Raw genomic sequence first — 111,001 nt, 5'->3', positions numbered from 1 at the left:
GCTTGTATTCGTAGCTTAGCCGGTCCGTTTGCGCCTTGCAAATCGGCCTCCAAGGAGGTGACTCGCTGGGCTTCGTCCCGATTGCCAGGCTCGTCCTCACCGTCCCTGCCGGGGGAGTCCCTGGCGGTCCGGGGCGAGTCCGTGTTGCGCTGACAGAGAGAAAGTTACGCGGTGGGGAACGAGAAGTCAAATCGCGCCCGCAACCGCATCGGCAGAGCGGAAGTCCCAGCTCAGCGGCCTTCCGCCCGGCCGACGTCCACGCTAGTCGAGGACCTCGACACCAGCAGTGTGGCGCTTGCCACGCCGCAGCACAAGCCACCGCCCGTGCAGCAGGTCCTCGCGTCCCGGCTTCCACTCCTCATCGGCCACCTTCGTGTTGTTCACGTAGGCGCCGCCCTCCTTCACCGTCCGCCGCGCCGCCCCCCGGCTGTCCGCCAGACCGGCGGAAACCAGCAGGTCGACGATGGTGGGACCATCGTTGAGGCGCACCTCGCCGGTCGGCACCTCGGCCATCGCCCCGGTCAGCGTGGACAGCTCCAGCTCCCGCAGCTCCCCCCGCCCGAACAGGGCCTGGCTGGCCACGGTGACCTGCTGGGTCTCCTTCTCCCCGTGCACCAGCGTGGTCAGCGACTCGGCCAGCCGGCGCTGCGCGGCGCGCAGGTGCGGCTTCTCGGCCGTCTCCCGCTCGATGCCGGCCAGCTCCTCCTGGTCGAGGAAGGTGAAGATGCGCAGGTAGTTCAGCGCGGTCTCGTCACTGACGTTGAGGAAGTACTGGAACCACGAGTACGGCGAGGTCATGGTCGGGTCCAGCCACACCCGGCCGCCGCCGGTGGACTTGCCGAACTTGCGGCCCTCGGCGTCGGTGACCAGCGGCGTGGTCAGCGCGTGGGCGGTCTGCCGTTCCATCTTCCGGATCAGGTCCACGCCGCCGAGGATGTTGCTCCACTGGTCGGAGCCACCGATCTGGAGCTTGCAGTCGTACCGGCGGAACAGCTCCAGGTAGTCGTTGGACTGCAGCAGCAGGTAGCTGAACTCGGTGAACGAGATGCCGTCGGACTCGAGCCGCTTCTTGACCGTCTCCCGGGCCAGCATGGAGTTGATCGAGAAGTGCTTGCCGATGTCGCGCAGGAACTCCAGCACCTTGGCCGGACCGGTCCAGTCCATGTTGTTCACCACGACCGCACCGCTCGGCGAGTCGTCGAAGTCGACGAAGCGCTCCAGCTGGTTGCGGATGCGCGTCCCCCACTCAGCGACCTGGTCCAGCGAGTTCATCACGCGTTCGCCCTGGTCACGGGGGTCGCCGATCATGCCGGTGGCGACACCGGCCAACACGATCGGGCGATGCCCGGCGCGCTGGAACCGGTGCAGTCCCAGCAGCGGGACCAGGTTGCCGGCGTGCAGGCTGGGGGCGGTCGCGTCGAAGCCGCAGTACAGGGTGAGCGGGCCGGCCGCCAGGTCTCGGCGCAGCGCGTCGAGGTCGGTGGACTGCGCGGTCAGGCCGCGCCAGGACAGCTCGTCGAGGATGTGCTCACTCACGGACACATCATCCCGTACCAGGGCAAAGGGGTTGTCAGCGCCTCTTGGCGCGGCGGTACGTGCTGACCGCGGGCGAGTCGATCCAGAACCGCCACGGCCGGTCCATCGCGGTGGCCACGCCGACGCGCGGGCCGGCGTTGATGCTCTCGACCGGCACCGGGTCGGCGGCCAGCAGCCGCACCGGCGAGTCGGGGTCGAGCAGGTAGGCGCCGTTGTCGTCGCGGGTGAGCGACAGGGTGCTGGTCAACCGGGCCGGGCCCTTGGCCAGTTCGGCGTCGCTGCGGGCGCTGGGCCGCAGCTTGCGGGCGATGTCCAGGCCGGTGACGACCTCGCCGGCCCGCATCAGCACCGCTCCCGGCACCCCGTCGGTCAGGCACACGATGTTGGCGCAGTAGTGCATGCCGTAGACGAAGTAGACGTAGAGGAAACCGGGCGGGCCGAACATGACGTCGTTGCGGGCCGTTCGGCCGCGATAGCAGTGCGACGCCGGGTCGTCCCCGCCGCGGTAGGCCTCCACCTCGACCAGCCGCACCCCCACCGAACCATCCGGGGTGTCGGCCTCCAGCACGCTGCCGAGCAGGAGCTTCGCGGCGTCAACAGGGTCGACGGCGAGCTCCTGCGGCGTGAAAAGGCGGCGTGTGGCGGTCACAAGGTCACAACCCTAAGGGCGCGGCGGTGTCTCGGACCAGCCACGGGCAGCAGTCACCCGTTCACCCACTCGGCCCAATTGCTCGGCCACGCGGCCGGGCGCGGTGCCGCCGCGGCCGTCCCGCGAGGCGATCGAGCCCTCGACCGTAAGGACCGCTCGCACCTGTGGGGTGAGGTGCTCGGAGACCTTGGCGAACTCGGCGTCGGTCAGCTCGTCGAGGCCGACGCCGCGGGCCTCGGCCAGCCGCACGCACTCGCCGGCGGCCTCGTGCGCCACGCGGAACGGAACGCCCTGCTTGACCAGCCATTCGGCGATGTCGGTGGCCAGGGTGAAGCCGGCCGGGGCCAGGGCGGCCATCCGCGCGGTGTCGAACGTGAGGGTTGCGAGCATGCCGGCGATGGCCGGCAGCAGCAGCTCCAGCTGCGCCACCGAGTCGAACACCGGCTCCTTGTCCTCCTGGAGGTCCCGGTTGTAGGCCAGCGGCTGCGCCTTGAGAGTGGCCAGCAGGCCGGTCAGGTTGCCGATGAGCCGGCCGGACTTGCCGCGGGTCAGCTCGGCGACGTCCGGGTTCTTCTTCTGCGGCATGATCGAGCTGCCGGTGGCCCACGCGTCGTCGAGCACGGCGTAGCCGAACTCGGCGGTGGTCCAGATGATCACCTCTTCGGCGATCCGGGACAGGTTCACGCCCAGCATGGCCAGGCAGAACGCGGCCTCGGCGGCGAAGTCGCGGGAGGCGGTGCCGTCGATGGAGTTCTCCACCGACGCCGGGAAGCCCAGCTCGGTGGCCACGGCCACGGGGTCCAGGCCCAGCGAGGAGCCGGCCAGCGCGCCCGAGCCGTACGGGGAGACGGCGGTGCGGGCGTCCCAGTCCCGCAAGCGGTCGATGTCCCGCAGCAGGGACTGCACATGGGCCAGCAGGTGGTGGGCCAGCAGCACCGGCTGCGCGTGCTGGAGGTGGGTGCGGCCGGGCATGACCGCGCCGGGGTGGCGCTCGGCCTGGCTCACGAGAGCGTCGACGACGTCCAGCGTGCCGGCGGCGATCCGGCGGGCGGCGTCGCGCAGCCACATCCGGAACAGGGTGGCGATCTGGTCGTTGCGGGAGCGGCCGGCGCGCAGCTTGCCGCCCAGCTCGGCGCCGGCGCGGTCCATCAGGCCGCGCTCCAGGGCCGTGTGCACGTCCTCGTCGGCGACGACCGGCGTGAACGCGCCGGAGACGACGTCGGCCTCCAGCACGTCGAGCGCCGCGATCATGCGGGTCAGCTCGTCCTCGGTGAGCAGTCCGGCGCGGTGCAGGGCGCGGGCGTGGGCCCGCGAGCCGGCGATGTCGTACGTGGCGAGCTGCCAGTCGAAGTGCGTCGACAGGCTCAGCGCCGCCATCGCGTCGGCCGGACCGCTGGCGAACCGGCCGCCCCAGAGCTTGCTCACTGCCTCTCCTCGAATCTGTCGTGTCGTCAGGCGGCCGGGGTCAACCGGTCGCGGAGTTCCAGCCGCACCTCACCGCTGACGTGCTCCTGCGACGTCGCGATGAAGGCGTCGAGCGCGGTGCGCAGCGACGAGGACCAGCCGCCGTTGCCGACGAGCTTCGCCCAGCGGCGCTCCACCCGCCGCTTGAAGCGGAGCAGGTCGGGCTCGACCGTGCGGTCCTCCAGCTGGCGGTGCGCGGTGATCAGGGTGCTGGCCCCGGGCTGGGCGCTGCCGCCGACGCGCCAGTTCAGCTCCTGCACGGCCTGCAGCATCGTCACGGTCTCGCCGTCGACGGCCACCGGCACGCCCCGGTCGAACGTGATCACTACCTGGTCGGCGTCGGAGCCGACGAACGCCGTCGTCGGGCACCAGATCCGCACCGGCGCCGGGACCAAAGCGTTGGCCTGCACCGCCCGCCGGCAGAAGTCGGCGTCATTCATGGCCCGCCGCCAGGCCGGTGAAGCGCTCGGCCAGCTGCGTGCCGGTCAGCGGCTCGCGGGCCACCACGAAGATCGTGTCGTCGCCGGCGATCGTGCCGACCACGTCGTGCAGCGCGGCCCGGTCCAGGGCGCTGGCCAGGAAGTGCGCCGCCCCGGGCGGGGTGCGCAGGACCGCCAGGTTGCCGGAGGAGTCCGCGGACACCAGCAGCTCCCCCAGCAGGCGGGTCAGGCGGGACAGGCCGCCCTCGACGCCGCGGACCGGGCTACCGTCCTCGGGGATGACGTACACCGGCGCCCCGCCGTCCGCGCCGCGCAGCTTCACCGCGCCCAGCTCGTCCAGGTCCCGGGACAACGTCGCCTGCGTGGTCTCGATGCCCTCCGAGGCCAGCAGCTTGGCCAGCTCGGACTGGCTGCGCACGGCCCGCTGCGACACCAGCTCGACGATCCGGCCTTGGCGGGCGGCGCGGGTGGTCGGCGAAGTCATGCGCATGAGTATGCACGATTGTGGGTAATTACTCAAGCAAGCGTCGGGGTCGATCGCGCGCCCAGCCGGAGCCCGGCCCGGTGGGCCGCGCGCAGCCGGGCCTGATCCATGAGCGCTCCGCCGTTGTCGCTGACGGCGAGGAATTCCCGATCAGGTTCGATCACCTCGACATGCACCCCGGCGGCCCGCAGATCGATGAGCGAACGCTCGACCGCTCGCTGTTGCGCCCGCATGGCGGGGGGCGCGGCGGTGACCGGGAAGCATGAAACGGCGACGACGTGATCATGGCCGGTGGCGAGGCCCGCGTTCAGCGGGTCCCGCATGCCGCCGTCCATGCACCGCCGCCCACCGACCGTGACCACCGGCAGCATGAGCGGGACGGCGCAGCTCGCGGCCACCGCCGAGGCCACCGGAACGCCCGAATCACGTTGCCAGACCAGCAGTTCACCGGTGACGACGTCGATTCCGGCGCAGCGGAACCGGTCCGGCCACTGGGCCCCGACGAGGTCGGCGACCAGCGCCACATACGCGTCCTCGGGCATGGTCGCCGCGTCGATCGCCAGCCGACCGATGTCGCCGCCCGCCGCCATGGCGTCGAGCAGCGCCGTCACGTCGCCGCCACCGAGCACCGCGGTCGCCGATTCCAGCCGGTCGAGGATCTCCGTCCGGCCGAGGAGAAGCAGCGCGCCCGCCATCGACCCGGCGGACGTGCCGAGAACGAGGTCGGCCCGGCCCGGGTCGACCCCGTGCGTTCGGAGGCCGTCGAACAGTCCCAGCTGCCAGGCCACGCCCACGATGCCGCCGCCACCGAGCACCAGTGCCGTGGTCATCGGGCGCTGGCCGGGTTGGCGGTCATCGCGCCCATCATCATGACCGAGCGCCGGCGGCTTGCCAGTCTGCTCAGGGCCAGCACCAGCCGATTCATCCGGCCGACGGCGACGCTGGGCGGCGGGTCGCGGCGGTCCAGGGTGCGCAGCGCGGTTTCGACGACCAGCTCCGGGGTGTGCAGCCGCGCGCGACCGGCGGCGTCCGGCCCGGTGACGTCGAAGAACTCGGTCTGGGTGGCGCTCGGCGACAGGGCGAGCACCCGCAGGCCGGTGCCGCGGTGCTCCTGCCACAGGGCCTCGGTGAAGCTGAGCACGAACGCCTTCGCGGCGCCGTAGACGGCCATCCGCGGCACCGGGGTGTAGGCGGCCATGCTCGCGACGTTGATCAGGACACCGCGGCCGGACGCCAGCAGGTCGTCGAGGAAGATCCGGCTCAGCTCGACGACCGCCTGCACGTCGACGGCGATCTCGGCGCGCAGGCGCGCGGCGTCCTCGTCGGCGAACGGGCCGTACGTGCCGAATCCGGCGTTGTTCACCAGCCCCGTCAGCCGCAGGCCGCGATCACGGAGCGCGGCGGCGAGGTCCCCGGCGGCACCGGGTTGGGCGAGATCGCAGGCCAGCACGGTGACCGCCACCCCGTGCGCGGCCTCGATCTCGACCGCGAGCGAGGCGAGGCGGTCCTCCCGCCGGGCGACGAGGACGAGGTCAGAGCCCCGCCGGGCGAGCTGGCGGGCGAACTCCGCGCCGATCCCGGCGCTGGCACCGGTGACGAGCGTCAGCCCGCCCCGAAGGTCGAGTGTCATGCAATCCTCCTCTGTGGCATCAAGTGCCAGGTTAGCATCGAATGCCAGCGAGGCACCATGAGATACGGTGATCGGCGTGAGCACGCGTCAGGAGCAGTCGCGCCTGTGGGATCGCACCCGCCGCCGCGTCCAGGAAGAGGTGGTGGACGCCGCGCTGGCGTTGTTCCTGAGCCAGGGTTTCGAGGAGACGACGGTCGACCAGGTGGTGGCCGCGGCCGGGATCTCCCGGCGGTCGTTCTTCCGCTACTTCGGCACGAAGGAGGACATCGTCTTCGGCGACCTCGCCGAGCAGGGCCCGGTGATCCTCGACGCGCTGCGGGCCCGCTCGGACGACGAGCCGGTCTGGGACGCGCTGCGGCACGCCTTCACAGTGCTGAGCGCCTCGACGGCGCCGGAGCGGGGGCTGGCGATCGGACGGCTGGTCGCCGCCAGCCCCGCACTGCGGGCCGCGCATCTGGAGAAGCACCTGCGGTGGCAGGACCAACTCGCGCCCGAGGTCGAACGCCGGCTCGGGTCCGGCGACGATCCCCCCGGCCTACGGGGCCAGGCGATCGTGGCCACGGCGCTGGCCTGCCTCGACGCGGCCACGGCCGTCTGGGTCGACCGCGGCGGCGAGGGCGGAACCGCCGAGCTGGAACGGCTCTGCGACCGGGCGCTCGCCGCCGTCCGGGACAGCTGACACGACAAAGGGGCCCTTCGCAGTGAAGGGCCCCTCGGAAACGAACCGTCAGCGCATCAGCCAGGCCAGCAGGGCCTTCTGGGCGTGGAGGCGGTTCTCGGCCTCGTCCCAGACGGCGCTGGCCGGGCCGTCGAGGACCTCGTCGGTGATCTCCCAGCCGCGGTGGGCGGGCAGGCAGTGCAGGACGATGGCGCCGTCGGCGGCGCGGCCCAGCAGCTCGGGATTGACCTGCAGGGAGCGGAACGGGCCGACGCGGTCCAGGCCGTCGTTCTCCTGGCCCATGGAGGTCCAGGTGTCGGTGACGAGCACGTCGGAGCCGTCGACGCCCTGGTGGGCGTCGGACGTGATCGAGACGGTGCCGCCGGTCTCGGCGGCCAGGGCCAGGGCGTCGCGGACGACGAAGGCCGCGGGCTGGAAGCCCTCGGGGGACGCGATCCGGACGTGCATGCCGGCGGTGACGCCACCCAGCAGCAGCGAGTGGGCCATGTTGTTGGCGCCGTCGCCCAGGTAGGTCAGGGTCAGGCCGGCGAGCCTGCCGTGGCGTTCCCGGATGGTCTGCAGGTCGGCCAGCACCTGGCAGGGGTGGAACTCGTCGGTGAGGGCGTTGATCACCGGGATCCGCGACACCGAGGCCATGGCGTCGATGCGCTTCTGGGCGAAGGTCCGCCACACCACGGCGTCGACGTAGCGGGACAGCACCCGGGAGGTGTCCTCGATGGTCTCCTCGCGGCCCAGCTGCATGGAGCGGCCGTCGATCATGACCGAGTGCCCGCCGAGCTGGGCGATGCCGACGTCGAAGGACAGCCGGGTGCGGGTGGAGTTCTTCTCGAAGATGGCGGCCACGGACTTGCCGGCCAGGGGCTTGTGCGCGAGGGGCTCGGCCTTGAGCTTGTCGGCCAGGTCGAGCACCTCGAGCTGCTCGGCCGGGCTGAGGTCGTCGTCGCGGAGGAAGTGCCGGGGCATGGTTCAGGACTCCGAGCTGTCGAGGAAAGCGGGCAGTGCGGCGACAAAGTCGTGGGCGTCGGCCTCGGACAGCACCAGCGGCGGGGCCAGCCGGATGGAGTCCTGCTGCACGTTGTTGACGAGGTAGCCGTTGGCCTGGGCGGCCTTGGCGACGCCAGCGGAGACGGGCTTGGTCAGCCCGACGGCCAGCAGCAGCCCGGCGCCGCGAACGCCGGAGACCAGCGGGTGGTGCAACTGCTCGACGCGGGCGGCGATGTCCTTGCCGAGCGCGGCGGCGTGCTCGCACAGGCCGTCGGCGGCGATGGTGCGGACCACGGCGAGGCCGGCGGCGCAGGAGATGGGGTTGCCGCCGAAGGTGGTGCCGTGGTGGCCGGGCTTGAACAGCTCGGCGGCCGCCCCGACGCCGATGCACGCGCCCAGCGGCAGACCGCCGCCGAGGCCCTTGGCCAGGGTGATCACGTCGGGCACGATGCCGCTCTGCTGGTACAGGAACCAGCTGCCGCAGCGGCCCATGCCGGTCTGCACCTCGTCCAGCACGAGCAGGGCCCCGGCCCGCGCGGTGATCTCCCGGGCGGCCTGCAGGAAGCCGTCGGGCGCGGGAATCACGCCGCCCTCCCCCAGGATCGGCTCGATGAACACGGCCGCCGTCTCACTGTCCACAACGGACTCCAGCGCGGCCACGTCGCCGAACGGGAGGTGCACGACGTCGGGCGTCATCGGCTCGAACGGGATCCGCTTGGCCGGCTGCCCGGTCAGCGACAGCGCGCCCATGGTGCGACCGTGGAACGCGCCCTCGAAGGCGACGATCCTGGTCCGGCCGGTGAGCCGGGTCAGCTTGAAGGCGGCCTCGTTGGCCTCGGCCCCGGAGTTGGTGAACACCACCTTGGCCGGCTGCCCGACCAGGTTCACCAGTTCCTCGGCCAGCTCCAGCGAGGGCTGGTTGACGAACATGTTGGACGTGTGGCCCAGCTTGCCGACCTGCTCGGTGACCGCCTGCACCACGGCCGGGTGGGCGTGGCCGAGGGCGTTCACCGCGATGCCGGTGTACAGGTCGAGGTAGCGGTTGCCGTCGGCGTCCCACACGTGGGCGCCCTCACCTCGGACCAGGGCCAGCTGGGGGGTGCCGTAGTTGTCCATCAACGCCGACTGCCAGCGGCTCCGGCTGTCCTCATTGGACTTGATGGTCACAGTTCCTCCTCCTCGTCTGGCAACACCATGGTTCCGACACCCTTGCTGGTGAACACTTCCAGCAGCACCGAATGCGCAAGCCTGCCGTCGATCACGTGCGCGGCGGGCACTCCGCCGCGCACCGCTCGAAGGCACGCCTCCATCTTCGGCACCATGCCGCTGGTGAGGCCGGGCAGCAGCTTCTCCAGCGCGTCCGCGCCGATCTGGTCGACTAAGGAGGAGCGGTCCGGCCAGTCGGTGTAGAGGCCTTCCACGTCGGTCAGCACGACCAGCTTCTCCGCCTCCAGCGCGACGGCTAAAGCGGAGGCGGCGGTGTCGGCGTTGACGTTGTGCACCACGCCGTCCGCGTCGGGGGCGACCGTGGACACGACCGGGATCCGGCCGGCGCGGATCAGGTCCAGCACCGAGGCCGGGTCGACGGTGACGACGTCGCCGACCAGGCCGATGTCCACCGGCTCGCCGTCGACGATGGCGGCCCGCCGCTCGGCGGTGAACAGCTGCGCGTCCTCGCCGGAGATGCCGACGGCGTACGGGCCGTGCGCGTTGATCAGGCCGACGAGCTCCCGCCCGACCTGGCCGACCAGCACCATCCGCACCACGTCCATGGTCTCGGGCGAGGTCACGCGCAGGCCGCCGACGAACTCGCCCTCGATGCCCAGCCGGGTGAGCATGGCGCTGATCTGCGGCCCGCCGCCGTGCACCACCACCGGGTGGATGCCGGCCAGCCGCAGGAACACCATGTCCTGGGCGAAGGCCCGCTTGAGGTCCTCGTCGATCATGGCGTTGCCGCCGTACTTCACCACGACGACCTTGCCGTGGAAGCGCTGCAGCCAGGGCAGCGCCTCGATCAGCACCTCGGCCTTGCCGGCCGCTTCCGCCTTGCTGACATCGGTCATGACGAGTACGCGCTGTTCTCTTCGACGTAGCCGTGGGACAGGTCCGTGGTGAGCACCGTCGCGGCGGCGTCGCCGACGTGCAAGTCGATCAGCACCTCGATGTCGCGGCCGGACAGGTCGGCGCCCTCGCGGTCGGCGGCGCGGGTGCCGCCCTGGCAGACCAGCACGCCGTTCAGGGTCACGTCGATCTTGTCGGCCTCGACGTGTGCGGGGGCGTTGCCCAGCGCCATCAGGATCCGGCCCCAGTTCGGGTCGGAGCCGAAGAAGGCGGTCTTGACCAGGCTGTCCCGGGCGATCGCGCGGGCCACGGTGACGGCGTCCTGCTCGGTGGCCGCGCCCCGCACGGTGACGGCGACCTCCTTGGTCACACCTTCGGCGTCGCCCTGGAGCTGCCGCACCAGGTCGTGGCAGACGGCCCTCAGCGCCTCGGCGAAGTCCTCTTCGGACGGCGCCACGCCGGAGGCGCCGGAGGCCAGCACCAGCACGGTGTCGTTGGTGGAGGTGCCGCCGTCCACGTCGAGACGGTCGTAGGTGACCTTGGTGGTGGCCTTGAGGATCGCGTCCAGCCGGGCCGGCTCGACCACGGCGTCGGTGGTGATCACCGACAGCATGGTGGCCATGTTGGGCGCGAGCATGCCGGCGCCCTTGACGAAGCCGCCGATGGAGAAACCGGCCGGGTGGGTCAGGGCCGACTGCTTGGGGTGGGTGTCGGTGGTCATCACGGCGGTCGCCGCGTCCAGGCCGGCCGTTTCCGTGGCGGCAAGCGCTTGCGCGGCTCTGTCCACTCCGGACAGCACGGCGTCCATCGGCAGCCGTTCGCCGATCAGGCCGGTCGAGCAGACGGCGACGTCCACCGCGCTGATCTTGAGCACTTCGGCCACGTGCTCGGCGGTCCTGTGCGTGTCCTGGAAGCCTTCCGGGCCGGTGCAAGCGTTTGCGCCACCCGAGTTGAGGACCACGGCGCGCAGCCGGTTGTCGCTGACCGCCTGCTGCGACCACAGCACCGGCGCGGCCTTGACCTTGTTGGTGGTGAACACCGCGGCCGCCGCGTCGGACGGGCCCTCGTTGACCACCAGCGTGAGGTCCGGTGCGCCGGAGACCTTGATGCCCGCAGCCACGCCCGCTGCGCGGAACCCGGCCGGCGTGGTGACGCCAGCAGTGCGGGTCACGGCGAGTTCGGTCGCGGCGAGTTCTGGGGTGGTCACGGGGCTACTCCCACAGTGGAAAGGCCGGTGGTCTCGGGCAGTCCGAGAGCCAGGTTCATGGACTGCACGGCGGCGCCCGCCGTGCCCTTGGTCAGGTTGTCGACGGCCGCGACCACGACCAGCCGGTTGGTGTCCTCGTCGACGACCACCTGCACGTGCAGGGCGTTGGAGCCCAGGGTCGCGGCCGTGGTCGGCCACACGCCCTCGGGCAGCAGGTGCAGGAAGGGCTCGTCGGCGTAGGCCTTCTCGTACACCGCGCGCACGTCCACAGTGGACCTGAGCGGGGCGGTGCAGGTAGCCAGGATGCCGCGGGGCATCGGCACCAGGACCGGCGTGAAGGAGACGGCCACCTTCTGGCCGGCGATCTTGCCGAGGTTCTGGGCGATCTCCGGGGTGTGCCGGTGCTTGCCGCCGACGTTGTAGGCGCTGGCCGCACCCATCACCTCGGAGCCGAGCAGGTTGGGCTTGAGCGACTTGCCCGCGCCGGAGGTGCCGGTGGCCGCGACCACCACGACATCCGGCTCGACGATGTCGGCGGCGAAGGCCGGGGCCAGCGCGATTGAGGCGGCGGTCGGGAAGCAACCGGGGACCGCGACCCGCTTGGTGCCGCGCAGGTTCTCCCGCGCGCCGGGCAGCTCGGGCATGCCGTACGGCCAGGAGCCGGCGTGCGCGCTGCCGTACCAGCGCTCCCAGTCGGCCGCGGCGGTCAGCCGGTGGTCCGCGCCGCAGTCGATGACCAGCACGTCCTCGCCGAGTTGGGCTGCGAGCTCGGCCGACTTGCCGTGCGGCAGGGCCAGGAAGACCACGTCGTGGCCGGCCAGCTCGGCGGCGGTGGTGTCGGCGAGAACGCGGTCCGCGAGCGGCACCAGGTGCGGCTGGTGCTGGCTCAGCGGCGTGCCCGCGTTGCCGCCGGCGGTCAGCGCGCCGATCTCCACCTCGGGGTGGCCGAGGAGCAGCCGCAGCAGCTCACCACCCGCGTACCCGCTCGCACCCGCGACAGCGACCCGTACCGTCATGCGAATGAGTATGCATGACGGTGGGTATTTACTCAACAGTGTTGCCGGCGTCTCACCGGTGGGACTCGACGGCACCCGTCAGTTATCGCACGGCATCGGCACATCCATTCCGGTGAAGTAGTTGTCCCACTTGCTCGGTGTGATCAGCCCGGTGCGGGGCAGCTGGCACACGGCCTGCGCCGCCCGGCCGGCGTCAGTGGTCCAGACCGCGACCGACTCGTCGCCGATCATGACCAGCCGGCCGTCCGGCGTGAAGAAGACCGACCGCAGGTGCTGCTGCGTGGTGGCGTCCAACTCCAGCACCTCGGACGCGTTGTGGCTGGCCGGGTCCAGGTGCCAGACCACCACCATGCCGTCGGCGTTGACGCCGGCGGCCCGGCCGGTCGACGGGTCGAAGGCGATCGGGACCGGCAGCGGCGTGGTCGACACCATGTCGACCACGGCCACCTTGTCGGCCCGCACCGACCAGAACGTGGCCACCGGCTTGCGCAGGTCGCTGGTCACGGCGCCGACCAGCGAGCCGTCCGCGCTGATCGACTCGGCGACGAAGTCGCCGTCCTGGTCGGGGGTGGTGGTGGCGAGCGGGGTCCAGCGGCCGCTGGCCTGCCGCCACACCTGGGGCTGGCTGACGTCGCCGCGGCTGGACACGGTGGTGAGGGTCCGCCCGTCGGCCGAGAACTGCACCGGCCCCAGGGTCTGCGGCAAAGTGCCGACGGACCGCACCGCATACGGGTCGGTGACGTCCCACAGCGCGGTGTCGGAGGCGACCGGCGCGAGCCGGCGGTCCCCGTCGACCGGATGCCCACCGGCGGCCAGGGTCCGGCCGGTGCGGCTGAAGCTGACCAGGACCCGGTCCCCGTGCCGGGTCCACGCCTGAACCGGCCGGTACAGGTCGGACATGTCCCACACGACCAGGGTGCCGTCGACGTAGGCGGCGGCGATCAGCTTGCTGTCGGCGGACACCGCGAGCGAGTCCACCGCCACGCCGAAGCCGGGCGCGCTCGTGCCCGCTCCGTGTTTCAGGTCGGTGAGCGCGATGGTGCCGTCGGTCGTGCCGGCCGCGATCAGGTCCGCATTCGTGTCGACCGCGACGGCCCGGGTCGAGCTGGGCACGCCGTACTGCTGCACAGCGAACTGGAGCAGCCGCCCGGTGGCCTGCGGCGATTCGGGATCGAGGCGGTGGGCGGCCAGGGCCAGCAGCGCGGCGAGATACGGATTGGTGCGGGCCAGCGTCGGCATCTGGCCGACGACGTTCTGCACGGCCTGCTCCTGGAACTGCCGCCGGCTGCTGAGAAACGCCTCGACGCCGACGAAGGCCGTGACCATCAGCAGCACGACCAGCATCGCGACGAGCTGGCGCAGGCGGCGGGTGCGCTTGCGGTCGAAGCGCTCCCGGCTGTGCTCGGCGTACACGCTGGCGGTGAAGAACATGCGCTCCCGGGCCGACAGCACCGGCTTGGACCGGTTGACCCAGTCCTCGGCGATGAGCAGCCGCAGCCCCCGGTACAGCGCGCCGGAGTCGCGGTCGAGGGCGATCCACGCGGCGGCGGCCTCGGTGAGCTGGCGGTGCGTGCGCAGCCCGTCGCGGTCCTCGGACAGCCATTCCCGCAGCCGGGGCCAGGTGACCAGCAGGGCCTCGTGGGTGAGCTCCAGGTCGTGCCGGCCGACGACGACCAGCCGGGCCTGGACCAGCACGGCGAGCACGGCCGCGGTGTGCCGGTCGTTATCCAGCTCGCGGCGGCCGACCCGGCGCTTGGTGTCCTCGGCGCCGTCGCCGAAGGCGGTGAGCCGCAGGAAAATCTGCCGCGCGGTGTCCCGCTCGACCGGCTGGAGGCCCAGGTAGACGGACTCGGCGGTGCGGGCAATGGCGTGCCGGACGCCGCCGGCCTCGTCGTACGCGGCGAGGGTGAGGGTCATGCCCTGGCGGCGGTGCCAGGTCTCCTGCAACGCCTGCGAGACGAGCGGCAGCGTGCCGAAACCGGAGCTGGCGTCGGCGATCACCCGCGCCACGAGGGCGGTCTCCAGTGTCAGTCCCGCAGCCAAGGCGGGCCTGGTGGCAGCCTCGCGCAGCTCGTCGACGGTCATCGAACGCAGCGCGAACAGGTGGGCGTCCCGCAGCGCGGGCTCCTCGTGGCAGCGGTCGAGGAAGTCGGCCCGCACGCCGAGCACGACGCGGCAGCGGCTGGTGTCGGCCTTAGCGGCGTGCGTGAGGGCGGTGATGAAGGTGGCCCGCTCGGTCTCGTCGACGCAGGCGGTGAACACCTCCTCGAACTGGTCGACGACCAGCAGCAGCTCTTCGTCGGCGGCGGCCTGCCGGATCCGCAGGTGCAGGTTGCCCGGGTCGGCGGCCAGCTCGTCCCGCAGCCGCGGCGCGGACCAGCCGGCGACTACGGCCAGCCGGACCGCGCACTCCTCGATCGGGTGCGGCCCCGGCGTGAAGACCACGCCCCGGCGCCGGTCGCCGGCGGCCAAACCAGCCCGCAGCAGCGAGGACTTGCCGCTGCCGGACGAGCCGTGCACGCACACCAGCCGGTGCTCCCCCACCGCCGCCATCAGGTCCTCGACCAGGGTCTCGCGGCCGAAGAACCGGTCGGCGTCGCCGACGTCGAACGCGGCCGCGCCGAGGTACGGCGACCCGTCCGGCTGCGGTGTCTCAACCGGGGTCAGCTCGGCCGAGACTTCGCGCCACCGCTGCTCCCACAGCTCGGTGTCGCCGTCACACGCCGTGACATAAGCGAGGGTGACGGCCAGGCTGGGCAGCTTGCGGCCGCCGGCCGCCTCGGACAGCACCGCGGTCGAGTAGTGGGCCCGCCGGCTCAGCTCCCGATAGACGGGGCTACCGGCCTGCTCGCGGAGTTTGCGCAGGTCAGCGGCGAATCGCAGCAGCGGGCCGTCCCCGTCGTCGAGCGGTCTCTCACTCCGTGGCACGTTCCCCCACCCCCAGTGCGCGATTGTGGCACCGGGAATTCGCGCGATGGTGGCTTTCGAACCGTTTCGGTCAGCTGTGAAACATCTGGCGGGCCGCGCGTACCCCGCCGCCACCCAGTGCGACCATCAGCGCCACCCGGGCGTGACCGGCGGTCATGCCCGGGGCCAGGATCGCGCCGGCCTTCTCGGCCAGCTCCGCGCCGTAGGTGCCGCCGACGAGGACCGGCACCCGCGGCACCACGACCACGGGGATCTCCCAGTGGGTCAGCTCCATGATCGGGGCGAACAGCTCCACCGGGACGTTGCCGGCGCCCGAGCCCTCCAGCACGATGCCGCGGGCCCCGGCGTCGACCACCGCGTTCAGCACCGCGGCCGGCATGCCGGCGTACGCCCTGATCACGGCGACGTCGGTCTCCGGCTCGCCGTGCGGACGCGGGTGCAGCGGCGGCGGGGCCGCCACCAATACCGCCTTCGCCGCGCTGACCGCACCAAGTCGTGGATACGGCGCGGAGGTGAAAGCCGCCGGCCGGGTCGGATCGGCCAGCCGGGCCCAGCGGGCGGCGTGCAGCTCGTCGTCGAAGCAGACCAGCACACCGGCGCCCCGCACCGCCGGATCGGCCGCGACGGCCAGCGCAGAGGCCAGGTTGCGGGGACCGTCGCTGGACAGCTCGTCGAGGTGCCGGGTCGCCCCGGTGAAGACGATGCCGCCCAGGGCGGCGGCCGGCCCGACCAGCAGATCGGTCAGGAAGGCCGTCTCCTCCAGGTTGTCCACGCCGTGCGTGACGACCACGCCGTCGAAGCCGTCCTCGGTCAGGGCGGCGTGCGCGCGGCGGGCGATGGCCAGCATCGTCGACACCGTGGTGTCCCAGCTGGGCTCGGCCAGCAGGTCCTCGACCACCACCTCGGCCGCGACCGGCCCCAGGTGCGCCAGCAGGTCCTTGCCGCTGGCGACCTGGGAGACGCCGGGCTGGTGGGCGATCGTGTCGCCAGTGGCGATCAACAGCACCCGGTTGCTCACACGATCCCCCACACGATCAGCGCCCCGACCACCACACCAACCAGCATCCCACCAACGTTTGCGCGTCTCCAAGAGCCACAAACCCGTGCTGGCAGGGTCTTCAACCGCCCCGAACCACCGGCCCGTCTGGGGCGGTTGGCGACCCCGCGAACGGGGTTTGGGTGTCTTGGAGACCTACAAACGTTGGTCACTCCAGGCCCACGTGCCGTTCCAGGCGGTCGAGTCGGTCGAGGAGGGGCTTGAGCTGCTTGCCGACCAGCGCCGCGACGGCCGCCGCCGGGTCCCCGGCCGCCTTGCTGCTCTGTTCGCGCTGGTGCACGAACCCGGCCAGCGCCGCCGACACCGCGCCACGCAGCGACCGCAGCTCGGCACCGGCCGCGCGCAGCGCCTGGCCACCGGCCCCGTCCTGCTCCGCGACCAGGCCCAGCAGCAGGTGCTCGCAGCCGATGTAGTTGTGCCCCATGGTGATCGCCTCGGTGACGGCCAGCTCGAAGGCGTTGGCCAGCGGGCCGCTGAACTTGTCGGCCGGCTGCTCGCCCCCGGCCGGCGCCGGCAGTTCGGCCAGCAGCTTCTTGGGATCGACCTCGGTGGCTTCCAGCACCCGCAGCGCCATGTTCGAGCCCTCCCGCACGATGCCGTGCAGCAGGTGTTCGGTGCCCACCAGTGCCGAGCCGTCGGCCCGGGCCTGCTCGATCGCCAGCTTCACGGTGACCCGGGCCCGCTCGGTGAAGTGCGGCAGCTTGCCGGTCGGGTCGCCGTCCAGGTCGCCGATGGTGGCCTCGCGGATCGCCGTCACCCGCTTCACCGAGGTCTCCAGCGCCCGCTGGCAGATCGCCGAGACCGGCACCCCGGACTCCCGGACGGCGTCGGCCAGCTCGTCGGACAGATACACGTTGATCTTGGGCATCACGATGTCTCCCCTTCCCAGATCCTTCTGACCCCCCATTTGTACCCCGCTATGGGGTTATATGCAACACCCCTCATGGGGTTACTAGACACCCCAGGTACATCGCCAACCCCACCGCCGGGTCCTTCACCGGGCGGCCGACCAGGTCCGTGATCTTGTCCAGGCGGTAGACCAGGGTGTTGCGGTGCACGTGCAGGGCCTCGGCGGCGCGGACGAGGTTGAACCCGCTGGCGCCCCATGCGACGAGGGTGGACTTGAGTGCGGGCCAGTCGGGTTCGGCGGGCAGGGGGCCGAGGGTGACGGCGGCGAAGCGGTTGCGGGCGTGAGGGCCGGCGGAGGCGAGGAGTTGGGGCACCCGGAGCTCGGCGATGGGGTGCACGCAGCGGCCTGGCTGGGCGACGGTGAGGGCGTCGGCGGCGTCACGGCAGGCCTCGTGCAGGGCGGCAACGCCGACGGCGGGGTCGCTGAGTCCGATGTGGACATCCGGCGACAGCTCGGCCAGGCGGTGGGCCAGCGCAGCGGTGTCGCCGTGGTGCAGCACGACGAACCGGCCGGTGGCGATCTCGGTCGGCTCTGAGAAGACGGACCGCACGGCCCGGGCGTCGGCGCTGTCGATGACCACCGCGGTGCGCGGCCGGCCGAGATCGAGACCGAGGTCGGCGGCACGGCGTTCGACGGCTCGGGCGGAGACGACGTCGGGGTCGAAGGAGACGATGTCCCGCACCAGGTCGGACACCGCCCGGTCGCGCAGCAGGCGGGACCGCAGCAGGGTGGCCTCCCGTACCAGGATCTCGGTGTGCCGCTGCACGAGCAGCCCGAACCGGCGGACCTGGCGCGGCGAGCCGGTGATGCCGACGGTGCCGAGCGCCTCGCCCTCGACCACGATGGGCAGCGTCATGCCGGGCCTTACCCCGCGCAGCCGCCGGGCCTGCTCGGCGTCGTGCCAGGCGGGTTCCAACGTGCGCATCACCTCGACGGACGCCTCGTGCAGGCTGCCGACCCGGGCCGGGTCGCCGCTGCCGATCACAATGCCGTCGCGGTCGGTGACCAGCACGTTGAAGCCGACGATGCGGCTGGTCTCGGCGGCGATCTCCTGGGCCAGTTCGGCCGTCAACGGCCCATGCGAATCATCCAAAGCAAGCCCCCGAATCGGGTCGACTTTCGTACGGAGCATACGGTGACCAGCGAGTCCGATGTGTCTAGCGTCACAGCACCATGACGACCACACTCGAGCGGGCCAGACCGTCCCGCACCCACTGGCTCATCACGATGTACGCCGGCGGCGGCGAGTTCTGCGACGGCTACATCCTCAGCATCATCGGCGTCGCGCTGCCCCTGATCACCGGCGCGTTCCACCTGGACGCCGCCGGCGCCGGCCTGATCGGGTCGGCCTCGCTGATCGGCATGTTCTTCGGCGGCCTGGTCTTCGGCCGCGTGACCGACCGGGTCGGTCGGCAGAAGGTGTACCTGTTCGACATCGCCGCGTTCATCATCCTGTCGGTGCTCCAACTGTTCGCCGACGCGCCGTGGCAGCTGGTGGCGCTGCGGCTGCTGATGGGCGTGGCCATCGGCGCGGACTTCGCCATCGCCGGCACCATCGCCTCCGAGTTCGCGCCGCAGAAATCCCGCGGGCCGCTGCTGGTGGTGATGGTGACGATGTGGTCGGTCGGCGCGGCCGTGGCCTACGTCGCCGGCTGGGCGATGCTGTCGGCCGGGCCGGACGCGTGGCGGTGGATGCTGGCCAGCAGCGCCATTCCCGCCGCGCTGATCCTCTTCCTGCGGATGGGCACGCCGGAATCGCCGCGGTGGCTGCTGTCCAAGGGCCGCGTCGACGAGGCGCGGGCGGTCGTGGAGCAGATGCTCGGGCCGGGCGCGGACCTGTCCGACATCGAGGCCGACACCGGCGTCGCCGGGCGGTACCGCGACATGTTCCGCCAGCCGTACCTGCGGCGGACGATCTTCGTCTGCGTGTTCTGGGCCTGCCAGCTGCTGCCTATCTACGCCATCAGCACCTACGAGCCGACCATCCTGCACTCGTTCGGGCTGGCCACCGGCAACGCGGCGTACCTGGGCGCGGTCGTGATCCAGATCTTCTACGTGCTGGGCTCGCTGTCCGGGGCGCTGTTCGTCAACCGGGGCCGGCGCAAGCTGCTGCTGTGGAGCTCCGCCATCTCGGCGCTGCCGCTGCTCGGACTGGCGGCGCTGGACCGCCCGTCGGCGATCATCGTGGTGACCTTGTTCGTGGTGTTCGGGGTCGCGTCGTTCGCCAGCCAGTGCCTGCAGGCCATCTACCCCTCCGAGCTGTTCCCGACCGGGATCCGGGCCACCGCCAACGGTTTCGCCACCGGCATCAGCCGGATCGGGGCGGCGCTGGGCACCTTCGGCGCGCCGATCCTGCTCGGCTACAGCACCCGGCTGGCCATGCTGGTCGGCGCGGTGATCGCGGTGGTCGGCTGGCTGGTGTCGTACTGGCTCGCGCCGGAGACCAGCGGCAAGACGCTGAGCGAGTCGTCGCGGTGAGGGTCACGGTGGTCGGCGGCGGCGTGATCGGCCTGTGCTGCGCGTATTCGCTGGCCTCGAACGGCCATGAGGTCACGGTCGTGGAGCGGGACCGGCTCGGCAGCGGCGCCTCGCGGGGCAACGCCGGGGAGGTCTGCCCGGACCTGGTGGAACCACTGGCCGCGCCCGGCGTGATCCTCTCGGCGCTGCGCACCCTGCACCGGCCGGACGCGGCCCTGCACATCCATCCCGCACTCGACGCCGACCTGCTCCGGTTCCTGCTCGGCTTCGCCCGCAACGCGACCCGGCGCCGGTACCGCACCGGCGCCGCGGCGCTGGCCTCGTTGGCGCACAACACTTTCGACCTGTTCGAGGAGTTGGGCGTCGACGCCAACCGCAACGGATTCCTGTTCGCCTACGGCACTTCCTCATCGGCTGACCACGCCCGCCGTGGTTTTGCCGCCCTCGGGGCGCCGGTCGGCGAGCTGCTGTTCGATCTTCCGGACCGGGAGCCGTGCCTGGCCGCCGGGGCTCGGGCCGGGTTCGTGGTCGAGGACCAGTGGTCCCTCGATCCGAACGCCGTCGTCGACGCGCTGGCCGCTCGGCTGCGGACTCTTGGCGTCTCGGTGATCGAGGGCGCGCGGGTCACTCGGGTTGTGGAGGGCGCGCGGGTGCAGGTGCACACCTCGGCCGGCACCGTCGAGTCCGACGCCGCGGTGCTGGCCGCCGGGGTGTGGACCCGTGAACTCGGGCGGGCCGCCGGCGTGGACCTGAACCTGTTTCCGGGCAAGGGATACAGCTTCTCCGTGGCCGTCGACAAGATGCCGTCACGGCTCGTGCACCTCGGCGACGCCCATGTCGCCGTCACTCCGCTCGGCGATCGGCTGCGCATCGCCGGCACCATGGAGTTCGATCGGGACCACGATCGTTTCCACGCCCGCCGCATCGCCGCCATCGTCCGCGCCGCCGGCCCCTACCTGGCCGGCGTCGACTGGGCCGGCCGCCGGGACGAGTGGGTCGGACCTCGGCCGATGACGCCCGACGGCCTGCCCGCCATCGGCCGCCTTCCCCGGCACCGCAACGTTTTTGTCGCCGCCGGGCACAACATGCTGGGCCTGATGCTGGCCCCGTCGACCGGGAAGATGGTGGCGGGGCTGGTGGACGGGGAGAAGGCGCCGGCCGCCTTCGATCCGGGACGGCTGGCCCGGGCATGGTGACACGCCTAGCCGAGCCGGCGGCTGATGACCTCCACCTCGCCGGTCAGCACGACCATGGTGTGCGAGACGACAAAGCCGAGCGCGGTGTTGACCCGGATCATGTGCGCGTTCTCGGCCCCGGTCGACGTGGAGATCCAGGCGATCTCTGGGCGCTCGGACCGCAGCCGCTCGGCCATGCGCGCCTTGACGTGCCGGCCCAGACCGTGACCCCGGTGCGCCGGCAGCACGGCCGTGTCGAACTGGTGGGCAAGATCCTTGCTGGCCGCGTACAGCTCGATCTCGGTGAAGCCGACCACCGCCCCGGACTCCTCATGCACCGCGACCACGACGTGTTGCTCAACGCCCAGTTGAGCCTGTTCCGCCTCGATGCGGCGGATGCGTTCGACGGTCCAGTCCGGGGACTCGAAGGCCGCCGCACCGAGCGGGGCGTCCTCGATCGCCCGGCGCGCGGCGGCATACGACTCGACCAGTTCCTCCGGCGCGTGGTTCACCCACTCGACCGTCCGATAGCCGGCCGGCGTCTCGGCCGCCCAACCGGACACGTCCACGTCGGGCAGCGAGAGAACCTGGGCCACGGTCGCGTGGGTGCGGCGGAATCCCCGCTTCCGGGCCCACTGCTCGCCGACGCCGTCCGCCGCGATCCACCAGCCCTCGATGGCGGCGCAGCCGTGGTCTTGCAGGACGGACAACACGGTTCGCAGCAGCGCGGTGCCGACGCCATGACCGCGGCACTCGGGATGCACCGTGATCTCGACCGACCCCACACCGCCGTTCTCGGGAATGATGACCATCATGAAGCCGGCCATCCGGCCGTCGAGGTGAGCGGCCCAGCGCAGCCGCTCGCCCTCGCCCGGATCCGGGTCGCACATCCGCCTGATGATCATCTCTGCGGTGCGCCGCGGGCCACCGTCCGGCCAGTCGACGGCCCGGCTGGCCAACACCAGCGCGGCGTACTCGGCCAGCGACGCCCGACCGCCGATGTCCGGGTCGAACGGGCTTACGTGCGGCATCGTCGGCTTCCCTCCGGGTGTCAAGGCCGATCACGATGATGCCCGCCCACCCGCCCGGATGTTGTGGAAATCGGGTCGTGAGCGGCGGGGGCGGCGGCTAGGTTTCGTCCATGACGTCCCGTTTGCACAATGTCACCGTCGACTGCGCCGACCCGGTCGCGTTGGCCGCCTTCTGGGCCGCGGTCACCGGCTACGAGCAGGACATCGAGGACGACCTCGACCCCGTGGAGGACGCGCTGCTGGTGGCCCCCGGCGACGGTCCGGGCATCCTGTTCCAGCGGGTTCCGGAAGGAAAGGCGGCGAAGAACCGCCTGCACTTCGACCTGCAGCCGGACCGGCCGCGCGACGAGGAAGTGGAGCGCCTGCTGGCCCTCGGCGCGACCCTGGTGCTGGACATGCGCACCCCGGACGGCAAGGGCTGGGTGCAGCTGGCCGATCCCGAGGGCAACGAGTTCTGCGTGGAGCGCAGCGCGGCGGAGCGGGTCGCGACCGGCGGCTGATGAGGGTTGTCCCCCTGACCTTCCCGGGCTGCTTGTCGACCGCGGTGCGAGCACGGCACGGTGGACGGACCGGGACGACAACCAGAAGGGCTCTCGATGGGCGACGTGGCGGAACGGCTGGCGGAGATCGTCGGGGAGAAGAACTTCCTGTCCGGCGAGGACATCCCCGAGGACTACAGCCGTGACGAGGACCTGACCGGCGCACCGCAGGCCCCGGCGTACGTCGCGAAACCGGACAGCGCCAGGGAAGTGGCGGAACTGCTCAAGGCGGCGTCGGAACACGGCGTGCCGGTGACCGCGCGGGGATCGGGCACCGGGATCTCCGGCGCGGCCCGGCCGGTGGCCGGCGGGCTGGTGGTCTCGTTCGAGCGGATGAACGCCGTGCTGGAGATCGACGCCGGCAACCACGTCGCGGTCGTGCAGCCCGGGGTGACGCTGGCCGAGCTGGACGCCGCGGCCGCCGAGCAAGGGCTGACCTACCCGGTCCGGCCGGGCGAACTGAGCGGCAGCCTCGGCGGCAACGTCGCGACCAACGCCGGCGGCATGCGCGCGGTGAAGTACGGCGTGACCCGCGACAACGTGATCGGCCTCGAGGCCGTGCTGCCGACCGGCGAGATCATCCGCACCGGCGGCAAGATCGCCAAGTCGTCCAGCGGCTACGACCTCACGCAGCTGATCATCGGCTCCGAAGGCACCCTGGCCCTGGTCACCGAGGTCATCGTCAAGCTGCGCCCGCGGCTGCCGCACGGCGCCACCGTGCTCGCCCCGTTCGGCGACTTCGACCAGGTGATGGCCGCCGTCCCGAAGATCATCGCCAGCGGCGTCGGCCCGCACATCCTGGAGTACATCGACGCCAAGACCATGGCCGCGATCGTCGACCGGGAAGGGCTCGACCTCGGGGTGCCGGCCGAGATCCGCGACTCCTGCGACGCGTATCTGGTGGTGGCGCTGGAGAATCGCGGCCCGCAGCGGCTGGCCGAGGACGCCGAGGCCGCCGGCGAACTGCTCGCCGGGCTCGGGGCGACCGAGGTCTACTTCCTCGACGGCGGCGCCGCCCGCCGGCTGATCGAGGCCCGCGAGAAGGCGTACTGGGTGGTCAAGGCCGTCGGCGCCGACGACACCATCGACGCCGTCGTGCCCCGGACCACGATGCCGCGCTTCATCGCCGCTGCCCAGGAGCTGGCCCAGGCCGTCGGCGGCGACGCGCTGGGCTGCGGCCACGCCGGCGACGGCAACGTCCACCTGGCCATCCGCTGCCCCGACCCGGTGATCCGCAAGAAGCTGTTCACCGACATCCTCACGGTCGCCACCGAGCTCGGCGGCCAGATCTCCGGCGAACACGGCCTGGGCCGCGCCAAGATCGGCTACTTCCACGAACTGGTGGACCCGGCGAAGATCGAGCTGATGCGCCGCGTCAAACAGAGCTTCGACCCGGCCGGCATCCTGAACCCGGGAGTGTTGTTCGGCTGAGGCCCCCGAGTGTCATGAAGGGCCCCGTCCTGACGTTGAACGCCAGGACGGGGCCCTTCATGTACACAAACCGGGGTCAGGCGCGGAGGGATGCTCCGTGCTGTTCGCCGGCCGAAGCCACGGCGGCGTCGCGGGCGGCGGTGGCCTCCTCGACGGTGAGGGTCCGGTCAGGGGCGCGGAAGCGCAGGGCGTAGGCCAGGGAGCGCTTGCCCTCGCCGAGCTGCTCGCCGGTGTAGACGTCGAACAGCCGCAGGTCCTCCAGCAGGTCGCCGCCGCCGGAGCGGAGCGCGGAGGCGACGTCGGCGACGGGCACCTCGGCGTCCACGACCAGGGCCACGTCCAGCAGCACCGGCGGGTACGGCGAGATCACCGGCACCGGCCGGCGGTCGGCCAGCGGCAGCGCGTCGAGGTCGATCTCCATGGCGCAGGTCCGCTTGGGCAGCCCCAGCTTCTCCACTACCGCCGGGTGCAGCTCGCCGGCGTGGCCGACGGGCCAGCCGCCGACCCGCAGCTCGGCGCACCGGCCGGGGTGCCACGGCGCGAGGTCGGAGGCGACGACGGTGAGCTCGACGCCCCAGGCGTGCGCGACGGTCCGCGCGGCCTCCACGGCGTCGGCCCACGAGGCCTCACGACCCTTGCCCCACCAGCCGGCCTGCTCACGCTGACCGGCCAGGACAACGGCGGCGTGCAGCGGCTGGTTGGGCAGCGACGCCTCCAGCTTGCCCAGGTCCTCTTCGGACGGACGGCCGGCGACGCCGACCGACGGCACCTCGGCCTGCTGGGCCTTGGGCAGCACGACCTGTCCGATGTGGAACAGAGCCAGGTCCCGCTGACCACGGGAAACGTTGCGGCGCAACGTGTCCAGCATGTTGGGCAGCAGCGTGGTGGCCAGCTCGGGGTGGTCGGCCTCCAGTGGGTTGAGCACCTTGACCGTGGTGCGCCGCACGTCGTCGGCATCCAGGCCGAAGTCGTCCCAGATGGTCGAGGCGACGAACGGGAACGGCAGCACCTCGGCGTAGCCAGCCTCGGCCAGCGCGCGGGACGCGGCCCGGCGGCGGCGCTGTGACTCGGTCAGCCCCCGCTGCGGCGGCGCGGGCGGCAGCTCGGACGGGATGGTGTGGTAGCCCTCCAGCCGCAGCACCTCCTCCACCAGGTCGGCGGGCTGGGTGAGGTCGGGCCGCCACGGCGGCGGGGTGGCGATGACGAAGGTGCGGCCGTCGTCGCTGGTGGTGACCTCGACGCCGCAGCCGATCTGGCCGAGCCGCCGCGCGGTGACGCCGCGGGCGTAGCGCACGCCGGCCACCCGGTCGGGCAGGTCGATCGGCATGGACACCGGGGACGGCAGGATCGGGTTGCCGACGTCGGTGCGGCCGGGGCGGATGGTGCCCTCGCCGAACTCGTCGAGCAGCTTGGCCGCGCGGTCCAGGGCGGCCGCCGCGACCACCGGGTCGACGGCCCGCTCGAAGCGCCGGGACGCCTCGCTGGGCAGCTTGTGCCGGCGGGCGGTGCGGGCGATCGAGGCCGGCTCCCAGTTGGCCGCCTCCAGCAGGATGTCCGTGCTGGTGTCCCCGACCTCGGTGGACGCGCCGCCCATCACGCCGGCCAGCGAGACCGGGCCGCTGTCGTCGCAGATGACCAGGTCGTCGGTGGACAGGGTGCGCTCGACGTCGTCCAGCGTGCGCAGCTTCTCGCCCTCATTGGCCCGCCGCACGACCAACGTGCCCTTGAGCTTGCTGGCGTCGAAGGCGTGCAGCGGCTGGCCAGTCTCCAGCATCACGTAGTTGGTGACGTCGACCGGCAGCGAGATGGACCGGATGCCGGCCAGCATCAGCCGGCGGCGCATCCAGAACGGGGCCGGGGCGGCGGTGTCCACGCCGGTGACCCGACGCGCGACGAAGCGGCGGCAGCCCTCCTCGTCCCGCACGTCGACCGGCCACACCTCGTTGTCGGCGGCGCGCACGTCCGCGCCGGCCGGGTCGCCGAAGGGCAGGTCGAAGGCGCAGGCCAGGTCGCGGCCGAGGCCGCGGACCGACAGCGCGTAGCCGCGGTCGGGCGTGATCGCCAGCTCCAGCACGGCATCGTCGAGCTGGAGGATGTCCTTGGCGTCGTCACCGGGGCTGGCGGTGCCGGGCGGCAGCACCAGGATGCCGGTGTGGTCGTCGCCGAGACCCAGCTCCTTGACCGAGCAGATCATGCCCTCGGAGGTCTTGCCGTACGTCTTGCGGGCGCTGATCTCGAAGCCGCCGGGCAGCACCGCGCCGGGCAGGGCCACCACGACCAGGTCGCCCTCGACGAAGTTGCGGGCGCCGCAGACGATGCCCTGGATCTGGTCCTCGTCCACCTCGACCTGGCAGTACCGGATCGGCTTCTTGAACTCGGTGAGCTCCTCGATCTCCACCACCAGGCCGACCACCAGCGGGCCGTCGACGGGGGCGAGCCGCTCCACGGCCTCGACCTCGTGGCCGATCCGGATCAGCGCCTCGGCCACGTCCTCGGGCGTGGTCTCCTCGGGCAGCGGCAGGTGCTCGGCGAGCCAGCTGACAGGAATGCGCACGGGACTCAGAACTCCGTTCCGAAGGGCAAGGTGAAGCGGACATCGCCCTCGACCATGTCACGCATGTCGGGGATGCCGTTGCGGAACTGCAGCGTGCGCTCCAGGCCCATGCCGAACGCGAAGCCCGAGTACACCTCGGGGTCCACGCCGGTGGCGCGCAGCACGTTGGGGTTGACCATGCCGCAGCCGCCCCACTCCACCCAGCCGGCGCCGCCCTTCTTCTGCGGGAACCACACGTCCACCTCGGCCGAGGGCTCGGTGAACGGGAAGAAGGAGGGCCGCAGCCGGGTCTTGGAGTCGGCGCCGAACATGGCCCGGGCGAACGCGTCCAGCGTGCCCTTGAGGTGGGCCATGGTGATGCCCTTGTCCACGACCAGGCCCTCGACCTGGTGGAAGACCGGGGTGTGGGTGGCGTCCAGGGCGTCGGTGCGGTAGGTGCGGCCGGGGCAGACCACGTACACCGGCAGCTCGCGGTCCAGCAGCGAGCGGATCTGCACCGGGGAGGTGTGCGTGCGCAGCACCAGCCCGGAGTTCTCCGGCGCGATGTAGAAGGTGTCCTGCATGGTGCGGGCCGGGTGGTCCTTGCCGAAGTTCAACGCGTCGAAGTTGAACCACTCGGTCTCCAGCTCGGGACCCTCGGCGATCTCGTAGCCCATGCCCACGAACACGTCGCCGACGCGCTCGGACAGCGTGGTCAGCGGGTGCCGGGCGCCGCGGGCGACGCGGTCCCAGGGCAGCGACACGTCGACCTGCTCGGTGGCCAGCACCTGCTTGGCCCGCTCGGCCTCCAGCGCGGACTTGCGCGCGTCGAAGGCGGCCTTGATCTCACTCTGCGCCTCGTTCACCCGCTTGCCGGCCTCCGACCGGGCGGCCGGCGGCAGCGCGCCGATCTCCCGCCGAGCGGTCAGCAGCGGCGACCGGTCACCGAGGTGCGCGGGCCGCACGGCGGCCAGCTGGTCGAGGTCGGCGGCCTCGGCGAACGCCTCGTGCGCCTGCTCGACCGCGGCCTTCAGCGTCTCCGGCGCGAGTGCCGCGACCTGCTTGGGGTCGAAAGGATCGTTGACTCCGGACATGGTCGCCTGACAACTCCTGGGGCTTCATGCGGGTGGTGAACAGACCGATCCTAGAGGGTCGGACTGAAACGATTTCACGCGGAGCGCTGCACCCGGGCCGAGGTGTAGAGACAGACGGCCGCGGCGGTGGCGAGGTTAAGGCTTTCCGCCTGTCCGTGGATGGGCACCCGCAGCGCCGCGTCGGTGCGGTCGAGCAGGTCGGCCGGCAGGCCGTGGGCCTCGCTGCCGAACACCCATGCCGTCGGCCCGGCCAGCTCGCCGGCCCGTTCGGCCTGGTCCAGGTCCTGCTCCGCGTAGCCGTCGGCGGCGACGAGGCGCAGCCCCGCGTCGCGGCAGGCGGCCAGCACCGCTTCGGTGTCCCGCGAACGGGCGACCGGGAGGTGGAACAGGCTGCCGGTGGAGGCCCGCACGCACTTGCCGTTGTGCGGGTCGACGGTGGCCCCGGCCAGCAGCACGGCGTCCGCGCCGGCGGCGTCGGCCACCCGCAGCACCGTGCCGGCGTTGCCCGGATCGGCCACCCCTACCAGCACGGCCACCAGCATCGGGGCCCCGCGCAGGGCGTTCTCCAAGGGCTGGTCCACGAGGTCGCAGACGGCGACGATGCCCTGCGGCGAGACCGTCTCGGACAGTCCGTCGGCCGCCTTGTCGGTCACCTCGCTCACCGGCACGCGCTGCTCGTCGGCCCGGTCCAGCAGCTCGGCGTTGCGCTGCGCGGCGATCGCCGTGACGAACACCTCATGCACCCGACCGTGCCCGGCGTGGGACCAGGCCAGCGCCTCGCGCACGGCCTGCGCGCCCTCGGCCAGGAACCGACGGTCCTTGTCGCGACCGGCCCGTCGGGTCAGCTGTCGCGCCGCAGCGACCCGGGGTGTGCGCTCGGTGAACACCCCAGCCCCGGGTCGCGTCGAGAAGACCTTGCTCAGCCCTGGCTCACCGGGGTCTGGGCCGGCACGTTCTTGCGGGCCAGCTCGACCAGCGCGGCGAACGCGTCGGCGTCGTTGACCGCGAGCTCGGCCAGGATCTTGCGGTCCACCTCGACACCCGCGACCTTGAGGCCCTGGATGAAGCGGTTGTAGGTCATGCCGTTCTGGCGCGCGGCCGCGTTGATACGCGTGATCCACAGCTGCCGGAAGTCGCCCTTGCGGGCGCGACGGTCCCGGTAGGCGTAGTTGAGCGAGTGGAGCACCTGCTCCTTGGCCTTGCGGTACAGCCGGGAGCGCTGGCCGCGGTAGCCGCTGGCGAGCTCCAGGGTGGTGCGGCGCTTCTTCTGGGCGTTGACCGCCCGCTTGACGCGTGCCACTGGTTCATCCTGTCAATCTCAAGGGGGTGTTCGGGGCACCCCGGGGTCTTCGTGGGGACAGCAGCTCGCGTCAGATACCGAGCATCTTCTTCATGCGCGGGACGTCGCTCTTGGCGACCTCCTGGACGCCGGCGTAGCGGCGGGTCAGCGTGCTGGGCTTCTTCTCCAGGAGGTGGCGCTTGCCGGTCTTCTCCCGCATCAGCTTGCCCTTGCCGGTCACCTTCACACGCTTGGAGATGCCGCTGTGCGTCTTGTTCTTGGGCATTGTCGTCCTCGTTGTCGTACCGCCGCCCGGAGTGGGCGGCGGTGCGTCGTCGTACCTCGGGGGTTCCCGGGTATCACTCCTGCTCGGAGCCGGTCTCCGGGGCGGTGGCCTTGATCGGCCGGGTCTTGCTGCTCTTGTGCGGCGCCAACACCATGATCATGTTGCGGCCGTCCTGCTTGGCGCTGGACTCCACGAAGCCCAGCTCGTTCACGTCCTCGGCCAACCGCTGCAGCAGCCGGAAGCCGAGCTCCGGCCGGGACTGCTCACGGCCCCGGAACATGATGGTGACCTTGACCTTGTGCCCGTGCTCGAGGAAGCGAACCACGTGGTTCTTCTTCGTCTCGTAGTCGTGCGGGTCGATCTTCGGCCGGAGCTTCTGCTCCTTGATCACCGTGAGCTGTTGGTTGCGCCGCGACTCGCGGGCCTTCTGCGCGCTCTCGTACTTGTACTTGCCGTAGTCCATGAGCTTGCAGACCGGCGGGCGAGCCTGCGGGGCGACCTCGACGAGGTCCAGATCCGCTTCCACGGCGAGCCGGAGGGCGTCCTCGATGCGGACGATGCCCACCTGTTCACCATTGGGCCCGACGAGCCGGACCTCGGGCACCCGGATGCGGTCGTTGATACGGGCCTCGGGAGCGGAGGTGGGGCCACCACGGTCTCGACTAGAGGGAGCTGTCATGCACGTCCTTCAGTTGCCTTCGTACGCCAGAAACGACAATGGCCCCACATGTCCGTGACATGTGGGGCCCGCTTCCTTCCGATCGCCCGACGTGGTGTCGGGCAGCTCCTGGCGTACGTGACGCCGGGAGGACCGGACCCGGCTGCCTGCTGGCGGCTCGGGTGGGAGCGGGGCTCCACTTGCCGCCCCCGCACATACGGGGGCTGGTCGCACCTGTAAGAGTAGCAGACGTGACGGAACTGCCCGAAATCGACGGCCCCCAGCTGCGGGAGCTGGCCGCCGTGCCCAGCGTGGAGATCATCAGTCGGGCCGCGGTGATGCTGCTCTCGGCCGCCGCCGAGCGGCTCGGCCTGGCCGACACCGAGCCCGAGTCCAGCCCGCACCGGGACCTGGACGAGGCCCGCCGGCTGATCACCGCGCTGGCCGGCCTGATCACCGCGTCCGCCGAGTACCTCGGCCCGCACGCCGGCCCCCTGCGGGACGGATTGCAGGCCGTGCAGCGGGCCTTCCGCGAGGGCTCGGCCGTCCCCGACGAACCCGGCCACGGCCCCGGCGAGAAGTACACCGGCCCGGTGTACTGAGCCGTGCCGCACGTGCGGTGTTCCCGCCGCCCGGCGGGAACACCGCAAGCCGGCGCCTTTCCTGCACACCACGCCAAATCAGGCGTCATCGAAGCACGCCGCCACGCACGCGCGCCACAACAAGGCGGGCAAGAGCTGCGGTTATCGGGGAAACGACAGGAATTCGCGATTCACACCGCAACCGCCCCGACGGGCGACAGAACCGCGGAAAATCCGCAAATGACACCCGTTTACCGCGGCGAGCAATCAGGCCTGACCGAACTCGAAATATCAGGTTCCATCACGAACAGTGATCCGGCTGACGCCGGGCGCGACCGGAACCACCAGGATGACGTCACAAGCCCGGTCACCCTCCGCGCACGAACAGGAGTGACACCCATCTCCCTCTTTTGAGGTATAAGCGCCGTGCCCCATTCAGGGCATCGCACCACGATTGGATTCGACCAAACGGGTGGATATCCGTCTGATTGTTCCGTTCGGCGGCCGACATGGGGCCATACAGGGTAAACAAATGCTGGGCGGTACGGAACAGCATGGAAGGACCTCGACATGGCCCCAGCGGTATCCGACTCCCGCGACCACGTCCCCACCCGAATGTTGGCCCAGTTCACCGAGGCCTTGGCCCGCGCCGGATCCATCGCCCACCTCACCCGCCTGTTGACGGACATGTCCCGCACCTTGCTGGAAGTCCCGGCCGCCGGAGTCCTGCTGTACGACCGCGCCGGCAGGCCGGCCGTCGACGGATCACCCGAGGACAAGCGGTTCGCGCCGCTGTTCGCCCTGCAAGCCAAGTCCGGACCGACACTGGAGTGCTACCACGCCGGTCAGTCGGTGGTGCTCACCCGCGAGAGCGCGATCAAGGACGGCTGGCCCGACCTGGCGGCCGCGATGGGCAGTTGCGGCGTCAACGCCATCGAGGCCGTGCCGTTGCGCACCTACAACTCGGCCGCTCGCGGGGAGACCGTCGGTGCGTTGACGCTGTTCTGCGAGGCTCAGACCACAGTGGCGCGCCGCCGGCTCCAATACGTGGTGCAGGGCCTGGCCAACTTCGGCCTCACGGCCGTCACCTTGCGCCAGGACGCGAGCCTTTCGACGGAGTTGGCCGGGAAACTCCGAGACAGGGTGCGCCAGAACACGGCGATCGAGCAGGCCAAGGGGCTGCTCGCCGGACGGCTCCGCATCAACATCGCTCAGGCGACGGCGCTGCTGACGGCGGTCGCCCGGGATCAGGACCTGCCCCTGCATCAGGTCGCACACGACGTTCTGACCGGAAAGACCGACCTGTCCGACTGACCGGTCGGGCGTGGCGATGCCCGACCGGTGAGCGGCACCGGCGTTCAGAGTGACGGGCGGCGGAGGTGCCAGTCAGTGGCCTGCTGGTAGGCGTGGGCGACGCCGGCCAGGAGGGTCTCGCCGTGGGCGGGGCCGATGAGCTGGGCGCCGATGGGCATGCCGGTCTCGGTGGCGCCGGCCGGGAAGGCGATGGCGGGCAGGCCGGTGAGGCTGGCCGGGAACATGAACGCGGTCAGCAGCGCCAGCAGCGGCACGTCGTCGACGGACTGGGCGCCGTGTGGCAGGTCGGGGACCGGCGAGGTCGGCGTGAGCAGCACGTCGACGGTGTTGAGCAGACCCGTGAGCTGCTGGATCAGGCGGCGGCGGACCCGCTGGGCCAGCACGTAGTCCTCGGCCCGGGCGTCCTGGCCGGCCTCCAGGAAGGCCTGCACGTCGTGGCTGAACGGCTCGCCGGCCACATGCTCGCGGTAGATCTCGGCGGCCTCCCGGAAGACCATCACCGAGGACACGGCCCCGAACAGTTCAGGCCCGGGCAGGTTGACCGGCACGATGGTCGCGCCGAGGTCGGCCAGCACGTCGGCGACGCCGTCCATGGCCGCCAGCACGTCGGCCCGGGCCGGGCCGAGGAACGCGTCGGTGGGCACGCCGACCCTCAGGCCGGCCACCGACCACATCTTGCCGAGGGCGTGCAGCGGGTCACCGGTGCTCAGGCCGGTCAGCACCCGCAGCAGGAGCAGGGCGTCGCGGGCGTCCCGGGCCATCGGGCCGACGACGTCGTGCGACCAGGCCAGCGGCCGCACGCCGTCCATGGGCACCAGGCCGAAAGTGGGCTTGATGGCGGTGGTGCCACAGAACGCGGACGGCAGCCGCAGCGAGCCGCCGGTGTCAGTGCCCAGCGCCGCGGCGACGTTCCCGGCGGCCAACGCCGCAGCGGAGCCGCCCGAGGAGCCGGAGGTCATCTTGGTCGGGTCCCACGGATTGTGGGTCTGCGGCGTGGAGACGCCGTAGGCGATCTCGTGGGTGGTGGTCTTGCCGATCACGATGCCGCCGGCGTCGGTCACCCGCGTGACCACCGTGGCGTCGGCGGCGGCCGGCTCGGTGAAGACGGTGGTGCCGGCGGCGGTGACCGTGCCGGCGATGTCGATGAGGTCCTTCACCGCGACCGGCACACCGTGCAGCACCGCCGACGGCCGGCTGGTCAGGGCGGCGGCCCGTTCGCGGGCCTGGTCGGCGTCGACGGAGACGAAGGCGTGCACGGTGGGCTCGGTGGCCTCGATCCGGGCCAGGCAGGAGTCGACCAGCTCCAGCGGCGTCAGCGCACCGTCGTGGATGGCGCAGGCGGCGTCGACCAGCCCCAGCTGCCACGGCTCGACGGCATCCGTTGGCGTGTCGGCGGCCCGAAGATCAGCGGCACGGACGGCGTCAACCGCCGCGGTGACGAACGGCTGCGCCCACTCCCGGCGCGATTGGCTCATGGCAGTGATCAAACTGGGTGTCAGTCGATCCCGGCAAGCCCTTGTTCCGCCCGGATCCGGAAGCCGCCGGCCACCGCCTCGGCCAGGTACAGCGGCTGCCGCAGCCGGCCGCTGGAGGTCACGGTCACCTGGCCCCGCGGGCCGGTGAAGCTGACCCCGGGCAGGGCCCCGGCCAGCGAGGCCGGCTCGATGGTGCCGGCGATCTTGGCGCCGCGGGCGTACAGGTGGATGCCCTCGTACACGGACTCGGTGACGCTGGAGACCGGCGGCGCGGACGGTCCGTAAGCCTGCCGGTACCGGTCGAGGAAGGCCCGGTTCTCCGCGGTCGGCAGGTCCATGAAGTAGCCGAGCACCGACCACATGCCCGCGGCCGCCTCGTCGCCGATGCAGTCGCGGGTGGCCTCGTCCAGCAGTGCCCCGAAGCTGCGGACCCGCCGGCGCAGGCCGGCCGCGTGCAGCTGGCGCTCGAAGGCCGCGGCGTCCCCGCCGACCAGGCAGTTGACCACCAGCTCGGCCCCGGAGTCCTCGATCGACTCCAGCACCTCGTCGAAGTCCGTGGTGCTCAGCGGGACGTAGCGCTCGCCCAGCATCCGGCCCCGCTCGGCCTGGACGACCACGCGGGAGCAGGCGCCGACGGCTCGGGGCCAGACGTAGTCGTTGCCGATCACGTACCAGCCCTTGGCGCCATGCTCGCGCATCATCGTCGGCACGGCCCGGCGCAGCTGGTCGCCGGGAATCTCGCCCCAGCGGAACAGCCGACCAGCCGGCTTCCCGCCCTCGTTGACCGGTGTGTAGAAGTACGGCAGCCCGACGCGGCGGGCGTACGGGCGGACCGCGTCCAGGGTGGCCGAGGTGTGCACGGCGATCACCATGTCCACGTGGTGGCGCAGGTGCAGCCGCTTGAGCTCGCTCAGGCCGGTGGCCGGGCTGGTGGCGTCGTCGCCGACGACCAGCCGCAGCGGCAGGCCGAGCACGCCGCCGTCGGCGTTGATCTCGTCGATGGCCAGCCGGGCGCAGTTCTCCACCGCCGGCCCGAACACGCCGGCGCTGCCGTGGTAGCTGGTGAGCAGGCCGATCCGGACGACGTCCTCGTCGGGGTCGTCGGCCAGGTCGCCGCCGAGCAGCCGGGCCAGCGGCGCGATGCTGCCGTCCTCGACCGAGGTGACCAGGCGGACCCGGGTGCCGGTCCCGTCCGGCTCGAAGTCGATGATCACCCGGCCGCGCCACGGCGTCTCGTGCCGCAGCACGATGCGCTGGCCGGGCAGCACGCGGTGGACCCGGGCGATGCCGGCCAGCGGCACGCCGCCGACCGGGAAGGCGACCCGGACCGCGCGGCCCGGACGCAGGTCCTCGACTCTGGCCTCGAACGTCCAGTCGGCCCAGCGGCCGCCGCCGAACGAGGCGTAGGCCGCGTCGCGAGGCGCCGGCACCGTCACCTCGGCGGTGAACAGGACGTCGGCCATACACGCTCCCCAGGACCTTGGCCAGGTCGCGCGAGCGTACCGGTGTTGATCATCCGCCGGTCAGCCGGATCGGCTGCTCCACCCGATGGTGTGGCTGGTGACGATGGGTGGTCACCAAGCGTGAGAGCACCGTGACCGCCTCCTCGACCGGCCTGGTTCGCAGGGAGTACAGCCGGAACCGACCCTGCCGACGCTCCTGCACCAGGCCCGCCTCGCGCAGTATTCGGAGATGCGTGGAGACCGCCGTTCGGCCGATGTGGTGGAACCCCGCCGCGATCTGGGAGGCCGTCAGCTCCGGGTGTTCGGACAGCAGGCGCAGCACCGCCCGCCGACTCGGATCGGCGAGCGCCCCGAACGTGGCCGACTCCGTGTCCCTCGACTCGTGCACGCGCGCCCTCCCGTATCGTCCGGACCTAAGCCCTTACGGCTGCGCGGGGTGCACAGTTCATCGACAACGTTCTGGCCAAGGTTCACTCGAACGGGTTGCAGGAAAGCGCTTACCGCCTACAATCTAGACAGTAAGACCGCATTCCAGATCCGCCGCCAGGGGAGGAACGCGATGCCCGAGATCTTCATCGCTCGGCTGCGCCCGGAGTTCGCCCGGGGCGAGCGGGAACGCTGCTGCCACCTGTTTCCGGTGCCGCTGCCCGGCGCCGTGCCCAGGATGCTGCACGCCTACTGCGGCCAGCAGATCACGCCCGGCCAGGCCGAACTGCTCGACGGCCACCGCGGCATGCCCTGTGTGACCTGCATCAGTGTCGTTGCCGCGCGTTCCGCGCGGGGCGAGGCCGCTCGTGACCGGTGCCTTCCCTAGCCGGATTTAACCCGCCGCATCGGCTAGGTGGTGGGTCACGTCGGGTGGCGGCGGGTGAAATCCGGCGACGGTCCAGGCACCGGCGCGGCCTCGCGCATCCGGTGCTTGGACCGCAGATCACCTCACTCCACTACCGCGAGGGCGTCGATCTCCACCAGGAGGCCGGCCGGCAGGCCGACGTAGACGGTGGTGCGGGCCGGGAACGGCTCCTTCATGAACTCGCCGTAGGCCTCGTTCATCTCGCCGAAGTGCGCGGTGTCGGTGAGGTACACCCGCAGCATGATCACGTCGTCCATGCTCGCGCCGGCCGCGGCCAGCACGGCGTTGACGTTGCGCAGGGCCTGCCGGGTCTGCTCGGCGACGGTGTCGGCGACGATCTTGCCCTCGGCGTCGAAGGCGACCTGCCCGGCGACCTGAAGCAGGTTGCCCTTGCGGACCCCCTGGGAAAACGCGGCCACCGGGGTGGGCGCCTCGGACGTCCTGATCTCAACCTTGGCCACCGGCCATCCTTTCGTCTCCAGTCCAGCCGCACTCGGTCGAGGCGGCGGCCGCGGTCGCCAGCAACCGCGGCACGAGGGCGATGAGCCCGTCGTAGTCGAGGAAAACCTTCGGCACGGACAGCGACACCGCGGCGATCACCTGGCCGCGCTGCCCGCGGACGGGGGCGGCCACGCAGTGGATGAAGTCCTCGTGCTCGGAGTTGTCCACGGCGTATCCGCGCTGCCGCACCAGTTCCAGCTCGGCCAGGTAGTCGGCGGGGGTGGTGATGGTGTTGGCGGTCAGCCGCGGGTACTCCATGCGGGCGGCGATCTCCCGGGCCTCGGGGCGCTCGGCCAGCAGCACCTTGGCCACGGCGGTGCAGTGCAGCGGGGCCCGCCGCCCGATGCGGGAGTACATCCGCACCGGATGGGTGCTGTCGTACTTGTCGATGTAGACGACCTCGCCGTCCTCGTAGCTGGCGAGGTGCACGGTGTGGCCGGTCTCCAGATTGAGCTCCCGCAGCGCGGACTCGGCGGCCCGCCGCACGTCGAGATCGTCCAGGGCTCGGTTGGCCAGGTCGAACAGAGCGGTGCCCAGGCGGTAGTGCCGCACGCCCTCGCGCTGCACGAACCGGTGCTCCTCCAGAGTTCGCAGCAGCCGCAGCACGGTCGACTTGTGCACGTCGATCACAGCCGCGAGCTCGTCGAGGGTCTTGCGGCCGTCGGCCATGGCCCGCAGCAGGGTCAGCGCCCGGTCCAGGCTCTGACTCACAGACCCTCCTCGCTAGCGCTCGGAGCATCTGCGGTCAAAGACGCAGTGCTCAATGGCTCGCTCGCAAGCTCACTCACGCGACCCTCCTCGCTAGCGCTCGGAGCATCCGCGGTCAAAGACGCAGTGCTCAATGGCTCGCTCGCAAGCTCGCTCACGGCAGGATCACTCCCCCGGCTGTCACGTGCGCGCCAGACCAGGTGGCCTCGTCGGCGTCGAGCAGCTTGGCCACGATCGGCTCGGGCAGCGGCTCGCCCAGGTCCTCGGCGGTGAGCAGCACGCCGGCGGCGGTGAGGTGGCCGCGGCGCAGCCGTCGCCGCACGGACTCGCCGTTGAGGTCGGCGGCCAGGAAGCCGGCGGCGAAGGCGTCGCCGGCGCCGACCGGCTCGACGACGTCGACCTTCAGCGCGGCCTCGAAGACGGTCTCGGAGTCGGTGAGCAGGGTGGCCCCACGAGCCCCGTGCTTGACCACGATCTCGGCCGGATTCGGTAGCAGGGAACGGATTTCCTCGACCTCGCAGACGCCCCAGACCGCCTCGGCCTCGTCGTCGCCGACGAACACGATGTCGGCCCGGTCGGCCAGTTCACGCAGCACGCTCTTGTCCAGCTCGGTCCACAGCGCCGGCCGCCAGTTGACGTCGAACGACACCCGGATCGGCAGGGCTAACACGGCCCACAGCAGGTCGAGGCAGCTTGGCGAGAGGGCGGCGGTGATCCCGCTGATGTGCACCAGGGAGGTCTTGCCCGCGCCAACGGTGGCCAGCAGTTCGGGGCCCATACCGGAGGCCGCGGAGCCACGCCGGTAGTAGCGCACGGGGCTGCCGTCGGCGCTGGCTTCCTTGACGTAGAGACCGGTCGGCCGCACCGGGTCGGTCCGCACGTCGGTCACGTCGACGCCGACGGCGGCGATGCGGTCGCGCACCGCCCGGCCGAGGGAGTCGTTGCCCAGGGCGCTGACCCAGCGGGCGTGGAAGCCGGCCCGGGCGAGGTGACTGGCCACGTTGGACTCCGCGCCGCCGACGCTGAGCGTCCAGTCCCGGGCCTCGTGCACCGGCCCGGGTTGCGCCGGCACGAACAAGGCCATGGACTCACCGAGGCAGACAACCTCATGGCGCTCCATCGGCACCCCCTCCGAGGGTCGCAGGTTCGTTGACGGCGGCTGCTGGGAATGCTACACACCAACGAATCACATTGCGCAACTACCGTTGCATATTTTGCAACACGGGGAGCGGGGTGCAGCAGTGAGCTCGATCAACCGGGATGCGGTCGCCGCGTTGCGGGCCGAGACGATCGACTGGCGGTTCAAGGGCATGCCGTCCTGGGCCCACGGGTCGACCGTCGGCGACCTGACCGCGTCGGGGCTCGACCTGTTCGAGGGCGGCTTCGTCGGCCCGCTGGTGGTGCTGGACGAGCCGGCGCTGGAGCACAACATCCGGGTGATGGCGCAGTGGTGCGACTCGGTCGGGCTGGCGCTGGCGCCGCACGGCAAGACGACCATGGCCCCGCAGCTGTTCCAGCGCCAGTTCGACGCCGGCGCGTGGGGCCTGACCACGGCCAACATCAGCCAGCTGCGGGTGTACCGGGCGTTCGGCGTGTCCCGGATCCTGATGGCCAACGAGCTGGTGGACCCGTTCGCGCTGCGCTGGCTGTCCAACGAGCTCGGCACCGATCCCTCGTTCGAGTTCACCTGCTGGGTGGATTCCGTCGAGGGCGTGGCCCGGATGACCGAAGCGCTGACCCACCCGATCGATGTGATCCTGGAGCTGGGCGGGCCGTCCGGGCGGACCGGCGTTCGGTCGCTGGAGGACGCCGTCGAGATCGCCGAGGCGGTGCGCAAGAGCCCGGTGCTGCGGCTGGTCGGAGCCGGCGGCTACGAGGGCGCGCTGGCCCACGGCACCGAGGACGACGAGCTCGCCAAGATCGACACGTACATGTCCCGGCTGCGCGAGCTGATCACCCGGCTGGCCGCCGACGGCCACTTCGACGGCGTGGACCAGGTGATCGCCACCGCCGGCGGCAGCGCCTACTTCGACCAGGTGGCCGAGGGTCTGGCCACGCCGTGGCCGGACGGGCTGCCGGTGCTGGGCGTGCTGCGCAGCGGCTCGTACCTGATCCACGACGACGGCCTGTACCGGCGGATGTCCCCGTTCTCCCGGCGGCACCGGCTGCCCGGCGGCGAGCCGTTCCGGCCGGCCATGCACGCGTGGTCGCAGGTCACCTCGCACCCCGAGCCGGGGCTGGCGCTGCTCACCATGGGCCGACGCGACGTCTCGTACGACCAGGAACTGCCGGAGCCGCAACAGGTTCGCCACCTCGACGGGTCCACAGAGGACCTGCGCGGCGCGTCGGTCAGCGACCTCAACGACCAGCACGCCTACCTTCGGCTGGGTTCGCAGTCGGTCGAGGTCGGCGAGTGGGTCCGGTGCGGGCTTTCCCACCCGTGCACGGTGTTCGACAAGTGGCAGCTGCTGCCGCTGGTCGACGGCACGCGGGTCGTCGACCTGGTCAGGACGTTCTTCTGATGGACATCGTGTTCCGTGGGGCGACCGTCGTCGACGGGACCGGAGCCGCGGGTCGGGTCGCGGACGTCGGCGTCGCCCAGGGCCGGATCGCCGAGATCGGCCCGGGCATCACCGGCGGCCGCGTGATCGACGCCGGCGGTCTGGTGCTGTGCCCCGGGTTCATCGACATGCACTCGCACTCCGACCTCCAGGTCCTGGCCAATCCCGACCACCTGGCCAAGGTGTCGCAGGGCGTCACCTGCGAGGTGCTCGGCCAGGACGGGCTGTCCTACGCGCCGGTGGACGACGAGGTGCTGGCCACCCTGCGCAAGCAGCTGGCCGGCTGGAACGACGACCCGCCCGGGTTCGACTGGAACTGGCGCTCCGTCGGCGAGTACCTGGACCGGCTCGACGAGGGCATCGCCGTGAACGCGGCCTACCTGGTGCCGCAGGGCACCGTGCGAATGCTGCACGTGGGCTGGGACGACCGGCCGGCGACGGAGTCCGAGATGGACGCGATGAAGTCCACTGTGGACAAGTCGTTGACCGAGGGCGCGTTCGGGCTGTCCTCCGGACTGACGTACACGCCCGGGATGTACGCCGACACCGGGGAACTCGTGCAGCTGTGCCGGGTCGTCGGCGCCCGCGGCGGCTACTACAGCCCGCACCACCGCAGCTACGGGGCCGGCGCGCTGGAGGCGTACGCGGAGATGGTCGACGTGTCGCGGCGCTCCGGCTGCCCGCTGCACCTGGCCCACGCCACCATGAACTTCCCGGTCAACGAGGGCCGGGCCGGCGAGCTGCTGACCCTGCTGGACGAGGCCATCGAGGCCGGCGCCGACGTCACCCTGGACACCTATCCGTACCTGCCCGGCGCGACCTACCTGTCGGCGCTGCTGCCGAGCTGGGTGAGCGCGGGCGGTCCGGACGCCGCCGTGGCACGATTGTCCGATGTGGACACCCGGGAGCGGATCCGGGCCGAGATGGAGGAAGCCGGCTCGGACGGCAACCACGGCGTGCCGATCGACTGGCGGGCCATCGAGATCAACGGCGTGCGTCTCGAGTCCAACACCGGTCTCGTCGGCCGCTCGGTCGCCGAATCCGCTCTGGCTGCCGGCAAAGCGCCGGCCGAGCTGTACTTCGACGTGCTGGTCGACGAGCGGCTGGGCACCTCGTGCCTGATGCACGTCGGCCACGAGGACAACGTGCGCGCGATCATGCGACACCGCACGCACACCGGCGGCAGCGACGGCCTGCTGGTCGGCGACCGGCCGCACCCGAGGGCGTGGGGCACCTTCCCCCGCTACCTCGGCCGGTACGTGCGTGAGCTGGGGGTACTGGGGTTGGAGGAGTGCGTGGCGCACCTGACCGGACGTCCGGCGCGCCGCCTGGGATTGACCGACCGGGGCCTGGTCCGCGAGGGGTTCGCGGCCGACCTCGTGCTGTTCGATCCCGTGTCGATCGCCGACACGGCGACCTTCGACCAGCCGCGGCAGCGGGCCACCGGGCTGCCGTACGTGCTGGTCAACGGGGTGCCGGTGATCGACGACAACCGGCCCACCGGCGCCGTGCCCGGGGGCTCCCTGCGGAGAGGATCAAAGTGAACTGGCTGCAACATTCGACCGGCGGGCTGCTGCTGCTCGCCGCCGTCGGCATCGCCGTGCTGCTGTTGTTGATCATCCGGTTCAAGACCGAGCCGTTCATCGCGCTCACCGTCGCCGGCCTGCTGGTCGCCCTGGGGGCCGGGCTGCCGGTCTCCACCATCGTCGGCTCCGCCCAGTCCAGCTCCAAATCCCTGCTGGAGACCGGATTCGGCGGCATCCTCGGGCACATCTCGCTGATCATCGGCCTGGGCACGCTGCTCGGCTCCATCCTGGAGGCCTCCGGCGGCGCGCAGGTGCTGACCACCGGCCTGCTCAAGGCGTTCGGCGAGAAGCGGGCCCCGCTGGCCATGGGCCTGTCCGGCCTGATCTTCGGCATCCCGGTGTTCTTCGACATCGGCATCTTCGTGCTGGCGCCGCTGGTCTACGTGGCGGCCAAGCGCGGTGGCCGGTCCATCGTGCTGTACGCGCTGCCGCTGCTGGCCGGCCTGTCCATCACGCACGCGTTCCTGCCGCCGCACCCCGGCCCGGTGGCCATCGCCGGCCTGCTGCACATCGACCTGGGCTGGATGATCCTGATGGGCCTGGCCTGCGGCATCCCGGCCTGGTTCGTCGGCGGCATCCTGTACTCCACGTGGATCGGCAAGCGGATCAACCTGCCGGTGCCGGAGGAGATGCTGGCCGCCGCGCAGAAGGCCGCCGAGGACAGCGGTTCCAACGACCGCAAGCCGCCGTCGCTGGGCCTGGTCGGCACCATCATCGGCATCCCGCTGGTGCTGATCCTGTGCGGCACCTTCGGCAGCATCCTGCTGCCGAAGGACTCGCTGGCGCTGGACGTCTTCGCCTTCCTCGGCACGCCCGGCATCGCGCTGACCATCGCCGTGCTGCTGGCGTTCTGGCTGCTCGGCTACCGGCGCGGCATGACCAAGGCGCAGGCCGGCCAGCTCTCGGCCGCCTCGCTGCGGCCGGTGGCGATGATTCTGCTCGTGGTCGGGGCCGGCGGCTTCTTCGGCGCGGTGCTGGCGGCCACCGGCATCGGCACCGCCCTGTCCGGCTCGCTGCGGGCGGCCGGGCTGCCGGTGATCGTGCTGGTGTACGTGATCAGCTGCGGCCTGCGGCTGGCCCAGGGCTCGGCCACGGTGGCCATCGTGACCACCGGCGGCATCATCGCCCCGCTGCTGCCGGAACTGCACTACTCGCAGCCGCACACCGCCCTGATCGCCATGTCCATCGCCGCCGGCTCGATCATCGCCTCGCACGTCAACGACGGCGGGTTCTGGATCGTGTCCCGGTACTTCGGCATCCCGGTCAAGGAGACCCTGGCCAGCTGGACGGTGCTGGAGACGGTGCTGTCCCTGGTCGGCTTCGCCATGGCGGCGCTGCTGAGCGTGTTCGTCTAGGAGTTCGTAGCGGCTACCGACCACCCCGCCCGGGGGTTTGGGTGTCTTCAAGACCCACAAACCCCGGGCCGGGGGTCGCCGACCGCTACAAACCTTCGGCGTGGTCGTCCAGGAACCGCTCGACCCGGCGCCACGCGTCGGCGGACTCCTCCGCGAAGCCGTCGACGCTCGCGTCGAAGAAGCCGTGCGGCGCGCCGGGGTAGGTCACGATCTCGTGTGCCACCCCGGCCACCGTCAGGGCCTGGTCGAAGCCCGCCACCAACTCCGGCGGAATGCCCTCGTCGGCGCCACCGAAGATGCCGAGAATCGGCGCGGTGAAGGTGGGCGCCAGCTGCGTCGGCCCGGGGGCGTCCCGAATCGGTTGCACCGCCCCGTAGAAGCCGATCGCGCCGGAGAGGCCGAACCGGGCGGCGGCGGTCTGGAACGCGAATCGGCCGCCGAGGCAGAATCCCAGCGACACCACATTCCCGCCCAGCGCGGCGATCGCCGCGTCGAAATCGTCGAACAGCGTGTCCCTGCGCAGTTCGGCCAGCTTCCGCGTCAGCGGCGCGTCGGGGGCCGAGCGGGCGTAGTAGTCGATGGCGATCGCGGGATGTCCTCGCTGGGCCAGCCCGACGGCCAGTTGCTCGTAGAACTCACGCAGGCCGAGGTTGTCCGGCAAAAGGAGCACCGCCGACCCCTTGCGTTCGGCCGGATGGGCGCGGAAGGTGGGGACCGGCGTGCCGTCCGCGGAGCGCAGTGGCTCACGACTCGTGCGGACGGCGAATTCCGGGATATCGGGTACGGGCGGCACGGCATCGTTTTCGTAACACACGACGCGAAGGTTAGGACATGTTTGGTTCAGTATATCAGAATGGAATTCTTTTATCGACCGCCGTTCGGCTGAACCGTTCGGGCCGCCACTGCGTTAACTGCCCTATATGAGCGGGCTGCACGACGTCAGGGTGCTGGCCAGGGCCGGCATGATCACGCCGGCCCACGCGCTGCGCAGCCGGCGGGCGCTGGCCGACGTGCGGCACTGGGGCGCGGTGGTCGGGGCGGCCAAGCTGGCCGCGCGGCGGCGGCCGGACGCCACCGGCATCGTGGACGACCACGGCGAGCTGACCTTCGCCGAGCTCGACCAGCGCTCCACCGCGCTGGCGAAGTCGTTGCGGGCCAAGGAGATCGGACCGGACAGTGTGGTGGCCGTGCTGTGCCGGGACCATCGCGGCCCGATCGAGACCCTGCTGGCGTGCGGAAAACTGGGCGCCACCACCATCCTGCTCGGCACCGGCCTGGCCGCCCCGCAGCTGGCCGGGCTGATCCGCCGTGAACGCGTCGATGTCCTGGTGTACGACCAGGAGTTCACCGGCGTGCTGACCGAACTGGACCCGTCGGTGCGACGCTTCGTGGCCTGGCGGGACGAGCCCGGCGCGGGCGTGCCCACGCTCGACGAACTCGTCGCCGACGCCCCGAAGGCCCGGCTGCGGCGGCCGCCCGACGTGTCCAAAGTGGTCCTGCTGACCAGCGGCACCACCGGCACGCCCAAGGCGGCCCCGCGCAAGATCCGCTCCGGACTGGCCGCCGCTGACTTCCTGGACCGGATTCCCTTGCGCTCCGGGGAATCCACGTTCATCGCCGCGCCCATCTTCCACGGTATCGGCTTCCTGCACGTGGTGCTGGCGCTCGGGCTCGGCTCGACCATGGTGGTGCGGCGGCGGTTCGACGCCCGGCAGACCATGGCCGCCGTCGACCGCTACCGGTGCAGCACGCTCGTGGTGGTGCCGACCATGCTGCAGCGGATCATGGAGCTGGGCGAGCGCGAGCTGTCCGGCTACGACCTGACCCCGCTGCGGGTGCTGTTCTGCTCCGGCTCCGCGCTCGCGCCGGGGCTGGCCACGCTGGCCATGGACCGGCTCGGCGACGTGCTCTACAACTTCTACGGCACCACCGAGGTCGCCGTGGCCACCGTGGCCACGCCCGAGGACCTGCGGGCCGCCCCCGGCACCGTCGGGCACAGCCCGCACAACTGCACCGTGCGGCTCTACGACGTGGACAACAACGAGATCAGCGCCCCCGACCGGGTCGGCCGCGTCCTGGTCGGCAGCGGCCTGCGGGCCGGCGGGCGGTCCGTGCGCGACGAGGTCGACGGCCTCGTCGACACCGGCGACCTCGGCCACTTCGACGCCGACGGCCGGCTGTTCATCGACGGCCGCGAGGACGACATGATCATCTCCGGCGGCGAGAACGTGTTCCCGGGCGAGGTCGAGCACCTGCTCATGACCCACTACCAGGTCCGCGACGCCGCCGTCGTCGGCGTGCCCGACGACCAGTTCGGGCAGCGGCTGCGGGCCTACGTGGTCGCCCAGCCCGGGGCCAGCCTCAACCCGGCCGAGCTCCGCGAGTTCGTCCGGGTCAGCCTGGCCCGGCACAAGGTGCCCCGGGACGTGGTGATCGTGCCCCGGCTACCCCGCACCGCCACCGGCAAAGTCATCCGCACCCAACTGGAATCCACCCCCTGACCGCTGTGAAAGGACCATTCCTGACGTTCAACGAGAGGAATGGTCCTTTCCAAGCACCGGGGGCTTGACAAATCGGGGGTCAGACCGGGGCGTTGACCAGGACCTTGCCCTGGTCGTTGACGACCGAGACCGAGGCGACGTCGTTGATGGACATCAGCGCGGTGCCGTCCAGGGTGATGGTCTTGCCGGGCGTGGCGTTGGCGCCGACCAGCCAGCCGCCGAACTGCTGCTGCTCGCCGGTCTTGGACGTGACGAACAGCTTGCAGCGCTGGCCGGGGGCGATGTCGCTGGCCTGCACCTGGACCTTGATCCAGCCGTTGGCCGGGATCACCGTCGCGGCCAGGTGCGCCCCGGTGACCGGGTCCACGTTGGCCGAGTGCTTCGTGCCGGACGGCAGCGGGGTCGCGGTCGGCGCGGCCACACCGCCGGGGCTGCCCGGCGAGCTCTGGTTGCCGATGAACACACCGGCGCCGATGCTCAGCGCCACCACCGCGACCAGGCCGGCCGCGGCCAGCGAGCCACCCCACGCGCGCTGGCGGGACGAGATGCCCCGCACCTCACGCAGCGTGCGCTGCAACAGCAGGTCGCCGCCCTCGGGCGGGCCGTCGAGGAACGCCTCCGGCGGCACCTCGCCCAGCTCCTCGTGCAGCAGCCGCAGGTCCTCCAGCTCGCGGCGGCACTCGGGGCAGCTCTCCAGGTGCGCCTCGGTGCTGGCGGTCTCCTCGGGTGAGAGCACACCGAGGACATACGCGCCGACGAGCGCCTTGTCGTGCTCGGGAGCGGTCATCGGGTCACCTCCGCCGGCTGCTCGGCCATCGCCGTGCGCAGTGCTTTCAACGCGTAGTGTGATCTGGACTTCACGGTGCCCGGCGGCAGGCCCAGGGTCGCGGCCGCCTCGGTCACCGACTTACCACGGTAGTAGATCTCGACCAGCACGTCGCGATGCTCGGCCGAAAGGGTGTTCAGGGCCGAGAGCACCGCCATCGAGTCCACCACCGTCTGGGCGTGGTCGCGCTGGATCGGCGGCGTGGCCGGGGTCTCGGCGACCTCGGTCGGCCGGACCGCGCGGGCCCGCGCCCGGTCGGTGATGATGTTGCGGGCCACCGTGAGCAGCCAGCCGCGCACCGAGCCCTTCTGGTTGACCATGTCGTCGGCGTGCTTCCACGCCCGCACCAGGGTCTCCTGCACGACGTCCTCGGCGGCCGCCCGGTCGCCGGTCAGACGCGTCGCGTAGGCGAGCAGACTCCGTCCGTGTTCCTCGTACAGGGATCGGATCAGCGCCTCGTCGCCGGCTTGCCTCCCTCCCCTGCGCGACCAGCGTTCTGCGATCCCCACCCGTGTACCTCCACGTTGCTGCGGTCGATTCGCGGTATTGGGTACCAGATCGACCGCGGCGGCGACAGTTCGGGTCGGACCGGTGAACCACCGGGGCGTCGACGAGACTGCGAGCAGCTGCATCTCATTGCACTTTCGGACGTCGGGCGTTGCGGAACAGCCGCGGGAATGGTCGGTGGCGCTGGAGTTCGCTCGGGGGGTCAGTAGCCGCCCGCGCCGGAGTCGACGGTGGTCGTCGGCGCGGCCGGCTTGGAGCTGCTCGACGCTGCCCCACCGGCGTTGCCGCCGGCCGGTGCGCCGGCCGCCTTCTTGCCCTGCGGCGTCACCGCGAACCACTTCTGCATCAGACCCTGGCCCTTGGCGTCGCCGGGCGCGGCGTCCTTGGCGTAGCGGTAGACCGCCCAGCCGTTGATGGTGATCTGCTTGGTGCCGTCCTTGCGCAGGATCACGCCCACCGCGGACTGGTCGATGCCGTCCAGCGTGGCCGTGCTCGACGTGGCCAGCTCCGGCGGCCAGGTCTTCGCGCACTGGTCGTTGCAGTTGGAGGCCGGCGGGTTGGCCGTGTCGCCGTCGAACCGGTAGAGCGTCATGCCCGTCGAGTCGGTGACGACCTGGCCCAGCTGGCCGACCGTGGTCGCCGTCAGCTTCACCTGGTTCGGGTCGGCCGGCTGGCTCGGGGGCTGCGTCTGGCCGCCGCCCGCCGCCGGTGTCTGTGCCCCGTTGCCGCCACAGGCGGCAACAGTCGCCAGACCGAATGCTGCTGACGCTGCCAGCACGATCACGCGGGTCCGGTTCATGGAGTGTTGCTCCTTCGGTCGACTTGGACACCCCAGAACACGGCAGCCATGCCTGACTGGTTCAGGTAACAACGGAACTTTTTTCGCCGACCCCCTACGGTGCACCCCGTGACGAGGACCAACCCGCTCCCATTAGCCGCGCTCGCGCTGGCCGTGGGCGGCGCCGCCGCCGACGGTGGGCAGCAGAGCGAGCTCGTCGTCTTCGCCGGCGGCCGCCTCGGCGCCGGTGTCGCCTGGCTGGACGCCCTGCTCGTGCTGGTCGCCGTCGTCGGCGCCACCGGTGCCGGCCTCGCCTTCGGCCACCGCTGGCCCGTCCTCCTGCTCGCCGCCGCTCCCCTGGACGTCGTCCTCCTCGTCGCCGCCCTCGATCCCCCGGCCAACCTCCGCCTGCCGCTCGTGGTCGTCGCCACCGCCACCCGCCTCGTCACCCTGCTCGCCGTCCTCGCCGGCGCCCAGGATCTGGGTCTCCCGGCGCTGGTCGGCTTCGCCGTCGGCGGCTACGTCCTCGGCGGCTACCTCCCCGGCGCCCACTGGCTCCTGGCCGCCGGCGCACTCGGCGGCCTGCTCGCCGCCGCCGTGCGACGCCCAACCGACCACCGTTCGGCACCCGCGCCGAGCCCACGGTCCATCACAGACGGCCAGCCCGAAACCACTGCCGTCCCTCGTCCCTCCCCCAGACCGCTGGCCACCGCCGAATCCCCGCAGTCCACTGTGGACCGCAGGCCGCTGGCGATCGGCCTGCTCGCATCCCTCCTGCCCCTGCTTCCCCTCCTCCTCGAAGGCATTTCGCCCCAGGAAACCCTTGGCCTGGTCGGCTTCTCCTTCGCGGCGGCCGCGCTGGTGCTGGGCGGCCTGCTGGGCTGGCGGTCGCTGGCCTGGCTGGTGGCGACGGCCCTGGTGGTGCTGGGCATCGGCCTGCCGCTGGGCGTCACGTGGCAGTTCGCGGTGGTGGGTGTGCTGGCCGGCTGCGCGTTGTCGCTGGTGCCGTATCGGGCGTTCATCGCCGCAGCACTGTGCCTGCTTTCTGCCTTTGTGGGCAGTTCAGTGCCGGGTGTCGTGTTCGCGGCGCTCGTTTGTGTTGCCGCGTCTGCACTTCCGTCCCTGATCAGACACTCGTCAACACCGGTCGTGTTTGGACCGTTGCTCGCCGTGTCGGTCACGGCCGGCGCGGAATTGATTCTCTGGTCCTCGGTGACGTTTGCCGGGCAACAGGGCGGGGTACTTTTCGGGGACGGACACGTGACGGTCCCTCTGCTGTGCGCCGCGGCGGTGCTGGCCGCGGCGCTGGGAATCGTTGAACGCCGAACGATTAACAGTTAACCCAACCAGACTAAAGTCGCTACTTCACGAGCGTTGCTCACACCTAACTTTGCCTTTCCAGATCTCCCTGCACCTGATCTGAAAAGGACAGTCCATGAGCAACACGCTTTCGCGCGCCGCGATCGCGCTCGCGGTCGTCGGCGCCGTCGGCGCGATGATGTCCCCGATCGCGACCGCCGCCCCGGCCCACCCCCTGCTTTCAAAGACACAGCATCGGGCCAATGGCGCGCTTCCCTCCCAGCACCGCGTCACCCACAACAACGCCCTCGCGGTGCACGCCGCCCCGCGCGTGCCGGCCAGCGCCTCGCTCGCGCAGTACACCGTCTCCCCCGGCGACCAGGGCCAGGTCGGCTCCTGCGTGTCGTGGGCGATCGACTTCACCGCGATGAGCATCCTGGAGAACGAGCAGGGCATCAGCGGCCACCCGCAGGCCCCGATGTACACCTACGCGCAGCTGGCCCGCGGCAACGACCAGGGCAGCACGCCGTCGGACACGTTCGACATCCTGACCTCGCAGGGTGTGGACACCATGTCCGACTACTGGCAGGGCAACTTCGACTACACCACCCAGCCCGACGCCAACGAGCGCGCCAACGCCGCGCACTGGAAGCTCTCCGGCTACACGCCGATCTCGACCGGCAGCGGCATCAAGGCCGGCGTGCAGCAGGCCATCGCCAACGGCCTGCCGGTGGCCATCTCCATCCCGGTGTACGAGAGCTTCGAGCGGATCACCCAGCAGCAGGCCACCGACTACAGCTACATGCCGACGTCGGGCGACCAGTACATGGGCGGCCACGAGATCACCATCATCGGCTACGACAGCAACGGCGTCCGGGTGCAGAACTCGTGGGGCACCAACTGGGGCGACAGCGGCTTCATCAACCTGTCCTGGAACTACCTGGCCAACCAGGTCGAGGAGGCCAACGCGGTCGGCAAGCTCGTCCAGTAGTCCCCGTTTCGCAGTGAAGGGGGCTTTCCCTGCAACCAGTGCAGGGAAAGCCCCCTTCCCCGCATGAGGTCAGTTCTTCAGCACGTCCCGCAGGAATTCCGCGGTGTAGCTGTTCTTCACCTCGGCGATGTCCTCGGGCGTGCCCTCGGCGATCACCGTGCCGCCGCCGGAGCCGCCCTCCGGGCCCATGTCGATGATCCAGTCCGACGTCTTGATCACGTCGAAGTTGTGCTCGATCACGATCACCGTGTTGCCCTTGTCCACCAGGCCCTGGATGACGCCCAGCAGCTTGCGGATGTCCTCGAAGTGCAGGCCGGTGGTCGGCTCGTCCAGGATGTAGACCGTCTTGCCGGTGGAGCGCTTCTGCAGCTCACTGGCCAGCTTCACGCGCTGCGCCTCGCCGCCGGACAGCGTCGGCGCCGGCTGGCCCAGCCGCACGTAGCCCAGGCCCACGTCGACCAGCGTCTTGAGGTGGCGGTGGATCGCGGTGATCGGCTCGAAGAACTCGGCCCCCTCCTCGATCGGCATGTCCAGCACCTCGGCGATGGTCTTGCCCTTGTAGTGCACCTCCAGGGTCTCCCGGTTGTACCGGGCCCCCTTGCACACCTCGCACGGCACGTAGACGTCCGGCAGGAAGTTCATCTCGATCTTGATGGTGCCGTCGCCGGCGCAGGCCTCGCAACGGCCGCCCTTGACGTTGAACGAGAACCGGCCCGGCTGGTAGCCGCGCACCTTGGCCTCGGTGGTGGAGGCGAACAGCTTGCGGATGTTGTCGAACACGCCGGTGTAGGTGGCCGGGTTGGACCTCGGGGTGCGGCCGATCGGCGACTGGTCCACCTGCACCAGCTTGTCCACCTGGTCCAGGCCCCTGATCCGGGTGTGCCGGCCCGGCACCTGGCGGGCGCCGTTGAGCTTGTTGGCCAGCACCGTGGCCAGGATGTCGTTGACCAGTGTGGACTTGCCGGAGCCGGAGACACCGGTCACCGAGACCAGGCAGCCCAGCGGGAACGACACGTCGATGCCGCGCAGGTTGTGCTCGCGGGCCCCGACCACGGTCAGCTGCCGCTTCTTGTCCACCGGGCGGCGGATCTCCGGGGTGGCGATCTCCTTGCGGCCGGCCAGGTACGCGCCGGTCATCGACTGCTTGTTGGCCAGCAGCTGCTTGTACGGGCCGCTGTGCACCACCTGGCCGCCGTGCTCGCCGGCGCCCGGGCCGATGTCCACGATCCAGTCGGCGTGCCGGATCGTGTCCTCGTCGTGCTCGACCACGATCAACGTGTTGCCCAGGTCCCGCAGCCGGGTCAGGGTCTCGATCAGCCGGTGGTTGTCCCGCTGGTGCAGGCCGATCGACGGCTCGTCCAGCACGTAGAGCACGCCGACCAGGCCGGAGCCGATCTGCGTGGCGAGCCGGATGCGCTGCGCCTCGCCGCCGGACAGCGTGCCCGCGGCCCGGTCCAGCGACAGGTAGTCCAGGCCCACGTCGAGCAGGAAGCGCAGCCGGGCCTGCACCTCCTTGAGCACCGCGCCGGCGATCATCTTCTCGCGCTTGCCCAGGGTCAGGCCGTCCAGGAACTTCGCGCACTCGGCCACGCTGAGCGCGCACACCTCGGCGATGGAACGGTCGCCCTGCGTCTTGTGGGCCAGCGTGACGGCGAGGATCTCGGGCTTGAGGCGGGTGCCCTGGCAGGCGGGGCAGGGCACCTCCCGCATGTAGCCCTCGTACTTCTCGCGCATGAACTCCGACTCGGTCTGCTCCTGGCGGCGCTCCAGGAACGGGATGACGCCCTCGAAGTTGGCGTAGTAGGAGCGCTCACGTCCGTAGCGGTTGCGGTAGCGGACGTGCACCTGCTCGTCGATGCCGTGCAGGACCGCCTTCTGCACCTTGGCCGGCAGCTGCCGCCACGGCGTGTCCATGCGGAAGCCGATGGTGGTGGACAGCGACTCCAGCAGGCGGATGAAGTAGTCCGCGGACTGGCCGCCCTGCCACGGCGCGATGGCGCCCTCGGCCAGCGACAGCTCGTCGTCCGGGACGACCAGCTCCGGGTCGACCTCCTTGCGGGTGCCCAGGCCGGTGCAGACCTGGCAGGCGCCGTACGGGGAGTTGAAGGAGAAGGAGCGGGGCTCCAGGTCCTCGATGGCCAGCGGGTGGGCGTTCGGGCAGGCCAGCCGCTCGGAGAAACGGCGCTCGCGCTGCGGGTCGTCCTCGGGCAGGTCGACGAAGTCCAGCACCACCAGGCCGTCGGCCAGGCGCAGCGCGGTCTCCACCGAGTCGGTGAGGCGCTGCTTGGAGGAGGCCTTCACGGCGAGCCGGTCGATCACCACCGAGATGTGGTGCTTCTCCTGCTTCTTCAGCTTGGGCGGCTCGTCGGACAGCAGGTGCACGTTCCCGTCGACCAGGGCGCGGGCGTAACCCTGGGACTGGAGGTTGGAGAACAGGTCGACGAACTCGCCCTTGCGGCCGCGCACGATCGGGGCCAGCACCTGGAACTTGGTGTTGGCCGGCATGGCCAGCACCTGGTCGACGATCTGCTGCGGGGTCTGCTTGGTGATCGCCTCGCCGCAGACCGGGCAGTGCGGCTTGCCGGCGCGGGCATAGAGCAGGCGCAGGTAGTCGTAGACCTCGGTGATCGTGCCGACGGTCGACCGCGGGTTGCGGTTGGTGGACTTCTGGTCGATGGAGACGGCCGGCGAGAGGCCTTCGATGAAGTCCACGTCCGGCTTGTCCATCTGGCCGAGGAACTGCCGGGCGTAGGCCGACAGCGACTCGACGTAGCGCCGCTGGCCCTCGGCGAAGATCGTGTCGAATGCCAGGCTCGACTTGCCCGAGCCGGAAAGGCCGGTGAACACGATCATGCTGTCGCGGGGCAGGTCGAGGTCGACGCCGCGCAGGTTGTGCTCCCGGGCGCCGCGGACGACGAGGCGGTCAGCCACTGGTTCCCCTCTTCACGCAAGGACAGGCGGACGGTAAAGATCGAAAGTGTGGTCGAGCCCCCATGTTATGCCGAGGGTCTGACAATTTGCGTCGAGGGGCGGGATCCCCAGGTCCGGGGCACTTCCGGTGAGCGGTGGGGGGCCGTACGCTGGGTTAGGTATCTGATCACGCCGCGACGTCGGGATGAGCTGATGGTCAGTAATACCTCCGCCACGCACACGTCCGAAACCACTGGAGCAACCGTGCCGCCGCAACGGGTCCAGCAGTCCGAGGCGGTGCGCGAGGCCGCCGCCGGCCTGGCCGCGGTGGAACGGGGAACAGCCAGACTGCTGCAGCTCGTGGAGAGTATGGACGACGCCGCCGCCCGCGGGGCGAGCGCGCTGCCCGGGTGGACCCGGGGGCATGTGCTGACCCATCTGGCCCGCAACGCCGATGCTCTCGTCAACCTCCTGACCTGGGCCCGGACCGGCGTCGAGCACCCCATGTACGCCAGCCGGGCCGATCGGGACACCGACATCGAGGAAGGCGCCCCGCGGTCGCTGTGGCTGCTGGAGCAGGACGTCGTCGCCGCCTGTGGCCGCTTCTCCGCCGCCGCCACCGGTCTGGGTGACACCGCCTGGCAGGCCGAGGTGACCATGACCCTCGGCCGCGTCGTCCGGGCCTGCGACGTGCCGTGGAAGCGGGTCAGCGAGCTCTGGGTGCACATGGTCGACCTCGACCTGGGCCTGGGATTCGCCGACGTGCCCGCCGACGTGGCCGAACGCCTCATCGGCGACGCCCTGGCCTTCCACCGCGGCAACGGCCCGTCCGTGCACCTCACCGTCGGCGCCCGCAGCTGGGATCTAGCCGGCTCCGGTCCCGTGCACAACGTCGCCGGCACCCCCGGCGGGGCCCTCGCCTGGGTGACCGGCCGTGGCGCCGACGGCGTCACCGGCGACGTGCCCGACCTGCCCTCCTGGCTCTGAGATCCACCTCATCGTGTGAACCCTCGGCCGCCATCGAGGGATCGGCTAAGTTCGGTCCCGTGGACGTTCTCGAGGAGTACACGGGACATGTCGAGCCCAACGGGCCGGCCGCGCGGCGCACCCTGGAGGCCCTGACCATCACCAAGGTGTCGGTCGGGCCCATGGACAACAACGCCTATCTGCTGGTGTGCCGCCGGACCGGCGACGCCCTGCTGATCGACGCCGCCAACGACCCCGCCCGTCTGGCCGACCTCCTCGGCCACGACCCCGAGCGGCCGCGGCTCAAGACCGTCGTCACCACCCACCAGCACCCTGACCACTGGCAGGCCCTCGGGGCCGTCGCCGGCGCCAACGGTTCCAACACCGCCGCCCACCCCCTCGACGCCGAGCCCCTCCCCGTGCCCCCCGACTTCCTCGTCGAACACGGCGACACCCTCGAGGTCGGCGACTCCACCCTCGAGGTCATCCACCTCCGCGGCCACACCCCCGGCTCCATCGCCATCCTCTACCGCGACCCCGCCGGCCACCCCCACCTCTTCACCGGCGACTCGCTCTTCCCCGGCGGTCCTGGACGGACAACAAACCCCCAGGACTTCACCAGCCTGATGGACGACCTGGAGTCGCGGGTGTTCGGCGAACTGCCGGACGACACGTGGGTCTACCCCGGTCACGGGGACGACACCACCCTCGGCACGGAGCGTTCGAAGCTCGGCGAGTGGCGCGAGCGCGGATGGTGAGCTGAGGATCTTCCCGAACGGGGCCGCCTGAGACATCAGGCGGCCCCGTTTCGCTGTAGGGCAGCTAAACGGGGCCTGGACGGACTGGAGATCCGCCTTGGCTCGGGAGTTTGCCAACCCGGGGAGTGCGCCGGAGCGCATCCCCCTCGATTTCACTCGTTTGACCGGCGGTGGCCGGTGAGCATCAAGGTCATGAACCTCGTCTGGGGTTCCACGCTGGAGGGTCCCTCCAAGCGGTTCGCCCTGCTCGCGCTGGCGGACCGTGCCAGCGATCAGGGTGAGTGCTCGTCGCTGGGCGTCCCCACGCTGTGCCGGAAGACCGGCATCAAGCGGTCCACCATGTTCGGCCTCCTGCGCGATCTGGAGCAGCAGGACCGCCTGATCCAGCGCGAGGAACAGACCCGCGCCAACGGCAGCCGGAAGGCGTCCCGGATCTGGATCAACCTGCCGCTGCTGGTCACGATGCAGCACGGTGCCGACGAACACAGCGCCGACGAACCTGCGAACCCATTCGGCGTTTCCGCAGCTCACCCTGCCGTCCAGAATCCGGACGATGGCTCTCGGACCCCCGTCCAGGAATTGGACGGCCTGACAGTCCAGAACCTGGATGGCCACCGTCCCGATCATGGACCCCTTGATCCGTTCTCTTGTTCCGATACGGAAAAGAATCCGGAGACGGACGGACGAATCGAGCCATCGGCGGAGCACAAGAACCTCGCCGTGCGCATCGTTGACGGCCTGGATCTGCGTCAGTGCGGCCCCTCCCCCAAGCAGATCGCCCAGATCTCCGGCGCGGTGGCCGAGGCGTTGGCTCGCGGTGTCGCCGCTCCGACCGTGGCGGAGTACGCACGCCAGAAGGCTCAGGAAGCCCAGACCGTGAAGTACTTGATCAGGGCGTTCGCTGAGCAGTACCTGCCGGCCACCGTCGTTCCGACTTCACCGGACCGGCTGCCGGTCTGCGGCCAATGCGACGCACGCCCCGGCGACCCGATCGGGCTTCGCCAGACCACCGACGCTCACGGCCGCGCGGTGAAGTGCCCCCGCTGCCACCCGCACGCTCGGGAGGTGGGCCAGTGAGCACCAACGCGCTTCAGTCCCATGTGGATCGCCTCGAAGACGCCTTGGTCCTCTGGGAAAGCCGGGACGACACCAAGCCACAGCCCGGTGTGCGCCAGGCAGCAAGCGTCGCCGTGGACTCGATCGACGCCCTGCTCCGCGAGCTGTACCGGATGCGAACCGAGTTGACCGGACAGATCCGCATCTCCGACGACACCAGCGCGGAGCGCGTTGACGCACTCCTTCGCGAAAGGAGCGCGCGATGAGCACGAACCAGGTTCTGGAGCAGGTTCGTACCGCACTGACGGAGGCGGACGACGCTGGCCGGCCGCGTCCTGGGCGCCCGACGTTGACGAAGCTGACTGGTGCCACCGATCACCAGGTGCGTAAGGCGCTGGCGGAGCTGGCGGCCGCTGAAGCACCAGCCTTCCAAGCTGGTAATTCGCTGGCGTCCGACGCCTCAACAGAGCCGATCGAGGCCGCCATCGAGCCGGCCGCCGAGCCAGCTCGTGACCGGCGGCTTCCTCGCCCCTGGCCGCTGGCGATCATCGGCCTGGCGGCCGCCGTTGCGGTCTGGGGTGGCTGGGTCCGGCTCGGCGAGCTGACCGGTTTCGGACCGGTCAACGTGCTGCCCGGCATCGGCGGCGGCTTCGTCCTGGACACGGCCGTCGTGCTGCCGGTCTCGGTCGAGGCGTACGCCGCCTACGCCCTGCATGTGCTCTTGGCGTCGGCCGGGATGTCCGAGCGCACCAGGGTGTTCGCCAAGCGCTCGTTCTTCACCAGCCTGGCGGTCGGTGGCGGCGCACAGGTCGCCAGCCACGTCATGGGCGCGGCCGGCGTCACTGCCGCGCCGTGGTGGGTCACCACCCTGGTGGCATGCGTGCCGGTGCTGGTGGTGGGCCTGGCGACCGGCCTGGCAACGTTGGTGCGCCAGGACGCCACCGCTGGTGACGAGGGTGGTGACGGGCGTAGCTGAACCCGCTCGTGACGACGAGGTGGGGCGGGTCCTGACGTTCCCGATCACCCCGGCTGGCGGCGGCCGGGCGAACGCTGGCGAGCTGGCGACACCAGCTCCCCCGCCGGTCGCCAGCGGCCCTGTCCTGGACGGGGAGATCGTCGACGAGGACGAGTTCCGGCGGAATCGTTCGCGTCGCCTAGTGACGGTGGTCGCCAGGCGAGTCCGCCAGCACCCCACCGCCCGGGTCGCCGGGCTGGCGGTGCGGTCGCTTGTGCGGCACGGCTACGTGGCCGCTCATGGTCACGTGTCGTGGGCGCGGCGCGTGTTCGCGGCCGCCACGCACGGCGTGATCCGACAGCAGATCCGCAACGCGCACGTCGCGCGGGATGTCGAGGCGTTGGCGCTGTGGCAGGACCGGTTGCGGTCCGAGAAGGACGCCCGGCACACCCGGCTCCGCAACCTCCCGACCACCATCACCCGCGCCCTGCTGGCGGTGCTGGTCGTGGTCACCGTGCTCGCCGGGATCCTGGTCGTCGCCGGCATCGGGTTCGAGCTGACCCCGGGCGGCTTGGACTGGGACAGCTGGTGGGCGCTACTGGCCGACATCTGGGGCTACGCGGTGGCCTCGCTGACCCTCGCCATCCACGCCGCCCTGATCGCGGGGCCGCTGGCGTGGCTGTACGCGGCGTGGACGGAAGGCCGGCGTGCCGCGTCGGTGCCGGCGTGGATGTTGCCCCTCAACGAGCGGGTGGACACGGCGGGTGTTCCGATCACGCCGGCCCGTGTGGTGATTGCGTTGCGGGACTTGGGGTACGCCACGCTTCGCACCTCGATCAAGGCCATGGACGACGGCGCGGCCGGGATGCTCGGTCCGGTCAGGATCGCCGGGTGCGGTGTCGAAGTCGACGTCACCCTGCCGTCCGGGGTGTCGACCGACGAGATCCAGAAACGCCGCCGGAAGCTCGCGGAGAACCTGGATCGGCACGAGCACGAGCTGTTCATCACGATCCCCGAGGCCGCGCGCACCGTCCGCCTGTGGATCGCGGACTCCGGTGCCCTGGATGAGCCGATCGGCCCGTCGCCGCTGGTGATCGACCCGACCCTGGCGGCCGACGTGCACTCCGGCCGTGCCCCGTGGGGCCAGGACCTTCGCGGTGACGCCGCCGCGATCTCGCTGTGGCAGCGGCACCTGTTGATCACCGGCTTGTCCAATCAGGGCAAGACCGCCAGCTTGCGGGCGTTGGTGCTGTGGCTGGCGTTGGACACGAGCACGGAGTTCCGGATCGCTGACCTGAAGGGCGTCGGTGACTGGAACATGTTCAGGGGTTTGGCGTCGGTGCTGATCCAGGGGCCGGCCGATGAGCACGTGATCGCCGCGACGGAGATGCTGGAAGCGGCCGTGGAGGAGATGGAACGTCGCTTGGCGGCGGTCGACCCGGACAAGTACCCGGACGGCGTGACCCGAGCTCTTTCCCGTGCTGGTAAGGGGTTCCACCCCATCTTCGTGGTGGTTGATGAGGCGCAGCAGGCGTTCATGTGCCCGGCGGTCGGTGAGGACAAGCGCCCCTATGGCGGGACGAAGGCCACCAGCCGGTACTTCATGGCCGCCCGGAAGATCCACAACCAGGGGCGGGCGGTGAACGTGGTGCTGTGGCAGGGCACCCAAGACCCGACCGACCAGAACCTCCCGAAGATGGTCCGCGAAGGCGCCCACATCCGGGCGTCCCTGGTGGTCGGCACGGAGCAGCAAGCGAGGATGGCGTTGGGCGACAAGGCCATCAACGGCGGGGCCGCGCCGCACAAGCTCCGTCAGGGCCTCGACAAGGGCACCCTCGTCGTGGCCGGTGACGGGGTACCGCTGCCGCCGGGGCAGTCCTCGATCACGGTCCGGACGCACTTCGTGTCCGGTAAGGACGCCACGGACCTCGCGGACCGGGCGAAGGCGATCCGGGGCTGGCGAGACACCGCCTACGGCACCGACACAGAGGCTCGGGATTTCCTGGGTGACGTGCTGGCAGTGATGGCCGGCGCGGACCGGGTAAAGACGGTCGACATCCTTCAGCGGCTCAAGGAGAACTGGCCGGCCGCCTACGACGGGTGGTCGTCACAGGACTTCGCGGACACCTTGAAATCGATCGACGTCGTCATCCGTCAGGGCCGTGTCGGCGGGGAAGGCGGCCAGCGGTACGTAGCCGGCGACGACGTCCGGCATGCGCTGGAGCACCCGGCCATCACGGACAGGACCAGCTGAAAACGGCACCGGGAGCGGGGTTCTCGCCGGCTCTGCTCCCGGTGCTCCGTCTGCTCCGTCCCAGATCACACCCGGTGCACCTGGTGGAGCACCGCCCGGAGCATGTGCGCCGCGGAGCCGGTGATGCTCCGCGGCCTGCTCCGGCTCGAACTTCCCCTCCGGCATGCGTCCGGAGGGTCATCGCGAACACCAAGGAGAACCCTGATGCCGTCCCAGGTGACCAATTCGCGCGAGTTCCGACCGTTCCGGTGGATTGGCTACGCGTTGCTGGCGTGCCTCGTCTCGTTCGTGCTGGGGATGGGCACGGAGCAGCACAACACGCACAAGTTGCCGCCGTGCGCATCCACTCCCGCGCGGACGAGGTAACGACCATGAGCGCCGGGCCGACGATCCGCGTGGCGACGACGAAAGGCACCGATGGTCAGCAGCGGGGACATCGAGGTACTGGAGCGCGCCGCCCGCGCCGGGTTGACCATCACGCCGCGCGAGAAGCGGTGGACGCATCCGAGCTTGTGCGTGCTGGACGCCGTGTTCTCGATCAACGCGAAGTACGGCGGCGTCGTACAGGTGTGCTACCGGTACGCCCTGCACGCCAGCCTGCCCGGCCCGCTGCTGCCGATGTCGGAGGCGGACGCCGTCATCGGCACGATAAAGGAACAGTGCCTCGAAGCCTTTGTTCAGGACGTCCAGATGGTAGGCGTCGAGCGCTTCGCCGCCAACATCATCAACAATCGACAACGGACGAGCACGTGGGGCGGCATCCTCAAGGCCGAGGCGGCGTTGGCGTACGCGATGTTCTTGGTCAAACACGGCGTGCAGACGATCGGCGACGTCGCCGAACTGCTTGGTGAGCACGAGCGGCTTGGCCGCGTCGAGGCGGACTTGGCGGCCGTCCGGGGCCATGGCAGCGGAGCCCGACGGGCCTACTTGTGGATGCTGGCCGGCGACGACCAGCACGTGAAACCGGACCGGATGGTGCTGCGTTGGATCGCCCGGCACCTGCGCCCGGTGAGCGTGGATGAAGGGCGCGAACTGCTGGTTGCCACCGCCGGCCGGTTGGGCTGCACGCCGTGGGAGTTGGACCACGCGATATGGCGAGCGGAGCCTCGACGTCCAATGCACAAGTAGAACGCGACCAGGCGGCGGAGCAGTTCGCCGGTCACTCAGGAACCTCACCAGGTTCCGCAGGAGAGACCCCGAGTTCACCGCCACCGCCACGAGAACCGGGGTCTTCCTGCTGACCATCGAGGCACGGCACTGGCTCTGGGTGCCGGCGGCCTCTGGCTGTCGGCTAGGCCGCCTTTCGTCGGGTTGCCGACGGTCGACGCTGCGCGCTGGACGAGCGCTGACCGGAGCGTGAGGTGCGGGATCGGCTCCGCCGCTTGGCTGGCGCGACGTCCTTGTTGGATACGAGCAACGCGCCATGGATCTTCGCCGCGACGACGACCAGACCGCCGACCACCGTCGAGGCGAGCTTGAGGACGCCGTTGAAGATCTTCACCGCGTGCGTGCGGCGCTTCTCGTCACGGGTGAACAGAGCAACGAAGGCGGAGCCGAGCAGCAAGATGCTGATGACGCCGATGAAGCCGACGATCAGCCAGGTCACCACGGTCACGCGCACCACCGGCCTGAGCTGGCGGTTCGAGCCACACTCTGTGGTGTGATCTTTAACCAAGGGGTGTGTTCGGGCGCGCGTAAGCGCCGTAGGGTGTTCAACGTTCGGAGCTCCGTTCTGCACTAGCCAGCGTGGAAGGGTTTTGGACACCGGCCCCCTGTTGGCGCAGGGGGTCTTTCCATGTCCGTTGCGATGAGGGTAGCCCTTTCACTTCCGTCACTTGCGTAACAAGATCCCGAGGCGCGTGCACCGGCGTCGAGCAACGCAGGGTGAAGTCAACGGGCGAACCTCCTGCCTTCTGATCAACAACGGATCATGTTCTGGACTCCCGACTTCCGTGCCTAGCCGTCGGGGAGTTCCGGTGTCCTGAGATGACGGTAGACGGCGGCCCTGACAGTGCTGTCGGAGGTCATGCGTCGACACGCCGAGGAGATACGACATAGTGAAGGTGGCGCACCCCGATTGGTCTCTGAACAGCGCAGATATCTGACTCAGCGTCGTCGAGGCCGACGCCCTTGACCTACATGTCCTGGTAGAAGTCGACGCACGCCAGGCGCCGCGCAGAGCCGTATCTGGGCAGGTCACGGCGCGGTTCTGAGTGAAGCGGATGATGGGCGAAGAAGTTGAGCAGGCCCGCCACCACGATGCACAGAAACTCACATCAGCGCGATACCGATGACCATGACATCGGCGCTTGACAAGAACCCGGCCTTGTTGATGAAGCCTGCGGCCACTTCCGCACGCCTCACCATGCAGCTCCGAGCCAGCTCAGGCGTAGCGTCCGCACCGACCAGTTCGCCCAACCGATCCCATGCATACCGAGGGTCAGTGCGACCGGCGCGGCCCCGTCGCCAGGCGGGCAACCCCCTGGCCGCACACGCCTGCACCGGGCCCCGCTCACCTGTACACGCTGATTGGCGGATGCCGGCAATCGAGATTGTCCAAGGGAGGCCCCGAGTTCACCGTCATCGTGACGGCGGCTCCCGGGGCCTCCCTTGGAATCCAGGCGATCAGCCCGGCGTCATGCAACTTCAGCGCGACGGCAAACACGCCGCTGGTGCCGAGTCGCGGTGACCCACACCAGTTTCAGCACGCAGAACGCCATCTCCCGCCGCTTCTCGTCGGCGACGAACAAGGCGAGGTAGCCGACGCGGCTGATCAACAAGCCACCAGCAGGGCGTAGCCAATGATCAATCAGACCATCACGGTCACGGTCCTGGCCGCTGAGCGCCGAATCCGGGCTAGTGCTGCCAGCCGCGGTCACCGAGGGGGACCAGTTCACGGCCGACATGAACGTGAACGACGCGTCCGTCTCGGCCGAGTGAACGTGCGGCGATCCGTCGCCGTGCTCACCCACAAAGGTCATCGCCGCCACAAGGGCCGTGCAGGAAGCGACCAGGTTCCGCCACGCTCCGTTGCTCATCCTCAAAGCGTAATCCGCTGGTCTGCCAATCACGCATCCGGCACACGATGCGGTTGGCAGGAGCGTGGCCGTCACTCGGGTGGCTGGCCGACGTCGTCGTGCGCGTGGTCGCCGTGGCACCCGACGATGCCGCGTCGTTGCCGGCGGTGCGGACGTGGCCGTCGGTGCCGCCGTCGTGATCGTCGGAGCGGCCGCGTGGGTGCTGAACTCCACCGGGTTCAACATGACCTCGGCCAACGCCACCCAGAACATCACCGACAGGCTGAGGACCGGCACGCCCACGGCGACGATCGTGACCTTCTTCCACCTCGCCATCGGCCGACGCGGCGGACGTGGCGGGCAGACGATCCCGCGAATTGCCGGCACCCCGGTGGGCAGCCGGCTCCTGATCGGGCTCGTCCCAGTTCACGTCCAGTCCAAGTCGATCAACCGTTACCTGCATCCCCTGCCGGACGCACCGAGGCCCGTGCCGCACATACCGGGCACCGAGGCCAGCACGACGGACGCGGCACAGCCGCCAACCCGCACAGCCCGATCACACCGACCCGAGAGCACTACCGGCCGGTGTGTCCACGGGCACGTGCCGCTACTGGCACCACTGACCCGGCAACCGCGCAAAGGCGCCGGTCACGGCTCCATCGGGGTGTGCGTGTGCAAGGAGATCATGTCCATCACCGACTGGTATATCTCGTCCCCGTCCCGCGACTGGACGTCCTTCAGGTAGTCGTCCGCGCTGGGCACGTCGCCGACAGACAGGAACGCCATGGCGAAGTGAAAGTGCACCAACGCCCGATTCGCGCGCTGCTGCTGCGCGGTCTGATCGGCGGCCGTCACGCTCGGCCCCCGTCGACTGCCTGGTGCCCGGTGGCCGCGGCGTCCGGGGAGCCCACCGCGTCCACCGGAGACTGGTGCCGGCCGTCCCGAACGAGTGCGCGCGGGCTCGGGACGACCGGAGTCGAGATGTTTGGGTGCAGAAGCCGGCCCAGCCACGACCGCCGGCGGTGCCGGTGCGAGTCAAGCCGCTGAGAAAGGTCCCGAAGCGACTCCCTCGCCGTCAGGAACGCAGTGCACCGGGTGCAGCGCGGACCGGGCGGAGTCTCCATCGACGCAAGCGTTATCACCGCGCCGCACACGGCCTCTGGCTCAGGCCGGTTGTCGTGGAACTCCTCGTCGGTGACCGCGTGGTCAACTCTGTTAGTGCTGGTCAACCACGTGGTGAAGATCCGTGGCCGGACAACCGTGCCAGCAATATCGGTGTGGTCGGCCGTGGCGCTGCTGGAGTGCTGGTTCACCGAGCGGCCTCACCTAGCGGGGCGAAACCTGCCGGAATGCGCCACGCCGGCCGGGGCCGCACCAGGGCTCGGCACATCGTGCGGTGTCCGCTGAAGGCACGCCGGCCGTGCAGGAAACGCCTGTTGTTCACGATGTAGCCGGCACCCGCAGGCAACGGGAGGCTGAACGCGCAGCGGTCGATCGTGCGCCGCAGCAACGGAATCCATCGCTGCGCCTGCGGTGCGAACCGCGCAAGCTCGTCAAGGCGCAAACGCACACCGACCAGGCCATCGCCGCACGGTTCGAACACCGCACCCAACAGCCCGGCCGAACCGCCGAACAGCGCGCTTCTCGGTGCCGACAAGTCCACCAATGCGTCAGGAGCGACGGCGGCGAGTTCCGAGTACACCGCCTGCCCATCAGCAATCACGCACTCGCCGCCCCGCTGGCTGGAGCGGACGCAGGTCATGAGGACCAGCTCGGCGGGGTACTGCTGGTCGGAGCAGTCCGTGTGGGGAGCGAGCGCATGGGCTGTGAAGCCGGCTTGCCCCGGTCGCGCAGCGGGTTGGCCGCGGTCGGCGACCACTGTGATACCCGAGGAACCGCTGTCTCGGTGCCGCACGATCTGGCCCAGCCGTCCGGCGATCTGGACCAACGCATCCTCACCAGGCACGCCGTCGAAGGTGGCGAAGCCGTGCAAGGCCAGCACTGCGGCCAGCTCACCGACACCGCCAGCGGCGCGGAGTTCTACGTGGCGGTCGGAGAGCGGAGCGGCCGCGAGCATGGGAACCCCTCTCGTCGGTACGGGTCGCTGTGATCAGGAGATCGCACCAGGTCAGCGGCCGTCCACTGACAGATTGTCAACGTCGTTGGCCGAGGCGGGTGCCGCGCCCGCTGCTACGGTGCGGTCACTGGTCCTCGTGGAAAGGTCTGTCCATGACCAAGCCCGCCTACCCGGTGTCGGTGAAGGGCGTCCTCGTCCGGGGCGGCCGAGTCCTACTCGTCCGCAACGAGCGCCAGGAGTGGGAGCTGCCTGGCGGCCGCATCGAGGCGGGCGAGACGCCGGAGCAGTGCGTGGCCCGCGAGATCGCCGAGGAGTCCGGGCTGCCGGTGCAGGTGGTGGAGATCCTGGACGCCTGGATGTACCACATCACTGTCGCCGCCAAGGACGTGTTCATCGTGACCTACGGCTGCCGCTCCGACTCGGACGCGGACCCGGTGGTCAGCCACGAGCACAACCGGATCGGCGAGTTCACCGAGCACGAGGTGCCCGGCCTGACGATGCCGGACGGCTACAAGCGGTCCATCGCCGCATGGTTCGACCGGCTCCGCGTCCTTCAGGCGGCAAGGTAGCGCCGGGCTATGGCGGCCAGGTGCGAACGTTGCGGGACGGCCCTGAGCCGTTACGCCTCGACCACGGCGTGCCCGACATGCCGCGCTACCACCGCCGCGCTGCCAGCTCCACCGCCACGTCTGGCGCCGGCCGTGTGGATGTGGTCCGACCCGCACGCTGCCGCCGCGCTGTCCACCCGGGACCTGGCGTTGATCCTGCGGGCATATCGGCAGTCGAACCACCTGTCACAGGCGGCCGTCGCTCAGATCCTCGGGTACGACCCGTCGTACATCGCGATGATCGAGAAGCGGAAACGCGAGCCCGGTGACCTTGCTGGCCGTCGGCACATCGCCCGGCGGCTCGGCCTGCCGTACCACCTGCTCGGAGTCACCGACCCGGACGACGGGGACTTCGCAGCGATGGTGCAGTTCGGCGACAGCGTCATTCGCCTCGCCGAGATCGCCCGCCAGTCCGGCCGCGCCGTGGAGGCAGTCAACGAGCTGTGGCCGCTCGCCGCCCGCCTGGAGGCTCGCGCCGCCGAGGGGCGGTTGGAGCCGGACACGGTGCTGTTGCTGGCTTCGGCCCGGCTCGCGCTCGGAGTCTCACTTGGAACCGTGCTGCCGGAGGAACGGCTCAACGGTGCGGCCGTGTGGACCGGGAAGGCGCTGATGGTCGCCCAGCATGTCGAGGACGCCGGCTTCCTGGCGCACACGTTGCGGATGCACGGCAACGAGCTGCGTAAGGCGAACCGGTCGCGGGCGGCGGTTGCTCGGCTTGAACAGGCTGTTGCCGTGTCGGCCGACCCGACCGGGCGCGGCTCGGCGTTGACGTTGCTGGCCCGCGCCGCTGGAGAAGCTGGCCGCGGTGACGAGTTCGCTGCCGCCATCGACGGGTGTCGGAGGCTGCTGGACGCCGGCACCGAGCACGGCATCCTGTTGAACCCGTTCACCGTGCGCGAGGTGCACGCCCGTGGACTGCTTGCGCTTGGTCGGCAGCGTGAGGCGCTGCGTGTGCTCGACGGGGATCGTGTTGGTGAGCCGGCTGCGCCGCAGTGGCAGGTGATCGAGCGGGTGACGGCGGGCGAGGTGCTGGCCGCCAGCGGCGACCGCGACGGTGCCAACGAGGCACTGCTGAACGCGGTCGCCACGGCCGAGTACCGGCGGCTGCCGCACCAGCTTCAACGGGCGATCCGAGCGGCGGAACGCGGCGGTTTGGCCACAGCCATCGACGCCGGCAAAGCGGCCCTCCGGCGACTTCGTGGACTCCTCGCGCCAGCCGCCTAACAGTTCGTCAACCCATCGACGCTGCAGCTGGACGGGTCGCTGGCTGAACTCGGCACTATCCTGCGGCGGCTGCACGAGCTGACAGCCCCCTGAACTCGATACCCAGGAACTCCCGGCCGCCTTGGCACTGGCCTAGGCGAGATCGGATCGCACGGCTAAAGCCGAGGAATAACACCATCTGTCCTGCCTAGCGGACGACGTGCGGCGCCCTTGGACCTGGTCTACGTTCCGACCTCAGCGTCAGTCCGAATCTCGATCAGCCCGAGCCCGGTAGCATCAGTTCGTCGAGCGGCTGAAACCGGGCCGGGTTGTCCACGATCCCCGCCCTGCCTTGGGATTTGCGGATAAGTCCTTCGACAAGAACAGCCCGGCCCGAGTTGTGCCACTCCCAGGCTTCGCGGTAGGTGTCGATCGGGAGTCGAACCCTGACTTCCGACGGCCGGCCACGTCGCATCGTCGACACAGCGATCTCACCGAAGGGATCGTCAGGCTCCTCATGCCGGAACTGGACGATGGTTCCCGAGAACATCTGACTGGACGGCGCTCTCTGCTGCCGCAGCCGATCGGCGACCACCCGTACGAGATCGACGGCTTCTGCGTTGATCGACACCTGACGCGGCATGGTGTCCGGCGCGGGCACAACCGGCGCCCAGTCGACGATGGTCTCAAATTCTCCGACGGCGCTCTCGTCAAGGACATTCACCAGTGCTGCGCAGAACTCTCGGCTCACCCCTCGATACACAAGCTCGTGGAGGCTATCGGCATTCGGCACTCGGCCAGGCTCAACCACAAGGTCACGTACGGCCTGCATCGATTGAGCGAACGTTCGCACGACACGACGCTCGAATGGCTCGGCCGCGGTGACGTACCGAACAGGCTCTTCCAATTCGTCGTACAGCGTCGGCTGTTCTGGGTCCGGTTGCTCAGGTTCCGGAATCGGCACCAGCACCGGGATAATAAAAGAGCCACGCTCGGTGTGGCCCATGAACGCCTCGCGAACTACCCCGTCGCCGATGCGGGAGTAGCTGCCAGCGATCTGAGCACGCTCCAATCGCGCCGTCGTCGCGGTCGCGCGCAACATAGTCCGAGCGGCACTGATCAGCTTCGTCGCCGTTTCGAGGGGAATCTTGTCGACTATGCGGTAGTCGTTCACCGCCCTCAGGTACGTCACGTCGAACCGCACGTGCCTTACGGCGTCGGCTACCGCCTTGAGATCGCGCTGCTCGACCCGAGCAAGCCTGCCCAGCACCGAACCGATCAACACGTCGTCCGGATCGAGAGGCACACCGATACGGGTGTCGCCTTTCGTCCATAGCGTCCCACCGGGGCCAGGTGGACTGGCCGACCACCCGCGGGATCTCAGGTAGCTCACAAGATCGGCTAGCGCCGGTAGGACGACGGCGTCAGGCAACCACACCGCCCCCTCTCGACGGGTCGAAGCTAGCCTCCACGTCCTCGCCCCACAACCGGAGTGTGTCGGCGGTCAACCGTTGCGCCTTGGGTACCACGATGTTCTGCCCATGCGGGAGCGTATCGACACGAACCCAGAAGGCAGCGGCGCGATGCAGCGTCGCCTCATCCTGGTGATGCAGCCACGAAACCTGGTCGTCCGGGTCGACGATCACCAGGACGAAGTAGACGGGAATCCCTGACCGTTTCCAGTGCTGACGCCAGGACTCATCGATCGGCCACGTCGCCGTCGAGCCGCCCTTGAGCCGAAACTGCCCAGTGCATTTGACCTGCACCCGAACGGGCGCGATCTCAAATTCGACGCTGCCGTCCACGGCAAGAACGTCCTCGTCAGCGCTGGTCTCCTGAAATCCCACCCCAGCTTGGCTGCATACCGCGCGAACGTAGGCGACACCGAACCGTGACTTTGCGCGGTTCGGGTCTAAGGTCGCCACGTCGTTCCACGGGCGGCTCGCGCCATCAACCATGATCGCCATGTTCGTCCATCAGTCGCACGTTGTGTAGCCGTCGTTGGCGTGAACCCCTCGCTCGCGTTCACTCGTTCACCACGAGGACTAGGTGGGCCACACCGGCGTGGTCTCGATGCGCGTGGTTCGCTCGTTCTATCGATTCTCCCGACGCTCGCTCGTCGGATGGTCGTCTAACGCTGGCGCTCACGCCTGGGCGGTTGCTGCGTTGTTGCGCGAAACGCCTGGCGCTCGGCGATCAGAGGCCGACGCGGTCCGCCAGCCGAAGACTGCACCTCAGCAATCTTGGCGAGCGCAACCCCGGCAGTGCGGGCGTGACTGGCTGCGGCCAAGTTGTTCTGCGTCTCGTGCCAAGCAGCGACTTCCACGAGCAAGCTGATCACGACAGTCACCAGCGCGACAACCGCTACGGCGTTCACTCGGGAGTCGGGAGCCTTCGAAGCAGCGATGACGAGCTGGCGAGACAGCCCACGCAGCCGCAGCGCGTGTGGTCCCCACCTGCTCGGCATGACCTGGTACGGCACCCGGGCAGCTCGGCCGTAGGCCTGCCAGGCCTCACGAGCTGGTTGCCGGTCAGGTCCGCCCGTCGCCCAGTAAACGGCGAACAGCGCGTCACTCGCCATGTAGGCGACGCCTTCGGCGGCCTCGCGGAAGAAGACCGACTCCGGATTCGCAGTCGACCGGCGGAGTACGTCAGCCGCAGATGCGAGAGCCCTGGTCGGATCCGACGCAGTGACGATACCGCCGCCGGCTGCCCACCTCGTGCACAAACTCGGCAGGGACAGGTCCGGCGCCAGTTTCGAGCCGCCGAAGTAGATCGGGTCGCCGCCGGCGGTCATGCAGGCCGGGTCCCTCGGATCGGTGACCGCGTAGCCGTCGATCCGGCCATCCCGACCACGATGCACTCGAACGGCAAGACTCCGTCCAGCCAGGGACGCCCGGAAGGTGTCCCAGCCCGTTGCGACGAAGGCTGCGACCTGGACCTTCTCGCGCAACCGATCTCGGGCCGGCAGTGTCTCCAGCCTTGCGGCTTTCTCGCTCTCGGCACGGGTCGGCCGCGGGGTCGCGGTGCGGTCAGCTCCGCCAGTGGACTTCAGGCCGAGACGCTGCTCAGCGGCAGTGCACGCCTCCTTCACGCGCCGGAAGTCGAAATTGCGATGCGGGTGCACCAGCTCGCCGGTGTCCTGCCGGACCAGGACGGCCGCGATGTGGACGTGATCCTCGGCGTGGCGAATCGCGACCCATCTGCAGGCACCGAGATCGCCAGCCGGGGCGATGCCCGTGCGGTCGAGGACGTCGAGCACGACCTCGGTCCATTGCTCGTCGCTGAGGATCGGGTCGCCGGGGTGGTTGCGCAGCGAGCACTGCCACACCGGTCCCTTCGGAATGCGGGTACAGCCGACCTCGGGGAACTCCTTCGGCCGGTTGTTCGGCAGGCCGGCCAGCTGTGCCGGCGCTCGGAGGTCGCGGACCATGTCGCCGATGTCGAACTGGTCTGGCCCGAGTTGAGCTGGCTGGTGTAAGTCCGGGCAACCGTCCCAGCTGGCGATCACATGCTGGTCGGTGTGCGGAGACTGCTCGTTCCCCTTGCCCATCAGGTAGTAGATGAGGCCGTAGACGTTCCAGCCGCGGGTGACCTTGCCGATCATCGCGTGCGCTCGACGCGAGCGATGATGGCGGCCAGCAGCTGGTCGACTTTCCTGAGCCGGCTCTCCTGGCTGGAGATCACTCGCTCTATGCGTTCGAGCACCGCGCCAAGGTCGTCGACCACCTCACCGTCGATGTTGGCTCGGTGCGCGATCTGGTTCAGGTTGTTGCCGTGGAGCTTGCTGACGCGGCGGTCCTCCGCGAGTTCAGCGCGCAACTGCTGGAGCGCCCGGCCGAGCTCGCCGGCCTCTACTCGTGGTGCATTGATTCGGCGCTGTGCCGCGTCCACGGCCGCCTGCGCGATCCAGGCGCCAATCGTCTTGCAGTCACTGGCAGCGGCAATGGCGACAGCTTCCAGTTCGACGACGTTGAATCGCGCGGTCTTGGACAGCAACCTCTTGTAGATCGAGTGCTCCCGGTACCCGGCCCTGCTCGTCTTGCGCGCCACACCCACCCCCTGCGTCGTCGACGCCGGCGGCGTCGGATCGATGCCGCCCGGGTGGGCCAGCGCGGCGGCAAGATCATGGTGCCACGATCCGTTGGGCAGCAAGGAAAAGGGCTGCTTTCTTTCTACCTTGCTCCGCTGAGGGGCGTCTGCGGAGGCCGTCCTGCCAGCAGCGGCTGCGTGGGCTCCTCGCCGTCCTCCGACGAGGAGCCCAAGTCACCGTTCAGCTCATTCAGGTCACCCGTCAGAGGGCTGATCTGGATGAGCTGATTGTGGTTTGAGTGGGTCCAGCGACCACACCGTTCCCTTCCCGAACCCCACCCGAACAGAGCGCACGCCCAGCCGGAACCGCGCACGCTTGAGCGTCGACTCCGCGATCCCGTCCGCCTTCGCGTCCTTCAGAACGTCAGCGGCCTTGGCCTCGTTGTCGTCCAGATAGTCCAGCAGCCATTGCTCAGCCTCGGTCCGTTCGCTACGCGTCTCCAGGTCGCCGACGCGGGTCTCTTGCAGGATGTCCTCGACCGAGCGCTCGGACTTGCCGGTGAACCTGAACTTGCCCGTATGCGCGATCCCATGGGCCGTCGGAACCTTGGCCTCCTCGATTACGTACGCCAACGACGGCAGACCTTCCTGTCCCAGGCTGTTCTTCACCTGGGTCATGACCCGGCCGCCTTGAGGGGCGGCATCGTCACGGGCGAAGGCGAACACCGACCTCGGCACGTTCTTGAACGCGCCCGATCCTGTGATCAGCGAAGCGGCATCCCCTGAACTCCCCTTGTTGAAGTGGGCAACACCGAGCACGACGGCGCCCGTGCGGTCCGCGATCCGCGCCAGCGGATCAAGCGCGGACCGCACCTCCCTTTCTCGATGGGTGTCGATGCCCGCGCCAATGGTCGACAGCAGCGGATCGATCACGACCAGCGAGACATCGTTCTCCACGATCACTTCCTCCAGCAAACGGTTGTCCACCGGAAGCGAGAGGGTGGTCTCTATGTCGGCGTCGACCACGACGTCGAACCGACCGACCCGGTTGAGGTCAGCCTCCGCCGCGATGAGCCGCGGCACGAGGGTGTGTGTCCAGGAGTCCTCCACCGCGACGTACAGCACGTTGCGGGGCATGCCTTTGTAGCAACCAGGCAGGGTTCCCTTCGACAGCTCAGCGCACATCCACAGGCCGAAGGAGGACTTGCCGGTCCCTTGTCGGCCGGCCGGAGTGCACAGCGATCCCACCGGGATTCGGCCTTGGTCATCTGGAGCCCACAGCCACTTCACCGGCTCCGGCACGATCCCCGATGCCCAGGTCACCCTGGCGCGGCGACCGCGATGTTCCGATGGTGGGTCATCCTCGTTGTTGAGGTTCGCGGTCACGTCGTGTCCCCCTTCGTCCCGCCGGACGCTCGTCCATGACCTCGGTACGGCGGCTCGTCGCCGAGGAGAATCGATGCGATCGCAGCACGCTGACGCGCGGTGAACCGCGGCGCACTGCGAACGATCTGTTCGACGTACTCGTCGATGCCGGAGAGAGCAGGCTGCGGCCCGCTCACCCTGGAGGTCGTCTGGCACCGCGTTCCCGGCTTGCCGCGCGATCGCTTACCGGCCATCGTGCGCCCCCTTGGTGAAGCGGGTCGCAGCGAACGCCGCGAGGTCGACAACTGACACTCGCACGAGCCGTCCAATGCGGACGCACGGCAGCTTGCCGGCTCGGATGGCCCGACGCACGGTGGCCTCGGACACCCGCAGAGACTCCGCAGTTTCCTTCACTGAAAGCAGGCATGGCCTTGCTGTCTTGTCTGCCACGATGTGGCCTTCCTGAACAGGATGGCCGCGGCGGACGTTGCTACTACTGCGCTCCCCCTGGGCACACGCAGCCCGCCGCAGCCCTCACCGTTGTGGACAGTGAGGGACGTGCGGCGCCCGGCGCACGGGCGACGCGTGGCCCGGACAAGACGAGTTGACCGGGTGGTCGTTGCACTCGTGGCGGTGGCTCGTCGCGGTCAGACCGAGCCGGCACACGAGCTTGCGGCTGCGCCGCCAGCGCCAACAGGAAGGTCATTTTGAGCAGGCTCGGGAACGAGCGACCGGTCGTCGCGGCCAGCAGGGCCAGGACCTTGAGCAGCCGCAGCATCACGGACAGCTCCGCTATCGCCTGGGCGTAGTGCTTCTCGTACGGCGAGACGCCGCACAGATAGCGCAGGTTCTTGACCGTCGCCGTCAGGAGCTTCTCCGGCTTCGAAAGCGCCAGCGCTACCAGTTCCTCGTGTGCCGTGTACGGCAGGAACTCGGCACGGTCGAGCAATGCGAGACGCTTGCGGTGACGGGCAGTGAGCTTGTCCCGTGCGTCGTCGTCGCGGGTCACAAACGCTTGGAAGCCCGGTATGTAGCCACGAACCCAGCCGTCCTCCGGTCCGGGATCGTCTTGCTCCGGGTTGGCGCTCTTCCACGCACCAAGCATCCGCACGGCCGCGCGGATCTCGCCCGCAGAGTACTCGCCGGCCCTCGCTGGGCGCGGCGGCGATGGTGGTCGGTCAGCAGCGAACGCGTTTTCGCTGTCCCCCCTGGACAACATGTGACCACGTTAGTCCACTGTGGCGCACCAGACCAAGGACGACACTCCCACCGGGGCGTACTTCTCTTGGCCTGTAAGCACTCCGTCCTCAACCGCTCACGATCCGTTATACGTCATCCCTGATGAATCTGATCTTCACCGACTCCGGTTTGAAGCCCGGGCCACCTCGCATGCCGTGGACGAGCTCAAGATCGAAGCCCATGCCGGCGAGCAGCGCACGGCGTTGCGACGGACTGAGCGCACGCCACTTGTCCAGCGTGTGCGGCCCGATGAGCTCCGTGATCATGTCGGCCGGCAGGCCCTCAACGACCTTCGCCGCTTCCTTCTCCAGCTCGGCCAGGCGCGCACGGTGCCGGGCCGTGGATCGATGGAACTGCGCGCGGGTGATCTTGTCAGCGTCGTAGTCGTCGGAGAGCAGCAAGAGCTTGTTCTCGATCTTCGCGATCTCCTTGCGCGCGTCCTTGGCGTTGGAGTCGTCGCGCTGGAACAACTCCCGCGCGTCCGGCTCCTTGAGCCGGCGGACAACGACGCGCTCCACCAGGTCGTCTACCCACTCCTTGCGACGTCCCGTACACCCACTCGGACCGTTGCAGACGTACATGTCGTGGCCGGCACGTTTGACCACGCGAAGGTTGTCCTTGCACTTGCCGCACCGGGCAATGTCCGACGCGAAAGTGATGGCGTGAGCACGTGCACCACCCTTCGTCGTGACTCGCGCGGGGTCGGTGAGCAAGGCGGTCACCTGCTCATGCCGATCACGATCGATGATCGAGGCCCACGAGGCGGGCAGCAGGACCTCGTCCTCACGCCCGCCGTGGTGCACCCTCACACCGGCGTTCGCGGGCCGCAGGGCGATCTTGCGCAGGCTGGAAGTCAGCCATCCCTTCCCGTCACCCGGCTCGCCGTTCAGCGCCTGTCGTGGTGGTGCGATACCCCGCTCATTCAAGTCTGCGACGATCTTGTTCAACGACTCCCTGGCAAGAATTCGGCTCACGATCTCCTGCACGATCGCCGCCTGCTCCGGCTCGATGACGTCGGTGAAACCGACGCGCTTGCCGTACTTCCCGTACTCGCTGACCCGACGCCACCCGTAGGCAACATGCCCGTTGGCGATCCCCGCCTGCGCTCGGTCGTACGCGGCCGCCCTGACCCGCTCGGCCTTCAGTTCCGACTCAAGGGTGTCCGGCTCTCCCATCTGGGCAGCGATCGAGCGCCCGAACGGGGTCTGAAGGTCGATGTCTCCCCCGTTGACCAGGGTGATGGAGACGCGCGCCTTCGAGAGCAGCTCGATCGCCGCCGCCCGCTCGGCACGGTTCCGCCACAGCCGGCTCATCTGGAACACGACGATCCGGGTGAACTTGCGCTCCGTCGCCGCTTTCAGCAGGGCGTCGTAGCCAGGCCGGTAGTCGCCATGCAGGGCGCTGATGTCGTTGTCGGTGAATTCGAAGTCCTTCCCGACCACCCAGCCTCGCTCGTCGCACCTCGCGTGGATCTGGCGGAGCTGGCTCTGGACGCCCTTCTCAAGCTCCAGGACGTCCTCACTGATCCGCGCGTAGGCGGCCACCACCTCGGACATGTTCCCGAGCGTACCTGTCTTCACTGCTATGCCGATACGCTGTCCACAGGTGGCATAGAGAAAATTCGACGCTGAAGAACTTCATCCCACGCCTCGACGACGTTTCCTCGCGGCTATCAGACGCCCTCCCAGACCACACGGTTCCACCCTGGCCACGGCGACGACTCACCTCTAAGTGTCGAGCGTCCAAAGCGTGTCGAATGGCGCGAGCGAGGCTGGTGATCTTGACCGTACGGGCAGGCCCGGCAGTGTCGACCCGGGCATGGTGAAAGCGGGGGCGACCCACCGACTTGACACCACCCAGTCTCCAAGTCGCTCGACACCGCGCACTGCACAGGTTTAAGGTGTTCAGCTCAGGTTTTTTCTTTGCGGCGGCACAGCGGCAGGAGTTCGATGAGCATCACAGGTGCTGCGTTGACGGGCCTCAGTGGTGAGCGGTACACGGTCGGAATGCAGGTCTTCGAGAATCACTTCGGCGACGCAGTCTACAAAGGTCTACTCAACGGTGAACAGCGTGTCGCAGTCAAGGCAATCCTCAACAGGAAGGCCACCTACGACACAGATAGTTGGTATGCAGAGGCCCGACAAATCGAACGCGAGTGGGAAGTTTCCGAAAAGCTCCGCACGTTCAAACACGAGCATCTTATGTTGATCGACGACCGCTGCCCACATCCCAATCCAGAATACGATATCACCTGTTACATAATGCCATGGGCAGACAAAATACTAAAAGAGATCCTCGGAACTCTAAATGACTCTGAGGTACTCGACATCGTTCGCCAACTCGCCACAGGCCTCGAGGAGCTCGGTGCCGCTGGCATAGTGCACCGCGATATCAAACCGTCTAACGCATTGCTATGGGACGGGCGTTGGAGACTCGCCGACTTCGGCGCCGCGTCGTTGAGCGCTGCACATCAGACGTTCACCTTCGCGGGCACTGGCACCAATTTCTATCGCGCACCCGAAGTTCTGCAAGGCCGCAACGAAACACCGCTCTCCGACATCTACTCCTTGGGCTGCTTGGCTTATGCACTTCGGATCGGCAAACCTCCATTCCACACGTCCAGCAGCGGCGGAAGATCCGAGACATTGACGTCGATGCCGACGGAGATCGAGGGCATGGACCCGCTTCTCGGCAACCTGTTGCGGAAAATGTTGGCAAAGAATCCGACCTATCGACCCCAGAGCGCGGCGGAGATCGTCGCACTCTGCCGCCGGGAGACCAGGTCTCCCCTGGCACAGCGTTTGATCAAGCTGGAGGCAACATTCACCCTCCGTCAGGCTGAGCGTGACGTAGCTAGAGCAATGCAAGCTCATCGCGACGAACTGTTGGCACGCTCCATGGCCGACCTGGAAAATCTAATAGACCTTACGGCAAGGTCACTACAAGAGCACTCTCCGTATGTCGAATTCGATCAACATGAGCAATCAAATGCATGGGCAGTCAACCTGCTCGACCACCGCATGATCGTCACGATTACCGAAGATTCCAAGGAGGTAAAGGATTTAATCTGTACTGCCGTCATACAATTCGCCGCAAACGATGACAAGTCAAACGACGTGGCACTTACAGCAGCCAACCTGATCTGCACAGAGGACGCCGACCATACAGTCTGGTCGCTCGTCCGTTTCAACGCAAACGAGGCCGCTATCGACAGGATAGGACAAATTGGCATCTCGACAGGCCTACATGGAAACGACCTAATAACAGCATGGAATCGCCGCCTCGAATCCACACCCCCTGCCTTTCTGCAAACGGAATCGCTCAGCAGTGAGGGCCTGATCGATCTGTTTCTCTCACATATGGAGATCTCGGCTAGCGAACCCAAATCAGAAGGAGTAGGCCGAACCGATACTCTCCCAACCGCCCCGCCAGCGATTCTCGACGGCCTCAGGTATGAGGATCACGTCCGGGAAGTTCTACAAGATTTGTTCCACCATAACGTCAATAAGCTCGCCGAACGGGGCGGTATTGACTTTTCCGTGGGCACCGCCATGGGGACGACGAACGTCGAAGCAAAGTACCTTCGGTCTGGCAAGCTCACCCTACGCTATCTTCAGCGCGCGGCCGCCGCGATGCGCCGACTGGGCGCGGAACATGGACTCGTGGTCGCAACCAATGCGTTTCTTACGCTCGAGGTCCGTGAAGCGAACCAACGGGGAACCATCGACGGAATTGCCGTTGAGGCCGTAACATGGAACGGCCCGGCCGACTCGCCGCTTCTGGCGCGCGCCGTGGCTCGACTGGCTCGTTGACGGAGCCTACAGCAACCCAGTTGCGGACTGCGCTGGCAACCTAGAGAATCTTTGCGTGATTGACCGCGACGAGATCGACGCGACGAGCAGGCTTCTCGGCGTCAACAGCTCAGACGTACAGCGCGACTACCTGTACGGATGGCTCCTGGCCGGCTTGTACGGCGACAGCCCGCCGATACAAGATCGTCTCGTCCTTAAGGGTGGAAACGCGTTTCGCAAGGGCTACTTCCTCAACACCCGGTTTTCCGGTGACCTCGACTTCGCCGCCCCTACCGGGCTACACGCGGACCAGCTGCTCGACGCACTAAACGGCGTCTGTCGGATGATCGAGGCGCGCACCGGCGTTAAGTTCGACCTCGATCGAAACGCTCAGACCGACCAACGCAGCATCGATCGCGACAAGACAGTACACAAATTCAAATTGTACTTTGAGAACTTTTACGGCAAGGCCAGCACGATGACGATCGCGCTACGCATGGACGTAACCGAGTTCGGTCGCCTATATCTGCCGATCCAACAACGCCAACTCATTCACCCATACTCCGACCGAACCGACTGCGCAATCACCATCGAGACGGTCAGCCTCGAAGAGGCACTAGCCGACAAACTAAAGTGCCTGCTACAGAGAAACATGTCCAACGATCTATTCGACCTCGTCTACTCGATCTTCGTGAACGAAGATATCGCTGTGGACAAATCGAAGATCGTAACCACGTTTCTCCGTAAGACAATATTCGAGCCAAGCCCAAAGGCCGCCCTAGCACTCCTACTGTCCGTGCCGTTCGAGATCATGCGCGCATACTGGAGCAAGATCGTTTGCGTCGCGGAAAGTCGGATGGATTTTACCTTAGCGGTAGAGCGCCTCAAAAGCGAGCTTGTGTCCTTGTTCTCTTCCTTCGACTATGGCGACGCCAACCAACTTGCCTTCTTCCCCGCAGAGCTCCGCACACCGATCATGGATGCGGCGCGCACGCAGACGCTGCTACGCATGACCTACGACGGTGCGCCGCGGCTCGTCGAGCCTTACGCCCTGACGTTCAAGTGGCGCAAGGACGGTGCCGGACAGGAATACCTATACGTCTGGGACCAGACCGGCGGCCGCTCGTCGGGCCCTGGCCTGAAGAGCTTGTTCAATTGGAAGATCACATCCCTTGAGAGCACCGATATCAAGTTCGAGCCGCGCTTCGAGATCGAACTCGCGAAGGCCGGAGAGTACGGCGACCGCACAAGGTTCCCCGCGTCCCATAGCGCGGTAGTCCGTGGATCGTCCAGAACGCGCAGCCACCCACAGCCTCGTTACCGAGTGCGCTGTACCTATTGCCAACGCGACTTCGGCCGGAGCACCCCGTCGACAATAATGCGCCCACACCAGGACAGCTATGGCAACCCATGCCCTGGGCGCCGCGGGCATCGCATCTGACCAGGACGGACGGCGGCACCACAACTACTGCCCACATGCCTCAGCACGTCATGTTGCCGGTCGTTCAACTTGTCCCAACGACGCACGTTCAACGCCCTCCCTGAGCTCAAGGGAGTTCCAGTCATACCACTGTGGCTGGCGTCTCAGGCCAAGGACGCCGCGTCAAAACCAATCCTTCTTGGCGGTCGTGTCCCGAAGGAGCTCGAATCCGACGTTCTCCTGGACGATCCGGACACCAGCAACGAGTACGGCGGTGATCGGGTCCGCCAGTGGTGCTCCCACCCATTCCCGAGTCCAAGCGAGCAGGTCCTTGCCCGACCGACGGCTGTCCCTACGTCGTTGGTCCGCGCCGATCGTCATGGCAAGGCGATAAAGACCTCGCGCCGGGAGAGCTTCGGGGAAATCCAGCATGGCGGCACGGTCGTGAGCCAACCGAGCAGCCTGGAAGCCGCCGGTGTCGACGTCGCCGAAGTACCGGCAGCGCGTCGGATGTTCGCCGGCAGCGGCCAGTGCCAGCAGCCTGGTGCCAACCTGCAGGCCGGCTCCCCAGATGATTCGACCTTGGAAGTTCTGCTGTCTGGCGACACGACAGATCGACACGTAGGTGGTGTAGTTCTCGACGATTAGCCAGTCACCGGGACCCAGCACGCATTGCTCGACCGGCGGCCAGCATGGCTCACACTCGAGCAGCTCGAAGGTAAGCCGCCCAGGGCCGAACAGCGGACCGAACACCCAGCTCTCGAGCGCCTTCTCGTCGTCGAGGATCTCCAGCGACCGTTCGCGCAGCGGCACCACCACGTTTCGCCGATGCGGCAACCACGCGTTCACCGCGCTCAGCAGCCGACGCTCAGCCGGGGCCAGCTGGCCCTCGTCATCGGCGACAGCCGCCCAGGCCAGGTCGGCATGCCACACCACCGCTTCCCTGGTCTCCACCAGCGGTCTATGCCGCGCCGGCCGCTGGATGTACGCCGGCAGCGCGGGTCGGGTGGTCGAGTCGAACCGGGTTTTCGGCAGCTCGACCCGGCCGTCTGCGGCGAGCGAGGTGATCGCCGACATCACACGCGACCGCCAGTGGACGGACGCGGATGCGGTGCGGTCGACAGCTGCCGCGGCAGTGAGCACCGTCTCCAGCGGCACGCGACGCCGAGGGTAGGCATCGACGGCGTCAGCGATCGCTTTGACGAGAGCGGGGTCAGGGTTCATCGCGGACCGAGATGACGACGTCGACGACTTGGTCGCCGGTGAAGGAGTTGTCGGCGTCGCCACGGACATAGGCACGGCCAGGACGGGTCGCCGACAGCCTCTTGTGCATCGCCGCGATTCGGGGAAACGCCGTTACCGCACCGAGATCGCCAATGCCGGTCCAGAACACCAGCTGCACGCCGCTGGCGTCGGCGACCCGGCGCTGCAACTCCAGGAACGGCAGATAGTTCGCCTTTCCGAGCGGGTTGTCCAACGGCAGCACACCGCCGGTGTTGCCGGCCTTCGCGCCGGACCGCTGTTCGGCGCGAAGCCGGGCCATCACACAGAACAACACCAGCGACGCGGTGAGATTCTCCCCGCCCGACCACTTCCGCATCTCCTCGACCGGCGTGCGGCCGGTCGGCTGATCCGGTGCAGGCTTCAACACGGTGGCCCGGAATCCCTCCACGACCGATGCCTCGCTGGCACGCCACAGCAGCTCGACGGGCTCGATCTCGACCTTGCCCGCCCGCACCATGCGGTCGACCAGTTCGCCGACGCGCAGGACGACCTGGTCGCGAGAGGGCCGCTGCCGGGCCTCGACGACAAGGAACCGCTGGTGCTCCCAGGGACCGATCCCGCCAGGCAACTCCGACAACGTCGACGCTCGACGCAGCACGCTGAGCGATTCGTCGACCAGGTCGGCCAGACGGTTGACGACGTTGGCCTTGTGCTCCTCGACGTGCTTGAGCTGCTGGCCGATCGCCCGGCCCCGCATTTCGAGGTCCTCGGTCAGCTCGGCGGCCCTGGCCGCCACGCGCTCGAACACGGAGTCACCGCGAAACAGTTCGCGCAGCATCCTGACGGCCTGGCTGTGCTCGTCCTCGCCCACGACAGCGAACCGGTCGCTGTCGGCCCATTTGCGCAACTCGTCGGCTCGCTGCGAGCGCGCCGACGTGGCGGCGCTGTGCGCGCTGTCGACACTCTCCTGTTCACTGACCATCCGCGCGACCAGGTCGCGAATCTCGTCCTCGTCATCAGGCAACGTCATCACGGTGGACTCGGCCGGCTCCACGTCGCGCAGACGATCCGCCTGGTCCCGCAGCATGCGACCCCGGATACGAGCTCGCGCAGCGGCCGATTCGGCTTCGTCACGATCACGTTCCAACTGGCCGACCCGAATCTGGATCGTGGTGGCCTCCTCGTCGGCCTCCGCGGCCAGCCGCTGGGCCTCCGCTCGGTCGGCAACTTCATAGACCTGGTCGGTATGCCGCACCCGGCCCCGTGGCGTGGCCGCATCCAGCTCGTCCCGCGCCACGCGGTACTCGGCCTCGGTGCCCCCGATGCGTTGGTTGGCCTCGTCCAACTTCGACCGCGCGACGGCAGCCGACTCGGCTCGCAGGTCGGAGTCGGCACCGGCGGGGGTCGCGGCCAGCATCTCGGCTTCGGTCCTGATCGGCTCGTCGTGACGCTGCCATGAGGCTGCTGCTGCGGCAACGGCGCGTTCCGACTCCCCAACCGCGCGGCGCAGCTCCCCTTCGGGAAAACGCTCGCGCAGCAGCTCCTCGCTCCTGGCCACAGTCGATTCCGCTGCCTCGACGCTGAGGTCGGTCATCGTCGCAACATCCGGCAACGTCGCACGCCGGGCACGCCAGTTCCGACTTGTCGCCTTGAGCCCGCGCAACCTGCCTCGAATATCCTCTATCGCGCCGTCCGCGTCGCGATAGCGCACCTCGGCGGCCTCTTCTCGTTCCCTTGCTACCCGGCGCAGCCCGGGTATCGCAGCCAGCCTCACCGTCGCCGGCTCGATGACCTGCTGGTTCTCCTCGTCCAACGCCCGCACCCGGCCCAGGTCGCCCTGCAACCGAACTCGGACGACCCGCAGCTCACCGAGCCGCTCGCCGATGTCGGCGCGGCGATTGCCCAACTCCCCAACAAGCGTTTCGGCGGTTTCCTCCGCTGTGATCGCCTTGGCGACGGCCTGCGCCGCCGCCGTTTCCCGTTGGCCGAGGCCAAGCAGGCCATCCTCGGGCAGATCCGCGAGCCACGCGCCGATCCGATCAGCGAGCGTCGCGTCGGCCAACCGCCGCTGGTCCAGCTCGGCCAGCTCGTTTCGCCGCCGCCCAAGCCGCTCGTTGCGGCGGTCGAGCTCAGCACCGGCGGCGGCCACGTCGTAGCGGGCCGCCGCCGGGCCGAGTACCGCCTTCGCCTGGGCCTGATCGCGGAACACCGACGCCGGCGACACCGCCACGACGTCGTCGATCTCGACGTCGATTCGGCTGACGGCTTCAGCGGCGTCGCCGTAGACGATGACGCCGTCGACAACGTCCGGCAGCTCGGCGATCCGGTTCCGCCGTTGGTCAGCCGGCACATGCTTGGCCAGGTACTGCCAGCCTGGGTGGGCGGTGATGCCGACCGCCCCGAAGGCATCGACCACTGCGGACACGCCCGGCCTGGGTGGCAGCAGTCCGGTGGCTTCCAGCGCCTGAACGGCGCGCTCGTCCTCGGCCACTGCGGCGCGTGTCTCGATCATCGACACGTCGGCTGCCGCAACGGCTGTCCGCAACGAGACGACCGCTTCATCCGCGCTCACCGCGAGATCGACGGACTCGGTCTGGAGCAACGCACGGAGCCGTGGGCTGTCACCGATCTCCGCTGCGCGCCGCTCAAGGCGAGTCAGCTCCCCGCGAAGCTGGCGGTGACGATCGGTCGCGCGCCGGTTCGCCTCTCGTGCCTCCTTCCGCCGCTTGGTTGCCTTGTCGAGCTCGGTGTCGAGTTCTTTCTGCTCGCCGGTCAGCCGCTTGATCGAACCCTCGGTCGTGCCCAACGAGGTAGTCAACCGGATTACTGCGACGTCGATGCGCTCTCGTTCAACGAGCAACCCGTCGGCGGCTGCGGCGTTCGTCTTCGCCGTGAACCGGTCGATCACCTGGTTGAGACCATCCTGCTCGGCGTCGAGCCGAACCTGTTCTTCGTGCCGGGCGCGACGCTCCCGTTCAGCGGCAGTCTTGCTTCCCTGGGCAGCACTCAGCTCGTCCGTCAGTGCCTCGATAGAGGCGTCTGCTTCGGCCAAGGCAGTGTCGAGCGCTCCGGCGAGCACGGTCTTGGCTTGCGTAACAGCGTCCACCAGCGGACGCGCATCCGTGGCCGCGTCCCCCAGTGCCGCGCTGCGCACCTTGAGTTCCGCTCGAGCCGTGGCCAGCTCCACCAGGTCGGCCACCGCGCCCCAGGCCTCGGCCTCGACGCTGAGGCGGGCCGCAGCGTCCTTCGCCGCCGAAAGCCCCTTCTCCGCAGCCCCGAATCGGAATCCCGCCGCCAGCCGGAGGTACTCGGCACGCCGTCGCCTTGCAGCGTCGACCGTGTTCCGCAGTTCTCGGTGGCTGGCCTCGATGTCCTTGTGCAGTTGCGACGAGGTCTTATGGGCCAAGTCGGCCGCCGCGACGGCATCCAGGAGCGCCCGCTTGCACCCGGCGGTGATCCCGCGGCGGGTGTCTCGGACGGTCGTGGTCGTAAGGACTCGCTCGTGTGCTTCGCCGAGCTTGCCCACAAGTGAACGTGCCTGCGCACAGAACTCGCGCTCGACGAGGTAGACGGGTCGCTTCGCGATTTCCACGGCGGTGTCGGCCAGCAGCTCGCGGACCGGCTGCACGCGCTCGCGATCGGCAACGAACCTGAGCAGATAACGGACGAAGGCACCGGGGGAGTCGATGCCGGAGAACAGTCCGTCGATACCGCCCTCGGCCGCGTTGACCTCGGTGAAGTACTGGAACAACTCCGGGTCGAACCGGCGCTCGCGCAACGCGCGGTGCCACTCCGCGATGCTGTGGTCCGCGACGACGGCGTTCACGCCCTTCGTAGCCAGCATCCGCACGTGCGCGCGGAACCTCTCCCGGTCGTACTGGCCACGTGTCCGCAGCGTGAAGGGCAGGTCATCCAGCGTCGAGCCGTCGACCGCCGGGTCTGGGCTCACACACCACCACGAACGCCGCAACCGGTCCTTCGCCACGCCGTTGTAGTCGCGGGGTCGAGCTTTGCCGTCCCACTCGTACACCGCGCCAGTGAGCAGCACCTGGCCGATTGGGTCGATCCACTCGGCGACCACATGGGCCGTGTCGCCACCGAGCACTAGGTCCTCCAGGGTCCGCTTCTTGGTGCGGGTGGCGAGGAAGTCCCGGCGATCGGGCAGGATCAGCGCGAGCAGTAGCGACAGCATCGTCGTCTTGCCGGCGCCGTTACGCAGCCACACGATGGAGTCTGCCGGGTTCCCAGCACGGTCGGTAAGGTCGACCGTCAGATCCGAGAACCGGTTGTCCGCAACCCCGATCGAGTCGAGGTAGAGGCGGCGCAGGCGGAACACTCACATCACCGTGCCGTCGTCGGGTCCGGCCGACAACACGGTGAGCACGCCGAAGACGACTGATTCAGTCACCTCGGCGATGCCCATCCGGAACCGGTCGTTGAGCGCGTAGGCCACGCCCCTGTCGTCTTCGAGCGCCGTCTCCCGTCTGCCCGTCCTTGTGCCACGAGAAACTCCAGTGTCCGCTGCACGTAATCACGCTGGCAGTCGCGGCGGTAGCCACCATGTGCGGACGGCAGCACCTCGGGCAGGTCCAGCCAGATCCGCGCCGCCTCTCCCAGTTGCCGGTCCATCTCGTCATCGGCTTCGGCGGCCGCATCGGTCACGGCCGCAGCGTGGCGGGTCAGAAAGCGCTCCAGCTCGGCGGCTCGTACCGTGGGGTTGGTTGCGTCGACCAAAGCCTCTCCGTTGGGGTAGGCGTACGCCACCAACGCGACTAATACCAGACCGAAGCACCGCCGGTCCTGGAGCTTGTGCTGCGCCCTGATGGGGAGTCCGCAGTTGTCGAGGGTGACCGCGAATGGCCCGTCGGGGCGTCCGGCGACCAACAGACCGAGCGGGGTGGGCACTCGAACGTCCAGACCGAGGCCGTCGGCGAGACGGCCGACGATCTCGGCGAACTCGGCGTCCGTGCGGTACTTGTCGAGCAGGACCTGATAGTGGCCGTCTCCGGTGGGCCGCTCCCGAACGCTCAACGCGTAGCGGATGAGCCGCGCCGCGGCAGTCACGTCGCTCAGGTTCATGCCACTCCCCTGCTCTCCTCATCGGCGTCGAGCTGGTCCAACGCGGCCGGCGTGGCGAGCAAAAGGTCCGGTCCGTCGAACCGCTCGTCCACCAGCACCGCGCCGCGATCAACCGCGACCAAGGCGGTGACCGCTGCGGCGAGATCCGCCCGGTGTGGGCGTTCATCAGCACCAGATTCGCCACCGGCCACGAACACGTAGAGCGCCGCGCCCCACATGATGTCCAGTAGCCGCAACGAATCGGCCACATCACCGGATCTCGTCCGCGCTGCGGCGAGCAGTTCCGAGAGCTGTGTCGGCCGTTCGGCCGCAGCGGCGAGGATCTCCGCCGCGCAGGACGCGATGTCGTCAGGAATCGAGTCACCGATGGCTTCGCCCAGATCACCCGGGTCGTCGGGCTCAGGGTCGCGTTGGTCCCTGGTCAGGGGCTCCCGCAGCAGCTGTCTGGTCAGCTCGTCGATTCCCCACTGCGCTGGCACACGTGGCGGAAACCCGCCGGCGACAAGCGTCTCCGACAACGTCGCGAGCTGGTCGTCGGCGACTGCCAGCGCCGGGACAAGGAGGTCGTTGGCCAGATCGACCGCAGCCGCGAGGCCGCGTGGTTGGAATCGCTGGGTCTCTTGAGCCGCGAGGAACACGGGGATCGCTCGGGTCACGTGTCGTTCAAGACGCAGCCAAACGTCCTCTCCTCGGCGGACTTCCCGGGCAATGTCGCGGCACGCCGCCGCCGCGGCATCGTCTTCACTCGCACGCTCAGCCAGGTCGCGGAGTTGGCGATCCTTCTCGATCTGCTGCGTGATCTGCGACATCACACCATCCAGCCAGGACGGCATCTCACCGTGCCAGTCGACGCTGCGGACGTCACGCCGGGTGTCGTCCAGCTTCTCCCGCAGGCTGGCGGACAGCCCCTGCGCAGTCCGGGTCGCCTCCCGGGCCGTGGCCAGGGCCTTGTCGAACTCGCGGGCCTGCATCTGGATCTCGACAAGCAGTTTGAGGGCCAGCGCGCGGTCGGCCAGATCCGAGTTAAGCGCCTGGAGGAAAAGCACGATCGCCGGATCGGTGGCTGTAACGGTGGCGCCGTCCTCGCCTTCACCAAGCCGGAGCAACCGGAACCGGAACGGGCGCGGCTCGCTCCACGGTTCCTGGTCGGCAGCTGGCTCGCGCCAGACGGCTTCGTGCGGGCGACCGTCGTTGAGCATCGTGGCCAGCACCAGCTTGGCGATCTTCGTCCATGGCCGCGCCGGATCGCCCGGGTTCATCCGCCGGCTGAGTTGTGTCAGGTGGTCGACGATGCTGTCCGGGCTGACCGAGCCCTCCAGGCTGGCTTGGTTGAGCACCACGTAGTCGATCAGGCGCAGCACCAGCTGGGCCAGGTCGTAGCGGCGGTGGTCGAAGTCAGCACGCGGCGCAGCGCGATTGAGCAGATCGAAGACAGGTTGCAGCAGTTGTAGGGCCTGCCAACGGCCATGCAGGTCGCCACCGTGATGGGCGTCGGCGTCGGTTGAGCCCGCCATGATCCCCCCTCCGGGTTCAGCATCGGTGCCCATTCGCGCCCCGGTAGCGTCGCGCCCCAGTCACTCGACGTTACTTGGACCAGACACAGCCTGGCTCCTCTCGTTCTTGACGATTCACCACAACCAAGCAAGGACACATCACTCTTCTCGGTGAATCCTGTAGTTCTGCGGTAGCCCTGCGTTGCGAAGTACGGCGGAGCCAAGATCGAGTATGTTCACCGCTGTGGTGATACGCTGTTTCCGGGTGGCGTGGGCAAGACCTCTTCGCCCGAGAACTTCACGTCGCTGGTGGACGACGTGCAGTCCCGGCTGTTCGACGCGCTGCCGGACGACACCTGGTTCTACCCGGGCCACGGCGACGACTCCACCCTCGGCGAGCAGAAGCCGCACCTCGACGAATGGCGTGCACGCGGCTGGTGAGTCTTTGACGAGTGGGCCACCTGAGGTCTGGGGTGGCCCACTCGACCGTCAGTCTTCGTATCGCTTTGTCACAACAAAAGCAGTGCCGGCGAGCACTTCTCCAACAGCAGTTTTCGCCCAGGCAGCCAGCACATCAGACTGCCCATCACTACGGTTCAACAGTTCGACGATCTCCGAGAGAGTAGGCGGCTCAGCCCTGACACAATCGAGTACCGGCTCGCCCGTGGCGCCACCGTACTCGTCCTCCGGGTCGTCAGGAACCCACCGGCATATCTCGACTTTCCAGCCGTCCCGCTGCCACCTGCCGCCCGGGATCGGCGCCAGGACATCGAGAAAGTACCGGTCTGCTTCTTCGTCGTACGGATCGTCAGTGATCTCGAAATCACTGACGAGCAACCGCGCTTCGCTGTTGGCGCACTGCTGGTGCGCAGCGAGAAGCAGCCGCATATCTGCGACGGCCCGGTCGAGGCGAGACTTGGATACCCCCTGCTCCAGGTCATTCAGTCGGTCGCGATCCTCTTGATCAAGTCCGACCGTTGACTCGCCAAAGTCCACAAACGGAGACTTGAAATCCCAAAAGCGGCGCTTCTCCAGTTCGGGTGGCGCTACTCCCTCGGTGTACTCGGCCAGTTCGTCTCGGAGACCACGAGCGTCGGCCTCCAACTCCGCGCTGATTGCCTTCCTGACGGGCTCCGGCACCGCCGCAACGGCAGCGTCCAGATCCGTCAGGGCCTGGTGCAGGAGCACCATGGCCATCTCGTACCACAGGCTGTGCGCCCCTTCGAGCAAGCTCGCCCGCGCATCTCGGCCCGTCAACGCGGCTAGATGCGCGGTCGGGTAGTGATCAAACCGGTCGCCCCGCTTGTCGTACACACTGACTGGCACCGTGGCGTAGGCGGAGATCCGGTTCAGCGCGTCGACGATCGGCGTGGCGAGTGCCAGATCGTCCACGCTCGTGACGGTGGACGACACGACTCCGGTCGACCCGCGGTAGGTGGCCAGGATCTGCACTTTTCCACGGCTGGCATGGTGCGAGTAGATGGTCACGGGTACGCCCCTTCAGCCGACGCCACCACGGGCAGGTCGGCAAGCAATGAGGAAGCTCAGTGAACGAGACGGTGGCGCAGGCGCGATCCAACGCTCCATGCCTCGGGAGAAAAACAGCGGTGGCTCAGGTCCGATCCCAAGCTCCATGCGTCACCGCCACCGTACAGACGATCCGGCCGGGGCGGCAACCATCACCACACATTCAGGGAACCACTCGACGACGCGGACGCCCAGCACACAGAGCCAGCCACCCGCGCCGGCCATGACGTTGTCAGTTGTCTGACCGCCACAGCGCGGAGACGGGAACCGCCCAGATGCGGTCGCCCAAAGGCAGGGTCTGGGAACCGGCATGAACGACCAGACCGGTCGTGAACCGACTTCCCAGCTTGTCCCGCAGCATCATCAGATGCTTGGCGTGCCGAGCCGTCGGCGTGCTGGTCAACTTGATCTCCAACCCAGCTAGCTCACCGGTACGTCGGTCTTCCGCGATCAGGTCCACCTCGGCTCCGTCACGGTCGCGAAAGTAGGACAGGTCCACGCTTCGTTCGCTCCAGGTCGCCTGCTTGAGCACCTCCGTGATGACGAAGGTCTCGAACAACGCACCCGCCGCAGTTCCGTCCGCGGCTGGAGCGAACGTCTGCTCGCCAAGCCCGCAGAGGTCAGCTGCGAGCCCGGTGTCCACAACCATGATCTTGGGGCGTCGCTTGGCCCTGTTGGTGATGTTGGTCGACCAAGCGGGCAACAACGTCACCAGATGAAGGGCTTCCAGCAGAGTGATGTAGTTCGATGCTGTCTCACGACCGACTTCAGCGTCACCCGCGATGCCCGAGACGACAAGTTCCTGACCGGTGCGAGCGGCCAGGAGCCGCAGTAGGCGACGCAATTCCGTCTCCAGGCGGACCTCGGCGATGGGACGGAGTGCCTCTCGCGACACGACGTCGTGCACATATGCCTCGAACCAGTTCCGACGCTGTCGTCCGGCCAAGCCCTCTGTGACGATCTCGGGATAGCCACCTTCCAGCAGCGTCCACACCAAGTCCGCACGGGGCAAGGCTTCGGTCCTCCCAGGCCAACTTGTCGGCTCGAACAGTTGGTCCAGGAACGTCTCCCGCACTCCGAGCCGCTCGCCCATCGAGAGCGGCCAGAGCAGCAACCGCCCAGCACGGCCGGCAAGTGTCTCCGACAGTCCTCGGTCAGCCAAGTAGTTGGTCGATCCGGTCAACAGCAACTGCCCTCGGGTGCGGTCCCGATCGGCCGCCTGCTTCACCGCGAGCAGAAACCCTCGTCCCGCGCGTTGGAACTCGTCGACCGCAGCCGGCCGCGGCAAAGCTTCGACGAACCCGACGGGGTCATCCGACGCCCGAGCCAGCACGGCCTCGTCGTCAAAGCTGAACCACGCATGCCCTGGCAGGTCGAGCAGGTCGCGTACCAGCGTGGTCTTCCCCGTCTGTCGCGCCCCACCCAGCAGCACAACACGGAACGACGAAAGCAGTTCAGTCACCCTGGGCGCTGCGTTGCGCTGTACCAGACCCGTCACAGCAGCCAGCCTAGCCGACAGAACGCGAAATCTCTAGCCGACAGAACGCGAGTCTGCAAGCCGCCAGATCGCGACACACCCGGCAGTATCCGTGATGCTGACGTGTTCACCGCAGTCGTGATTCACTGTTCCCCGGTGGCGTGGGCAAGACCTCTTCGCCCAAGAACTTCACGTCGCTGGTGGACGACGTGCAGTCCCGGCTGTTCGACGCGCTGCCGGACGACACCTGGTTCTACCCGGGCCACGGCGACGACTCCACCCTCGGCGAACAGAAGCCCCACCTCGACGAATGGCGCGCCAGGGGTTGGTGAACCGGCTCCAGTAAGTGGCCGTCTGAGACACCAGGCGGCCACTTAGCACTTGCTGAGCCAGGTGAAATCGCAGGTGGTCAGCCCCGATTCCCCTCGTGCTGGAGTATGGGGTGGTTGACCGGCACGATCGTCAGCAGCGTATCGAGACCGACGAAGTCCTTGGGATTCGTCGTGAACAAGGGCAAGCCCTCGGCGATGGCGGTAGACGCGATCATCAGATCCGCGAAGCGACCACGCGGCTTACGACCCGCTCCGATCACGGCGGCGGCAACGCGGCCGTAGATCCGCGCAGCTTCGGCGTCAAACGGAATCGGGTCGAACTCGTTCTCCACGCGTTGGAGAATCTCCAGTCGACGCGCCCGCTCCGCATGCTCGTCATACACGCTCTGCTCGTTGTTGCCGCGAACCTCGTGCGGACCGGCCGACAGTTCGGCCAGCGTGATCGCGCTGATCGCCATCTCATCGGGTAGTTCGTTCGAGTTGATCCACCTGCGCAAGATCACGATGTTCGTGTCGAGCAGCCCCTGCGCGTGGCGCTCACCGGTCATACGGGCTGTCCACCTCATGATCGACCGCAGCTTCCTGGTCCGCCCGGAAGGTCTCGATATCGACGCTGGGCGCGTTGCGAGACATCACGGCGAACTCCTGCCGAGGGACAAACCTCCTCCGGCGACGCAACGGGATCAACTCCCCGATCCGGTGGCCGTCGCGGGTGACCGTGAACGACTGCCCGTGCTCGACCGCGTCCATGATCTCCTTGGACCGGCTCCGCAGGTCGCGCTGGGTGATCTCGGGTTGGATCGGCATGCCATTGAGCATACCGGGGTGTGCCACACGGTGCTACCCGGTGGCATGCTCACCGCTGTGGCGATACCCTGTTTCCGGGTGGAGTGGGGAAAACCTCCTCGCCGGAGAACGTCACCTCGCTGCCGGACGACGTGAAGTCACGACTGTTCGACGCACTGCCGGACGACACGTGGTTCTACCCGGGCCACGGCGACGACTCCACCCTCGGCGAACAGAAGCCCCACCTCGACGAATGGCGTGCCCGCGGCTGTTGAGCAGACGATCGGGGCCGCTTACTACATGCGGCGGCCCGATCACCGTCATACACGCTGACAGGCAACGTGACCCGCGCAGAAATCCGATTCAGCGCCAGGACCACACCGGCATCACCATCGGTGAGAAGTACGACCGCGTGGACGGCCCGCACTACTACTACGGACGGCACGATCCGAAATGGCCGAAGAAGCACTGAGCCCCAGAGACCGGCGGCTGGCGCTGGTGCGCCGCAAAGAGGCGGAGCAGCTGCGGGGGCGGCTGCCGTTGCTGGAGACCTACGATTTCGCGGCCAGGGACGCGCTGCCGGCCTGGGCGTTGGAGGAGCTGCCGAAGATCGCGCGCACGACGGCTGAGCCGGACGCGAGGCTGTCCGAGAAGGCGCCAGATGTTCGTGGCTGGACAAGGGACTTCGTGCTGGCCTCCGGCATCGGTGACCAGTTCCTGGTGGCCACCGGCATCGAAGGCTACCGATGGCTGGAAGTGCGCATCCGCGGCGAGTCATGGCTGGACGAGCTGGTGGACGCGCTTGGCGAGGACTTGCGGCTGGTGTCGTCGGAAGTGTTGGTGGCGATCTACGCCGAGGAGTACGAGTATCAGGCGTTCTTGGCGACACCGACCCACCGCCGCGACGCGGACGGCATGATCGTCTAGTGGCTCGACTCGGAACCTCGACCCAGTAATTGATCTTCGCTGACGATAGGCGAGGCTGGTCCCGCAGGCCGACCGCGGGAGGTGGTTGTGGCTCGTCGACCCGGGGTGTTCGCCGGCAATCCCACCGCGTTCCCCGACGCCAGCTACCCGCATGCCCCACCAATGCATTCAACGACATCACCGACAGCACCAACGTCGCCAGGCCGTTCGGCATGGACTGCGGCGGTGACTACCAGTGCAACGACGTGTCCGACGGTGCCCCAACGGTCTGGCCGCCTTCTGACCGGCACGTCACGTCAGCCGGTGTCTACCGGGGTGACGCCCTACCGGAAGGACGGGCTCCGGGCCAGTTGAGTGGCCCCTTGTCGAGGAAGAGCGCGCAAGCGGATGCTGGCGCTAGACCACCACCAGTGGCGAAAATTTGATTTCCATTCTGTTTACCCTGATCATGTTCGTCCCCTGGCCGTCAATTTCGCTTCTCAGGACAGCAATCCTCTTGCGTCATTACGGATGATCAAGCTCTGCGAACAACCTGATCGATTACGGTTTGAGTGGCGACGACACTATCCGTGAACGGCCCCGCGTTCACAGGAAACCACGGGGATTCCGACAGTTAATGCCGAGGCCACCTGAGGGGCTGGTTGTCCGCGGACGGGCCCGCGAGTGCTGCCACCCGGACCACCAAGCCGGCCGAGCCGTCTGTGGGCGCGGCCCTGTTCCTGTCCTCGGAACCAACCACCTGGGCCCCATCGGCACCGGTTGACGTCGTCGGGGCCGAAACGAGAGGAGATGCGGCGTGCTGTACGAACGAACTCCAGCACCGATCGCCGCCGCCGTGCTCGCCATGGCCAGCACCTTGGTAGCTCCCGCGTTTGCCCATGCAGCCGATTCCCTGCCTCCCGGATGCAGCCCGTCCGGCGCCACCGTCACCTGCACCTACAACTACACGGGCGCCGCACAGACCTTTACCGTCCCCGCCGGAGTCACCTCCGTGAACGTCGATCTCCAGGGCGCGGCCGGTGGCTGGGGCTGCCCCCGCACTCCCGGAGGAGCTGGCGGCGAGGTCATGGCAACCCTGACCGGCCTCAGTCCGCGCCAGGTTGTGCAGGTCAACGTCGGTGGAGCCGGCGGAAATGCCAGTTGCCAGCCACCCCCCGCCACTCCGACCGCCGGTGCGGGTGGCTTCAACGGCGGCGGATCGGGCGGCAATTCCCCCATCGGGGGGTTCGACTACAGCCCTGGTGGTGGCGGCGGAGGCGCCTCCGACATCCGCTCCGGTTCCTTCGGCTTGGCCAACCGACTCATCACCGCCGCGGGCGGCGGCGGCGGAGGAGGACAGGGCGGAAGTGGACTGTTCGGCGGTGCCGGCGGTGCCGGCGGGCAGTACGGAACGGTCGGGGGAAACGGTACCAACGGCACCGATTCCTCTGGCGGGGGCGGTGGTGGTGGCGCGACCCCTACCTCGGCGGGTGACGGCGGTAACGGCGGTTACGGCGATGGCTGCTACGGGGCGCAAGGAGGACGCGGCAGGCTCGGTATCGGTGGCGCCGGTGGCGCTGGTGGCGCTCAACCCGAATCTCCCGCGTGCTACGCCGGTGGCGGCGGTGGCGGCGGTGGCTTCTATGGTGGCGGCGGCGGTGGAGAGGCCGGGCTCGCCACTGGTCAAGGTGGCGCCGGTCTGTCCGGCGCGGGAGGCGGTGGCGCGGGTTCCAGCGCTGGACCAAGCAGGACCGCGTTCATCCCCGATGCCAACACCGGAAACGGCTCGGTGACGATCTCCTACACCGAGGTCTCATCGAAGGCCGTAAACCAGGCATAGCTCCACAATCAACCGCACTGTACGGAATTCAAGCCTCGACGCTCACCACACACAAAGACCCAACCAGATTCATTCCCGTTGACGCCGGACACCATGGCGGCCGTCCGGCGTCAACCGCGGCGTGATGCCCAACGTGCCGGCCGCTGACTCACACGGCCACGACCTCGACCATGTCTTCCAGGCCCCTGAAGTCGGCCTCGTTGCGTGTGTACAGCGGAAGACCTCGGGCGGATGCGATGGCGGCGATCATCAGGTCGATCCGACGCGGCTTGGGATCACGCTTCGCCTCCAGCGTCAGAGCGACCAAGGTGCCGTACCGCGTCGCAGCGTCGGTGTCGAAAGGTAGCGGATCGAACTCGACAATGGCCGCGCCCAGCATCTCGGTCCGCGCCGCCCGCGCCGCAGCGTCCCTGGCCATCGCGACACCCTGATGCAGCTCGGCCATCGTGATCGCCGTGATCTCCGGAATTGCCGGCAGCGCCGCCGAATCGAGCGCAGCGAGGTCGATGTAGGCGCAGGTGTCCAGCACGCCGGACTCGTGACGCTCAGCCACGACCACGCTCCCACACATCGTCATCACCGACACGGTCCTCAGTGCCGAAGAACTCGTCCGCCTCCTGCCGCATGCGCGCGTGGTCGACCCGTGGCAGCTTCCGGTGCCGCTCGACCAACTCCTCGGCGGTCAGGCGCCGCCTGCGTGCGATGGGGCGCAGCTCCGCCACCTCAACGCCATTGCGGGTGACGTGGTACGTCTCGCCCGCCTCCACCGCATCCATGACAGCAGCGGAGTTGTTGCGAAACTCCCGCTGGGTGATCACCTTCACGGACACAGTGTAGCCCCATGTAGCACGACGGGCTACAGACTTCGCGGACAGCACGCGTGCGATCGACGGCGCGTCGAAAAAGGAGAAATCCTCCTGCCTTTTCGGACAGCGACGGAACGCGTAACAGGCAGGTCGCGGAGCACAACAGGCAGAGTCGCGCGCATTTCATTTCTTCTTACCCCAGGGCAGGTAAGGTCTCCGCGAGCACCAGCAAAAGGGGGTCCACAGCGTGACGGGATCCCCGTATTCGCCGGACCCCTGAATGAATCCCCGTTTCCACCTGTTCAGGTCAAGCAGCACAACCCCCTTGGGCAAGGAAGGAAATCCAGCCACTATGCGGAAGAGCGTCAAGAGGCTCCTGCTCGGCGGTGCGGCCACCCTCGGCCTGGTCGCCGCCGTGCCGGCGAGCCCGGCCTTCGCCATCGACCAGGTCGCCTGCGGCAACCGGACCGACTTCGTGAAGCTGGACATCTCGTTCGGCAACGGGATGGGCACCAACCAGTGCTTCGCGAACGCCGGCGACACGGCCGTGGACATCGGTGGCGTCTACAACGTCTTCTCGGGCAACAACCAGGCGACGATCAACTGGGAAAGCGATGGCCGGTACTACTCGCAGACGCTTGGCTACAACCAGGGAATCGGCTTCCCCGGCACGGTCCGGGTGTACGAAGTGCGCATCTGGTGACGACCCGCTGAACCAGTGAGGGAGGGCCGGACGGTGGTGCACCGTCCGGCCCTCAGTCACAGCTCGAAGTCGTTGACGGCGTCCAGGAGGTCGAGGTAGCTGTCGGTGGCACGCCAGAGGGAGTCGGCGTGGGGATCGAGCTTGCCGGGACGCCAGCGTTGGTCGTCATAGGAGCGGTGTTGGCGGCGCAGGGAGCGGAGGCTGACGGCGAGTTCGGTGGACAGCTGGGCGCGGAGCTCGGCGGGACTGGGGGCGTCGACGCGGACGTCGCGGCCGAGGCCATCGCGGAGGGCGGCGAGGGTGGCATCGCGGATGCCGTCGGTGGAATCCCAGACGAGGGCGGGGCGGGCGATGCGGTGGTTCCACACGGGACCGGCGGCGGAACGGAAGCGGCCGACGAGGGGTTCGCGGAGGCGCACGGCCTGAGCCCAGTGCTGGCCGCCCTGGGGGATGGACAGCCACGGCACGTCGTCGAGGGGGAGGTCGACGACAACGGCGACGTGCGCCCAGTCGAGGTCCCGGGGCTCGCCGAGCAGGTCGCCGAAGACCCAGAGACCGGTGACGGGCAGCATCGGGATGGGCGAGGGCGTGGCGCAGCGGCGGGCCAGGTCCTCGACATGCTGGACGGCGCGGCTCCATTTCACGACAGGCATCGTAAGGTCACGGGCGTGGCGGACGAGAAAGCGGTGGAGATCTTCACCGACGGGGCGTGCAGCGGGAACCCGGGACCGGGCGGCTGGGGCGCGGTGCTGCGGTACGGCCGGCACGAGCGGGAGCTGTACGGCGGGGAGTCGGCGCAGACGACCAACAACCGGATGGAGCTGATGGCGCCGATCCAGGCGCTGGAGACGCTGACCCGGCCGTCGACGGTGCAGGTGTACACGGACAGCACGTACGTCCGCAACGGGGTGCTGAGCTGGCTGCCGCGCTGGAAGGGCAACGGCTGGCGGACGAGCAACCGGGAGCCGGTGAAGAACGCGGACCTGTGGCGCCGGCTGGACGAGGCGATGGCCCCGCACCAGGTGGAGTGGCACTGGGTGAAGGGCCACGCGGGCCACCCGGAGAACGAGCGGGCGGACCGGCTGGCGGTCAAGGGGGCACAGGAGGCGCAGGCCGAACGGGGCAGCCGATAAAGCCCTAAGCGACGGCGATGGCGGCGATGCCGGCCAAGACCACCAGGGAGCCGGCGAGGCGGCGGACGGCCTGAGCCTCGCCGAGCAGCCGCCAGGCGGCGAAGCCGCCGAGGACGATGCTGATCTCGCGGGCCGGGGCGACGAGGCTGACGGGAGCCATCTGCAGGGCGTAGAGCACGAGCAGGTAGGCGAGGGGCGAGAGCAGGCCGACGGCGAGGACTTCGCGGCGGTGGGCGCGCCATAGAGCGACGACGGAAGCCTTGGCGCGTAAGGCAGTCGGCAACAGGAGCAGGGACTCGCCGATGGAGCCAGCACCGAAGTAGATCAGGGGCGGCACGGCCAGCGCGGTGACGGCGTGAGCGTCCCACAGGGTGTAGGCGGCGATCATGGCACCGGTGAGCACACCGTAGAAGATGCCGGCGGAGGTGGCTTTGCCGGTGCCGATGACCAGCACGCCGACAACGACCAGCAGCGCGCCGACCAAGCCGAGCCAGCCGGGGTGTTCGCCGAGGAACAGCACGGCGACCAGCACGGACAGCAGCGGGCCGGTGCCGCGGGCCAATGGATACACGACGGACAGGTCGCCGACGGCGTAGCCACGCTGCAACACGGTGCCGTAGCAGACATGCAGGACGGCGGTGCCCGCGGCGGCGAGCAGCCACGTCCATTGTGGATGGTCGAACAGCGCCAGGACTATCGCCACCGGGCCGAAAACCAGTGCGGACACCGTGTAGTAGAGGAAAACGAACGGGGCGCCGCTGTCGCCGACCCGCTTGGCGGCGAGATTCCAGATCGCGTGCACGACGGCGGCGGCGACCACCAACGCGAGAGCGAAGCCGTTCACAGCAAAGCCTTCCCCCGGGCTCCGCGCCCGCGGAACCGGGAAGGCCTCCAGGCTTTTGTCCCGTCAGCTGAACGGCCACGCCCCTTCATGACCGATGGTGCCGCTCGGACCAGACCCGCCCGAAGGCGACGGAACCCTAGGCACTGCGCCACGCATGCTACACGACCACTCCTCAGCCTCAAGCTTCACGAGGGACGTTTCACACCCACTGTCCTAATTGGACTAAAGATCGGCGAGGACCACCTGGCGGCTCGACGAGGTGGTCGCCCCCGGCGCGGCGGTGGACGGCGGCGTGCCGCCGGCGGTGAGCCGGGCGACGACGACTGTTCGGATCATGACGCGCAGTCAAGCACGCCCCGGCTGGAACCACTCCCCGCTTCAACGTCCGGCCGGCGAATCAAACAATACCCAACAGCCACCCAAGTCACCCTTGCGAACCGCCTGGTCGGGGAGCTAAGAAGTACGTTGCCTGCTTGTTTCCGTTCGGTTACAAGGTGGTGTTCGAACATGACCGCCCACGACCGAACAGTTCCGGGTTTCCCTGCTCCTGGATGGAGGGCTTGTTCGATGGGCACATCCGACCGTCCGAGACCGGGCCGACGCCGCCGCGGCCTGGCTGGACTCGCCGCCGCGCTCCTCGTCGCCGGCACCCTGCCACTGATCACCGCCCCGGCGGCCGAGGCGCTGGGCAACGGCCTGGCCAAGACCCCGCAGCTGGGCTGGAACGACTGGAACGCCTTCGGCTGCGACGTCAGCGCGGCGCTGGTCGAGCAGACCGCGGACGCCATGGTGGCCAACGGCATGCGCCAGGCCGGCTACCAGTACGTCAACATCGACGACTGCTGGATGACCCACGACCGCGACGCCGCCGGCAACCTGGTGCCGGACCCGGTCAAGTTCCCGAGCGGCATCAAGGCCGTCGCCGACTACGTGCACGCCAGGGGGCTCAAGCTCGGCATCTACGAGGACGCCGGCACCGCCACCTGCGCCGGCTACCCCGGCAGCCTCGGCCACGAGAAGCAGGACGCCGCCTCCTTCGCCAGCTGGGGCGTGGACTACCTCAAGTACGACAACTGCAACAACGCCGGCAGCAGCACCACCCAGCAGTACATCGACCGGTACAGCGCCATGCGCGACGCGCTGGCCGCCACCGGCCGGCCGATCCTCTACAGCCTGTGCGAGTGGGGCAACAACCAGCCCTGGACGTGGGGCCCGCAGGTCGGCAACTCCTGGCGCACCACCGGCGACATCAGCGACGGCTACGGCAGCATGCTGTCGATCTTCCAGCAGAACGTGTGGCTGTACCCGTACTCCGGGCCGGGCGCGTGGAACGACCCGGACATGCTGGAGGTCGGCAACGGGCACATGACCACCGCCGAGTACCAGGCCGAGTTCAGCCTGTGGGCGGCCATGAACGCGCCGCTGATCGCCGGCGCCGACCTGCGCCACCTCAGCGCCGCCGACCTGGCCATCTACACCAACACCGACGTGATCGCCGTCGACCAGGATCCGTTGGCCAAGCAGGCTGTTCCGGTCGCGGCCGGCGGGAATCCGGCCGGCGACAACGGGTTGTGGGTGTTGTCCAAGCCGCTGTCCGGCGGTGACCGGGCCGTGGTGTTGTTCAACTCCACCGGAACCAGCGCCGCCTTCGGGGCCACCGCGGCCGAGGCGGGCCTGCCCAAGGCCGACGACTACCAACTGCGGGACCTGTGGTCGCACACCACCACCGAGACCGCCGGCGCGATCAACGCCACGGTGCCGGCGCACAGTGTTGTGATGTACCGGGTTTCGGCCGGCAAGGTCGGCTCGAACGTGGGCCCGAGCGTGACTCTCAACGAAAGCGGCGTGACCGGCACGGCGCCGGGCAAGCCGATCACCGTCACGCAGTCGTTCACCAACAACGGCCGCACCCTGATCCGACAGGCCGATCTCAAGCTGACCGCCCCGTCCGGCTGGTCGGTCACCGCCACCGGGTCGACGCGGTTCACCAACGTCGGCACCGGCCGCACCGTCACCGCGAAGTTCACGGTGACCGCGCCAACCCCGACCACTCCCATCGAGACCGACACGGTGACCGCCACGGCTTCCTACCTCTGGCGTGACAAACAGGGCACCACATCCACCAGCCAGCAGGCCGAACTCGTGTCGCCGGTGCAGGCGCCGTACGCGACGTACTCCTCGGCGACCGACGCGCCGGCCCAGTACGGCCAGGTCGGTGACGACTTCGCCGTGCACGGCGCGGGCCAGGACGTGTGGAGCGGCAACGACAACTACTCCGCCATCTACCGGTCCGGCGTCGTCGGCAACACCGCCACCGTGGAAACCACCGTCACGTCGACGAGCGGGTTCGGCGGTTACGCCAAGGCCGGCATCATGGTCCGCGACACCATGACCGCCGCCGGCTCCGGACCCGAGGGCGTGATCCTCTACGTCTCGCCGTCCGGCGGCATCCAGATGGAGTGGAACAGCGACGGCAATCCGTACATCGACTCCGTGACCCCCGGCAACGGGACCATTCCCGCGACCGTTCCGGTGCATCTCCGGCTGGTTCGGGCCGGGGCGAGCTACACCGGTTACTACTCAACGGATGGCCAGCAGTGGACCACCGTCGGCACCGTCACCGTGCCGGCCCAGGCCGCTACTCAGGACGCCGGCCTGTTCGTGGTCTCGGCCTCGGCCGGCTCGCCGGCGCTGATCGGCTACCACGGCTTCACGGTGAGCTAGAAACGGCCGGTGGGCGGGGTGAATCCCCGCCCACCGGCTTCCCTCCCCCCAGGATTCAGGACTGTGCCGACTCAGCCTTGGGCGGCCAGCTGGAACGACTGCGCCGGACCGCCGGTGCAGGCCCACTGCTGCAGCAGGCCACCGTCCGTTGTGGACTGATCACGGACGTCCAGACACTTGCCGCTGCTGCGGGCCACGAAGCTGTAGTTGCCGTTGCCCTGCGACACCGCCTGCCACTGCTGGTTGCTCGCGCCGCCGTAACTCCAGAGCTGCACCTGGGTTCCGTCGGCGTTGGCGCCGGTGCCGCCGGTCACGTCCCAGGCCAGGCCGGGGGCGTTGCGGTTGACCACCTGGTAGTAGCCGTCGCCGGTGGACTTGAACTGCCACTGCTGGTTGGTGGCCGCGGTGCACGCCCACTGCTGCAGCGCGGTTCCGTTGGCGGTGCCCCGGTTCGCGGCGTCCAGGCACTTGCCGCTGTTCTGGTTGGCCACCGTGTACCACTTGGACGAGTCGATGCCCACGGGCGGCGGGGTCGTGCCGCCACCGGAGCCGGGCCAGGTGAAGGTGGCCATCGAGCCGGCCGGCATGGTGTAGCCGAACGACTGGCCGCCGTAGGAGACCTGGAAGTTCTGCGTGCCGCCGGAGTTCACCGCGACCAGCGCGATGGTGCCGTCCGGGTTGCGGAAGGCCACGTTCTCGATGCCGCCCTGGGACTGCGCGGTGGAGTTGATCCGAACCGCCCCCGGCTTGACGAACTTGGCCAGGTGGCCCAGCACGTAGTAGTCGGCGTTGTAGGTGACGTTGCCGCCGTCGACGGTCACCACGCCCATGCAGTTGCCGCAGGAGCCGATCACCGGTCCGTGGTTGTTGTCCAGGGCCATGTTCCACAGGCTGACGCTGCGCGCCCAGTTGCGGGTGGTGCCGACGGCGAGGTTGCGCCCCTGCCACAGCAGCGAGTCAGCGAAGGTGTTGCCCGACTCGGTGCCGGAGCACTCGGTGAAGAAGATGTCCTTGCTGGGGTACTGCTGGTGCACGGTGCTCTGCGCGCTCGGGTCGCCGCCGTAGCAGTGCCAGGCCGAGCCGGCGGTGTTGTTGCCGGTCGCGGCCAGCACCGACGCCGCGTACCCGGGGTTGTCCCAGTTGTGGTCCCAGGCCAGGATCTTCGTGCCCAGCCCGGCCGCGGACAGCTTCGGCGCGAGGTTGTTGATGATCCGGCTCTCCTGGTCGGCCGCCATCAGCATGCCCGGGTAGCCGCCCGGCTGGTTCTGCGGCTCGTTCTGCACGGCCAGGTACTGCACCGGCACGCCGGCCGCCTGGTAGGCCTGCACCGACTTGACCAGGTAGTCGGCGAAGGTGCTCTCGTAGTTGGTGGACAGGGAGCCGCCGACCAGGTTGTTGTTGGTCTTCATCCAGGCCGGAGCGCTCCACGGCACCACCATCACCGACAGGCCCGGGTTCAGCGACTTCGCCTGGGTGATCAGCGGCAGGATGTAGGACTGGTCATGGGCGACCGAGAATCGGGACAGGCTCGGGTCGGCCGCGCCGTCGTCGTAGCTGTAGAAGCTGCGGGAGAAGTCGCTGGCTCCCAGCGGCTGCCGCAGCCAGTCCAGGCCGATGCCGCCGGTCGGGCTGAACAGCGAGGTCATGATGCTGTTGCGGGCCGAGGAGTTGGAGATGTTCCAGGCGGCCGAGTCGGTCAGCGAGGCGCCGAAGCCGACCATGCTCTGGTAGGTGGTGTTCGGGTCGACGGTGATCACCGGGCCACTGCCCGGCGAGCCGAAGGACACCGACGGCTTCTGGGTCAACAGGTTGGACTTGTCCGGCGTGGTCAGCCACACGTTGGCCGAGGTCGCCGCGAAGGCCGGTGGGGCCTGGCTGACGGCGTAGGCCGCGCCGGCGACCAGCAGGGTGGCCGCGGCGGTGACGGCGAACAGCCGCCGGTGGGAATCGGTCATGGAGGTCATGCAGGGACACCCCTCCTCGTGAAACAAATGAAACACAGCTGTAACGCGGTCTAGGGATTGCAGCACCGGAGTCTTGAACTGTCAAGAAATCCATTGTTAGAAGTCAAAACTATCGTGAATGACAGAATGTAACAAATGAAACTCCGCCGCCATCCGGTAGAAAGGAACCGTCTCGGCGAAGCCGCCACGGCGAGGCACACCCCTGCCCGCCCGTGGAAGGCCCGTGATGAAGACTCGCCACCTGCTCGCCCTGGCCTCAACGCCCCTGCTGCTGGCCGCCTTCGGTGTCACCGCCGTGCACGCGGCCACCGCCGCGTCGCCCTGCCCGAGCGGCCCCTTCGGCAATCCGCTGCCCTCGTCGACCCTGACCGCCAGCAAGGTCCAGGGTGGCTACAACTTCCTGGAGGGCCCGGTCTGGGACGCCGCCAGCCAGACCCTGTTGCTCACCAACATGCACGACGGCTCCGGCCCGCAGAACGTGCAGTCCGCCGACATCCTCCGCTTCACGCCCGCGACCGGCGGCTTCGCCCCGTTCGTCACCAACTCCGGCAGCAACGGCCTGGCGCTCAGCCGCGACGGCAAGTCCGTCATCGCCGCCACCCACGACCAGCGCAGCGTGTCCAGCTACGACCTGGCCACCGGTCGGCGGACCACCCTGGCCGCCAACTACCAGGGCCGGTTGTTCAACTCCCCCAACGATGTCACCGTCGGCGCCGACGGCACCGTGTACTTCACCGACCCCGACTTCCAGCGGGCCGACCGACCCGACCAGATGTCCGGCCACACCGACGTCTTCCGCGTCCGCAACGGCGTCGTCTCGCTGATCGACTCCTCCATCCGCGAACCCAACGGCATCGAGCTCTCCCCCGACGGCCACACCCTCTACGTCGGCGGCAACGCCAGCGGCAAGGTCTACCAGTACCCCGTCAACGCCGACGGCAGCACCGGCGCCCGCCACGACTTCACCGCCCTCGGCGGCACCGACGGCGGCACCGTCGACTGCGCCGGCAACGTCTACCAGGCCACCTTCGGCGACGGCAAGATCCATGTGTTCTCCCCGACCGGCCAGGCCCTCGGCGTCATCAACGCCGGCCAGAACACCACCAACGCCGCCTTCGGCGGCCCGGACGGCCGCACCCTCTACATCACCTCGGGCCGCCCCTCCGACGGCGGCGACACCGGCGACTTCGCCCTGTACAGCATCCGTCTCAACGTCCCTGGCTGGCCCTACTGAGGTCGGTCGCGCTGCCATCACCGCCGTGCGATGCTCGGTTGTGTCGCCGAGCCGCGAGGGAGTCATGAACGATCCGCATCTGGTCACCCCGTCCGGCCGGCCCCGGGCCCGTGGCATCGGGATTCCGCTCGACGGGATCGCCGGACCAGTCAACGCGATCACCGACGTCGCCGGCGTGGAAGTGGGGTATGTGACGCTGGTTTCCGGCGAAGGCCCGCTGCGCCGGGGGCATGGGCCGGTGCGGACGGGAGTGACCGCGCTGCTGCCGAGGGGGCGGGCGGGCATCGGGGTGAGCTGTGCGGCGGGCTGGCATTCGTTCAACGGCAACGGGGAGCTGACCGGGTCGCACTGGCTGGCCGAGACCGGGTCGCTGTCCTCGGCGGTGCTGCTCACCAACACCTTCGCGGTGGGCCCGTGCCATCGCGGCGCGGTGGACTGGATCAACGCACGACAGCCCGATGTCCTGCAATGGGATTTCCCGGTGGTGGGCGAGACGTACGACGGCCACCTCAACGATGTCGATGGCTCGCACGTCCAGCCGGAGCATGCCGTGCGGGCCATCGATGACGCGCGCGGTGGCCCGGTCGACGAGGGTTCGGTCGGCGGCGGGACCGGGATGGTCTGCTACGGATTCAAGGGCGGCAGCGGCACGGCCTCGCGCGTGGTCCACTACGGCGACACTGCTTACACCGTCGGCGCATTCGTCCAGGCGAACTTCGGCGCACGCCGGGAACTCGTCGTCGCGGGCCGGCCGGTGGGACGGCTGTTGATCGACGACAACCCGGTCGAGGGCGTCGATCGGAGCTTGCCGCCCGGTGCGGGATCGGTGATCGCGGTCGTGGCGACCGACGCGCCGCTGCTCCCGCACCAGTGTTCGACCCTGGCACGGCGGGTGACTCTCGGCATCGGCCGCACCGGCACGAGCGGTTCACACCACTCGGGCGACATCTTCCTCGCCTTCTCGACCGCGAACCCCGGCGTGCTGGCGAGCACCCCGGGCGCACGGGACGAGGCGCCGTCCGCGCCCCACGTCAGCCGCATGGAGTTCCTGGCCTGGAACACGATCGACCCGCTGTTCGAAGCGACGGTGCAGGCGGTCGAGGAAGCCGTGCTCAACGCGTTGATCGCCAACGAGGCCATGGTCGGCCGCGACAACCACCGGGTCCCCGCCCTCCCCCACGACCAGCTGCGCGATCTGTTCTCCAGTTGACCGACACGCGCAGGATCATCGACCACGCCCCGCGCAGCCGGAACCTGATCCTCGCGCCGTTCTTCCCGCGCACCACCGGAGGGTCCATTGTGGACACCAACGGCACGTGTCGGCGTTCTCGGCCGACCGGCGGCTCACCGCGGAACTGTCGATCGAGTTCGGCTGGCCACCCGGCGGCGGCCGGTGTGAGCGGAAACCGGCCGCCTATCGGGTCGTGTGGTCCGTCCGGTTCCGGGTGGGGGCGGCGAGTGGGAACACCCATCGGTCGAGGGCGGCCACCAGCCACATGGCGGCGGGCATGGCGAGTCGGGCCAGCCGGCCGGTCCAGCGGCTGTGGTTGACGGCGAGCAGGTCGGGGCCGAGTGAGGAGAAGACGGCGGTGAGGCCGGCGGCGCCGCGGGTGGCGACGACGAGGTGGCGCACCTGGTGCTGCTCGTCGAAGGAGAGGACGAGGTACTCCTCGAACGGGATCCGGCTGAAGCGGCCGTGGAAGCCGAGCACGCGGGTGGCGCCCTCGCCGACATCGGTGTGGTAGTCGAGATAGTCCACCTTCGAGAAGAAGATGGTCAGCAGCATGAAGACCTCGGCGCGGCCTTCGAAGCGGAAGGCATCCGTAATGGGGGTGTGCAGAATGGCGTCCGGGGCGAGCAGCGATTCGAACGCGGCGAGGTCCTTGCGGCGGCCGGCCCGGCACCAGCGCCAGGAGGTCTCGGCGGGGCTACGGCCGGGCCCGGGCAGGTCGGCGAAGCCGTTCGGGGCGCGATGGCCGGGCTCGCACGAGGTGTCGTGATCCGGAGCGGGACGCAGGGCGGTCGCCGCCGGGCGGTCCGCGGGATGACGGAGCATCAGCAATGGCCTTTCCGTAGTTCCGCGAGTTGCCCGCAATCGACGATCAGCGGTGGGGAGAATCGCCCGCCTCGAAGGCGCCGTGAATCGGGGCGAACCCGTCGCTGGTCCAGTTCCGCAGGACCTTCTCCCGCACGGCCGGCGGGCAGTCGCTGGCGAAGCCGCTGCGCTTGGCCGGCCAGGACAGCGGCGACGGCAGGCAGTCGTAGATCAGCCGCGACGACTTCCAGCCCTCGAAGTACCGGAAGTGATCCGTGTCCAGGTACGGCGACATGGGCCAGCCGAGCCGGTCCTCGATGCGCAGCCGGCCGCCGGGCGATCGGTCGTTTCGGCTGTCCATCGCCCAGACCACCTGGTTGAGGTTGCCCGGGTCGATGTCGTCCTCGGTGACGATGACCGAGTTCACCGGGTCGCCGGCCTTACAGCCCCACACCGCCTCGCCGACCCGCCGGCACAACGCCTTCGCGTCCAGGCCCGACTCGGACCAGCCGGGCCGGACGGTCACCACCAACCAGCCGTTGCACGACGCGAACGGGCTCCAGGCGGACGCGATCGGCAGACGCGCCAACCGCATCCGGTGCAGCGCTTCCGCCGCCGTCGCGACGCCCCAGATCGTGTGTTCCTCGGACGGCGGTTCGCCGCCGCTGGTGAACGGGTATATCGGCCGGTTCCGGTAGGTCACCGTGTCGAAGTACGCCATGGGCTGCGGCACGCCGTAGTTCGGGTAGAAGTACCCGGTGAAATCACCGAACGGGCCTTCCAGACCCACATCCGTGTTGGAGATCCTGCCTTCCAGCACGATCTCGGCGTCGGCGGGCACCTCGAGCTCGCTGCTCTCGCACCGGATGACGTCGACCGGCCGGTTCAGCAGCGAACCCGCGAACCCGACCTCGGAAGCGCCGGCCGGCAGGGGCATCGACGCCGCGTACAGCAGCGCCGGGTCGACGCCGAGGGCGACCGCGAACGGCATGTCCTGGCCGATCTTTCGCCACGACTCGTGAATCATCCCGATGTGCTGGACGGGAACCGACGACACGACGCCGCTGCGCGGACCGGTCACCATGACCCGGTTGATCGACCAGTTCGTCCACGCGCCATCGGCCGAGCGCGTGACCACGACGCCGATCGTGTTCACGTAGCGGCCGCCGTCCCCGTGGTGGATCAGCGGCGCCGGCAGCCGCGTCAGGTCCACGTCCTCGCCGGTGCTGATGTTTTCCTTGCACGGCGCGTCGAACACCACATTCGGCTCGATCGGCTGACCACGCCGGGCCCGGCACAATTCCTCGACGATGTCGGCGGCCGACGAACCCTCCGACAGGAACAGCGACAGTCCCAGCCGGGCCAACTCGCGGCCGCGGTCCGAACTGGTCCCGACCAAAGCACTGACCACCTGGAACCCGGCGGGGGCACCGGCCACGTCGGAGAACAGCGGGACCGCCGATCCGGTCTCGTAGCACAATCTCGCGATCGCGCCCATTTCCAGGTTCGCGTCGACCGTTCGGCCGACCTCCACGACCTGGCCGATTCCGGACAGTGCCTCCAGGTATCCGCGCAGCCCGTACTTCCTACTCATCAACTCTCCTAGCCACCAAGAGGAAGGCGCACGGCCGGATCAGGCGACACCAAGGAAACTTCCCACCGACTGTTCGACGATGCCGACCCCCAGCGCCAACCCGGTGCCGCACAGAATGCCGACGGACAGGCCGTAGAAGCGGCGGCGGACGGCGGGAAGCTCGTCGCGGAGCGCGAAGATCCGCAGTGGCCACACGTGCCACGACAAGTACGCGAACAGGCCGATCGCGACCAGCATGGCCAGCGACTTCACCACGACCAGCCACACCCAGGCGACGCCGAGGTCCGCGCCACTGGCGGCCCGGAGGGCGATGATCACCACCCAGGTCGGGATCATGGCGGCGATGACCCCCAGCAGGGTGTAGCGCGATCCGTTCGCCAACCGGGCGGCGAAGTCCTCGAAGTACTCCGGATCCTCGTCCTGCGCGGGGTGTCGCTGCACGAGCAGCACGCTGTAGATCTGGGTGCCGAACCAGCCGGCGAGCGCCATGGTGTGGATGACGTACAGAACCGTGATCACCATGCGGGAGAACCTTCTTTTCGAGCGGCTTCAGAGGGTTGCGGCCGGACATCGCCGGCGTCACTCGCCGACCGGCAGCAGTGACCGGCTCGGCATGCCGAAAAGGGCGGCAAGCCGCGCGCTGAAGAAGACGTCGCCCGACAGCTCCGCGGCGCCGTCGGCGATCAGCAGCGCCGGATGCGTCGACGCGCCCATCGTCATGCGCAGCACTGTCGGCAGCCGGCTGGTGAAACACGAAACGGCCTGTCTCACGACCTGATCCCGGTCCGCGGCGCGGATGGCGCAGCGTCGACCGCGGACCCGGACCAGGAAATAACGTCGATCGCCGTCGGCGAGTGTCAACCCCATGCCGAGGGTCACGGTGAGCTTCGCGCCCGCCAAGGTCTTCGCCGCCGACCGGTGGAACTTGAGTCGCATGACGTAGGGCAGGAAGGCGAGGACGATCCGGGTGACCACCGGCGAGTCCACGAACTCGTCGGGCACCCGGGCGACCGCCCTCGCCAGCGCGACCCCGATCGCCGCTTTCAGCGTGCGCGACCAGGACCGCCGGTTCGAACCGTCCTCCGACCAACGGAATCCGTAAATGCGTTCCGCCGGGACGAAACGGGTATCGCCGCGCCTCATGATCAGGCCGCCTCCAGTGCGCGGTGCAAACGCCACGCGCGGGCCAGCAGTCCCGGGCCGAACGCTTGCAGTGGATTGAGCTTGCGGCTGCCGAAGTCCAGCAGCCTGGCCCCGATCTCCTCGTCGGCCGTGGCCGCCCCGAAAAGCACCCGCTCCAGCGCGTTCATCTTCCTTCCGGTCGCGAAGTTGGCATTGAACGCGTGATGCAGACCCAGTCGACGGAAGTGCCGGTACGCGTATTTCCGCAACGCGGGCGCCATCGGCTCGCCGGACACCAGCGGCAGCGCGGTCGCGTCCGTTATCCATTCGGAGCTTTGCAGCGCCCAGCCGATACCGGCGCCCCACAGGTAGTCCGTGACCAGCGCGGCGTCTCCGATCAACGCCAAACCGGGCGCGATGGGCCTCCTCCACACGCTCTGGTACTTCTTTATCGGCGTGAAGTTCGAGACCCGGCGCGCATTGCTGAGATCGGGTCCGCCGGGCAGCCGGGAGAAGATCGAATTGATATGATTGTCCAGGTTCCGAAGGGACTCGTCCCGGCGTTCGCTGGACACCATCGCCGCCAGCACCGTGCGACCGTCATTGGGCAACATGTAGGCGATGTCTGGATCGAGCAGCCACAGCCTCGATGTCGCCTGAGCCGGCCCGTCCCCGCGAGTCACCAGCTCCGCACCCGATTTGTCGAGCACGCCGGTGTAATGCGCGAAACAGCCGAACCGCCCGTGTGAGGTTTTGATGGTCCGGACCCGCGCGAGACCGGCGACGGCCGAATGCCGGCCGTCCGCGCCAATGGTCAGGCGGGCGTCGATCGGCACCAGTTCGCCGGCCTCGTTCTGGACCACTACCCCGGTCACCCGTCGGCCGTCGCGCTGGAGTTCGCGCACCCGGGCGCCCCGCAGCAGCCGCACTCCGTCCGTCTCAGCGGCGGTCCGCCGCAGCAGCGGATCGAGCTGGGATCGACGGATGTTGTACCCGTAGGTGGCATCCGGCCCGCTGGCGATCCGCGGATAGCGGACCCAGCCGGCGCGGGTGTGGAATTCGAGGTCGGTGCGGATGCCGCCGGCGGCCTCGACCTCCGCCTCCAGCCCCAGGCGGCGCAGCGTGGGCACCGCCGACGACTGAATCAAATGCGTGCAGGCCCGCTTGAACGCGTCGGTGTTCCGATGCGCCTCGACCAGGATCACCCGCAACCCGTAGCGCGCATACGCGATGGCCGCGGCACAGCCGGCGATCCCGGCCCCCACGATGACCACGTCGCAGCGTTGCGTCACCAACCCCTCCTCATGGCCGCGGCCGGCCGTTTCGCGAACCCGGCCGCCCTGGCTTGCTCCCCCGACATTTGTCGTCGAATGGCCGTCGAACGTCCGAAAACAGCCGTGACCATCGTTGACCATAGGTAGTCGCGCGAACCGGACAAGAGTGCGACTTGGCCAGATCCGACACCACCCGTACCCGTTTATCGCAACAGCCAAACCTCTCCAAGAACACCGCTGGGCGACTTGATCGACAGCGTCTCTGACGCACCCGGAAAATCAAGATCACCGAGCCGCGGCGGCGGTAACGGACCACCCTGCCCCCTCGTTACATCTAGAGCGAAGCCGCGTTGGTTTGGATACGCGACTGGATCGGTTAAGTTTTTCAATCTTCCGATGGCTCGCAGGCCTCCTTGATACGGTGAGCTTCCTTGACACGGTCTCGCGGGTTATGTGAGCCTCTTGCGGTGTCAACATGATCGGCCGCGGATGACAACAGCCAAGGAGCTGTTGTATAGCGGCAACTGAAGGCCGGAAGACCTTGGGGGGGCTCATGGCGCTGAACCGGACGGACTTGACGGACCTAATTCAACGTTGTATTGGTGGCGAGACGGCCGCATGGTCACGGTTTGTTCAGACGTACACACCGCTTGTGAGGAACGCATTGCGGGGAACGTCGCTGACCGCCGATGACCGCGCCGACGTCAGCCAGGAAGTATGGCTCAAAGCGTATTTACATCTGGAGTCGGTCGTCGATCCGCACTGTGTGCCGGGCTGGCTGAAGGTCATCACCCGGCGCGAGATGATCAAGTACGCGGCGCGGTCGCAGCGGCTGGTCCCGTGCGGCGACCCGTCGGCCGTCGACGACGTCTCCCCGGAACGGCCGATCGACGAGGCGGTCATCGCCATCCTCGACGGCGAGAACCTGCACAACGCGATCGGCTACCTGCGCGAGCGCGAGCGTGACCTCATCATGCTGCTGCTGTCCGAACCGCCCCTGTCCTACGACGAGATCGGCAACCGCCTCGACATGCCCCGCGGCTCGATCGGGCCGAGCCGCGAACGATGTCTGGCCCACCTTCGCGCCATCCTCGCCGGCTGACCGCACGATCCCGCTCGTCGATGACCGGGACCGGTCATCGACGAGATCGCGCGCCGGGATCATTCAGTCCTCGTAGGGGACGAAGTCGGTTTTGGTCGCGCCGCAGACCGGGCACACCCAGTCCTCCGGGATGTCGGCGAACGCGGTGCCGGGCGCGATGCCACCGTCCGGATCCCCCTCGGCCGGGTCGTAGATCATCCCGCAGCGCAGGCAGATCCAGAGTTCGGTGGTGGTGACGGTCATCGTGGGTCGTCCTTCATTCGTGCCGGCTACGGGTCGACGGTGGTGGGTGCGGCGAAGGTGAAGCGGTTGGCGCGCCGGAAGGTGCCGAAGTCGTTGAAGCGCACCCCGTTCTCGCGCAGCACCCGGTGGCAGTCGCGCTTGATGGCCGCCCGGAGCCAGAACGGGTCGCGCACCAGGAAGTGGTGGATGGCGTGCGTCTCGCCGAAGTTGAAGCACAGCGCCTGGAAGGGCTTGAGCCACCAGGCCGTCCACACCTGGGTCTGCTGCAGGACGTTGTGCGCCTCGACATCGCCGTAGTAGTGCAGGTTCGAGCTGACGAAGTAGATGCAGAAGGTGCGGATCGCGTTCGGCGCGAGCACGGTCACCGCCAGGAAACCGAGGATTCCTTGGCCCGGGATGTCCACCGGCCCGGCGATCCACTGGTACACGTTGATGCCGATGAACAGGTGCCACAACAGGTAGTGCACGGCGCCGAGCGGGAAGTAGGACATCCGGTTGATGTTGGTCAGGTAGCGGGCCTCCTCCGGGCTGCGCGCCTCCTGCTCGACGTAGACCCGGACGAGCTCGATCATCCGGAACGGCCGGGTGTACATGCCGACGAAGGTGTCCAGCAGGGTGATCAGCCGGCGGCTGCCCCAGCCCTCGCCGTTGGTGATGGCCCGTTCCTCCAGGTCGGAGTCGGTGCCCGAGACCGCGTGGTGGTGCAGGTGCAGGCGGCGCCGGACCCACGGGTTGATGGTGCTGGGCCGCAGCAGCCAGACGCCGAACATCATCACGTTGTGCACGAACCGGTTGGTGCGGAAGTACATGGAGTGGATGAGGTCGTGCTCCAGCTCGTGCAGCAGGGAGAGCCAGTACGCGTTGACCAGGATGGTGGCCCACCACGGCAGCAGGCTGGCGGCGTAGAGCCAGGCGTCGGCGACGACACCGGCGATCGACACCACGAAGATCGCCATGCCGACGCCGTCCTGGTGCCGGGCGAACCAGGGATGCCGGGTCCGCCAGTTGTCCCCGATCTCGATGATCGACTTCCGGATGGCCGCGATCCGATCGGCATCCTCGCGCGCGAGCTGCCGTTCACCCGGCAGCCGACTCGCTATCGCCATGTCTCACTCCTCCACATTCATCGAACGGCTGCGGCTACGTCGTGTCCCGCGCACCGCCACGGGACACTCCTCCCTATTAGAGCGACACGACCGCGAGCCGGATACAGGAATCGTGAAACAGACCCAGTGAATCTCCGGGGTAATCGAATGCGCGCGAGAGCCGCGAATGCCCCCGGTGGTGAATACTCCGACTCAGTGGTGAACGACGGAGTGGGCGGGCTCGGGCGGCGTGGCGGTGGATGGATTCGAGGTCTCACTGAGGCCGAATCGCCGGTGCAGTTTGCGCAGGGGTTTCGGGGCCCACCAGGCGGCGCGGCCGAGAATTCGGATGCCGGCCGGCAGCAGAATGCCGCGGATCAGGGTGGCGTCCATCAGGACGGCGATGGCGGTGCCGAGTCCGAACATCTGGATGAAGCTGACGCGGCTGAGGGCCAGGGCGCAGAGGCTGATGGCCAGCAGCAGCGCCGCCGCGGACACGATGCGGCCGCTGCGCGACAGGCCGTTGATGACGGCCTCGCTGGTCGGCACGCCCTGGTCGTGGGCTTCCTTGATCCGGCTGGTGACGAAGACCTCGTAGTCCATGGACAGGCCGAACGAGATCACGAACAGCAGCATCAGCATGCTGGTGTCCAGCGGCAGCGGGGTGAAGCCGAGGACGGCGGAGCCGGCGCCGTGTTCGAAGATCAGCACCATCAGACCGAGGGTCGCGCCCAGGCCGATCAGGTTCAGCGCCAGGGCGCGCAGCGGCTGCAGGACGCTGCCGGTGAGCAGGAACAACAGGATGAACGTGGCCAGCGCGATGATCAGCGCGCAGGGCAGCACCCGATCGCCCACGGCGGTCTTGTCGTCGAGTTGGAGGGCCGGATCGCCGCCGACGAGGACCTGGTCGCCGGCCGGCGCGGCGACGTCCCGGACCTGGTTGACGAGGTCTTCGGCGGCCTGCGAGTGAATGTCCAGGTCGGTGGACACGGTGATCAGCTTGGCGTCGCCGTGGGCCAGGGTCGGGTCCAGCGGTGTTGGCTGCGGGCCCTTCCCGCCGGCGAAGGCGCCGACCGGTGACTGCACCCCGGTGACCCCGGACAGTTCGGACACTCGCCGGGCGTAGTCGGCGACCGCGGCCCGGTCGGCCGAACCCGTGAGCACGGTCTGGATCGGCCGGGTGTCGACGTTGGGGAAACCGGCGCGCAGCGCGTCGCCCACGACCCGGCTCGATCCGCTGGTGGAAAGCACTTGTTCGTCCGGCGAGCCGAACGTTATGCCCAACAATGGCGTGGCGGCGGTGAGCAACACGAGCAGCACCGGGATCGCCGCCCATGCCGGTCGACGCATCACGCCGGTGGCCAGGCGTTTCCACAACACGGAGGTGGTGGCGGGATTGTGCTTGCGGGCCCAGGGCAGTCGGCCGGTGTTGATCCGCGCGCCGATGAGGCTGAGCACCGCGGGCAGGACAACGGTGGCCGAGAGCATGGCGATCGCGATCACGCTGATGCCGGCATAGGCGAACGAGCGTAGGAAATACTGTGGGAAAACCAGCAATGTGGCCAACGCGACGACCACGGTCGCGGCGCTGAATCCGATGGTGCGCCCGGCGACACGCACTGTGCTCACCGCCGCGTCCGCGCTTGTCGCGCCGCCGGCTAATTCCTCGCGGAATCGGTTGACCATGAGCAGTCCGTAGTCGATGGACAACCCGAAGCCCAGCGCGGTGGTGACGTTGACGGCGTAGATCGAGACGTTGGTCAGCGAGCCGAGCACGGACAGCGCCGCCAGCGTGCCCAGAATCGTGATGCCGCCGATCAACAGCGGCAGCAGTGCGGCCACGGCGCTGCCGAACACGAGAAACAGCAGCAATCCGATCACCGGGACCGCGATGGCCTCCGAGACCAGCAGGTCGTGGCTGACCTGGTTCTTGATCTGGAGACTGCCGACCAGACTGCCGCCGATCGCGACACTG

Annotated in this window: 104 protein-coding genes and 3 pseudogenes (1 of these 107 running past the window's edge); 38 read left to right on the top strand and 69 right to left on the bottom strand. The window is 69.0% G+C overall.

All coding sequences use genetic code 11. From position 1 onward, the window contains the following. Positions 1–261: 261 nt before the first annotated feature. From tyrS to JJ691_RS51975, 7 genes are read right to left on the bottom strand one after another with little or no spacing between them, the layout of a single operon-like run. A complete protein-coding gene (gene tyrS, locus JJ691_RS52005) occupies positions 262–1,536 on the bottom strand; it encodes a tyrosine--tRNA ligase (RefSeq protein WP_211766715.1) in 1,275 nt (424 codons plus the stop codon). Between the two features lie 34 nt (positions 1,537–1,570). Beyond that, positions 1,571–2,185 (bottom strand): DNA-3-methyladenine glycosylase, encoded by a 615-nt coding sequence (locus JJ691_RS52000; RefSeq protein WP_211766714.1) that lies wholly within the window; start codon positions 2,183–2,185, stop codon positions 1,571–1,573. 12 nt (positions 2,186–2,197) lie between these two features. After that, on the bottom strand, positions 2,198–3,610 hold the full coding sequence (argH, locus tag JJ691_RS51995; RefSeq protein WP_211766713.1) for an argininosuccinate lyase: 1,413 nt from the start codon (positions 3,608–3,610) through the stop codon (positions 2,198–2,200). Positions 3,611–3,636: 26 nt separating this feature from the next. Next, a complete protein-coding gene (locus JJ691_RS51990) occupies positions 3,637–4,089 on the bottom strand; it encodes an argininosuccinate synthase domain-containing protein (protein ID WP_211766712.1) in 453 nt (150 codons plus the stop codon). Continuing rightward, positions 4,082–4,573: an arginine repressor gene (locus JJ691_RS51985; protein WP_211766711.1), complete on the bottom strand. Its 492-nt coding sequence runs from the start codon at positions 4,571–4,573 to the stop codon at positions 4,082–4,084. Before JJ691_RS51985 ends, JJ691_RS51990 begins: the two co-directional genes overlap by 8 nt. A gap of 32 nt (positions 4,574–4,605) precedes the next feature. Then, positions 4,606–5,403, bottom strand: coding sequence for a patatin-like phospholipase family protein (locus JJ691_RS51980; protein ID WP_211766710.1), 798 nt, complete (start codon positions 5,401–5,403; stop codon positions 4,606–4,608). Then, entirely contained in the window at positions 5,400–6,203 is an 804-nt protein-coding gene (locus JJ691_RS51975; protein WP_211766709.1) for an SDR family NAD(P)-dependent oxidoreductase, read from the bottom strand. The genes JJ691_RS51980 and JJ691_RS51975 overlap by 4 nt, the downstream gene beginning before the upstream one ends. Positions 6,204–6,279: 76 nt before the next feature. Here JJ691_RS51975 and JJ691_RS51970 point away from each other — a divergent pair, with 76 nt between their 5' ends. Then, a complete protein-coding gene (locus tag JJ691_RS51970) occupies positions 6,280–6,882 on the top strand; it encodes a TetR/AcrR family transcriptional regulator (protein WP_249227591.1) in 603 nt (200 codons plus the stop codon). A 48-nt stretch (positions 6,883–6,930) separates the two neighbouring features. Here the strand turns inward: JJ691_RS51970 and argF are convergent, their stop codons facing one another. From argF to JJ691_RS51925, 9 genes are all read right to left on the bottom strand, one after another. Beyond that, positions 6,931–7,845 (bottom strand): ornithine carbamoyltransferase, encoded by a 915-nt coding sequence (gene argF, locus JJ691_RS51965; RefSeq protein WP_211766707.1) that lies wholly within the window; start codon positions 7,843–7,845, stop codon positions 6,931–6,933. A 3-nt stretch (positions 7,846–7,848) separates the two neighbouring features. Continuing rightward, positions 7,849–9,033, bottom strand: a complete 1,185-nt coding sequence (locus JJ691_RS51960; protein WP_256449347.1) for an acetylornithine transaminase — start codon at positions 9,031–9,033, stop codon at positions 7,849–7,851. Beyond that, positions 9,030–9,929 carry an acetylglutamate kinase gene (argB, locus tag JJ691_RS51955; protein ID WP_211766706.1) on the bottom strand — a complete coding sequence of 300 codons (900 nt, stop codon included), beginning with the start codon at positions 9,927–9,929 and terminating at the stop codon, positions 9,030–9,032. Before argB ends, JJ691_RS51960 begins: the two co-directional genes overlap by 4 nt. Continuing rightward, positions 9,926–11,134 (bottom strand): bifunctional glutamate N-acetyltransferase/amino-acid acetyltransferase ArgJ, encoded by a 1,209-nt coding sequence (gene argJ, locus JJ691_RS51950; RefSeq protein WP_249227590.1) that lies wholly within the window; start codon positions 11,132–11,134, stop codon positions 9,926–9,928. Before argJ ends, argB begins: the two co-directional genes overlap by 4 nt. Beyond that, on the bottom strand, positions 11,131–12,150 hold the full coding sequence (argC, locus tag JJ691_RS51945; protein WP_211766705.1) for an N-acetyl-gamma-glutamyl-phosphate reductase: 1,020 nt from the start codon (positions 12,148–12,150) through the stop codon (positions 11,131–11,133). The genes argJ and argC overlap by 4 nt, the downstream gene beginning before the upstream one ends. A gap of 78 nt (positions 12,151–12,228) precedes the next feature. Beyond that, positions 12,229–15,078, bottom strand: a complete 2,850-nt coding sequence (locus JJ691_RS51940; protein WP_211766704.1) for a WD40 repeat domain-containing protein — start codon at positions 15,076–15,078, stop codon at positions 12,229–12,231. A 70-nt stretch (positions 15,079–15,148) separates the two neighbouring features. Continuing rightward, a complete protein-coding gene (locus JJ691_RS51935) occupies positions 15,149–16,096 on the bottom strand; it encodes an asparaginase (RefSeq protein ID WP_211766703.1) in 948 nt (315 codons plus the stop codon). Positions 16,097–16,283: 187 nt separating this feature from the next. Beyond that, complete coding sequence (locus JJ691_RS51930) at positions 16,284–17,003, bottom strand: ATP-dependent Clp protease ATP-binding subunit (protein WP_211766702.1); 720 nt, start codon at positions 17,001–17,003, stop codon at positions 16,284–16,286. A gap of 73 nt (positions 17,004–17,076) precedes the next feature. Next, complete coding sequence (locus tag JJ691_RS51925; protein ID WP_211766701.1) at positions 17,077–18,117, bottom strand: CdaR family transcriptional regulator; 1,041 nt, start codon at positions 18,115–18,117, stop codon at positions 17,077–17,079. Positions 18,118–18,218: 101 nt separating this feature from the next. On the opposite strand from JJ691_RS51925, the gene JJ691_RS51920 reads away from it, so the two are divergent. Next, positions 18,219–19,523, top strand: a complete 1,305-nt coding sequence (locus tag JJ691_RS51920) for an MFS transporter (protein ID WP_211766700.1) — start codon at positions 18,219–18,221, stop codon at positions 19,521–19,523. After that, positions 19,520–20,719: an NAD(P)/FAD-dependent oxidoreductase gene (locus JJ691_RS51915; protein ID WP_211766699.1), complete on the top strand. Its 1,200-nt coding sequence runs from the start codon at positions 19,520–19,522 to the stop codon at positions 20,717–20,719. The genes JJ691_RS51920 and JJ691_RS51915 overlap by 4 nt, the downstream gene beginning before the upstream one ends. Positions 20,720–20,724: 5 nt before the next feature. On the opposite strand, the gene JJ691_RS51910 is transcribed toward JJ691_RS51915, so the two are convergent. Beyond that, a complete protein-coding gene (locus tag JJ691_RS51910) occupies positions 20,725–21,729 on the bottom strand; it encodes a GNAT family N-acetyltransferase (RefSeq protein WP_211766698.1) in 1,005 nt (334 codons plus the stop codon). Positions 21,730–21,839: 110 nt separating this feature from the next. On the opposite strand from JJ691_RS51910, the gene JJ691_RS51905 reads away from it, so the two are divergent. Both JJ691_RS51905 and JJ691_RS51900 read left to right on the top strand, forming a co-directional pair. Next, positions 21,840–22,229, top strand: a complete 390-nt coding sequence (locus JJ691_RS51905) for a VOC family protein (protein ID WP_211766697.1) — start codon at positions 21,840–21,842, stop codon at positions 22,227–22,229. 96 nt (positions 22,230–22,325) lie between these two features. Beyond that, the gene (locus JJ691_RS51900) at positions 22,326–23,699 is read left to right on the top strand and encodes an FAD-binding oxidoreductase (protein WP_211766696.1); all 1,374 of its coding nucleotides are present in this window, start codon (positions 22,326–22,328) and stop codon (positions 23,697–23,699) included. 76 nt (positions 23,700–23,775) lie between these two features. Here JJ691_RS51900 and pheT read toward each other — a convergent pair whose 3' ends face one another. From pheT to infC, 6 genes are all read right to left on the bottom strand, one after another. After that, a complete protein-coding gene (gene pheT, locus JJ691_RS51895) occupies positions 23,776–26,253 on the bottom strand; it encodes a phenylalanine--tRNA ligase subunit beta (protein WP_211766695.1) in 2,478 nt (825 codons plus the stop codon). Positions 26,254–26,258: 5 nt separating this feature from the next. Beyond that, the gene (pheS, locus tag JJ691_RS51890) at positions 26,259–27,326 is read right to left on the bottom strand and encodes a phenylalanine--tRNA ligase subunit alpha (protein WP_211766694.1); all 1,068 of its coding nucleotides are present in this window, start codon (positions 27,324–27,326) and stop codon (positions 26,259–26,261) included. A gap of 74 nt (positions 27,327–27,400) precedes the next feature. Then, entirely contained in the window at positions 27,401–28,213 is an 813-nt protein-coding gene (locus JJ691_RS51885; RefSeq protein WP_211766693.1) for a TrmH family RNA methyltransferase, read from the bottom strand. A gap of 32 nt (positions 28,214–28,245) precedes the next feature. After that, a complete protein-coding gene (gene rplT, locus JJ691_RS51880; RefSeq protein ID WP_184866759.1) occupies positions 28,246–28,626 on the bottom strand; it encodes a 50S ribosomal protein L20 in 381 nt (126 codons plus the stop codon). Positions 28,627–28,696: 70 nt separating this feature from the next. Further along, positions 28,697–28,891, bottom strand: a complete 195-nt coding sequence (gene rpmI / locus JJ691_RS51875; RefSeq protein ID WP_211766692.1) for a 50S ribosomal protein L35 — start codon at positions 28,889–28,891, stop codon at positions 28,697–28,699. Between the two features lie 73 nt (positions 28,892–28,964). Further along, positions 28,965–29,570 carry a translation initiation factor IF-3 gene (infC, locus tag JJ691_RS51870; RefSeq protein WP_211766691.1) on the bottom strand — a complete coding sequence of 202 codons (606 nt, stop codon included), beginning with the start codon at positions 29,568–29,570 and terminating at the stop codon, positions 28,965–28,967. 230 nt (positions 29,571–29,800) lie between these two features. Here infC and JJ691_RS51865 point away from each other — a divergent pair, with 230 nt between their 5' ends. Both JJ691_RS51865 and JJ691_RS51860 read left to right on the top strand, forming a co-directional pair. After that, positions 29,801–30,151, top strand: a complete 351-nt coding sequence (locus JJ691_RS51865) for a DUF1844 domain-containing protein (protein ID WP_249227589.1) — start codon at positions 29,801–29,803, stop codon at positions 30,149–30,151. Positions 30,152–30,700: 549 nt separating this feature from the next. Further along, positions 30,701–31,444 carry an ANTAR domain-containing protein gene (locus JJ691_RS51860; RefSeq protein WP_211766690.1) on the top strand — a complete coding sequence of 248 codons (744 nt, stop codon included), beginning with the start codon at positions 30,701–30,703 and terminating at the stop codon, positions 31,442–31,444. A gap of 44 nt (positions 31,445–31,488) precedes the next feature. On the opposite strand, the gene JJ691_RS51855 is transcribed toward JJ691_RS51860, so the two are convergent. From JJ691_RS51855 to JJ691_RS51845, 3 genes are read right to left on the bottom strand one after another with little or no spacing between them, the layout of a single operon-like run. Further along, the gene (locus JJ691_RS51855; protein WP_211766689.1) at positions 31,489–32,919 is read right to left on the bottom strand and encodes an amidase; all 1,431 of its coding nucleotides are present in this window, start codon (positions 32,917–32,919) and stop codon (positions 31,489–31,491) included. A gap of 20 nt (positions 32,920–32,939) precedes the next feature. Then, positions 32,940–34,382 carry an ABC transporter substrate-binding protein gene (locus JJ691_RS51850; RefSeq protein WP_211766688.1) on the bottom strand — a complete coding sequence of 481 codons (1,443 nt, stop codon included), beginning with the start codon at positions 34,380–34,382 and terminating at the stop codon, positions 32,940–32,942. Positions 34,383–34,431: 49 nt separating this feature from the next. Next, positions 34,432–34,770: an ArsR/SmtB family transcription factor gene (locus JJ691_RS51845; RefSeq protein WP_211766687.1), complete on the bottom strand. Its 339-nt coding sequence runs from the start codon at positions 34,768–34,770 to the stop codon at positions 34,432–34,434. A gap of 171 nt (positions 34,771–34,941) precedes the next feature. On the opposite strand from JJ691_RS51845, the gene JJ691_RS51840 reads away from it, so the two are divergent. After that, entirely contained in the window at positions 34,942–35,196 is a 255-nt protein-coding gene (locus tag JJ691_RS51840; protein WP_211766686.1) for a hypothetical protein, read from the top strand. A gap of 122 nt (positions 35,197–35,318) precedes the next feature. Here the strand turns inward: JJ691_RS51840 and JJ691_RS51835 are convergent, their stop codons facing one another. From JJ691_RS51835 to JJ691_RS51825, 3 genes are all read right to left on the bottom strand, one after another. Beyond that, positions 35,319–35,696, bottom strand: a complete 378-nt coding sequence (locus JJ691_RS51835; protein ID WP_211766685.1) for a RidA family protein — start codon at positions 35,694–35,696, stop codon at positions 35,319–35,321. Further along, complete coding sequence (locus JJ691_RS51830; RefSeq protein WP_211766684.1) at positions 35,683–36,447, bottom strand: IclR family transcriptional regulator; 765 nt, start codon at positions 36,445–36,447, stop codon at positions 35,683–35,685. Before JJ691_RS51830 ends, JJ691_RS51835 begins: the two co-directional genes overlap by 14 nt. A 151-nt stretch (positions 36,448–36,598) precedes the next feature. Further along, positions 36,599–37,564: a sugar kinase gene (locus JJ691_RS51825; protein WP_211766683.1), complete on the bottom strand. Its 966-nt coding sequence runs from the start codon at positions 37,562–37,564 to the stop codon at positions 36,599–36,601. A 130-nt stretch (positions 37,565–37,694) separates the two neighbouring features. On the opposite strand from JJ691_RS51825, the gene JJ691_RS51820 reads away from it, so the two are divergent. The 3 genes from JJ691_RS51820 to JJ691_RS51810 are packed head-to-tail and all read left to right on the top strand — an operon-like array spanning position 37,695 to position 41,946. Further along, a complete protein-coding gene (locus tag JJ691_RS51820; RefSeq protein WP_249228375.1) occupies positions 37,695–38,966 on the top strand; it encodes an amino acid deaminase in 1,272 nt (423 codons plus the stop codon). Beyond that, the gene (locus tag JJ691_RS51815) at positions 38,966–40,549 is read left to right on the top strand and encodes an N-acyl-D-amino-acid deacylase family protein (RefSeq protein ID WP_211766681.1); all 1,584 of its coding nucleotides are present in this window, start codon (positions 38,966–38,968) and stop codon (positions 40,547–40,549) included. The genes JJ691_RS51820 and JJ691_RS51815 overlap by 1 nt, the downstream gene beginning before the upstream one ends. Then, positions 40,546–41,946 carry a GntP family permease gene (locus JJ691_RS51810; protein ID WP_211766680.1) on the top strand — a complete coding sequence of 467 codons (1,401 nt, stop codon included), beginning with the start codon at positions 40,546–40,548 and terminating at the stop codon, positions 41,944–41,946. Before JJ691_RS51815 ends, JJ691_RS51810 begins: the two co-directional genes overlap by 4 nt. 85 nt (positions 41,947–42,031) lie before the next feature. Here JJ691_RS51810 and JJ691_RS51805 read toward each other — a convergent pair whose 3' ends face one another. Beyond that, positions 42,032–42,760 (bottom strand): dienelactone hydrolase family protein, encoded by a 729-nt coding sequence (locus JJ691_RS51805; protein WP_211766679.1) that lies wholly within the window; start codon positions 42,758–42,760, stop codon positions 42,032–42,034. A gap of 106 nt (positions 42,761–42,866) precedes the next feature. Between JJ691_RS51805 and JJ691_RS51800 the strand changes: the two genes are divergently transcribed. Next, positions 42,867–44,447: an AMP-binding protein gene (locus tag JJ691_RS51800; protein ID WP_211766678.1), complete on the top strand. Its 1,581-nt coding sequence runs from the start codon at positions 42,867–42,869 to the stop codon at positions 44,445–44,447. 79 nt (positions 44,448–44,526) lie between these two features. Here JJ691_RS51800 and JJ691_RS51795 read toward each other — a convergent pair whose 3' ends face one another. The 4 genes from JJ691_RS51795 to JJ691_RS51780 form a co-directional block, all read right to left on the bottom strand. After that, a complete protein-coding gene (locus tag JJ691_RS51795) occupies positions 44,527–45,234 on the bottom strand; it encodes an anti-sigma factor family protein (protein ID WP_211766677.1) in 708 nt (235 codons plus the stop codon). Then, the gene (locus JJ691_RS51790; protein WP_442912816.1) at positions 45,231–45,776 is read right to left on the bottom strand and encodes a sigma-70 family RNA polymerase sigma factor; all 546 of its coding nucleotides are present in this window, start codon (positions 45,774–45,776) and stop codon (positions 45,231–45,233) included. The genes JJ691_RS51795 and JJ691_RS51790 overlap by 4 nt, the downstream gene beginning before the upstream one ends. A 206-nt stretch (positions 45,777–45,982) precedes the next feature. Further along, positions 45,983–46,579, bottom strand: coding sequence for a hypothetical protein (locus tag JJ691_RS51785; RefSeq protein ID WP_211766675.1), 597 nt, complete (start codon positions 46,577–46,579; stop codon positions 45,983–45,985). 132 nt (positions 46,580–46,711) lie between these two features. After that, the gene (locus JJ691_RS51780) at positions 46,712–47,176 is read right to left on the bottom strand and encodes a hypothetical protein (protein ID WP_211766674.1); all 465 of its coding nucleotides are present in this window, start codon (positions 47,174–47,176) and stop codon (positions 46,712–46,714) included. A 114-nt stretch (positions 47,177–47,290) separates the two neighbouring features. Between JJ691_RS51780 and JJ691_RS51775 the strand changes: the two genes are divergently transcribed. Further along, entirely contained in the window at positions 47,291–47,899 is a 609-nt protein-coding gene (locus JJ691_RS51775) for a hypothetical protein (protein ID WP_211766673.1), read from the top strand. Positions 47,900–47,993: 94 nt separating this feature from the next. Then, positions 47,994–48,848 carry a C1 family peptidase gene (locus tag JJ691_RS51770; protein ID WP_211766672.1) on the top strand — a complete coding sequence of 285 codons (855 nt, stop codon included), beginning with the start codon at positions 47,994–47,996 and terminating at the stop codon, positions 48,846–48,848. Positions 48,849–48,917: 69 nt separating this feature from the next. Here the strand turns inward: JJ691_RS51770 and uvrA are convergent, their stop codons facing one another. Beyond that, on the bottom strand, positions 48,918–51,779 hold the full coding sequence (gene uvrA, locus JJ691_RS51765; RefSeq protein ID WP_211766671.1) for an excinuclease ABC subunit UvrA: 2,862 nt from the start codon (positions 51,777–51,779) through the stop codon (positions 48,918–48,920). A 243-nt stretch (positions 51,780–52,022) separates the two neighbouring features. Between uvrA and JJ691_RS51760 the strand changes: the two genes are divergently transcribed. From JJ691_RS51760 to JJ691_RS51725, 8 genes are all read left to right on the top strand, one after another. Beyond that, positions 52,023–52,745 (top strand): maleylpyruvate isomerase family mycothiol-dependent enzyme, encoded by a 723-nt coding sequence (locus tag JJ691_RS51760; RefSeq protein WP_249227587.1) that lies wholly within the window; start codon positions 52,023–52,025, stop codon positions 52,743–52,745. A 59-nt stretch (positions 52,746–52,804) separates the two neighbouring features. Further along, positions 52,805–53,482: an MBL fold metallo-hydrolase gene (locus JJ691_RS51755; protein WP_211766670.1), complete on the top strand. Its 678-nt coding sequence runs from the start codon at positions 52,805–52,807 to the stop codon at positions 53,480–53,482. Positions 53,483–53,659: 177 nt separating this feature from the next. Beyond that, on the top strand, positions 53,660–54,559 hold the full coding sequence (locus tag JJ691_RS51750; protein ID WP_211766669.1) for a hypothetical protein: 900 nt from the start codon (positions 53,660–53,662) through the stop codon (positions 54,557–54,559). Continuing rightward, positions 54,556–54,804, top strand: coding sequence for a hypothetical protein (locus tag JJ691_RS51745; RefSeq protein WP_211766668.1), 249 nt, complete (start codon positions 54,556–54,558; stop codon positions 54,802–54,804). Before JJ691_RS51750 ends, JJ691_RS51745 begins: the two co-directional genes overlap by 4 nt. Next, positions 54,801–55,514: a hypothetical protein gene (locus JJ691_RS51740; protein WP_211766667.1), complete on the top strand. Its 714-nt coding sequence runs from the start codon at positions 54,801–54,803 to the stop codon at positions 55,512–55,514. The genes JJ691_RS51745 and JJ691_RS51740 overlap by 4 nt, the downstream gene beginning before the upstream one ends. Then, entirely contained in the window at positions 55,498–57,747 is a 2,250-nt protein-coding gene (locus tag JJ691_RS51735; RefSeq protein WP_249227586.1) for an FtsK/SpoIIIE domain-containing protein, read from the top strand. The genes JJ691_RS51740 and JJ691_RS51735 overlap by 17 nt, the downstream gene beginning before the upstream one ends. A gap of 204 nt (positions 57,748–57,951) precedes the next feature. Further along, positions 57,952–58,113 (top strand): hypothetical protein, encoded by a 162-nt coding sequence (locus tag JJ691_RS51730; RefSeq protein ID WP_211766666.1) that lies wholly within the window; start codon positions 57,952–57,954, stop codon positions 58,111–58,113. Between the two features lie 51 nt (positions 58,114–58,164). Then, a complete protein-coding gene (locus JJ691_RS51725) occupies positions 58,165–58,875 on the top strand; it encodes a hypothetical protein (protein WP_211766665.1) in 711 nt (236 codons plus the stop codon). A 163-nt stretch (positions 58,876–59,038) separates the two neighbouring features. Here the strand turns inward: JJ691_RS51725 and JJ691_RS51720 are convergent, their stop codons facing one another. From JJ691_RS51720 to JJ691_RS51710, 3 genes are all read right to left on the bottom strand, one after another. After that, a complete protein-coding gene (locus tag JJ691_RS51720) occupies positions 59,039–59,362 on the bottom strand; it encodes a hypothetical protein (RefSeq protein ID WP_211766664.1) in 324 nt (107 codons plus the stop codon). A gap of 656 nt (positions 59,363–60,018) precedes the next feature. Further along, entirely contained in the window at positions 60,019–60,165 is a 147-nt protein-coding gene (locus JJ691_RS51715) for a hypothetical protein (protein ID WP_211766663.1), read from the bottom strand. A gap of 218 nt (positions 60,166–60,383) precedes the next feature. After that, the gene (locus JJ691_RS51710) at positions 60,384–60,785 is read right to left on the bottom strand and encodes a hypothetical protein (protein ID WP_211766662.1); all 402 of its coding nucleotides are present in this window, start codon (positions 60,783–60,785) and stop codon (positions 60,384–60,386) included. A 47-nt stretch (positions 60,786–60,832) separates the two neighbouring features. On the opposite strand from JJ691_RS51710, the gene JJ691_RS53025 reads away from it, so the two are divergent. Further along, entirely contained in the window at positions 60,833–60,964 is a 132-nt protein-coding gene (locus JJ691_RS53025) for a hypothetical protein (RefSeq protein WP_256449345.1), read from the top strand. Between the two features lie 448 nt (positions 60,965–61,412). Here JJ691_RS53025 and JJ691_RS51705 read toward each other — a convergent pair whose 3' ends face one another. Further along, a complete protein-coding gene (locus tag JJ691_RS51705; protein WP_211766661.1) occupies positions 61,413–61,619 on the bottom strand; it encodes a hypothetical protein in 207 nt (68 codons plus the stop codon). 454 nt (positions 61,620–62,073) lie between these two features. Beyond that, a complete protein-coding gene (locus JJ691_RS51700) occupies positions 62,074–62,841 on the bottom strand; it encodes a TauD/TfdA family dioxygenase (RefSeq protein WP_211766660.1) in 768 nt (255 codons plus the stop codon). Positions 62,842–62,993: 152 nt separating this feature from the next. Between JJ691_RS51700 and JJ691_RS51695 the strand changes: the two genes are divergently transcribed. Both JJ691_RS51695 and JJ691_RS51690 read left to right on the top strand, forming a co-directional pair. Next, on the top strand, positions 62,994–63,410 hold the full coding sequence (locus tag JJ691_RS51695) for an NUDIX hydrolase (protein WP_211766659.1): 417 nt from the start codon (positions 62,994–62,996) through the stop codon (positions 63,408–63,410). Between the two features lie 138 nt (positions 63,411–63,548). Beyond that, positions 63,549–64,673 carry a helix-turn-helix domain-containing protein gene (locus JJ691_RS51690; RefSeq protein ID WP_249228374.1) on the top strand — a complete coding sequence of 375 codons (1,125 nt, stop codon included), beginning with the start codon at positions 63,549–63,551 and terminating at the stop codon, positions 64,671–64,673. Positions 64,674–64,929: 256 nt separating this feature from the next. Here the strand turns inward: JJ691_RS51690 and JJ691_RS51685 are convergent, their stop codons facing one another. The 8 genes from JJ691_RS51685 to JJ691_RS51650 form a co-directional block, all read right to left on the bottom strand. Next, positions 64,930–65,958: a hypothetical protein gene (locus JJ691_RS51685; RefSeq protein WP_211766657.1), complete on the bottom strand. Its 1,029-nt coding sequence runs from the start codon at positions 65,956–65,958 to the stop codon at positions 64,930–64,932. A gap of 118 nt (positions 65,959–66,076) precedes the next feature. Then, the gene (locus tag JJ691_RS51680; protein ID WP_211766656.1) at positions 66,077–66,619 is read right to left on the bottom strand and encodes a DUF4365 domain-containing protein; all 543 of its coding nucleotides are present in this window, start codon (positions 66,617–66,619) and stop codon (positions 66,077–66,079) included. Positions 66,620–66,783: 164 nt separating this feature from the next. Beyond that, a complete protein-coding gene (locus JJ691_RS51675) occupies positions 66,784–68,259 on the bottom strand; it encodes a relaxase/mobilization nuclease domain-containing protein (RefSeq protein WP_211766655.1) in 1,476 nt (491 codons plus the stop codon). After that, positions 68,256–68,807 carry a plasmid mobilization relaxosome protein MobC gene (gene mobC, locus JJ691_RS51670; protein WP_211766654.1) on the bottom strand — a complete coding sequence of 184 codons (552 nt, stop codon included), beginning with the start codon at positions 68,805–68,807 and terminating at the stop codon, positions 68,256–68,258. Before mobC ends, JJ691_RS51675 begins: the two co-directional genes overlap by 4 nt. 132 nt (positions 68,808–68,939) lie before the next feature. After that, complete coding sequence (locus JJ691_RS51665; RefSeq protein ID WP_211766653.1) at positions 68,940–70,070, bottom strand: AAA family ATPase; 1,131 nt, start codon at positions 70,068–70,070, stop codon at positions 68,940–68,942. 222 nt (positions 70,071–70,292) lie between these two features. Then, a complete protein-coding gene (locus JJ691_RS53555; RefSeq protein WP_442912580.1) occupies positions 70,293–70,463 on the bottom strand; it encodes a helix-turn-helix domain-containing protein in 171 nt (56 codons plus the stop codon). Between the two features lie 79 nt (positions 70,464–70,542). Further along, entirely contained in the window at positions 70,543–71,160 is a 618-nt protein-coding gene (locus JJ691_RS51655; protein WP_211766651.1) for a hypothetical protein, read from the bottom strand. 214 nt (positions 71,161–71,374) lie between these two features. Next, positions 71,375–72,844, bottom strand: a complete 1,470-nt coding sequence (locus JJ691_RS51650; protein WP_211766650.1) for a recombinase family protein — start codon at positions 72,842–72,844, stop codon at positions 71,375–71,377. Between the two features lie 393 nt (positions 72,845–73,237). On the opposite strand from JJ691_RS51650, the gene JJ691_RS51645 reads away from it, so the two are divergent. Both JJ691_RS51645 and JJ691_RS51640 read left to right on the top strand, forming a co-directional pair. Then, on the top strand, positions 73,238–75,100 hold the full coding sequence (locus JJ691_RS51645) for a serine/threonine-protein kinase (protein ID WP_211766649.1): 1,863 nt from the start codon (positions 73,238–73,240) through the stop codon (positions 75,098–75,100). 55 nt (positions 75,101–75,155) lie between these two features. Further along, on the top strand, positions 75,156–76,520 hold the full coding sequence (locus tag JJ691_RS51640; RefSeq protein WP_211766648.1) for a nucleotidyl transferase AbiEii/AbiGii toxin family protein: 1,365 nt from the start codon (positions 75,156–75,158) through the stop codon (positions 76,518–76,520). Positions 76,521–76,682: 162 nt separating this feature from the next. On the opposite strand, the gene JJ691_RS51635 is transcribed toward JJ691_RS51640, so the two are convergent. The 4 genes from JJ691_RS51635 to JJ691_RS51620 all read right to left on the bottom strand — a co-directional run bounded on the left by JJ691_RS51635 (position 76,683) and on the right by JJ691_RS51620 (position 84,349). Then, entirely contained in the window at positions 76,683–77,657 is a 975-nt protein-coding gene (locus JJ691_RS51635; protein ID WP_211766647.1) for a Wadjet anti-phage system protein JetD domain-containing protein, read from the bottom strand. A 55-nt stretch (positions 77,658–77,712) separates the two neighbouring features. Beyond that, the gene (locus tag JJ691_RS51630) at positions 77,713–82,059 is read right to left on the bottom strand and encodes a hypothetical protein (protein ID WP_211766646.1); all 4,347 of its coding nucleotides are present in this window, start codon (positions 82,057–82,059) and stop codon (positions 77,713–77,715) included. A 68-nt stretch (positions 82,060–82,127) separates the two neighbouring features. Beyond that, the gene (locus JJ691_RS51625) at positions 82,128–82,802 is read right to left on the bottom strand and encodes a hypothetical protein (protein ID WP_211766645.1); all 675 of its coding nucleotides are present in this window, start codon (positions 82,800–82,802) and stop codon (positions 82,128–82,130) included. After that, entirely contained in the window at positions 82,799–84,349 is a 1,551-nt protein-coding gene (locus JJ691_RS51620; protein WP_211766644.1) for a hypothetical protein, read from the bottom strand. The genes JJ691_RS51625 and JJ691_RS51620 overlap by 4 nt, the downstream gene beginning before the upstream one ends. Before the next feature lie 192 nt (positions 84,350–84,541). Between JJ691_RS51620 and JJ691_RS51615 the strand changes: the two are divergent. Next, positions 84,542–84,736: pseudogene (locus tag JJ691_RS51615) on the top strand (MBL fold metallo-hydrolase); the annotation flags it as partial. 48 nt (positions 84,737–84,784) lie between these two features. Here JJ691_RS51615 and JJ691_RS51610 read toward each other — a convergent pair. Continuing rightward, positions 84,785–85,783, bottom strand: coding sequence for a hypothetical protein (locus tag JJ691_RS51610; protein ID WP_211766643.1), 999 nt, complete (start codon positions 85,781–85,783; stop codon positions 84,785–84,787). A gap of 271 nt (positions 85,784–86,054) precedes the next feature. Continuing rightward, positions 86,055–87,320 (bottom strand): ATP-binding protein, encoded by a 1,266-nt coding sequence (locus JJ691_RS51605; RefSeq protein ID WP_211766642.1) that lies wholly within the window; start codon positions 87,318–87,320, stop codon positions 86,055–86,057. Positions 87,321–87,439: 119 nt separating this feature from the next. Between JJ691_RS51605 and JJ691_RS51600 the strand changes: the two are divergent. Continuing rightward, positions 87,440–87,631, top strand: a pseudogene (locus tag JJ691_RS51600) (MBL fold metallo-hydrolase); the annotation flags it as partial. Positions 87,632–87,708: 77 nt separating this feature from the next. Here the strand turns inward: JJ691_RS51600 and JJ691_RS51595 are convergent. Next, a complete protein-coding gene (locus JJ691_RS51595) occupies positions 87,709–88,179 on the bottom strand; it encodes a type II toxin-antitoxin system VapC family toxin (RefSeq protein ID WP_211766641.1) in 471 nt (156 codons plus the stop codon). After that, complete coding sequence (locus tag JJ691_RS51590) at positions 88,169–88,438, bottom strand: type II toxin-antitoxin system Phd/YefM family antitoxin (RefSeq protein ID WP_211766640.1); 270 nt, start codon at positions 88,436–88,438, stop codon at positions 88,169–88,171. The genes JJ691_RS51595 and JJ691_RS51590 overlap by 11 nt, the downstream gene beginning before the upstream one ends. Positions 88,439–88,497: 59 nt before the next feature. Here JJ691_RS51590 and JJ691_RS51585 point away from each other — a divergent pair. From JJ691_RS51585 to JJ691_RS51575, 3 genes and pseudogenes are all read left to right on the top strand, one after another. Next, positions 88,498–88,692, top strand: a pseudogene (locus JJ691_RS51585) (MBL fold metallo-hydrolase); the annotation flags it as partial. Positions 88,693–88,870: 178 nt separating this feature from the next. After that, positions 88,871–89,344: a hypothetical protein gene (locus tag JJ691_RS51580; protein WP_211766639.1), complete on the top strand. Its 474-nt coding sequence runs from the start codon at positions 88,871–88,873 to the stop codon at positions 89,342–89,344. A gap of 796 nt (positions 89,345–90,140) precedes the next feature. Further along, positions 90,141–91,163 (top strand): hypothetical protein, encoded by a 1,023-nt coding sequence (locus JJ691_RS51575; protein WP_211766638.1) that lies wholly within the window; start codon positions 90,141–90,143, stop codon positions 91,161–91,163. A gap of 148 nt (positions 91,164–91,311) precedes the next feature. Here the strand turns inward: JJ691_RS51575 and JJ691_RS51570 are convergent, their stop codons facing one another. Next, entirely contained in the window at positions 91,312–91,716 is a 405-nt protein-coding gene (locus tag JJ691_RS51570) for a type II toxin-antitoxin system VapC family toxin (protein WP_306291345.1), read from the bottom strand. Then, on the bottom strand, positions 91,709–91,987 hold the full coding sequence (locus tag JJ691_RS51565; RefSeq protein ID WP_211766637.1) for a type II toxin-antitoxin system Phd/YefM family antitoxin: 279 nt from the start codon (positions 91,985–91,987) through the stop codon (positions 91,709–91,711). The genes JJ691_RS51570 and JJ691_RS51565 overlap by 8 nt, the downstream gene beginning before the upstream one ends. 334 nt (positions 91,988–92,321) lie before the next feature. On the opposite strand from JJ691_RS51565, the gene JJ691_RS51560 reads away from it, so the two are divergent. Beyond that, entirely contained in the window at positions 92,322–92,672 is a 351-nt protein-coding gene (locus JJ691_RS51560) for a beta/gamma crystallin domain-containing protein (RefSeq protein WP_211766636.1), read from the top strand. Between the two features lie 56 nt (positions 92,673–92,728). On the opposite strand, the gene JJ691_RS51555 is transcribed toward JJ691_RS51560, so the two are convergent. Beyond that, positions 92,729–93,316, bottom strand: coding sequence for a DUF7711 family protein (locus tag JJ691_RS51555; RefSeq protein ID WP_211766635.1), 588 nt, complete (start codon positions 93,314–93,316; stop codon positions 92,729–92,731). A gap of 24 nt (positions 93,317–93,340) precedes the next feature. Between JJ691_RS51555 and rnhA the strand changes: the two genes are divergently transcribed. Further along, positions 93,341–93,805 (top strand): ribonuclease HI, encoded by a 465-nt coding sequence (rnhA, locus tag JJ691_RS51550; protein ID WP_249227585.1) that lies wholly within the window; start codon positions 93,341–93,343, stop codon positions 93,803–93,805. A gap of 4 nt (positions 93,806–93,809) precedes the next feature. Here the strand turns inward: rnhA and JJ691_RS51545 are convergent, their stop codons facing one another. Then, positions 93,810–94,649, bottom strand: coding sequence for an EamA family transporter (locus JJ691_RS51545; RefSeq protein WP_211766633.1), 840 nt, complete (start codon positions 94,647–94,649; stop codon positions 93,810–93,812). Positions 94,650–95,216: 567 nt separating this feature from the next. On the opposite strand from JJ691_RS51545, the gene JJ691_RS51540 reads away from it, so the two are divergent. Beyond that, positions 95,217–97,373, top strand: a complete 2,157-nt coding sequence (locus JJ691_RS51540) for an NEW3 domain-containing protein (protein ID WP_211766632.1) — start codon at positions 95,217–95,219, stop codon at positions 97,371–97,373. A 71-nt stretch (positions 97,374–97,444) separates the two neighbouring features. Here JJ691_RS51540 and JJ691_RS51535 read toward each other — a convergent pair whose 3' ends face one another. Further along, entirely contained in the window at positions 97,445–99,337 is a 1,893-nt protein-coding gene (locus JJ691_RS51535; RefSeq protein ID WP_211766631.1) for an RICIN domain-containing protein, read from the bottom strand. A 226-nt stretch (positions 99,338–99,563) separates the two neighbouring features. Between JJ691_RS51535 and JJ691_RS51530 the strand changes: the two genes are divergently transcribed. Together JJ691_RS51530 and JJ691_RS51525 are read left to right on the top strand one after the other, a co-directional pair. Next, entirely contained in the window at positions 99,564–100,571 is a 1,008-nt protein-coding gene (locus JJ691_RS51530) for an SMP-30/gluconolactonase/LRE family protein (protein ID WP_249228373.1), read from the top strand. Between the two features lie 64 nt (positions 100,572–100,635). Beyond that, the gene (locus JJ691_RS51525) at positions 100,636–101,781 is read left to right on the top strand and encodes a DmpA family aminopeptidase (protein ID WP_211766629.1); all 1,146 of its coding nucleotides are present in this window, start codon (positions 100,636–100,638) and stop codon (positions 101,779–101,781) included. A 204-nt stretch (positions 101,782–101,985) separates the two neighbouring features. Here JJ691_RS51525 and JJ691_RS51520 read toward each other — a convergent pair whose 3' ends face one another. From JJ691_RS51520 to JJ691_RS51500, 5 genes are read right to left on the bottom strand one after another with little or no spacing between them, the layout of a single operon-like run. Further along, positions 101,986–102,627 (bottom strand): hypothetical protein, encoded by a 642-nt coding sequence (locus JJ691_RS51520; protein WP_211766628.1) that lies wholly within the window; start codon positions 102,625–102,627, stop codon positions 101,986–101,988. Positions 102,628–102,673: 46 nt separating this feature from the next. Then, positions 102,674–104,200: a UbiD family decarboxylase gene (locus JJ691_RS51515; RefSeq protein WP_211766627.1), complete on the bottom strand. Its 1,527-nt coding sequence runs from the start codon at positions 104,198–104,200 to the stop codon at positions 102,674–102,676. Between the two features lie 39 nt (positions 104,201–104,239). Further along, positions 104,240–104,722, bottom strand: a complete 483-nt coding sequence (locus tag JJ691_RS51510; protein WP_211766626.1) for a hypothetical protein — start codon at positions 104,720–104,722, stop codon at positions 104,240–104,242. A 57-nt stretch (positions 104,723–104,779) separates the two neighbouring features. Beyond that, positions 104,780–105,343, bottom strand: a complete 564-nt coding sequence (locus tag JJ691_RS51505) for a hypothetical protein (protein ID WP_211766625.1) — start codon at positions 105,341–105,343, stop codon at positions 104,780–104,782. Positions 105,344–105,345: 2 nt separating this feature from the next. Next, positions 105,346–106,614, bottom strand: coding sequence for an NAD(P)/FAD-dependent oxidoreductase (locus tag JJ691_RS51500; RefSeq protein WP_211766624.1), 1,269 nt, complete (start codon positions 106,612–106,614; stop codon positions 105,346–105,348). A 535-nt stretch (positions 106,615–107,149) separates the two neighbouring features. Between JJ691_RS51500 and JJ691_RS51495 the strand changes: the two genes are divergently transcribed. Next, on the top strand, positions 107,150–107,698 hold the full coding sequence (locus JJ691_RS51495; RefSeq protein WP_256449344.1) for an RNA polymerase sigma factor: 549 nt from the start codon (positions 107,150–107,152) through the stop codon (positions 107,696–107,698). A gap of 63 nt (positions 107,699–107,761) precedes the next feature. On the opposite strand, the gene rd is transcribed toward JJ691_RS51495, so the two are convergent. From rd to JJ691_RS51480, 3 genes are all read right to left on the bottom strand, one after another. Continuing rightward, entirely contained in the window at positions 107,762–107,941 is a 180-nt protein-coding gene (rd, locus tag JJ691_RS51490) for a rubredoxin (protein WP_211766622.1), read from the bottom strand. Between the two features lie 26 nt (positions 107,942–107,967). Then, positions 107,968–109,047, bottom strand: coding sequence for a fatty acid desaturase (locus JJ691_RS51485; RefSeq protein WP_211766621.1), 1,080 nt, complete (start codon positions 109,045–109,047; stop codon positions 107,968–107,970). A 192-nt stretch (positions 109,048–109,239) separates the two neighbouring features. Continuing rightward, positions 109,240–111,001, bottom strand: the 3' portion of a protein-coding gene (locus JJ691_RS51480) for an MMPL family transporter (protein ID WP_211766620.1). Its footprint extends 449 nt past the window's final position; the window shows 1,762 of its 2,211 coding nt (coding positions 450–2,211); its start codon lies off the right edge, out of view; it ends in the stop codon at positions 109,240–109,242.

This window comes from Kutzneria sp. CA-103260 (assembly GCF_018263855.1).
GTDB lineage: Bacteria > Actinomycetota > Actinomycetes > Mycobacteriales > Pseudonocardiaceae > Kutzneria.
The sequence above is the reverse complement of the archived record's forward strand: the minus strand, read 5'-3'. Positions and strand labels throughout refer to the sequence as shown.

What these genes read in the sequence shown, in the direction of transcription:
- JJ691_RS51860 (WP_211766690.1), top strand. Translation starts at nt 30,701, where the DNA reads ATGGCCCCAGCGGTATCCGACTCCCGCGACCACGTCCCCACCCGAATG.
- JJ691_RS51695 (WP_211766659.1), top strand. Translation starts at nt 62,994, where the DNA reads ATGACCAAGCCCGCCTACCCGGTGTCGGTGAAGGGCGTCCTCGTCCGG.
- JJ691_RS51975 (WP_211766709.1), bottom strand. Translation starts at nt 6,203, where the DNA reads ATGACACTCGACCTTCGGGGCGGGCTGACGCTCGTCACCGGTGCCAGC.
- JJ691_RS51625 (WP_211766645.1), bottom strand. Translation starts at nt 82,802, where the DNA reads ATGAACCTGAGCGACGTGACTGCCGCGGCGCGGCTCATCCGCTACGCG.
- JJ691_RS53025 (WP_256449345.1), top strand. Translation starts at nt 60,833, where the DNA reads ATGCGGTTGGCAGGAGCGTGGCCGTCACTCGGGTGGCTGGCCGACGTC.
- JJ691_RS51840 (WP_211766686.1), top strand. Translation starts at nt 34,942, where the DNA reads ATGCCCGAGATCTTCATCGCTCGGCTGCGCCCGGAGTTCGCCCGGGGC.
- JJ691_RS51710 (WP_211766662.1), bottom strand. Translation starts at nt 60,785, where the DNA reads ATGAGCAACGGAGCGTGGCGGAACCTGGTCGCTTCCTGCACGGCCCTT.
- JJ691_RS51930 (WP_211766702.1), bottom strand. Translation starts at nt 17,003, where the DNA reads ATGCCCAAGATCAACGTGTATCTGTCCGACGAGCTGGCCGACGCCGTC.
- JJ691_RS51740 (WP_211766667.1), top strand. Translation starts at nt 54,801, where the DNA reads ATGAGCACGAACCAGGTTCTGGAGCAGGTTCGTACCGCACTGACGGAG.
- rd (WP_211766622.1), bottom strand. Translation starts at nt 107,941, where the DNA reads ATGACCGTCACCACCACCGAACTCTGGATCTGCCTGCGCTGCGGGATG.
- JJ691_RS51985 (WP_211766711.1), bottom strand. Translation starts at nt 4,573, where the DNA reads ATGACTTCGCCGACCACCCGCGCCGCCCGCCAAGGCCGGATCGTCGAG.
- JJ691_RS51990 (WP_211766712.1), bottom strand. Translation starts at nt 4,089, where the DNA reads ATGAATGACGCCGACTTCTGCCGGCGGGCGGTGCAGGCCAACGCTTTG.
- JJ691_RS51680 (WP_211766656.1), bottom strand. Translation starts at nt 66,619, where the DNA reads ATGGCGATCATGGTTGATGGCGCGAGCCGCCCGTGGAACGACGTGGCG.
- JJ691_RS51725 (WP_211766665.1), top strand. Translation starts at nt 58,165, where the DNA reads ATGGTCAGCAGCGGGGACATCGAGGTACTGGAGCGCGCCGCCCGCGCC.
- argF (WP_211766707.1), bottom strand. Translation starts at nt 7,845, where the DNA reads ATGCCCCGGCACTTCCTCCGCGACGACGACCTCAGCCCGGCCGAGCAG.
- JJ691_RS51770 (WP_211766672.1), top strand. Translation starts at nt 47,994, where the DNA reads ATGAGCAACACGCTTTCGCGCGCCGCGATCGCGCTCGCGGTCGTCGGC.
- JJ691_RS51675 (WP_211766655.1), bottom strand. Translation starts at nt 68,259, where the DNA reads ATGATCGGCAAGGTCACCCGCGGCTGGAACGTCTACGGCCTCATCTAC.
- argB (WP_211766706.1), bottom strand. Translation starts at nt 9,929, where the DNA reads ATGACCGATGTCAGCAAGGCGGAAGCGGCCGGCAAGGCCGAGGTGCTG.
- JJ691_RS51850 (WP_211766688.1), bottom strand. Translation starts at nt 34,382, where the DNA reads ATGGCCGACGTCCTGTTCACCGCCGAGGTGACGGTGCCGGCGCCTCGC.
- JJ691_RS51620 (WP_211766644.1), bottom strand. Translation starts at nt 84,349, where the DNA reads ATGGGCACCGATGCTGAACCCGGAGGGGGGATCATGGCGGGCTCAACC.
- JJ691_RS51785 (WP_211766675.1), bottom strand. Translation starts at nt 46,579, where the DNA reads ATGAACCGGACCCGCGTGATCGTGCTGGCAGCGTCAGCAGCATTCGGT.
- JJ691_RS51520 (WP_211766628.1), bottom strand. Translation starts at nt 102,627, where the DNA reads ATGCTCCGTCATCCCGCGGACCGCCCGGCGGCGACCGCCCTGCGTCCC.
- JJ691_RS51505 (WP_211766625.1), bottom strand. Translation starts at nt 105,343, where the DNA reads ATGAGGCGCGGCGATACCCGTTTCGTCCCGGCGGAACGCATTTACGGA.
- JJ691_RS51795 (WP_211766677.1), bottom strand. Translation starts at nt 45,234, where the DNA reads ATGACCGCTCCCGAGCACGACAAGGCGCTCGTCGGCGCGTATGTCCTC.
- argC (WP_211766705.1), bottom strand. Translation starts at nt 12,150, where the DNA reads ATGACGGTACGGGTCGCTGTCGCGGGTGCGAGCGGGTACGCGGGTGGT.
- infC (WP_211766691.1), bottom strand. Translation starts at nt 29,570, where the DNA reads ATGACAGCTCCCTCTAGTCGAGACCGTGGTGGCCCCACCTCCGCTCCC.
- JJ691_RS51815 (WP_211766681.1), top strand. Translation starts at nt 38,966, where the DNA reads ATGGACATCGTGTTCCGTGGGGCGACCGTCGTCGACGGGACCGGAGCC.
- JJ691_RS51535 (WP_211766631.1), bottom strand. Translation starts at nt 99,337, where the DNA reads ATGACCTCCATGACCGATTCCCACCGGCGGCTGTTCGCCGTCACCGCC.
- JJ691_RS51730 (WP_211766666.1), top strand. Translation starts at nt 57,952, where the DNA reads ATGCCGTCCCAGGTGACCAATTCGCGCGAGTTCCGACCGTTCCGGTGG.
- rpmI (WP_211766692.1), bottom strand. Translation starts at nt 28,891, where the DNA reads ATGCCCAAGAACAAGACGCACAGCGGCATCTCCAAGCGTGTGAAGGTG.
- JJ691_RS51540 (WP_211766632.1), top strand. Translation starts at nt 95,217, where the DNA reads ATGGGCACATCCGACCGTCCGAGACCGGGCCGACGCCGCCGCGGCCTG.
- JJ691_RS51525 (WP_211766629.1), top strand. Translation starts at nt 100,636, where the DNA reads ATGAACGATCCGCATCTGGTCACCCCGTCCGGCCGGCCCCGGGCCCGT.
- JJ691_RS51910 (WP_211766698.1), bottom strand. Translation starts at nt 21,729, where the DNA reads ATGCCGCACGTAAGCCCGTTCGACCCGGACATCGGCGGTCGGGCGTCG.
- JJ691_RS51530 (WP_249228373.1), top strand. Translation starts at nt 99,564, where the DNA reads ATGAAGACTCGCCACCTGCTCGCCCTGGCCTCAACGCCCCTGCTGCTG.
- JJ691_RS51700 (WP_211766660.1), bottom strand. Translation starts at nt 62,841, where the DNA reads ATGCTCGCGGCCGCTCCGCTCTCCGACCGCCACGTAGAACTCCGCGCC.
- JJ691_RS51560 (WP_211766636.1), top strand. Translation starts at nt 92,322, where the DNA reads ATGCGGAAGAGCGTCAAGAGGCTCCTGCTCGGCGGTGCGGCCACCCTC.
- JJ691_RS51905 (WP_211766697.1), top strand. Translation starts at nt 21,840, where the DNA reads ATGACGTCCCGTTTGCACAATGTCACCGTCGACTGCGCCGACCCGGTC.
- JJ691_RS51580 (WP_211766639.1), top strand. Translation starts at nt 88,871, where the DNA reads ATGGCCGAAGAAGCACTGAGCCCCAGAGACCGGCGGCTGGCGCTGGTG.
- pheS (WP_211766694.1), bottom strand. Translation starts at nt 27,326, where the DNA reads ATGTCCGGAGTCAACGATCCTTTCGACCCCAAGCAGGTCGCGGCACTC.
- JJ691_RS51510 (WP_211766626.1), bottom strand. Translation starts at nt 104,722, where the DNA reads ATGGTGATCACGGTTCTGTACGTCATCCACACCATGGCGCTCGCCGGC.
- JJ691_RS51825 (WP_211766683.1), bottom strand. Translation starts at nt 37,564, where the DNA reads ATGGAGCGCCATGAGGTTGTCTGCCTCGGTGAGTCCATGGCCTTGTTC.
- JJ691_RS51650 (WP_211766650.1), bottom strand. Translation starts at nt 72,844, where the DNA reads ATGTCCGAGGTGGTGGCCGCCTACGCGCGGATCAGTGAGGACGTCCTG.
- JJ691_RS51855 (WP_211766689.1), bottom strand. Translation starts at nt 32,919, where the DNA reads ATGAGCCAATCGCGCCGGGAGTGGGCGCAGCCGTTCGTCACCGCGGCG.
- JJ691_RS51515 (WP_211766627.1), bottom strand. Translation starts at nt 104,200, where the DNA reads ATGAGTAGGAAGTACGGGCTGCGCGGATACCTGGAGGCACTGTCCGGA.
- JJ691_RS51920 (WP_211766700.1), top strand. Translation starts at nt 18,219, where the DNA reads ATGACGACCACACTCGAGCGGGCCAGACCGTCCCGCACCCACTGGCTC.
- JJ691_RS51645 (WP_211766649.1), top strand. Translation starts at nt 73,238, where the DNA reads ATGAGCATCACAGGTGCTGCGTTGACGGGCCTCAGTGGTGAGCGGTAC.
- JJ691_RS51485 (WP_211766621.1), bottom strand. Translation starts at nt 109,047, where the DNA reads ATGGCGATAGCGAGTCGGCTGCCGGGTGAACGGCAGCTCGCGCGCGAG.
- JJ691_RS51495 (WP_256449344.1), top strand. Translation starts at nt 107,150, where the DNA reads ATGGCGCTGAACCGGACGGACTTGACGGACCTAATTCAACGTTGTATT.
- JJ691_RS51595 (WP_211766641.1), bottom strand. Translation starts at nt 88,179, where the DNA reads ATGACCGGTGAGCGCCACGCGCAGGGGCTGCTCGACACGAACATCGTG.
- JJ691_RS51590 (WP_211766640.1), bottom strand. Translation starts at nt 88,438, where the DNA reads ATGCCGATCCAACCCGAGATCACCCAGCGCGACCTGCGGAGCCGGTCC.
- JJ691_RS51980 (WP_211766710.1), bottom strand. Translation starts at nt 5,403, where the DNA reads ATGACCACGGCACTGGTGCTCGGTGGCGGCGGCATCGTGGGCGTGGCC.
- JJ691_RS51800 (WP_211766678.1), top strand. Translation starts at nt 42,867, where the DNA reads ATGAGCGGGCTGCACGACGTCAGGGTGCTGGCCAGGGCCGGCATGATC.
- JJ691_RS51900 (WP_211766696.1), top strand. Translation starts at nt 22,326, where the DNA reads ATGGGCGACGTGGCGGAACGGCTGGCGGAGATCGTCGGGGAGAAGAAC.
- JJ691_RS51690 (WP_249228374.1), top strand. Translation starts at nt 63,549, where the DNA reads ATGTGGTCCGACCCGCACGCTGCCGCCGCGCTGTCCACCCGGGACCTG.